Here is a 112,452-nt window from a genome sequence, read left to right on the forward strand (position 1 = left end):
AAGGTCGTTGACGCAAACCAGCGTAACACTTGCCTGCTCATCATCCAGCGCAATCAATTCATCACCAAGCTTGGCGGAGCACATCAGCGGACGGCTGAACATCAGGTCATCCGCCAGAAAAAAGGCTTCACTTTCAATAGCAGCAGCATAGCAGTCCGGTTCCTCCGGTACTTTTGGCGGCATAAAACCTTTAAGCAGGGGCTTCAGTGCCAGGATGTGTGCGGGAGTGGTAGAAAGACATCCGCCCACAATCGAAGCGCCTGCATCCATCAGGCGGCGCATGGATTGTGCCCACTCCTGCGGCTCCATAGAGCTGTTGCTTGGGCGGGCAATCAGCGGTATTTCCGTATGCGAAGCGGCATCTTTCATGAGCGGAATCATGGTGTCCGGCGAGCAGGCGAAATTGAGGCCGACAGCATCCGCTCCCATTGCCTGCAGTGTCAGCAGCACAGGCAGCAGGGTGGCATTGGTTGGTGTGCGTCCATCCTCATCCACGGCAATCGTCACAAAAACCGGCAGGTCGTTTGTCCTTGCCGCCAAAACCAGTGCGCGCATATCGGAAAGCGAAGTTTGTGAAGCTGCCAGCAAAAAGTCAGCACCCGCGTTTTCCAGCGCACGCACCTGCTCCCGGTAAATGTCATAAACATCATCAAAGTCAGCATCACCGTGCGGCGGAACCAGCAGACTGGAAGGACCAACCAGCGCACCCACCAGGTGTCCGTTTGCGTTTTCGCGGCTCATGACAACAAGCCGGCGGTTCAGTTCCTCTACTTTTTCAGCTAAACCGTACTGCGCAAGGCTGGAACGGTTGGCACGGAAAGTCGGCGCAAGGATTGTATCACTTCCGGCAGCAAGAAAGCCCTTTTGCACGGCACGGAGAACGTCAGGATGCTCTGCAGCCCACTGCTCCATGCAGACATCGTCCGGCATGCCTGCGGCGGACAGGTTGGTAGCTGCGCCGCCGTCCAGCAGCATGGGCAAAGGATACGGAAAATCGTCCACTCGAATATACACCTACTTTGTAAAATTATAAAATTTATCAGCAAAGTTTTGCCGGTTTATTCTTACAGTACTTTTTGTTTCTTGCGGGTTTGGAAGTCTGCAAGTCAGGTTCTTACGGTCTTGCTCTTGCGGCGTGGCTGCGCCGCCGCAGGGAGCGCTGCTGGTATCTGCTTTTTACACAATAAAGGGCTTTATGGTCAAGAAACAAGACCTTGGGGCACTGTCCCTATCCCCCTCTGCCCTTGAAAGGGCGGGCGGAATTTTTTCTGTAAGGCAGCGGCTTACATGCTTTCCGGTGCGGTGATTTTCAGCAGGGACAACACGTTGTGCAGGGTGGTACGTACACAGTCGCACAGATACAGCCGCGCTGCCGCCAGAGAATCTTCTTCACCTTTAATATGACAAGCGTTGTAAAATTTGTGGAACAGGGTGGCGAGCGTCAGCGCGTAACGTGTGATGCGTGCCGGGTCATAGTTCTTGGCGGCTTCCACAATTTCGCCGGTGTAGGCGGAGAGGTGGCGCACCAGTTCGATTTCTTCAGGAGCGTTCAGCTGAGCCAGCTCTGCGTCTGTACAGTCGCGCAGGTCGGTTCCCTCTGCTGCCATGGTTTTAAACAGGCTGCAGATACGCGCATATGCGTACTGAACATAGTAAACCGGATTCTGGCTGTCCTGCTGAACAGCGAGGTCAAGGTCAAAGTCCATTTCAGAGTTTGGTTCCCGCAGATTGAACAGGAAACGTGCGGCATCCACCGGCACTTCTTCCAGCAGGGTTACAAGCGTAATTGCTTTGCCGCTGCGCTTGCTGGCTTTGATGACTTCACCGTCACGAACCAGGCGAACCATCTGCATCAGGAGTACGTCCAGATTGGACGGGTCGATTCCCAGCGCCTGCAAGGCGCCTTTCAGACGCGGCACATAGCCATGATGGTCGGCACCCAGCACATCGATCGCTTTGTCAAATTTGCGCACCATCAATTTGTTATAATGGTATGCAATATCCGGCACAACATAAGTCGGCACGCCGTTTGCACGCACCAGAACAAAATCTTCGGAGCCGTAGTCTTCACCCTTAAACCAGAGTGCGCCGTCCTTTTCATAGGTTGCGCCCTTTTCTTTCAGCAGCGCAATCACGCGCTCCACTGCGCCGTTTTCGTGCAGGGTAGATTCCCGGAACCAGTTGTCGTATTTAATGCGGTATTTCAGCAGGTCGTCCTGCAGCCCCTGAATGTTCAGCGGCAGCGCATAGCTGACCAGCGCTTTGCGGCGTTCCGTTTCCGGCGCGTCAACATATTTGTCACCGTTGATTTCAGCAAATTTTTTGGCATGCGCGGTAATGTCGGCACCCTTGTAACCATCCTCCGGGAAAGGAACCGCGTCCTCTCCCTTGTAAATCTGCAGGTAGCGTACTTCCAGGGACATGCCGAATTTATTGACCTGATTGCCTGCGTCATTGATGTAGAACTCGCGCTCTACTTTGTAGCCTGCCGCGTCCAATACAGAAGCGAGGCAGTCGCCGATTGCACCGCCGCGGGCGTTGCCGATGTGCATCGGGCCGGTGGGGTTGGCGGAAACGAACTCCACCAGCACGCGCTTGCCGCCGCCGAAGTTGCTGCGGCCATAGGTTTCGCCGCTGTCGTGCACGTCACGCAGAACAGCAGTGTAAAACTCGGGTTTGTAGAAGAAATTCAGGAAGCCGGGGCCTGCAATTTCACAGCGGTCAAAAAACGTGCCGTCCAGTGAAAGGTTTTGCACCAGTGCTTCCGCAATTTTGCGCGGTGCCATGTGGAACGCACGCGCGCTGACCATTGCAGCATTGGCAGCCCAGTCGCCGTGGGAGCGGTCGGCGGGAACTTCCAGTGTAAAAGCGGGCAGTTCACCCGCGGACAGGGTCTGCGCTGTCTGTGCTTTCCTCGCCGCACTCAGAATCGCACTGCGCAGCTGATTCGTTGCTTGCTGTACCTGTTTTGACATCTTTATGTTCTGCCTCCTTGACGGTAATACAAAGTTGATTGACGCTGGAAAGGTTTGCGTCCAAGTCCAGTGTGTAGTTCACGGTCAGCTGACCGCCTTTGTCGGTCAGCTGGTTGTCCACTTTGGAGGTGAAGACCCCCAGCATCATCTGGCCATAGTCAGTGGCATACTGGCAAAGGTGCCGTTTTCCCTTTTCCAGAATCAGCCGGGTGCCTTCCGCACCGCCGCGTATCAGGGTGACGCAGCGGTCACCCTCAATTTTTAAAATTGAAGTTTGGGATTCATTGGTATCTTCATCATACTCTTTGTAAGAAATATATCGCTTGCCGTTGCGCTCCAAGTAGGAGCCCAGCGCGGTCACCTCAACTTCCCCTGCCTGGTCGTCAACCACTTGGCGGCCGCACACGGAAATCAGGTAGTTTTCTTTCATGAAATTGCTCCTTCAAATTTATCAATGTCTACAAGCTGAACGGAACTGTGCACATCCTCCCGCAGGAAAATGCCTGCCACCTTGGAAAAATCATCAATGCGGTCACTGACATAGAAGGAGCAGTCGCCGGGGCCTGCCGGTGCAAGCAAATCGTTCTGCTCCAGCAGTGTGCGGCAGTATGCTGCAGTTTCGCGGCCGCTGTCGATCAGGCGCACCTGTTCGCCGACTACTTCCCCGATAATGCGTTTAAGAATGGGGTAATGTGTGCAGCCCAGAATAACTGTATCCACATCCGCTTCCCGCAGGGGGGCAAGGTAGGTTTCCGCAACTTCCTTTGTAATGTCCGGATGTTCCAGCATGAAGCCGGATTCCACAATCGGCACAAAGAGCGGGCAGCTTTTTGAAAAGACCTGCAGTTTCGGTGAAATGCTGTGCAGTGCCTGCTGAAAGGAACCGCTGCGAATGGTTGCTTCGGTTGCAATCACGCCGATACGCCCGTTTTTTGTAGCCGCTGCCGCCGCGCGGGCGGTGGGTTCCAGTACACCGGTCAGCGGCACCGGCAGTTCTTTTTCCAACAGGGCGCCGGCAACGCTGCTGGCGGTGCCGCAGGCAATCACAATGGCTTTTACGTTTTTGCTCATCAGGAATTCTGCATCCTGACGGGAATAGTGCGCAATGATTTTCTGGCTGCGGTTGCCGTAGGGAACACGTCCGGTGTCACCGAAAAACACAATCTGTTCATCCGGCAGAATGCGCAGCATTTCCCGCACAGCGGTCAATCCGCCAAGCCCGGAATCAAAAACGCCAATCGGTCTGTTATCCATAAATCCTAAAATCCTTTGCTGTTTTTATCGTAAAATATGTGTGCGTGCCCCCTGCAGTTACTTTCCGTGGAATTTATCAGCATTGCTCAAGTACCAAGACCTTGGAGCTTTGCCCCGAACCCCTACTGCCTTTGAAAGGGCGAGCGAAACCTTTCCTGTAAGGGCAGTCAGATATAGCGTTTGCGTTCCTCAGCAAGTGTGATGAGTTCGTCCAGCAGCTGACCAATCGGCTTGCCGCAGGCTTCCCACAGTTTCGGATACATACTGATGGAGGTGAAGCCCGGCAGAGTGTTCAGCTCGTTTAACAGGATTTCTTTTTTGTTGCGCACAAAGAAATCCACACGTGCAAGGCCTGTGCAGCCCAGCAGCCGGTAAGCACGGCAGGCAATGTGGCGCAGCTCGTCGGCAACCGCTTCATCCAGATGTGCCGGAATGTACAGCTGGCTGGTACCGTTCTTGTATTTGTCATCGTAATCGTAAAACTCCGCGCTGGAGCCGATTTCGCCGACAATGCTTGCCTGCGGGCATTCATTGCCCATGACTGCACACTCCACTTCCTGCCCGATAATCGCTTCTTCCACAACGATTTTGCTGTCCTGCAGGGCGGCAAGCGCAACCGCGGCATCCATTTCGTCTGCACTCTTTACTTTAGAGATGCCGACACTGGAACCGGCGTTGGCAGGTTTCAGGAAAATTGGCCAGCCCAGACGCGCGTCAATCTTGCGCTGAATTTTTTCACGGCCCTCACCGCTGTAGTTTTCCGCAAAGAACCACAGAAAATGTGCCTGCTTAATGTTCCAGCTTGCAAGCAGTGTGTGCGTAACCGCTTTATCCATGCAGCAGGCACTGGCAAGCGTTGGGCAGCCTACGTAAGGTACACCGCTTAAGTGCAGCAGGCCCTGCATGGTGCCGTCCTCTGCATTTTTTCCGTGCAGTGCGGGAATGATGCAGTCAAGGCGGATGTTTTCGAAGCCGTCCGGTCCTTCGGTAACAATGCCGTGCACGGAAGTGTCAGGAGAAAGGAACGCACGGCGGCACGCTGCGGCGTCCGCTGCCCATGCACCGGAGCGCATAGATGCAGTGGAACCGCTGTAAAGCAGCCAACGGCCGTCTTTGGTAATGCCAAGTTTCAGCACATCATATTTGCTTTTATCGAGGCTGTCGGCGATTGTTGCTGCGGAAATGCAGGAAACTTCATATTCGGAGGAACTGCCTCCAAAAAGGACTGCAACTGTTTTTTTCATCAATGATCCCTCCACAAAAGGCTGCCGCCTTACGGCGGCAGACGCATAAATACTAATTTTTATATGCCCTATCATACCACAACCGGAAACCGGAAGCAACGTGTTAACCTTATAAATGTATGGTGACAAAACCCTTTTTATGTAGTATAATCGTTGCAGAACTGCAGACTTTTGGCGCACCGCGTTTTCTGCTTGGAGAATGCGGAGGACAATCTGCCTGTGCGGGCGTTCCTGCGTGCTTCAAAGGTCGCTCCCTGTGCAGGAGCGTGGGATGAAAATTATAGCTGCAAAGGTTATAATAATATGAATGGATAATAATATGAATGGATAACAGTCGCTCCCTGTGCGGGAGCGTGTATTAGGAGTGATGGTTTTGGAGCAGAAAGCGTTTGAGCAGGTTGTACTGCGTATGCGCGAAGTGTTGGAAAAGCAGGGGTATGTGCTCGATGAAAACAGCGTGCGCAAGGGCAAAACAGGTCTGCGTGCTTTTTTTGTCGGGGCGGAGATGGCCTACGGTATATTTTATGAGGCGGAAACAAAGCGCTTTATTTTGCGCTACTGCAGCGTGGACAACGGCAAGCCGGAGGAAAAGTGGCGCAACCGTTCCACCCTGCTTTTTGACCCGGAAAACGAGGAAGATGCCAGCCGCATGACGGACAGCATCGTTGCCGACTTTACGGATGAAGTAACCGAAAAAGACAATACCGCTGCCGCCTTGCAGCAGGTAAAAAAGCACCGCCGCAAAAAGGGAGAAGAAAGTAAGACCGACCCGCTGTTTTTCTTCAACCGCTTGGTGAACGTGTTTCCGGAAATCCGTGAAGAATTGATTGTTGAGCGTATTACCTACGGACAAATTCGCCCAGCTTCCTTTGCAAAAGAAAAAGTCCTGCCAAAAACACATGCGCTGCTGCAGGGAACACCGGCGGAGGCAGCCTTAAAAAAGCTGGCTGAGATTTACAGCGAGCTTTACATGAACGGCGACGTTGATGTGCGTTCCGTTATTACCTTCGTTCTGCTGAACGACCTTTCCGATGAGGAAGCGGCAAAGTTGGAGCCGTACTTCTCTGACGACATGAAAAACGGCTGCAAGAGTGCCCGCAGCATGCGCGGCAAAAAACTGAAGCCGGAAAAGCCGAAAAAACACAGACGCATCGTTGCCGAAAATTTGGACGGTGTGCGCCGCTGAGAATTCGGGACTTGACAATTTTGCATAGAAGATGTATGATTAAAATACCTCAATAAAAGGGGTATTTTTTTTGCACCCTTTTCAGAGGGAGGCCGGGACACGATTACTGTCCCAATATTTTTCCGGACAACGGGAGGTGCCGTCATGAGAGTAAAGGTAGTATTGGCTTGCACAGAGTGCAAACAGCGTAACTACAACACGAAGAAAAACAAGAAAAACGACCCGGATAGGCTCGAGATGAACAAGTACTGCAGATTCTGCAAAAAGCATACTCTGCACAGAGAGACCAAGTAATTCGGACGGAGGGACAGCAGATGGCTGACAAAGAGAAGAAGTCCGGCGCAAAGGCGGCACAGGCCGCAGCAGCGCCTGACAACAAGAAGGCCGCAAAGAAAGCTGACAAAGTGTCCGATAAGGCCGAGAAAAAGGGCAAGAAAACCAAAGCGGTTTCCAGGTTCTTTCACGACCTGAAGTCTGAAGGTAAAAAGGTCATATGGCCCACTCCGCACGCTGTATGGAAAAACGTGGGGATCGTTGTGGCCATGATTGCAGTAGTAGGTGTGTGCGTCTTTGGCTTGGATGAGGCGTTTACACGGCTGCTGCACCAGTTTATGAATGTCGCAGTTTGACAAAAAAGTGAGGTATGACAATGGCTGAAGAAGCACGCTGGTATGTTGTGCATACCTACTCCGGCTACGAGAACAAGGTCGCTTCGACCCTGGCCAAAACAGTCGAAAACCGCAACATGCAGGATCTCATTCCTGAAATCCTGGTTCCGACAGAAAAAGTCACCGAGGTCAAGGACAATAAAACACGTGAAGTCGAGCGGAAGATCTTCCCCGGCTACGTGCTGATTAAGATGGTACTGACCAATGATTCCTGGTATGTCGTGCGCAATATCCGCGGCTGCACCGGATTCGTTGGGCCGGACAACACCAAGCCCCTGCCGCTTTCCGATGAGGAAGTGCAGAAGCTCGGTGTTGAAAAGAAAAACGTTGAGGTTTCTTATCAGGTGGGCGATTCCGTCAACATTGTGGACGGGCCTTTTGACGGCTTTGTCGGCACGGTTGAAGAAATTGATACCGAGAAAAACCGCGTGCGTGTGACCATCAATATGTTTGGCCGCGAAACTCCTGTGGAGCTCGAACTGGATCAGGCTGAAACAATGGATGACTAATCCATTGCCCGGGTTCGCCCGGAGCAGAAACTAACATTCCGCGGGAAACCGCTGAAGCGCGGGGCTCGAAGCCCCCGTGGGAGGAACGCGCCAATTCTGTTTCGCAGTGTGTTCCGCTTTTACCACAAATTTTGGAGGTGCAATTACAATGGCTCAGAAGGTTACTGGTTACATTAAGCTCCAGATACCTGCCGGCAAGGCAACCCCGGCGCCGCCTGTGGGACCGGCTCTCGGTCAGCACGGCGTCAACATCATGGCGTTCACTAAGGAATTCAATGAGCGCACAAAGAAGGACGCGGGACTCATCATCCCGGTTATCATTACGGTTTATGCTGACCGTTCCTTCACTTTCGTCACCAAAACTCCGCCGGCTGCTGTGCTGATTAAAAAGGCCTGCGGCATTGAAACAGCTTCTGGTGAACCGAACAAGAAGAAGGTTGCAAAGATTACCAAGGACCAGGTCAAGCAAATCGCAGAGCAGAAGATGCCCGACCTGAATGCGGCTAGTGTCGAGAGTGCAATGCGCATGATCGCCGGCACAGCCCGCAGCATGGGAATTGAAGTCGTCGACTGATATTACCCGGGTGGGAGGAACTAATCATCCGTATTTACCACTTTACAGGGAGGATAACCAATGAAACATGGTAAAAAATATATCGACAGCGAAAAGCTGATCGATCGCTCTAAATTTTATGACCCCCAGGAAGCCCTTGAGCTCACCGTTAAAACTGGCACTGCCAAGTTTGACGAAACCGTTGAGATTCATGTGAAACTGGGCGTTGACAGCCGCCATGCGGATCAGCAGGTTCGCGGTGCGCTGGTTCTGCCAAACGGCACCGGCAAACAGGTTCGCGTGCTGGCAATCTGTAAGGGTGATGCTGCAAAAGAAGCAGAAGAGGCTGGTGCAGATTTCGTCGGTGCAGAGGATATGGCACAGAAGATTCAGTCTGAAGGCTGGATGGACTTTGACGTTGTCATTACAACTCCTGACATGATGGGCGTTGTGGGACGCTTAGGTAAAATCCTCGGCCCACGCGGTTTGATGCCTAACCCGAAGGCCGGTACTGTTACCCGTGAAATGGGCAAAGCCGTTAAGGAAGCTAAGGCTGGTAAGATTGAGTACCGCCTCGACAAATCCAACATCATTCACTGCGTAATCGGCCGTGTATCTTTTGGTACAGAAAAGCTGACCGAAAACTTCAATGCTTTGATGGATGCGATTGTAAAGGCAAAGCCGTCTGCCGCAAAAGGCCAGTATGTGCGTTCCTGCGTTGTTGCAGCTACTATGGGCCCTGGCGTACGTGTGAACCCCAACAAGTTCACCGCATAATATTTTTGTATGCTTGACATGCGGCTTGCCGCATGTTATACTAATTAGGCTGTCCAAAGACAGCAGGTGCATTTTGCGCAAAGGGTTTTTCCCGCCTGCCGAGGAAAGCAAAGGATTTCACTTAAAGTGTTACTTTTGCCTTTTCCGCGGTAAATGCGGAAAAGGCTTTTTTGTTGCAATCTGGCGCAATCGGTTCAATGGAGGTGAAACCATTTGCCAAGCGAAAAGATTTTAGACGCAAAGAAACAAGCGGTTGCTGCTCTGACTGAGGAGATTAAGGGTGCCAAAGTCGGTGTTCTGGTCAACTACAAGGGCATTACCGTTGCTGATGACACAAAGCTGCGTAAAGACCTGCGCGAAGCCGGCGATTCTTACAAAGTTGTTAAGAACACACTGCTTAAGCGCGCACTGGCTGACGCCGGTGTTTCCGGTCTGGACGAGCTGCTGGAAGGTACGACTGCCCTTGCCACCGGCGAGGATTATGTAAGTGCTGCAAAGGTTCTGACATCCTATGCGAAGGATAACAAGGACTTTAAGGTTAAGGGCGGATTTCTGGACGGCGCCGCTGTTGATGATGCGGCTATCAAGAATCTGGCTGAACTGCCCAGCAAGGAAGTTTTGGTCGCACAGGTACTGGGCGGCTTGAATGCTCCTATCAGCGGTTTTGTTACAGTGCTGAACGGTACCCTGAAGGGTCTGGTTGTTGCACTGAATGCGATTGCTGAAAAGCAGTCCGCTGCACAGGCGTAAGTTTACGCAAAATTATTAAATTGAATTCGACTCATTGATTTGGAGGTAACAAACATGTCTGAGAAAGTTGAAAAGCTCATTGAAGATGTAAAGGCTCTTACCGTTCTGGAACTGTCCGAGCTGGTTAAGGCTCTGGAAGAGGAATTCGGTGTTTCCGCTGCTGCTCCTGTTGCTGTTGCTGCTGCTCCGGCTGCTGGCGCTGCTCCGGCTGCTGAAGAGAAGACCGAGTTTGACGTTATCCTGAAGGCTGCTGGCCCGAACAAGATCCCGGTTATCAAGGTTGTTCGTGATGCTACAGGTCTTGGCCTGAAGGAAGCAAAGGCTTTGGTTGACGGCGCACCGAAGGCTGTTAAAGAAGCTGTTTCCAAGGACGACGCTGAAGCTCTGAAGACAAAGCTGACAGAGGCTGGCGCAGAAGTCGAACTGAAGTAAGTTTCACCTCTTACAAAACAAAAGGACATCCCGTTTTGGGGTGTCCTTTTTCTTTTTTGTTTTCCTGCTTTGACAGTAAATGTGTGGGTCTGGACTAAACTCCAATTTCACAGAATAAAAGAGCCGAAGCACTTATGAAAGGTAAGTGTTTTGGCTCTGTGTGTTTAAAATCGTTTGTATTTTTTCACTTTGCGCATGGTGTTTTTGCGCCGGTTATAAAAGAGTGCCAAAACAACATAGACAGCTACAAGAACAATGATGACAGCGAGAATCGCAATGAACCAAGGTGCTGTGAAGATTTCTTTTGCGGTATTTGCAGAGTGTACCAATTCACTGCGGTCAATGGTTTCATTTGCAACCAGACGTACGGTTGCCAGCTTCTGCTTAGCGTAGGTCAGCGTTGCGGTACCGATGACCTGTCCTTTCTGTACCGGTGCGTCCACAGAAGCAGGTACGTTTGGCGTGACCTCCACGCTGTTTGCACTGACGCCCTCCGGCAGGACAGCAGTGACGTCTTTTTCCGGACAGAGGATGATTGAATCGCGGTTCCACGCATACTTCAGCGGCACTTCCCAAATCGGCTGCTTAGAGGACGCAATCTGCACCAGATTAAAATTGTTGTAGACCCAGCGGTACAGAGCGGTGGTATCCACCATTTCGCCAAAGGTAGCGGAGTTTGTTGGAGCACCCATCAGCACACATAGATAGGTGCACCCGCCGTAGACCGCAGTTGTTACCAGACAGCGTCCCGCTTCATCTGTATGACCGGTTTTGATGCCTTTTACGTATGGATTGTAGTAGGCGCCGCCCTCCGCGCCGCGGTCGATCATTGCATTGGTGGTGGTCAGCTGGCGCATAACGGTTGGTTCATTCAGCGGAGTCAGGTTGTAAACGGTGGTGTTGGTAATTTCCGAAAAATAGTTTAACGTCAATGCGTACTTTGCCATCAAAGCCAAATCGTGCGCGGTCGTGTAGTGATTTTCGTCGTGCAAACCGTCCGGATTGCTGAAATGAGTGCCGGTGCAGCCCAGCGCCTTTGCTTTTTTATTCATCAGGTCAACAAATTTGCTGACGCTGCCGCCGCCGATGTGGGTTGCAAGCAGCAGGGCGGCGTCGTTGCCGGAAGGAACCATCATGGCGTACAAAAGCTGGTGAACGCTGAATTTTTCGCCCACCTTCAGACCAGCGGTGGAACTGCCGGTGCCGTCAATTTGTTTCTTTTCGGCATCGGTGTATGTAACTGTTTCTGTGTCCACATTTTTTATGTTTTCCATAATGATGATGAACGTCATAATTTTTGTAGTGGAAGCGGGGTACATTTTTTGATTGGAGTTTTGCTCAAATACAGTAGTATCGGTGTCCAGATTAACAAGCTCAGCGGCTTTGGAGTTGAGCTTTACATTCGGTTTAAACATACTGTCACCGCTTTGTGTGGCGGTGCTTGCAGCTTGGCTGGAAACCGCGGAACTGCCTGCCGCGTTGACTGGCAGGCAGGAGGCCACACCCACGGTCAGCAGGAGCAGCAGGGAAAGCAGGCGTTTTTTCATGGAAGTTTTTCCTCCGGTATGATAAAATAGAAAAAGATTTATCAGAAAATTAGAATTGAATTATGTCTACTCCAGTATACCAGTATTCCGATTAAAAGAAAAGACGAAAGCCGGAACTTTTCTTTTTCGGCGGAGCAGAACATCCTGAAAGAGGGAGTATAGAAATGATGGAACTGCTGCATACGGCAGACTGGCACCTTGGAAAAGCACTGTATGGTCGCAGTCTGCTGGAAGAGCAGCGCTGGTTTGTGCTGGAATGGTTTTTACCGTTGGTGGAACGTGAACAGCCGGATGCGGTGCTGCTGGCAGGGGACATTTTCGACCGTCAGGTGCCGCCGGTGGAGGCGGTAACCCTGTTTGACACATTCCTGAACCGACTGGCACAACTGCAAATTCCGCTGGTCGCCGTTACCGGAAATCATGACAGTGCGCGGCGGCTTTCACTCGGTTCCGCGCTGCTGCGCAGGCAGGGAGTCGTACTGGCAACCAAGCCGGAGGATGTGTGGAGTCCTTATACCATAGAGACCAAGGATGGCCCGCTTTGCTGCTATACCTTGCCGTACTGCGACCCTGCCGCTGCCAGAGAAGCACTGGGAGCGGAAAATGATGATATACATACAATGGACGAAGCGTTTCATGCGCTGCTTGCCCGTGTGCAGCCTGCGCCGGATGCGGCAAACATCTTGGTCACGCACTGTTTTGCCGCAGGCGGCGAGGTGGGTGCCAGCGAAAGCCCCGCTTTTGTGGGCGGCAGCAGTCAAGTGGGGCTGGACTGCTTTGCGCCGTTTGCCTATACGGCGCTTGGGCATCTGCACGGCGCACAGAAAGCCGGCAGCGGCCGCTATGCCGGTTCGCCGCTTAAGTACAGTTTTGATGAAGCTGGGCAAAAAAAAGGCGTGGTACGGATCACACTGGAAAACGGAAACACAACCACGGAAGTGATTCCAATCGTTCCGCAGCACGATGTGCGGGTGCTGCGCGGCGAATTTGACACATTGCTGGCGGAAGCGAAAAACTCACCCAGCGAGGATTTTCTGTTCGCACAGCTGACGGACATGCATCCGGTTTATCAGCCGGTGGACCGCCTGCGGCCATACTACCCGAATCTATTAGGCATTTCCAGCGAATGGCTGCTTTCCGGCGGCGGGCAGGAAGATGACAGCTTTCGCCGGGAAATGCGGCAGCGGCGTGTCAGCGAAGATGAAATCTTTGCAGCATTCTTGCAGCAAGTCTGTGGTACAGAACCAACCGAGCAGGACACGGTTTTGTTTCATGAGGTTATGAAAGAGGAGGAGCGCGTATGAAACCCCTGCATTTGCGCATGAAAGCATTTGGTTCCTATCTGCATGAAACAGAAATTGACTTTACCGCGCTGGGGGAACACCCGCTGTTTCTGATTACCGGCGCGACCGGCGGCGGCAAAACTACGATTTTGGATGCCATGTGTTTTGCGCTTTACTGCCGCGCGACCGGTGGACGCCGCAGTTGGGAGGGCATGCGCAGCCTTTCCGCGCAGCAAGAGGACGAAACGTTGGTCGAATTTACCTTTGCGTACCGTGGTACAGACTACAAGTGGCTGCGCAGCATACAGGACTATTACTCGAAGCGAACGGATTCTGTGCGGGTAAAGGAAACACATGAGTGTTACCGCAAAAACGCGGACGGTGCGTGGGAGCTGCTTTGTGCCGGTGCGGAGGGACGAGTGCGGGAACAGGCAGAACAACTGCTGGGGCTTACCTGTGAGCAGTTTTCACAGGTTGTGGTATTGCCGCAGGGAGATTTTTTGAAGCTGCTGCTTTCCACTTCACGCGAAAAAGCGGCACTGCTGCAAACACTTTTTGCAACACAGAAGTGGGAACACCTGACCCAGCGCATGCGCGGGCGTGCGGCAGCACTCGCCAAGCAGGCCGGACAGAATGACGCGGCCTGCGCGTCCATTTTTGCACGGGAGAATGTAAAAAATCTTGCTGCACTGCAGGAAAAGTGCGCTGTGCTGCAAAAAAATCTTCAAAATTTGCAGGCGCTTTCAAAAGCGGCAAAAGAAAAACAGGAACAGTGTAACCGGCTGTATGACATTGCGTCCAAAACTGCTGCCGCGTATGACCTGACGAAAAAACGCGATACAGAGCTGGAAGCAGCAAAACTTCGTGTGCAAAAAACAGGTGAACAGAATCAGCAGGCGCAGTCCGCATTGCCGCAGGCACAGCAGCTGCGTGAAAAAGCCGCAAAACTGCGGGAACAGGCGGCAGCTTTGCAGGGAGCGTTAGAAGCGGCACGGAAGCTTGATGCGCTGCAAAAAAACATTCATACCGAAAAAATTCGGCTGGAACAAGGTCAAAAACAGCTGGAGCAGGCGGAGCAAACGCAGAAAGAGGCACAGGCCCGTTGGGAAAAGGGCATGGCTTTTTCTGATACACTGAACGGGCAGGTAGAACAGCTGCCGCAGATTTCAGCGGAAATTGAAGCCGAACTGCGTGCGAATGCGGCGGCGGCGGTTGCCACAGACCTGCGGCAAAACTGCCCGTGTCCTGTCTGCGGTGCGGTTCATCATCCGCACCCGGCCGTGCCGTCAGCGCGGCTTGCAGAGCTGCGGCAGAAGCAGGCGGAAGCCGCTAAGGCTGCAGAAACGCTGAAAAAAGCCAGAATGAAATTAAAAACACTGGAGCAGCAGCGCGGGCAGGCACAGCAGAGTGCAATGCAAATTCGCGCACAACTGGCGGACCTGCAAAACCGGATTGCTGCAGAGGAAGCAACAGAGAAAGCGATTGCCGGCCAAATGAACGGCAGTGCTACGCTTGCGGAGATGGAGCAGTCCGTACAAAATCTGCGCAAGCAGTCCGCACAGATGGAACAGCAGGAAGCCCAACTGCGTATGACCGCTGCAGAAGTACAGAGCCGGGCCGCCGCTGCGGCAGAAGCACTGCAAAAAGCACACGCGGATCAAGCGGAAGCACAGGCGCAGTATCAGCTTGTACTTCTGGAGTACCGTTCCCAACCGGGCGTACCGCAGGATACGGAACGGCCGGATGAAAAGGCGGCGCAGCGGCAGCGGGAGGAGGCGCAGACCGCTGCCGCCTCACTGGCAGAGCAGACAGGCCGTGCTGCAGAAAGCCTGCACAGCGGACAGCAGTCTTTTACACAGCTTACAGAATTGGCAAAGCAGGGGGAAAGCCTGCAGAAACAGTATGAAGCTGCCGCCAGACTTGCGGATTTGCTTTCCGGAAAAACCAAACAACGGGTGCCAATTCAGCAGTTTGTGCTGGGCATCATGCTGGATGATATTTTGGCCAGTGCAAACAGCTTTTTTGCTGACCTTTCCTCCGGGCGCTACCGGCTTTTACGCAAAACAGCGCCCACCGGCGGCAACGCGCTTGGCGGGCTGGATTTGGCGGTGCTGGATGCAGCTTCCGGCGGCGAGCGGGATGTCGGTACACTTTCGGGGGGCGAACTGTTCCTTGCTTCGCTTTCACTGGCGTTTGGACTTTCGGATGTGGTGCAGGGCTATTCCGGTGCGGTGCGGTTGGACGCACTGTTCATTGACGAGGGCTTTGGCTCACTTGACCAGGAAACATTAGACACAGCTATGGGCGCACTGCTGCGCCTGCAGGAGTCCGGCCGCACAGTGGGCATTATTTCACATGTTACGGAGCTGCAGGATGTGATTAAAAAGCAGCTGATTGTGGACCGTTTGCCGGACGGCAGCAGCTGTGTGAAACTGGTGGTTTCGTAATTGCTGCTGCCTGCAGTACCGCGGGACAAATCCTTGCAAAAAAAGGCAGGAATTTTTTCCGGAGATATTTTACAATAAATATGCGAAGGGGCAAAGAAGCGATGGAGTGGACAGAATCCCTGAAAACAGCAGTTGCTTATATGGAAGCGCATATTACCGAAAATTTTTGCGCAGATGATGTGGCCGAAAAAATCCATATGTCTACTTTCTATTTTCAAAAGGGCTTTGCAATCCTAACCGGGATGAACGTGGGCGAATATATCCGCAATAGGCGCTTATATCTGGCGGCACTGGACTTGACAGCGGGCAGAGAAAAAATAATAGACATTGCCTACAAATATGGTTACGAAACGCCGGAAAGCTTTTCAAAAGCATTCCGCAGATTTCACGGCTGTACGCCGTCACAGGCGAAGAATGATACCAGTAAAATCAAAGTTTTTCTGCCTCTGCGCATACACATCGAAATCAAAGGAGGAAATGACATGGACTTTACAGTGGAAAAGGTGGAAGCATTCAAAGTAATTGGCTTCCAAAGAGAATTTTCAATGGACAGCAGCTATCGCGAAATCCCGAAGTTTTGGGATGCGTTTGCAAACCAGTATTTGATTCGGCTTTTTGAGTCCGGCCCGAAAGATGCAGTGGACAAGGCAATTTGCGACAACATGGTTGGCGAGTACGGCGTGTGCATTGATGATATTGGGGGAAACGGAAAGTTTCGCTACTTGATTGCCGGAAAGTATTTGGGCGGCGGCGTACCGGATGGAATGACCGTGTTTAAATTTCCAAATATGAATTGGGCAAAGTTTAAGGCAGTTGGCCCCTGCCCGGGAGCACTGCAGGCGGTTAATACTGCAATTTTCAAAGAGTGGCTGCCCGGAAATCCGGATTATGAAATAGCGGCCGGCTGCAATATTGAGTGGTACCCCAGGGGAAACGCAGATGCTCCCGATTATGAGAGCGGCATTTGGGTGCCGGTAAAGCACAAATAAGCATATCTGAATCTGTAGAAAACCGCCGCCGCAAAGCAACTCTGTTTTGCGGCGGCGGTTTTTGGTGCGGTTACGTTTCCCCTAAATGGCGGAAAAGCTGGCGTACTTCCGCGCGCAGACCGCGGTGCTCAGGTCCTTCCAGCGGCGGGTCGGCGGCAAGCATTTCTTTTGCAACGGATTGCGCATCTTTTAAAACCTCAAAGTCATTGTTCATGTCGGCAATTTTTAGTTCCGGCAGGCCGTGCTGCCGCTGGCCAAAAAAGTCACCGGGGCCGCGCAGTTTCAGGTCACGTTCCGCAATGGTGAAGCCGTTGGAGGTTTCACACATGACTTCCATACGGGCGCGGGCATCCTCGTTTTGTGCGTCGGTAATCAAAATGCAGTAGCTTTGGTAGCTTCCGCGCCCAACCCGTCCACGCAGCTGGTGCAGCTGAGAAAGCCCATACTGTTCTGCGTTTTCAATCAGCATATCCACAGCGTTGGGTACATCCACACCGACTTCAACGACGGTTGTGGAAACAAGAATGTCAATTTTTCCGGCGGAAAACTGCCCCATGATTTCATCTTTTTCCTTGGGTTTCATGCGCCCGTGCAAAGCGCCAATGCGGCAGTCCGGCAGCACTTTCTGCAGGTACTCTGCGTACTGTGCGACGCTTGCCTTGTCGTTCCCTGCATCGATTGCCGGGCAGATCACGTAAGCCTGCTGTCCTTCATGCACATGTTTCTGCAAAAAATGCAGCGCCCGCACGCGCTTGGCACTGTCCACGCAAAACGTTTCAATGACCTGCCTGCCGGGGGGCAGCTCATCAATTACAGAAATGTCCAAATCTCCGTAAATCATAAGTGCCAGCGTGCGCGGAATCGGCGTGGCACTCATAACCAGCACATGGGTGCCTTTGGATTTTTCCGCCAGTGCGGTGCGCTGGTTAACGCCGAAACGGTGCTGTTCGTCGGTAATGACCAGCCCGAGATTTTGGAACTGCACATCCGGCGTTAAAAGTGCGTGTGTGCCAATCAGCAGCTGGATGGTGCCGTCCAGAATACCCGTTTTGGCACCCGCCTTTTCCTTCGCTTTCATCGAACCGGTCAGCAGTCCGACCCGGATGCCGGCAGGTTCCAGCATCTTTGTCAGGGAGTCATAGTGCTGGTGCGCCAGAATATCAGTCGGCGCCATCAGCACCGCCTGCATTCCGTTTTGTATGACGGTATGGCAGCAGGCGGCGGCGACTGCCGTTTTGCCGCTGCCAACGTCGCCCTGCACCAGTCGGTTCATCGGCCAGCCGCTTTGCATATCTGCAACTGCTTCTTGTGCGGCGCGCTTTTGTGCGCTCGTGGGGGAAAACGGAAGAAGTTTCCAGAAGTCATCAAGGCAGTTTTTCTGCACAACAAATCCGCTTTTTTCACGGGTGCGGCTTTTCATAGTGAGCAGGCCGAGCTGCAGCACCAGCAGTTCTTCAAAAGCAAGGCGCCGCCGCGCGACCTCCATGCTTTCCGTATTTTCCGGCTGATGGATACTCTCCAGAGCGTAGCGCAATTCACACAGACTGTACTGTTGGCGAATCTCCTGCGGAATTGGGTCACGCATTACATCCGGCAACAGTTGAAGTGTTTCCTTCACCACGGCTTCGATAATCCGGCTGGAAAGTCCTTTGGTCTGCGGATAAATCGGCCGCAGGCCGGGGCATTGCCCCTCTTTTGCAAATACCGGAGCGGCCATCTGCCGCTTTCGCTGATTGAGTGTAATTTTTCCGTAAAAGATATAGCGGATGCCGCTGCTCAGTAAGTTCTGAATATACTGGTTGTTAAAGAAAGTAAGTTCCAGCGGCGTACCCTCTTCGTCTGCGGTGTGCACATGGGTGAGCATGACACCGGAGTGCGCAAATACCGGCGCACCAACGCTTTTCACAGTGGCACGCACGGCACAGGGGATGTCCAGCGGCGCCTGCAGCACGGTATAGGGATTACTCCAGTCCTCGTAAGCGCGTGGATACAGGCGCAGCAAAGCGCCGGCAGTGGGCACACCGAGTTTTTGGAAAAGCTCTGCGCGTTTACTGCCGACGCCTTTTAATTCTGTGATGGGTTTTGCAAATAAAGAAGCCATTATTCTACCGAAATGAGGAAGTAGTGAATGGGCTGACCGCCGTTCACCAGTGTGATTTCAATGTCAGAGCCGATTTTGGACTTAATGCGGTTGTAAGCGTCGTTCGCTTGTTCCTCTGTAATATCTTCACCGTAAATAATCGTAATGAATGCTGTGGAACGGTTGACCATGGAGCGGGTCAGCTTTGAGCAGGTGTGCACAATGTCCTTTTCAATAAAGGTCAGTTTGCCGTTCACCAAGCCGAGGATATCGCCTTCTTTAATGCGGTGGCCGCCAAACTCACTGTCACGCGCGGCAAAGGTGACGGTTCCGGTTTCTACATTGCCGGCGGCTTCCATCATCTTGACAGCGTTAACTTCGCAGGAAGTGTCGGGGTCATAAGCCAGCATTGCGGAAAGACCCTGCGGGATAGTGCGTGTGGGCAGCACCATGACTTTGCGGTCTTTTACCAGCGGAATGACCTGCTCTGCCGCCATGGTAATATTTTTGTTGTTCGGCAGCACCAGCACAGTTTTGCCCGGAGTGGCCAGAACTGCTTCTAAAATATCCTCGGTACTGGGATTCATGGTCTGTCCGCCGCTGACCACATGTGTGCAGCCAAGATCAGTAAAGAGCGTTTTAAGACCATTACCGGCGGCAACAGCAACAAAACCGACTTCTTCGGTAGGCTCAACTGGCTTCAGCGCTTTTTTTTCCGCTTTTGCTTTTGCAGCGTCATTAGCTTCTTTCGCCTTGCGATGCTGTTCCTTCATGTTTTCAATTTTTACAGTCAGCAGTTGGCCGTAGGCCAGGGCAGCCTCCAGTACACGGTCAGGTTCCTCTGTGTGGACATGCGTTTTAATGATATCTTCGTCCGCGACCACAACAACGCAGTCGCCAATGGTCTGCAGGAAATTGCGCAGTTCCTCCGGATCTTTGCGCGCGTTCTTTTCACGGCTGACAATGAATTCTGTGCAGTAGGTGAAGCGGATGTCCTGGTCAAACTCCGCAGCGGCACTGCGGAAAGAATCTTCGCTGTTAAGGTCAGCAGCCACTTCTTCGCTTTCACTCTGAATAATGACGTTGTCGCGCAGTACACTCATCATGCCCTCAAAAATGCAGCAAAGGCCTTTGCCGCCGGCATCCACAACACCGGCCTTTTTCAGCACCGGCAGCTGCTCCGGCGTTTGTGCAAGGGCTTCTTCTGCACCGTCGCAAACAGCGGTCCAGACATACAAGGCATCATCATCAATTTCTGCAGCAGCTTTTGCCTTTTCGCTTGCTACGCGGGAAACGGTAAGGATGGTGCCTTCGGTGGGTTTCATAACTGCTTTGTAAGCAGCCGCTACACCGAGGCCGAGCGCATTGGCAAGGTCACTGCCGTTGACGGTTTGCATGTCTTTGACACCGTCAGCGAAACCGCGGAACAGCAGGGACAAAATCACACCGGAGTTGCCGCGTGCGCCGCGCAGCATACCGGAAGCGGCAATGCGGGCAACTTCGGAAACTGCGCCGCCCTCTGCTTTCTGCAGTTCTGCAGAAGCGTTGGCCATTGTCATGGACATATTGGTGCCGGTATCTCCGTCCGGCACAGGAAAAATATTCAGTTCATCAATGCTGTTCCGGTGTTTCGCGATATTATTCGCGCCGGAAATCATTGCATTACGCAAAAGTGTTCCGTTTATCATGAGAAAGCTCCTTTGGAAACTTTATTTTATAGACGCTAAGGGGTCTTCCGGCGTCTGCCATTCCTTTTTTTAGTATCAGTATACCATAGAAATTATGCGGTTTCAACAGCAACTTCCCGCCGCGCTGGGAGTTTGCTGTGCAAAAATGCGGGGAGAAGCCTCAAAACCTGCTACCGCAGTTCCAGCCGCTCGGCGCTGCGGCAGCGGCCGGTTGCATCGTCAATTTCAAACAGGCAGCAGTCCATCTTGCAGGGGCCGTCCTGTACGAGGTCAAAACGCACAGGCATCTGCGTTTTCATTTTGTGGATGGTCAGTTCCGGCTGCACACCGAGCACGGACTCCACCGTGCCGGTCATGCCGAGGTCTGAAATATAGCCTGTGCCTTTTGGCAGCACACATTCATCTGCGGTTTGCACGTGGGTATGAGTGCCCCAAAGGGCGCTGACGCGGCCGTCCAGATAGTATCCCATGCTGCGCTTTTCACCGGTTGCTTCTGCGTGAAAATCCACTACCGTAATTTTAGGCGTATCGTTGAGCAGTGCGTCTGCGGTGAAAAACGGATTGTCCAGCGGATCCATATAAACAGTACCCATCAGGTTTAAAATGCCAACCTGCGTGCGCCCCATGTCATAGACAAAGTAGCCGCGGCCTGGTGCACCGGCGGGAAAGTTCGCGGGGCGCAGCAGCTGTTCACACTCGTCATAGGTGTCGTAACTCTCTTTTCGGCGGAAGCTGTGGTTTCCGGAAGTCAGTGCATCCACACCGCTGTCCAGCAGGTAGCGCACAGAAGAGGGTGTCAGGCCATTTCCGTCTGCACTGTTTTCTCCGTTAGCGATCACCAGATTCACCGCTTTCAGTTTCTTCAGCGGCGGAAGTTTTTCGCGCAGAAAGCGGCAGCCCACGCTGCCAACTACATCACCAATGGCAAGTATATTCATGAGGGTTCTCCTTTTGTATGACGAAAGTAAAAAACAAAAACTGCCGCAGAACACAGATATGTGCTGCAGCAGCAAAGAACTATTTTGCGAAGTCCGTAGCCCGGCTTTCACGGATAATGTTTACCTTAATCTGGCCCGGATACTCCAAATCGGACTCGATTTTTTTGCAGATGTCATGTGCCAGCAGGGTCATTTTATCATCTGTAACGACTTCCGGCTTAACAATTACGCGAATTTCACGTCCGGCCTGAATCGCATAGCAGCGTTCCACACCGTCAAATCCGGAGGCGACTTCCTCCAGCTTTTCAAGACGTTTGATATAGTTCTCCACGTTTTCACGGCGGGCACCGGGGCGTGCTGCACTGATGGCATCCGCTGCCTGTACCAGACAGGCGATGACGGTTTTTGGTTCAATGTCATTGTGGTGGGCGGCGATTGCATGAATGACTGCTTCGCTTTCTTTGTACTTGCGGGCAACATCCACACCAATGTCAACGTGGGAGCCTTCAATTTCGTGGTCAAGTGCCTTACCAATATCATGCAGTAGGCCGGCACGGCGTGCCATGGTCGGGTCAAGTCCCAGTTCAGAAGCCATGATTCCGGAAATGGACGCAACCTCCAGAGAATGGTCAAGCACGTTCTGACCGTAACTTGTGCGGTACTTCAAGCGGCCCAGCAGTTTGATGAGCTCCGGATGAATGCCGGTGACCCCGGTCTGCAAAATGGCGTTTTCACCGGCCTGCTTGATGGTGGTTTCCACCTCGCGGCGGGCTTTTTCGACAGTTTCCTCAATGCGTGCGGGGTGAATGCGGCCGTCGGAAATCAGTTTTTCAAGGGCAACGCGGGCAATCTCACGGCGAACCGGCTCAAAGCTGGAAATTGTGATAGCCTCCGGTGTGTCGTCAATAATCAGGTCAACACCGGTCAGTGTTTCAATTGTGCGGATGTTGCGGCCTTCGCGGCCGATGATGCGGCCCTTCATTTCGTCATTCGGCAGCGGCACAACAGAAATGGTTGCTTCCGAAACGTGGTCTGCCGCGCAGCGCTGAATCGCCATGGAGATGATTTCGCGTGCGGAGTTGTCGGCATCATCCTTGGTTTGCTGCTCGAAATCGCGCAGCTTTACTGCCTTTTCGTGCTGAATGTCAGATTCAAACTGCTTGAGCAGGTAATCCTTTGCCTGCTCGGCGGTGAAGCCGGAGATTCGCTCCAGGGCCTCCACCTGCTCCTGCTTAACGGCCTCTGCTTCTGTCAGACGTTCGTCAGCCTGTTTGTTCTTTTTGGTCAGCTTTTCTTCTTTGCTCTCCAGACTTTCCAGCTTTTTGTCCAGATTTTCTTCCTTTTGCTGAACACGGCGTTCCTGACGCTGCATTTCTTTGCGCCGGTCATTGATTTCCCGGTCCGCATCCGAGCGCAGACGATGCAGTTCATCTTTGCCTTCCAAAATGGTTTCTTTCTTTTTTGCCTCTGCCGCCTTAATGGCATCATTTACAATCCGCTTTGCTTCCTCTTCAGCGGAGCCAATGGCAAGCTCAGCGGTTTGCTTGCGGTGACGTTCACCAAGGGAAAATCCGGCGAAGCCGCCCACCACAAGACCTACAATACACAGAACAATTACGATGACAGGATTCATTTTTGAGCACCTCCTCTGTCCCGGAAAGCGCCCTTTCTGCCTTGCATAACAGATATGGAATTATCGTGTAAAGAATTTCTTATTTTTATACACAAAGCGACCCATCCCTTGCGCGGTGGGCCTTTTCATCGGGCAAGCCCCAATGAGCTGTTTGCCAATCTATCTGCTGGAGCAAAAATGGTGCTTCCAGTGGACTCTGCAGCTGCACGGTAAGCGCGTTCGCATATTTCAGTTTCTTTGAAAAGCGAAGGGACTTTGGCAAACTGCATTAATTTAAAATTCATTTTAGTGAAGAAACCGGGGGCACAGCCCCGGAAAATGCATAATCACGCATCTTATGAATAATTGTATAACGTTTATGACCCAAATGTCAAGAAAAGATGCATCCTTTTGCAAGAATTCCTGCAAATAGTTTTCCCCGTTTTCCATGAAACAAAAATTGACCGGAAAATTTAGCGGTAATGATGTATCTTTTTGTATGAAAAAATACAAAGCTGTCATTGACAAGGTACCGGCAAAGTGCTATGATACACTCAAAACCGGATAAAATAAATCGTTGATGAGGAAGCCGCGCTTCCTCCTGCAGCAGAGAGCGGGTGCCATTGGCTGAAAGCACCTGCAGCAGGTAAGCGCACATGCTACCGCCTCTGAGTGTGTGCCGATGAGGCACGCCGGCACGGCGCCGTTACCTGCTGCTTTAAGATGCACCGCACTTTGGTGTAATCTGGGTGGAACCGCGAGATTACCGTCTTGCCCCAGCTTCTGGGGCAGGACGTTTTTTTATGGTTTCTTATCTTCGCAGCTTTTCCGGCTTTTCCGCTTGTATCCAAATCAATCATTAAAGGAGAGGTTTTCCATGATAAAAGTCACTTTAAAGGGTGATGTGCGGGAGTTTGAGTCCGGCACCACAGTGGCCGAGGTTGCCAAAAGCATTGGCGCAGGACTTTACAAGGCTGCATGTGCCGGCCGTGTAGACGGGCAGGTCGTTGACCTGCGCACTGCACTGACTGCGGACTGCACCCTCGAAATCCTGACATTTGAAAACGAGGACGGCAAAAAGGCTTACTGGCACACCACATCCCATATTATGGCACAGGCTGTGCAGCATCTTTTCCCAGAGGCAAAGTTTGCAATCGGCCCGGCAATCGAGAATGGTTTCTACTATGATTTCGATTTGCCACGCACCCTGACTCCGGAAGACCTGACCGCGATTGAAGCGGAAATGAAGAAGCTCATTAAGCAGAACATCCCGCTGGAACGTGTTGAAGTTCCGGCAGAGGAAGCTCTGAAGATGATGGAAGACCTGAAGCAGGATTACAAAGTCGAACTGATTAAAGAGCACAGCGGCAAGGGTGAAAAGATTTCTTTCTACAAGCAGGGCGATTACATTGACCTGTGCGCAGGCCCGCACCTGATGAGCACTGGCTGTGTAAAGGCAGTTAAGCTGACAAACTGCACCGGCGCTTACTGGCGTGCGGATGCAAACAACAAGATGCTGCAGCGTGTTTACGGCATTTCTTTCCCCAAGACTGCTGACCTGGACCAGTACGTCAATATGCTGGAAGAAGCCAAGAAGCGCGACCACCGCAAGTTGGGCCGTGACCTTGAACTGTTTACTATTCTGGAGGAAGGCCCCGGCTTCCCGTTCTTCCTGCCAAAAGGCATGATTCTGCAGAACCTGCTGATGGATTACTGGCGCGATGTGCATAAAAAGGCTGGCTATCAGGAAATCTCAACGCCGGTCATCCTTAGCCGCAAGCTGTGGGAACGCAGCGGCCACTGGGCGCACTACAAAGACAATATGTACACAACCGTGATTGATGACGAAGACTACGCCATTAAGCCGATGAACTGCCCCGGCGGCATGCTGGTTTACAAAACCAAGATGCGTTCCTACAAAGATCTGCCGCTGCGCATGGGTGAAGTCGGCTTGGTGCACCGTCACGAGCTTTCCGGTGCTTTGCACGGCCTGATGCGTGTGCGTTGCTTCCATCAGGATGATGCGCACATCTTTATGACACCGGAACAGATGAAGAGCGAGATTCAGGGCGTTGTGCGGCTGATTGACAGCGTGTACAAAACATTCGGTTTCTCTTATTTCATTGAGCTTTCCACTATGCCGGAAGACCACATGGGCGACAAAGCTACATGGGACAACGCAACGCAGATCCTGCGTGACGCCGTGACTGAGCTGGGCTACAACTACGAAGTCAATGAGGGCGACGGCGCGTTCTACGGCCCGAAGCTGGACTTCCACCTGCGCGACTGCCTTGGCCGTACCTGGCAGTGCGGCACCATCCAGCTGGACTTCCAGCTGCCGGAGCGCTTTGAACTGGAGTACACCGGCGCCGATGGCCAAAAGCACCGCCCGATTATGCTGCACCGCGTGGTGTTCGGCTCTATCGAGCGTTTCATCGGTATTCTTATCGAGCACTTTGCCGGTGCGTTCCCGATTTGGCTTTCTCCTGTACAGGTACAGATTCTGCCGATTGCAGAGCGCCATCAGGAGTACGCACACAGGCTGCGTGACGAACTGGACGCAGCAGGCATCCGCGTAGAAGTGGACGACCGCAATGAAAAGATTGGCTACAAGATTCGTGAAGCACAGCTGCAGAAAACACCGTATATGCTGGTCATCGGCGACAAAGAAATGGAAAGCGATAACATTTCCGTGCGTCACCGCAAGGCCGGCGACCTCGGTGCCATGTCCCTTGCGGACTTTGTTGCCCGTGTGAACAAAGAAGTTGCAGACAAAACACTGGACTAGAGCAGCCCTCAGGATTGTCAAAAATTACTTTCTGCCGCTTTCTTAGAAAGCGACTAGGGGTGCGGGGGCAACGCCCGCCGCGACCTTGTATTTAGCATACTGAGAAGCAGGTCTGGGCTGCAAGCCCAGGGTGTTAGTAATTTGAACATTGCTCTAAGTTTTAGAATATAGCAAAAGCACTGGATGGGCTCTTAACAGCCATCCAGTGCTTTTATTATTGTATGGTTATTTTTAAGTGTAGGAGATTGGTTCACCGCATGGCATCACAGAAACAATGGAATCGATGCCAACCGGCTGGCCGCCGTTTTTGGCAAGCTGGCTGTTCACTTTCTGCACTTCCTGAAGTGCAGCCGCATTCGCCGCATCCGCGTCATAAATTCCTAAAAAATCGGAAACTTCAATAAACGCATCATTGTTGCTGAATCCGCCTAAGTCATCCGGTAAAAGGCTTGCAGTGTAGAGATTTAGCTTTTGAAGATACTGCTTATAAGTTGCATCTGTAAGTTCCGGCAAATTCCATTTTTTTGCGGAAAGCTTTATAAAGTTCCTATTGGCCGGCTGCTTTTTCATGATTTCCATAGCGCTTTTTGGGTCTTTCAGGCTGCACTGCAGGCGGTTCTTTTTGCCGTCAATCAGCAGCGCGGTTTTGTAGACAACCGGACCGTAGTGCCGCTGAAATTCTGCGCTCACTTGGCTTTTTTCATCTTTCAGAGTGAGTACTTGGATTGGCGAGGAAGTCTTGTAGGTGTTGTGTGACGCAAAAATGCCGGATGCGCCGCCGAAACAGACGGCTGCGGCAAGTGCAGCAGCCGCACAAACGGAAAGTAAGATTTTTTTCATTTTGCTTCCTCCCTCAAAATCAAACAGATTTCTTATATGGTGTATTTTACCACTCAATTAAAATATTATCAAGAAAATTAGGAAAAATATCATTTGAAATGGAAATAAAGCAATAATTTTCAGAACGTGATTTTGCGGGAAAAAGTAAAAAGGTAGATTTTTTACGACAATAAGAAATGTGCTTCGCGGTTTGCTTTTTGATTATCTTTGCAGACACAGCAAATAACGTAAGGCCCTCTTTGCAGAATGACCGCGTTTTTCAGCTTGCGTACCTGCACAGCGCGGGCTCCGTCAAAATTGTCACGCTGGAATGCGTAAAACTTTGCGGTGCGTCGCGCAATTTCTTTGGCAGAGTGGTCATTTTTGGCTCTCCACACAGCGGCGTTTTCGGGGGTAGCACTGCTGCCAATCATCGCGGAAACCTCCTGCGCCTGATGTTCCTCTATACCGTAGTATTTGCAGGCGGCGGCTTTGTCCAGTACGGACATTCGCTCTGAAAAGGGAACACGTGCGGCCAAATGCGTCAGCATCTTTTGCGGGGCCATCCCCGTGGCCGTCTGTGTGTTGACGGCTTTACTGGAATTGCAGGAAGAAAGGCAAGCAAGACAGAACATGGAACCAAGTACGATCATGAGTGCAGCCAGTCTTTTTTTCATAAGCTTTTCTCCTCTTTTGCTTTACGGAACTATTCCTCTGGGGCAACCCAGTAAATCCGAATGTGCGTTCCGCGCTGCTTTTGCAGCGACTGCAGAACGGCACTGCGGCGTGCAGCCGGAACATTATTTTTTACAGCCGTCTGTGCTTCCTGCAGCTGCTGCGGGTCATCCAAATTGTAAATTGTGCTGCTGCTTTCATTGGACATCACGATAAATTCGGTGGCTGTGGTTTCAGATGTATCCGTTGGTTCATAAAAAAGGTCGCCGGCAGCATTTTGAATTTTCATGATTGCTCCAGTGCCGTCATAAACCAAGTACATGCCCGGTTCCGCATTCGGCATGCGGAAAGTTCCGATTGCAGTGCCGGTCATCGGGGCGGTCCCTGTTTCGCCTGCGTCTTTCGTCAGCAGTGTGCCGCCGTCCGTAGAGACCTGCAGAATTTGGCCTGGTGTACCCCAAAACTGCAGGGAAACGGCTGCCTGCGCACCGGTTGCAAAGGAAAAACAAACGGTGCCGGCCAGCAGAACTGCGGCAAAGACTGCCACCGCATGGCTGTGTGTATCCTTCATTACAGCAAGGACACGTTCTTTCAGTGCGATACAGCTGAAGCCGCTGCCGGTGGGTGAAAAGGACAGGGAGTGTTCCGTCATGCGAATCAGCATGCCGGCATATTGACTGCGGCAGTCCGCCTGCATCCGGCTGAGCACCCGCTCGTCACAGGACAGTTCAAGGTCACGGTCGGAAAAGTGGTGAAAAAGCCATACAAACGGATTAAACCAGTGGATGCAGACAGCTGCTGCCCCCAGCAGCTTCCAAGCGCAGTCGAACCTGCGGATGTGAACCATTTCATGCTCCAAGATACAGGTTAGTGTATCAGTTTCCGTTAAGTCCATTTTCGGCAGAATGATGCGTGGCCGGAAAAGTCCAACGGTGAAAGGCGTACGTGTTTTATCAGAAAAACAGACTGATAAAGGCCGTCTCAGATGCTGATGCTGAATCCAGTTGTCCAGAAAAGAACAGTTCTGAATTTGAATGGCATCTGCAAAGCGGCGCAGACTGCCTATATAAAATATGAAAAAGGCTATGGAAAGTCCTGCGGTGCCGATTCCCCACACCAGCGGCAGTACCGGCATTGCCCCTGAAACAGATGCGGAGGCTGCAGAATCACTGGGCAGCGCGAGTACGGCCGAAGTTGACAGTGTGGAAGCGTCGGTTTCTCCAAAGGTCAGGGCAAGTGCGTGCGGCAGAATGGGAAGCTGCACAGGCAGCAGCAGCTTTGCCAGGATGAAAGCCCATAAAATTACAAACCAAGTTTTTGACAGCCGGTGCAGAGCCGCCAGACGAAGCAGCAGAACCAGCAGGATGAGCACGCCGGCAGTCAGACTGATTAACAGCAGGTGTTGCATAAGCGCTTCTCCTTATTCATGTTCCGCTACTATTTTTTTCAGGTCATCTATTTTCTGCTCAGTTATTCCGTGTGCGCGGACAAAGTGTGCGAAAAAAAGTTCAGCAGAACCGTCAAAGAGCTTGTCAATCAGCTCGTCCGTAGTTTCGTTTTGAATTTCTTCGCGGCTGACCAGCGGTGTGCACAGAAAGGAGGGGTCGGTGCGCCGCACAGCACCTTTCTTAATACATTTTTTAATAACGGTGTAGGTTGTGTTTTTGTTCCAGCCTGTGTCTTCCACCATGGCGGCGGCAAGCTGAGCTGCACACATGGGGCCGTTTTTCCACAGTGCTTCCATTACCTTTAATTCAGAGTCAAATAACTTCATGGGGAATCTCCTGTTCTGATAAATTCCAGTTAACACAAGACTATCACAGTAGTAAATTACTGTCAACAAAATTCAAGCAAAGCTGCAGAAATGTAATGAACTGGTTTTGGCATGTTACAGATTCTCTAATTCCGTCACTATTATGCTGCGAAGATTTTTTGAAAAAACAATTTGACATTTCTGATTTAAACGAGTAAAATGGATAAAAAGTTAAATCTGTTGTAATTGCAGTGAAAGGGACAGCCCGCACGAAACTCCTCTGCAGAGAGCCGCTATTTGGTGAAAGGCGGCGGGGAGCCGTGCGGTCAATCACCCCGGAGCAGGCGGCCGAAAGCTTCTGTGTCAGTAAGCGCGCCCGGTTTTTCCCCGTTACAGGAAAGCACATTGTTGGATGTGCGTGAGGCCGCTAAGGCGGCAAAAACAGAGTGGTACCGCGGAAGTTATACTCCCGCCTCTGGGCTTTACCCGGAGGCGGGAGTTTTTGTATGTAAGTGCAGCTGTAAGAATGGAGGAATCGCAAGATGTTACTGACTGGTGCACAAATTATCATGGAGTGCCTGCTGGAGCAGAAAGTGGATACGGTTTTCGGCTATCCGGGCGGGGCAGTGCTGAATATTTATGACGCACTGTATGAATATCGGGACCGCATCAATCATGTGCGCACGGCACATGAGCAGGGCGCGGCCCACGCAGCGGACGGCTACGCGCGCTCTACCGGAAAAGCTGGTGTCTGCATTGCTACTTCCGGCCCTGGTGCCACCAATCTGGTTACTGGCATTGCAACTGCTTATATGGACAGCGTGCCGGTCGTGGCAATTACCGGCAATGTAAATGTGGATTTACTAGGCTTGGATTCCTTTCAGGAAGTGGACATTACCGGCATTACCATGCCGATTACGAAGCATAATTTCCTTGTCAAGCATATCGAGGACCTTGCGGATGTTCTGCGGCAGGCGTTTCAGATTGCGCAGTCCGGCAGGCCCGGCCCGGTGCTGGTGGATATCCCGAAGGACCTGACCGCCAAAAAGTATGAGTACCAGAAGCAGGCACCGCTGCCGCTGCTGCCGGTGCATTATCCCTCGGATGAACACCTGCGGCAGGCGGCGCAGATGCTGCAGAACAGCAGGCAGCCGTTCCTGTATCTGGGCGGCGGTGTTTCCCTTTCCGGCGCGGATAAGGAAGCAGCCGCGTTTGCGGAAAAGCTGGACGCCCCGGTCAGTGCGTCGCTGATGGCGCAGGGTGCGTTTGATGCGCACAATTCCCGTTATATGGGCATGCTTGGCATGCACGGCACCAAAACGAGCGCGGAAGCCATTAAAAACTGCGATTTGTTTGTGGCGGTAGGCACCCGCTTTTCTGACCGTGTGCTGTGTAACGCGGGGCTGTTTGCACGCAACTGCCCGATTTTGCAGATCGATATTGACGCGGCGGAATTCAATAAAAATATTGATGTGGACCTGCGGCTGGAGGGTGATGCCCGTCAGGTGCTGACCGGCCTGCTTTCCCTGCTGCCGCAGCAGAACCATGCCGCGTGGATGGAGCAGGTGCATGCGTGGCAGAAAGCATATCCGCTGACGCAGGCCGCCGAAGCGGGCGTGCTGCCCAAAGATGTGCTGGAAACGCTGGATAAGCTGACAGACTCCAATGCAATTTTGACCACCGAAGTCGGTCAGCACCAGATGTGGGCGGCGCAGTTCTACAAATTCCGCCGGCCGCGGCAGTTCCTGACCTCCGGCGGATTAGGTACCATGGGGTACGGCCTCGGCGCGGCGCTGGGTGCACAGGCAGGCAATCCAAAAGCAAAAGTCATCAATGTCGCCGGGGACGGCGGCCTGCACATGAACTGCAACGAGCTTGCCACAGTGGCACATTACAGCCTGCCGGTCGTGGAACTGCTGCTGAACAATTCCGTGCTGGGCATGGTGCGGCAGTGGCAGAAGCTTTTTTACGACAACCGTTTTTCCCAGACAACATTGGACACCAACACCGATTTCTGCAAGTTGGCGGAGGCGTTTGGTGTGAAAGCATACCGCATTAAAACAAAAGAGGAAATCGAGCCGACGCTGAAAGAAGCGCTGGCACAGCAGGGGCCGGTGCTGGTAGACTGCTGGGTAGATAAAGATGTAAACGTGCTGCCGATGGTTCCCGCAGGCGCCAGCGTGGAAGACCCGATGCTGGAAATGTGACCGCGAAACGGACAGGAGTGTGAGTGCCATGTATGAAGATAAAAATGAAAAAGAATATGTCCTTTCGATTCTGGCGAAAAACAACCCCGGCGTGCTGCTGCGGATTTCCGGGTTGTTCAGCCGCCGCTGCTACAACATCCTTTCTATTGTTGCCTGCCAGACCGAGGATACCGATTATTCGCGTATTCTGATTGTTGTTGCCGGGGATGACCGCATTATCCGACAGGTTGACAAACAGGTCAGCAAACTGGTGGATGTGGAAAATGTGACGGTGCTGGAGCGCGAGCATGCAGTAATCCGTGAACATTTGCTGCTGAAAGTCAGCCGTACCCCGCAGACCAGCGAAAAACTGGTGGAACTTGCAAATGTGTTTCGTGCCAATATTTTAAACGTGGACCCGGAATCCATGATTTTGGAGCTGACCGGAGATGCGGCAACCATCAATTCCTTTATTGAACTTGCCCAGCCGTATGGTGTGCTGCAGATTTTGCGCACCGGCGCCATGGCGATGGGAAAATAAGGCTGTACCGCTGCTGCTGATATTATATAGCATATTTGATTGAAAATGAATTGTAATTGATTTTACAGAAAGAAGGCATTTTTGTGCTGACACTTGACAAAGTTTATCACGCGGCTTTCGTTTTAAAAGAGGTTGCCCGCAGAACGGACCTGATTCCCGCACCGAAGCTTTCGGAGGACTGCGACGTTTACCTGAAGACTGAGAACCTGCAGGTGACCGGCTCCTTTAAAGTGCGCGGTGCGTACTACAAAATCAGCCAGCTGACCGAAGAAGAAAAGAAAAAAGGCGTTATCGCCTGTTCAGCAGGCAACCATGCGCAGGGCGTGGCTCTTGCCGCACAGCACAACGGTATTGATGCACTCATCTGTGTTCCAGCGACTGCACCAATCAGCAAGGTGGAAGCAACCAAAAGCTACGGCGCGCAGGTTTGCCTGGTTCCCGGTGTATATGACGACGCACACAACAAAGCAGAGCAGCTGCAAAAGGAGACCGGCCGCACGATGATTCATCCGTTTGATGACCCGGATGTGATTGCCGGCCAAGGCACGATTGGATTGGAACTGCTGGAGCAGCTGCCGGATATGGACGCGGTTATTGTTCCGGTCGGCGGCGGCGGACTGCTTTCCGGCATTGCGTTTACTGTAAAGTCACTCAACCCGAACTGCAAGGTTTACGGTGTGCAGGCAGAGGGTGCCCCCAGCATGGTTTCTTCCCTGAAAGACGGCAAACCGGAAGAACTGGAGCAGGTGCATACTTTTGCGGACGGCATTGCTGTGAAATGCCCCGGTGACCTTACTTACAAACTGTGCAAAAAGTATGTGGATAGTGTGGTAACAGTCAGTGAGGATGAAATCGCTGCTGCAGTGCTGGCACTGATTGAACAGCACAAGCTGATTACCGAGGGCGCGGGCGCCGTTCCCGTAGCGGCAGTTATGGCGGGCAAGCTGGATTTGAAAGGCAAAAAAGTCGCCTGCGTGCTTTCCGGCGGCAATATTGATGTGACAATTCTCAGCAAGGTTATCAGCCGTGGCCTGCTGAAAGCCGGACGCAACACCGACTTGACCATCAGCCTGATGGACCGCCCCGGCGAGCTGAAAGAAATTTCCGCGATTATCGCCGACCTTGGCGGCAATGTAGTCAGCGTGTTCCACGACCGCGCCGATGAGGACTCTGAAGTTGCCGGATGCTACCTGAAAATCCGCATGGAAACCCGCAACTGGGAACATGTTCGCCAAATTCGCAAGGCGATTGCGGATGCGGGTTACCATATCTGCGATTAATTTGGTTTACAAGTTTGAGTGGACCGAACTGGCCGCGGCCCGCTCCATTGTGATTACGATAAGCTCCAAAAAGGAAACCGCTGCAGTTTTTACACTGTGGCGGTTTCCTTTTTATGCAGGCAGTAAAAATGTAAAAGCTGCGTACAAAATGACCGCGCCAAAGGCGGGCAGCAGCACCCAAAACGGTGAGACTTCCACCTCCGCAACTTTCAACAGGCGCGAAATGCTAAGCGTGGCGTTGAAGATTTCACTTAAAAACAACAGCAGGATGTATCCCATCAAGCCAAGATGCGGCAGTACCAACGCACACCAAGCTACCCTCATGCAGGCGTCAACAATGTTGTAAAACAGAGAGTAGGACTGCTGGTCAAGCCCCTTGAGCATGCCGTCCACTACGCTGTCCACATACATCAGCGGCATCAGCGGTGCCATCATGCGCAGCAAAAAGGCGCCGTCAGAATTGCCGTAAAACATATGGCACAGCGGCACAGCAAATGCCGCGATGAATGCCGCTGCCGCAAAGGAAAAACACAGTGTCAGCCGGAAAGCGCGCCCTGCCACCAGCTGAATGCGTACTTTACGTCCACTGGCGCAGCAGCGGGCGAGTTCCGGCACCAGCAGCGTAATTGCGGCGGTGAGGATTGCATTGGGAAACAGCAGTACCGGCAGCACCATGCCCTGTACTAAACCGTATTGTGCCAGCGCACCGGTCACGCTGGACTGGGCGGCAAGTCCGCGCGGAATCAACAGATTTTCAACGGCAAACAGCAGGCTGCGCAGACCGGTACCGCCGATGACCGGCCCGCCGATGCGTGCGGCTTCTTTCCAAGGGGCAGGTGCGCTGGTCTCGGCCGGTGCATGGCGGATGTACCGGCGCAGGTATGCAATAAGCATGAACAGGCAGGAACAGCCCTCCGAAAGCGTCGAGGCCAGCATCAGCGCGGTCAGCGGGTTGCCCATACGCTGCACCAGCACGATACTCAGGGCAATCCCCGCTGCCTGCTCCAGCAGCTCCGCTGTCATGGGGGCGCCGGTGTGCCCCTCTGCAACAAAACAGCCCTTGAGCGTTGCCGCAACGGCAATGCACGGCAAGCCGGGAATCAGCACGCGCAGAGGGGTTGTGCCGCCAAGTGTTGAGGCGAGCATGGGTGCGCAGAAGTACAGCCCGATTCCAGCAGCAGTGCTGACGGCAAGGCTCAGCAGCATACAGCGGCGCAGGGTTTTGCGGTTTGGACCGCGTTCCGCCGTCAGGCGGGTGGCGGCAAAGTTTGCACCGGAGGCCGAAAGTACGACTCCAAGGGAAAAAACAGAAAAAATCAGCTGGTAAATGCCCATCTGCACCGAGCCGAGCGCGTCACACACCCAGCCCTTGAACCAGATGCCGGAAAGCCGCAGTGCGGTGCTTTCCAGTGTCAGCCAACAAGTGTTTCTGATAAATGCACTTTTGTTCATCCGCACGCCTCCCTTTGGACATCCTCCTTTATATATATTGAAAAGCAGCGGGCGGCATGATAAAATATCCTGCGGGTTTCGCGGTGAAATTACGGGCGAAACAGGGAGAATGAAAACAATGCTGTATGCAGTGATGATTCCGGCCGTTATTTGTGCCTATTTGGTTAAGGGAATGTGCGGCTTTGCAAATACTTTGGTATTCAGTACCATGATGAGCTTTACGGCAAACAATGTGCAGATTTCGCCGTTGGAGCTGGTGGTAGGGTATCCGTCCAATCTCATTTTGACGGTTAAAAACAAAAAGCAGCTTTCAGCAAGGGTTTGGGTGCCGCTTGCCCTGTTTGTCCTCCTGGGCAATCTGCCGGGCATTTTTCTGCTGAAAAACGGGGATACGCGCATGATTAAATTCATTTTCGGATTCATTATCGTGTTCCTTGCCGCGGAAATGTTTTTGCGGGAGCGTCAGAAAGAGCAGAAGCCTGCAAATCCGGTTCTGCTAGGCATCATCGGTGTGTGCTCCGGTGTGATGTGCGGTTTGTTTGGCATCGGTGCGCTGTTGGCGGCTTATGTTGGCCGCACAACGGACAGCAGCGGCGCGTTTAAAGGCAACCTCGGTATTGTCTTTTTGATTGAAAACACATTCAGAATCATTGTGTATTCAGTAACCGGAATCCTCACGCTGCAAATTCTGCGGCAGGCGGCGCTGCTGCTGCCGTTTATGGCGTTGGGGCTTTTTGCGGGCATGAAGCTTGCAAAAAGTGTGCATGAAAAGACGGTGAAAACAGCAGTTATCCTCATGCTGGCACTTTCCGGCGTTTCACTGATTGTCAGCAACCTTGCGGCGCTGTAATGTACGTGTGTTGAAAAAAGCTGGTCAGCATGATAAGATAGAAACATAAAATTGCTATACGCTGATATTGGGAGGGAGAAATGTCTGTATTTGAAACAAGCTTGAGAATTTTAGACGAACTTTTTTCGAGAGATTTTCAATTTGCACTGGCAACTGCACAACAAAATATTCCATCTTTAAGAATGGTGGATACTTTTTATGACAACGGCGCATTCTGGATAGTGACTAACCGGAAAAGCAGAAAAGTGCAGGATATACAGAGCAACCCGCAGGTAGCCCTGTGCAGCTACCTGTATTCTTTTTCAGGTAAAGCATTTGTTGCCGGTCATCCACTGGAGCAGGCAAACAAGAAGATTCGTGAAAAACTTGTTAAGGCCTTTGCACCGTGGTATTTTGCACATAATAACGAAGAAGATGAGGACATGTGTTTCCTGTGCGTTAAGCCGACTTCAGGCTTTTTCTTTAAAGACGGAACGGGATATAAAGTGGATTTTGAAAAGCAGGAAGCAAAGACATTTCCGTTTGAACCGGATATTGTTGTAGTGCAGTAACAGATAGGAGATAAAGAATGGACTGGACAGACGTTACCGTGACCGTTGCACAGGAAGACGGCGAAAAAGCCGAAGCTATTGCGCAGATGGTGGTGCCGTACGGCATTTATATTGAGGACTACTCCGATTTGGAGCAGGGCGCGCGTGAAATCGCGCACATTGACCTGATTGACGAAGAATTGCTGAAAAAAGACCGCTCCCACACGATTATCCATATCTATTTGGAGCCGCAGGAGAATCCCTCCGAAGCGGTGGCGTTTTTGTCGGAGCGCCTGACTGCGGCTAATGTTGACCACAACATCGGCGAAGCCTCCTGTAAGATGGAGGACTGGATCAACAACTGGAAAAAGTACTTTCACCCGATGCCGGTGGGCGAAAAGCTGCTGATTCAGCCTTCCTGGGAGGAGCCGGCCGAAAGCGGCGGACGCACAGTGCTGCACTTGGAGCCGGGGCTTGCCTTTGGCACCGGCACGCACGAAACCACCCGCCTTTGCATGCAGATGCTGGAAACTTATGTGCAGCCGGATGCAGAAATTTTGGACGTTGGCTGCGGCAGCGGTATTTTAAGCGTGGCGGCGCTGCTGCTGGGGGCAAAGTCGGCGGTGGGCGTGGATATTGACGAGTTGGCTGTAAAAACGGCTGTGGACAACGCCCGGCGCAACCACGTTGGCGAGCGCTTCACCGGCATCTGCGGCAGCTTGACCGAAAAGGTCAGCGGAACCTACGATGTGGTGGTTGCCAATATCGTTGCGGATGTCATTATTGCGCTGACAACAGATGTGAAAAAATTCTTGAAACCCAATGCGGTATACCTGATGAGCGGCATTATCGACGAGCGCGAAGAAGATGCGCTCAAAATATTGGAGCCGCACTTTGAGATTCTGCAGAGGCAGGAAGAGCGCGGCTGGGTTGCATTGGCAGCGAAAGTGCGCGGATAAAAATAAGCATAAAAAGTTCCCCGCTTCGCCGGAAATCATGCGGATTTCGGACGAAGCGGGGATTTTTGCGTTTATTTCATTTCGCAGTAGTTGCCGAGAAAGTGAAACCGCGGCAGTTCGTCTTCCAGTGAGCACAGCAGCTCCAAAACCTTCGGGTCGTGCACGTTTCCGGTAAAATCAAGGTAAAAATCGTATTCAAAATCCTTGCCCTCAATCGGCCGGGATTCAATTTTTGTCAAATTCATACCGGCGGCGGCAAAACGGGAAAGCACCGAATTTAAACTGCCAGTGGTGTGTGCTACGTTAAAGCACAAGCTGATTTTCTGCGCGTCGTCTGGAATACACATTTCTTTGCTGATGACCACAAAGCGAGTGGCATTGTTGTCCGCGTTTTGAATATCGGGTTCCAAAATTTTCAGGCCGTGCTGCTGTGCCGCACTCTCACTGCAGACGGCGGCAATGCCAACGTCCTTTTCGGCAAGTTCGGCGGCGGCACTGGTGCTGCTGATTTCCGAAAGCGGAAGCTGCAGGGTGGCAAGCCGCTGGGAGCACTGCATCAGCGCGATGTCTTTGGAACGAACACAGCGGATGTCCGCAATTCTGCCGGTGCGGCTTGCAAGGCAGTGGTGTACGCCCAGTGTTTTGGCCGCAATAATCGAAAAACAATACTGCATGAGCAGACCGTAAACTTCGCTTACGCTGCCTGCACTGGAATTTTCAACAGGAATGACGGCAAGGTCGGCCTGCCTCTGCTCCACACAGCGGAAAATATCGCTGAACCGGCTGAAAAAGCTCGGTTCTGCCTGCGGATAAAGTGCCTGCAGAACATCGTGGCTGTAGGAACCCGCGCCGCCCAAACACGCAACGTTTGTGGTGCGGCGGGGTGCTTTCGGTGCGGCAGAAATGCGCTGGCGCAGGTCTTTGCCGGCACCCAGCAGGCTGTGCTGCAGCGCACGGCTTTCGCTCATGATGGTGTTGTACACAATGCGCGCCGCGCCGCCGTATTCACCGGCTTTCGCAGAAATGCGGTCCAAAATCTCCTGCTCACGCACAGGGTTAAACACTGGGGTGCCATCCCGCTTTTTTACTTCTGCAACTTTTTTTGCGCAGTCCATACGCTTCATGAAAAGCGGCAGCAGCTGTTCGTCGATTGTGTCAATCTCTTTGCGTATATCTGATAATTCCATCGGTTACACCTCCGCAGTACCATTTAAAATTCCGGGCAGATTCATCAGCGCCAGTGCGGCGGCGGACTCCACCACCGGCACAGCACGCGGCACAATGCAGGGGTCGTGCCGGCCGCGCACAGCCAGCACGGTGTTTTCTTTTGTGGTCAAATCCACGCTCTGCTGGTCTTTGGCAATGGAGGGGGTTGGCTTAAATGCTGTGCGGAATACGATAGGCATACCGGTTGTGATACCGCCTAAAATGCCGCCGGCGTTGTTTGTGCGTGTTTTCACATGTCCCTCTGCGTCGTAGTAATAGGGGTCATTGTTTTCACTGCCGTGAAGCTTTGCCGCACCGAAGCCCGCACCGAACTCCACACCCTTGCAGGCGGGAATCCCAAACAGAATAGAAGAAAAAACGCTTTCCACGCCGCCGAACATTCCCTCGCCGCCAAGCCCGGCGGGCACACCGGCAATGCCGCATTCAATAACGCCGCCAATGCTGTCCTGTGCCGCGCGTGCGGTTTCTATTTCGCGGTACATTGCGTCTTTTTTCTCTGCCTCCAGCACTGGGAAGTAGGCAGTACTCAGCGCCGCCAGCGCTGCCGGTTCAGGGTTAAGTGGGCTGTCACTGACGGTGCCGACGGAAAGCGCGTGTGCACCCAGTACGACGCCCTTTCGTTCCAGAATCTGGCGGCAGACCGCGCCCGCAAATACCAGTGGAGCAGTCAGCCTGCCGGAAAAGTGCCCGCCGCCGCGTATATCATTATAGCCGTGGTATTTGACCCATGCCGGATAATCAGAATGGCCGGGGCGCGGAACCGCCAGCAGATTGCTGTAGTCGCTGGAGTGCGTATTGGTGTTTTGAATCACCGCACACAGCGGCGCACCGATCGTTATACCGTTCAGCAGGCCGGAAAGCACCTGCGGAGCATCTGCTTCTTTCCGCGGGGTACTGGCGCTGTCCTGCCCGGGGGCGCGGCGCGCCATCTGTGCCTGCACCGCGTCAAGGTCAATGGCTTCTCCGGCGGGCAGTCCCTCTACGATACAGCCGATTGCCGGGCCGTGGCTTTCACCGAAAATACTGATTTTTACCTGTTTACCCCAGGATGACATCCGCTTTTCCCCCTAAATCTTTGTATACATCAAAAAATTCCGGCCAGCTTTTGCGCACGGCTTCTGCGTCAGTCACTACAACAGGATGCTTGGCACGCAGCGCGGCGATAGCCGCAGCCATAACGATGCGGTGGTCGTTGCAGCCATCCGCAGTGCCGCCGGAAAGACTAGTGCCGTAAATAATAAGACTGTCCGCTTTTTCCTCTGCTCGCCCGCCCAGTGCACAGACCATGCGGCGCAGGGCGGTCAGGCGGTCGCTCTCTTTTAAGCGGAGCCGTGCGCCGTTGAGCAAGCGGGTGTGTCCCTGCGCAAAGGCTCCCACCACTGCGAGAATCGGTGCCAAGTCGGGAATCTGCTCTACATCAATGTCGATTCCGTGCAGTTCGCCGGGGCGTGCGGTCAGCACGCCGTCCTGCCAGCTGAGGTCTGCACCGAAGCAGCGCAGCAGATCCTCAATCGCACGGTCGCCCTGCGCGGAGTTTTGGTCAAGTCCGAAAAGGGAAACCTCGCCGTCCAGCGCACCCGCGGTCAGCAGGAACGCCGCTTGACTCCAGTCCCGCTCAATCTGCTGATTTCCCGCTTTGTACGTCTGCTTGCCCGGCACCAGCCAGCCGGTTTCCGTACGGGTAACCTGTACGCCAAATTTCTGCAGCGCACTGCAGGTCATGTCCACATAAGCGGCGCTTTGCAGTGGGGTTGTCAGCGTAATGGTGCTGTCGCCAGAAAGCAGCGGCAGTGCAAACAGCAGTCCGGTAATGAACTGGCTGGAAATATCCCCCGGCAGGCAAAAATCACCCGGCTGAAGCTGTCCGGAAACCGTCAGCGGCAGGCCGGCGGCGGTTTTGCAGGCAACGCCGTGCTGCGGCAGCAAATCCAGATAAATGCCTAAAGGACGCTGCGGCAGACGCCCGCGCCCGACAAATTCCGCCGTTACGCCGAGTGCCGCTGCCAGCGGAATCAGGAACCGCAGGGTAGAGCCGCTTTCCGCGCAGTCCAGCGTGACCGGCGCGGCGGGCAGGGCAGAGATGCCCTGAATCTGTAAAGTATCTTCGGTTTGTGCCGCCGCAGCGCCGAGTGCTTCCATGCAGCCGATGGTTGCGGCCATGTCCACACTGGTGCCGATAGGAGAAAGCACGCTGCTTCCCTTTGCAAGACCGGCGCAGATAATGGCGCGGTGAGCGGCGCTTTTGCTGGGCGGCGGTGCGGCGGTGCCGTGCAGACTGCTGGGCTGAATCCGCGCGCGGTTCATTGCGATACCCCACAAAGTTCGGGCAGTTCACTGCGCGGAACATTCTGCGTAAAACATTCCCCAATCGTTTTCAGGAAAACTAGCTTCACGCCGCTGCCGCTGCTTTTTTTGTCATGCGCGGTAGCCGGAAGCAATGTTTCCAGTGTTTCTTCACAGGAGGTGGGCAGACCGTATTTTTGCAGCAGTGCTGTGATGCTTTCCGCAGTGCCTGCTGCAGTCAGACCGTTCTTTTCGCCAATCTGTGAAATCAGCACCATGCCGATGCCAACGGCTTTTCCGTGGGAAAGGCCGCCGTAGTTCTGCACCCGCTCCAACGCGTGCCCAAACGTGTGCCCAAAGTTGAGAATGGCGCGTTCGCCGGTGTCGCGTTCATCGCGCTCCACGACCTGCCGCTTAATGTCTACACAGGTGTAAATCATTTCTGCAAGGTAATTGCGGCAGTCCTCAGCGGCAAGGCGGTCAAACAGCGATTTGTCGCGGATGCAGCCGTATTTAATGACTTCCCCCATGCCGTCCGCAAAGAAAGCGGGGGCCAGAGTGGAAAGTGTCTGCGGGTCAATCAGCACCAGCGCGGGCTGGTGGAACGCACCTACCAAATTTTTACCCTCGGGCAGGTCCACACCGGTTTTGCCGCCGACGGAGGAATCCACCTGCGAAAGCAGCGTGGTCGGAATCTGGATAAATGGGATACCGCGCAGCCACGTTGCCGCCGCAAAACCGGTCATATCGCCGCAGACACCGCCGCCCAGCGCCACTGCAAAGTCGGTGCGGGTCAGGTTCGCCTTGGAAAAAGCCGCGTAAAACGACGAAATCGTCGTTAGATTCTTGCTCTGTTCCCCGGCGGGAAAAACTGCGGTGGAAACAGAGAATCCGGCATTTTCCAGCGACTGCTTTACTTTTTCGGCGTACAGCGGTGCTACATTGGTGTCAGACACCAGTACCGCACGCTCCGCTTTTGGCAAAAGCGCCTTTGCGCGGCTTCCAATTTGGGTAAGGCAGTCGTTTTCGATGATAATTTCGTAAGACGGCTGTGTGTTTACAGTCAGCTTCATTCTCCAAGCTCCTCCTTTACAAGGCGGCCCTGCCGCAGCAGTTCCTCCAGCTTGTCATGGTCATTTTCGGCGACCGCGTTGCGAATGTCCGTTAAGTTTTTCAGCAGAGTGTCCAATTCTTCGGTAAGTGCGGTGCGGTTGTCCAGAAACAGTTCTGACCACATGACTTCATTGATGTTTGCCACCCGGGAAACATCCCGGTAGCTGCCTGCGGAAAAGCCGCGGTGCTCCGGGCAGCGCGGGCTCATTACATAGGCGCAGGCAAGCGCGTGCGGCACCTGGCTGGTAAACGCAATCAGCCGGTCGTGCTGCTCCGGTGTAGTGGAAACCGAGCGGCCAAAGCCAAGTGCAAAGGCAGTCTGCCGCAGCAGCTCCTGTACTTTTTCCGGAGCGCCGCAGGGAACCAGAATGTAGCTTGCACCGGTAAAAAGGTCGGCGCGGGAGGCGGAAAAACCGTGCTTTTCCGTACCGGCCATCGGGTGTGCGCCGCAGTAGGTGAAGCCGCCCTCTTTAGCCAGTGCACAGAGCCCACGGCAGACTTCCGCTTTAATGCCGCATACGTCAGTGACAACGGTGTGTTTCTGAAAAGAGGAAAGATGCGTTTTTACAAAGTCAATGTCCGCCTGCGGGTACAGGCACAAATATACAATGTCGGCCCCAGCGAGGTCGCAGTCGTCACCGGCTTTTGTAATGGCGCCGCAGGCCAGAGCTTCCTCTAGAGTAGCGGGGTCCGTATCAAATCCGGCTACATGGCAGTCGGTGTATTTCGTAAAGGCTTTTGCAAGGCTTCCGCCGATTAGACCCAGCCCAACAATGACAATGTTTCGTTTCACAGCGGTTCCTCCTTCAAGTGACGGGCAGATGAGCCCGTCTGTTCGTATGCAGGTTCGGTTACAGCTTTTTGCCGAACAGGGGGGCAATTTCCTTAATGCGGCCTGCTACATGGTCGAACTGGTCAGGAGTTAGGGACTGGGCACCGTCGGAAAGCGCCTTCTTCGGATTATTGTGCACTTCAATAATCAAACCGTCTGCACCGGCGGCAACGGCTGCCATTGCCAGCGGCTCTACCAGCCAGGAAATTCCGCCTGCATGGCTCGGGTCAACTACAACCGGCAGATGAGAAATCTTTTTGAGAATCGGCACAGCAGAAATGTCCAGTGTGTTGCGGGTAAAGGTTTCGTAGGTGCGGATGCCGCGCTCGCAGAGAATGACATTTTCATTGCCGCCTGCCATGATGTATTCAGCACTCATCAGCAGCTCCTCAATCGTGCCGGAAAGGCCGCGCTTGAGCAGAATCGGTGTTTTCAAGTGGCCAAGCTCACGCAGCAGGTCAAAGTTCTGCATGTTGCGTGCGCCGACCTGAATGACATCCACGCCGGCTTCAAGGAACAGATCAATTTGGCGGACACTCATCAGTTCGGTGACGATGGGCATGCCGGTTTCTTTTTTTGCTACGTTCAGCAGTTCCAGACCCTCTGCTTTCAGGCCCTGGAACGCGTAGGGGCTGGTGCGGGGCTTAAAGGCGCCGCCGCGCAGGAACTGAGCACCTGCGGCGTGAACACGCTTTGCCACTTCGGTAATCTGCGCCTCAGATTCCACACTGCAGGGTCCTGCAATCAGTGTCATGGTGCCGCCGCCAATCTGCAGACCGTTCGGCAGCTTTACAACGGTGTCATCCGGGTGGAACTTGCGGTTTGCCTTTTTATAAGGCTCCTGCACACGTTTGACGGATTCCACAATTTCGTTTGCACCGATGTTGTCAATGTCAATGCAGGCGGTGTCACCAATTAAGCCGAGCACAGTGCTCTGTGCGCCGACCCAGGTGTTGACGGAAACGCCATAGGTGTCCTCCAGCTCTGCAACAAATTCCTTGCGTTGGTCTTCTGTACAATCTGACTTTAAAACAATAATCATCAGGGTACCCTCCAGAGTAAAATTTCATATAAAAAAAGACGGAGCTGCTTGTGAGCTCCGTCTAAAGAATATGCAAACATAAAAATATAGTCTTAGTCTGCGCCTTTAACAGGGAAGCTTACAGCAGTTTTTTACACACAGCGAATAGCCCCAGGTAAAATAAAAGCTGGGGAAGCAAAAATAGCTAAATCGATGTGTGCTGGATGCCTGCATGCTGAAGCTCCTTTAACGCAAGATTGACGAAAATTCGGACTTCCTGCTTATCATAATACAGAAAGACAGTGATTGTCAACATATTTTAACGATTTAAAGCAAATTCGATTACTCTTTTGCAAGAAGCGCGGCAAGTTCCTGCGCGGCAGCGGCACTTTCGGCAGCGGTTACAGCAAGGTCGGCAGCGGCCTGATACTGCGGCATGCGGCTTTCGTAAAGCTTGCGCATAGCGGTTTCTTTGTCCGGACGCTCCAGCAGCGGACGTGTGTGGTCGCCTGCAAGGCGCTGGACAATGGTTTCATACGGCGGCTGCAGCAGCGCAATGATGCCTGTTTCCCGCAGAATTTCAACGTTTTTCGTATTGAGCAGCGTACCGCCGCCGGTGGCAATGACCAGCCCGCTTCTGCGGGTGAGTGTGCGGCAGGCGTCTGCTTCACAGCTGCGGAAATACTCTTCCCCGTTTTCCGCGAAAATTGCGGAAACGGTTTTGTTTTCCCGCTGCTCAATAAAAGTATCCATATCCACAAAGTCCCGACCAAGCTTCTGTGCCAGCAATTGCCCGGCGGTGCTTTTGCCGCAGCCCATAAAGCCGCACAGCACAACATTGCCGAACTGTCGGCGCATGGTTTGGGAGGCTGCTTCAATAATCGGAGAAACCTCCTGCGGACGAAACCGACAGCCAAGCCAGATTTCCTCTGCAGCAGCCGCTTGCCAGACAAGCATGCCCATGCCGCCCGCACAAGGGATGGCCTGCTCTTTTGCATATTTCAGCAGCATGGTGATACCGGGATTGTAAACTGCGTCAAAAACAGCACTGCAAGCACCAACGACCTGCTTGGATACCGAACAGTCCGAAAGATTGGGATACATACCGGCACTGGTGCCGTTTACCAACAGACTAAAGCGTTCACCGGCAGCGCAGGCATGTTCCAAAGCTTCACTGTCGGTCACGCTGATTTTCCCCTGTGGGCATCGTTCGGCAAAGGCATTCCGGATAGCTTTGTCCAGACTGTCTACGAAAGTATTCTCTCTGTTGCGGCGCAGAACGGCTTTTTCGGAGATTTCCCGCGGCGAGTCCTGCCTGCAGGGCAGTTCACTTGCATGCCGCCGCATAACGACTGTAAGGCCGGTAACGGCGGGCGTGCGCAGAATTTCATTTGCAAACACGCGCGCCACGCCACCGCTGCCCAGCAGCAAAACATGTCCCTTGAGCGGAATGCCCGCGGCGGAGAGTGCACGGACAAAACCAATGCCGTCGGTGGTGTAGCCAGTCGCTTTGCCGCCGCGTACGGCGACGGTATTGACACTGCCAAAGTTTGCGGCGTCTCCGCTGACTTCGTCCAGAAGCGGCAGTACAGCCTGTTTGTGGGGAATCGTAATGTTAAAGCCGTCCAGCAAACGCAGGGTGTCTGCAAACCGTGCGGGCAGTTCCTGCGGCGGAATGTCCAGCTTGGTGTAGGTGCCGTCCATTCCGCAAAGTTCCAGCAGCTTTTGGTGGATGAACGGCGACATGGTGTGTCCAATCGGATGACCGACAACGGCGAATCGTTTCTGCGGCATAACACTGCCCCCCAATTTAAAAATTTACAAAGTTTCAGAGAAAATTTTGAGAAAGATATTGACAAAGACAGGCTTTGCTAATAGTATTGTGGATAGAATAAATCCAGGCTCTTTGGTGACGGTATTATTATACCGCTGCCGAAGCGGGTTTGTCTATAACTGAAAGCAGGAGGAGGGAAACCAATGGTACTGGAAAAAGTCAAGCACATTCTTGCTGAGCAGTTTGATGTGGAAGAAGACAACATCACTGCCGAGATGAGCATTGCCGATGATCTGGGCGCCGATTCACTGGATGTGGTCGATTTGCTGATGTCCATCGAAGACGAATTTGAGATTGAAGTCCCGGATGGGGAGGTTGACAATATCAAAACCGTCGGAGATCTGGTCAATTATATTGAAGAGCATATGTAAGCACTTCATCCTGCCGCCTAAAAGGCGGCTTTTTTTATTGTATTCACAGTAAAGTTTTCGCCAGCCTCACGTGTTCAGAATGGGGTATGTTCACAAGGCTGCAGGTGAGGGCAGCACCCACGGCCTTATCTCTTGACCTTATCCTAAAGAAGCACTCGCGGGTTTGGGAGACTGCAAGAAAGGTTCCCAAGGCCTTGAACTTTGGGGACAACCTGTCAGTGCTTTCAGCCAACCTTTTTGCGGCGTGGCTTCGCCGCCGCAGGGAACACTTGCTTGGGTACTTATTTTTTGCGCCAAGGGTTTTACGGGCAAGGACGTGGCGGGCTTTGCCCCCACACCTCTACCACCCTTGAAAGGGCGGGCGGAACTTTTGCTGAAGGGCCGGCAAACGTGGCAGTTGCATTTCCTTTTGTTTTTCTCTATAATATACTCATTCATCTGGGGAACACTGTATGCGGTGAAAACCAGATACTGTTAGTCCTGCATAAAAGGGGCAGGAGAAGGAGTGTGCAAGGGTTTTGGAAAATTTCAGCTTTTTAATCAGCGGCGTGCAAGCCATCGGCTGGAAAATGCTTGTGATGTGGGCTATCGGCGGCCTGCTCATCTGGCTGGCGGTAAAGAAGGACTTTGAGCCGTCCCTGCTGCTGCCGATGGGCTTCGGCGCAATTCTGGTAAACCTGCCGTTCAGCGGCGTTTTGGGGGACAACGGAATTGTACAGTGGCTGTTCCACGTTGGCATTGAGGCTAGCGAGGCCATGCCGCTGCTGCTGTTTGTCGGCATTGGTGCGATGATTGACTTCGGTCCGCTGCTCAGCAATCCGCGGATGCTTCTGTTTGGTGCTGCAGCGCAGTTCGGCATTTTTATGACAGTGGTGTTGGCGGTACTGCTTGGCTTCCCGCTTAACGACGCCATGAGCGCCGGCATTATCGGCGCAGCGGATGGCCCGACTTCCATTATGGTAAGCCAGCAGCTTAACTCCAGCTACAAGGGCGCTATCGCAGTTGCGGCGTACAGCTACATGGCGCTGGTGCCGATTATTCAGCCGGCGGCAATCAAGCTGGTGACGACCCACAAGGAACGCACGATTCACATGCCGTACAATCCGGCGAATGTTTCCAAAACCACCCGCATTTTGTTCCCAATCATTGTAACGGTGATTGCCGGATTAATTGCACCGGACAGCGTAGCGCTGGTCGGCTTCCTGATGTTCGGCAACCTGCTGCGGGAGTGCGGTAAGCTGGACAGCCTGAAAGAAACCGCTGCGGGGCCGCTGGCAAATCTGATTACCATTTTCCTCGGCATTACGATTGCGTTCCAGATGCGGGCGGAGCAGTTCCTAAACTGGGGCACGCTGCTGATTATGGCACTCGGCCTGTTTGCGTTTGTGTTTGACACGGTTGGCGGTGTGCTGTTCGCAAAAGTGCTCAACCTGTTCCTGCCAAAGGAAAAGAAAATCAACCCGATGGTTGGTGCCGCGGGCATTTCTGCGTTCCCGATGAGTGCGCGCGTCATTCAGAAAATGGCACTGAAAGAGGACAACCAGAACCACCTGCTGATGCACGCGGTGGGTGCGAATGTGGCGGGGCAGATTGGCTCCGTTGTTGCGGGCGGCATTATTTTGAACCTTGCGCATACGATGCTGGGGGTGTAACGAATGCATGCAGTTTTAGGAGTTTTTGCGGCGCTGCCGCTGGATTTTAAAAGCATTATGGGTACGGTGAAAATCAGTGAGCTGATTTCCTCCCTGTGGCTGATGCTGCAGGGCATGGCGGGCATTTTTATTGTGATGCTCATCATCTTTGCGGTTATCGTGATTCTTGGCAAAGTGACCGGCAAAAAGAAAGCAGACGAGGGAAAAGAGCAGGAGTAAACTGTGCTGCGGCTTATTGGCGCGGCGAATCGCATAAAGGAGAACTGAAGAATGGCACAGCAGAAGAAATTGGTTGAAGAAATCACGCCTATGGAGGAGGACTTTGCCCGCTGGTACACGGACGTTGTCAAAAAGGCGGAACTGATGGATTACAGCAGCGTCAAGGGCTGTATGATTTTTGAACCTTACGGCTACGCAATCTGGGAAAATATGCAGGCAATTCTGGACAAGCGCTTTAAGGAGCTTGGTCACCAGAACGTTTATATGCCGCTGCTGATTCCGGAAAGCCTTTTGGAAAAGGAAAAGGAACACGTTGCGGGTTTCGCACCGGAAGTGGCATGGGTCACACAAGGCGGCAATGACAAGCTGGAAGAACGCCTGTGCATCCGTCCGACCAGTGAAACCCTGTTCTGTGAACATTATAAAAAAGTCATTCACTCTTGGCGCGACCTGCCTAAACTGTACAACCAGTGGTGCAGCGTTGTCCGCTGGGAAAAGACCACCCGCCCGTTCCTGCGCACCAGTGAGTTCCTCTGGCAGGAGGGACACACCATGCACGCAACTGAGGAAGAAGCGCAGGCGGAAACGCTGCAGATGCTGAACGTTTACGCAGACTTTTACCGCGACGCGCTGGCTATCCCGCCGGTCATTGGGCAGAAAACGGAAAGCGAAAAATTCGCCGGTGCCGTGGCGACCTACACCATTGAAGCCATGATGCACAACGGTGTTGCTTTGCAGGGCGGCACCAGCCATTACTTCGGCGATGGCTTTGCGAAGAGCTTTGACATTACATTTACGGACAAAAACAATCAGCTGCAGCATCCGTTCCAGACAAGCTGGGGCGTTTCCACCCGTATGATCGGCGGCATTATCATGACGCACGGCGATGACAGCGGACTGGTTCTGCCGCCTGCGATTGCACCGGTTCAGGTAGTCATTGTGCCGGTTGCACAGCATAAGCCCGGCGTGCTGGACAAGGCGAACGAGCTTTTTGCAGAGCTGAAGGCAGCCGGTCTGCGCGTGAAGGTGGACGACAGCGAGCAGTCCCCCGGCTGGAAGTTTGCACAGTATGAAATGCAGGGCGTGCCGATTCGTTTGGAAATCGGGCCGAAGGACATTGAGAAGAATCAGTGTGTGCTGGTTCGCCGCCCTGACCGCAACAAGTCCTTTGTTTCTTTGGACGGCCTTGTGGAGTCCGTGAAGTCTGAACTTCATATGGTGCACGAGATTCTGTATAACAATGCAAAAGACAATCTGGAAAGCAAGATTTACGCGGCACATAATCATGAGGAGTTTTTGGAGATTGCCAAGAACAAGCCGGGCTTCATTAAGGCGATGTGGTGCGGCGACCCTGCCTGTGAGGAAAAACTGAAAGATGAAACCGGCGGCGTGAAGTCCCGCTGCATTCCGTTCGAGGAAGAACACATTGGCGACACCTGTGTTTGCTGTGGCAAGCCTGCAACGCACATGGTGTACTGGGGCCGGCAATACTAATGACATTTTGCCGCACCAAAACGAGCATTTGAGGGGAAATTATGAAATCTTCTAAGTGGGTGGCGGTCAGCATTGCTGCAGGTGTCCTCGCGGTCGGTGCGGCGGTCTGCAAAACGATTGGCAAGTCCACCAGTGTCGCCCTGACCGGAACAGGCTATGCCGGAATTTTGGCGAAAGACGACAAACCGGTTGCTGCGTTTGCGGCTACCGGCATGCGCCCGCACACCTTTGCCGGCTTTACGGCGCGCACCTGTGCGTGGATTTGTGCCGCAAGTGCAAAAGAAGCACTGCAAAAACGCAGAAAGGCGGCAGAACGAAAAGCATGAATTTGTTATATGGTACAAATGCGGGTTACTGCGGACAGACGGCGGTTTCCATGCGCTCTGTGTTTGAGAACAACCGCGACATGGAGGAAATTCAGGTATATGTGCTGTGTGAAGCGGTGCCGCAGAGCCTGCGCGAAAAAATGTGCAGTGTTGCGGATGACTTTGACAACGTGCAGATTACCTGCATTGATCCTGCGCCTTTTCTGAAACCGATGGAAAAAGAATTTCAAATGCGCAGTTGGCGCGGCAGCAGTGTGCAGTACGTATATGCCTGTATCTGTGATGTGTTTCCACGGCTGGACCGTATCCTTTGGCTGGACGGCGATGTTGCTTGCTGCGGTTCCATGCGGGAACTGTGGGAAACAGACATGGGGGAAGCCTGCCTTGCCGCCGGGTTGGACTGCACACCGTTTCTGGCACTGCATGTGGACAAACCGTTCTATAATACACCGTACTATTTCAATGCGGGTGTGCTGCTGTTCGATTTGAACAACTGCCACCGGCACGAACTGCAGCAGCGCTGCCGAAATGTGCTGCGCGGTTATGGCGCGAAATTGGAATACTGCGACCAGTCCATGCTGAACCTGGCACTGCCGCCGAAGCTGGTGCACCGGCTTGACCTGCGCTGGAATTATCCTGCCGGTGTCAGTCGTCTGGCAATGAACTGTGTAGCACTGCGAAACACACTGCAAAAGCGTACCTTTACGTCGGCAGAACTGAATGACGCACTGGCTGATCTGCGTCTTATACATTATATAGGCGGTTCGCTGCCGACAAAGCCGTGGTTTCAGGAGTACCAGTCACCGTTCCGCGTGGACTACCTGAAGTACCGCGCGCATACACCGTGGAAAGACGAGCCTCTGAAGATTTGGCCGCGCAAAAACGGCTGGGATTCCTTTGTGACAAGTTTTTCAAAAACATGGGATACACCGGATATGGCCGGGCTTGCAGGTGCCTACCAGAAGCTGCGGGGGTGGGGACCAAAGGTGAAAAACAATAAAAGCAACTGAATATCCTAATAAAAAGCCATTTTTGCGGTGTAGTTAAGACACTGTAAAAATGGCTTTTGGTTATTTTAATAATTGTTGACAAAATCATGGAGCAGAGTATAATATATGTAAAAATACTTGGAGAATAAAAGAAGTATGATAAAAAAATACGAATATACTCATAAATTTTTCCTAAAAAAAAAGGCAGTGGCTATTATTGCGATAATTTCCGTGCTTTGTGCTGCATTAATTATTTGGAGAGGCGCAGCGGTTTCACAAAATGCAATCTATCGGCTGACAGAACGGGTGCAGTGGCACACTGTCGCATACCTGCCGCCGTCGCTGCAGCGACAAACGCTGTACCGTATGGAGCCTGGTTGGATGGGTGACGGAAGTGCGATTAGCCGTCTGACCCTTTCTGATGCGGATGACGACTCTTATTTTACCGCGCTGCCCAGCCAGCCCAATTCCGCTGTTGAAAATGTGACGCGAGACGTGATTTCGGCGCTGTCACTCTCCACACAGGATGTGCCGGACTTCACCAGACCTTATCATTGGAAAGAATACACAAAAGACGCAGGTACCGACCACTTGGTTGTTCTCTATTTTTCAAAAAATGAGATTTATCTTGTGGAGTCAGATGTATAATAAAATTCACAGGCTGGCTGCAGCAAAATTTTTTAGATTTACGCGAAAAATAATGCTTGCATTCTTATACTGGATATGTTATTATAACTGAGTACGACTGCGACAGATATGCGTTGAAGCGGGAGGTTGCGGCCACATGGCCGGTTTTTCCGTGGAGTATGTCCGATTTAAAACCGGGCGAGAGAGAATCAAATGAGAGCAGGGCTTCCTTTGCGAAGCTGTGCGCTCTGACGTTTTTGATTGCACCCGGGTCTTCCATTTTGGAGGATCCGGTTTTTCAATGGGCTGGGAAGAAACACCCGGCACAGTGTTTGAAAAGAACGTCGCCTGCAAAGGCTCTGTCCGCCAACTACAACAAGGAGGCGATTTAAGTGGCAGTCAAGGAAAAAATGAGGATTCGTATCAAGGGGTATGACCATCAGCTGGTTGACCAGTCTGCAGAGAAAATCGTGCAGACCGCAAAGCGCACAGGTGCCCGCGTAAGCGGCCCTGTCCCGCTGCCGACCGAAAAGCAGATCATCACCATCCTGCGTGCTGTTCATAAGTACAAGGACAGCCGTGAACAGTTTGAGATGCGCACACACAAGCGTCTGATCGACATCCTCAGACCGTCCAACACAACTGTTGAGGCTCTGATGGGTCTCGAGCTCCCCGCCGGCGTTGAGATTGAAATTAAACTGTAAGGCACAGCCTTATAAGTAATGAACCCTCAACCTACCGAGCAGCCGCAAGGCTGCGTGCGGCCGAGGTCATGTTGGCGCAACGCCAACCAATAACCTGCATAGGAGGAACAAAAATGCAAAAAGGAATCATCGGCAAGAAAATCGGCATGACGCAGATTTTCGATGCACAGGGCAATGTCGTTCCGGTAACTGTTATTGAAGCCGGCCCCTGCGCAGTAACCCAGAAAAAGACCGTTGAGAACGACGGCTACGAAAGTGTTCAGCTGGGCTTCGGCGAGCTGAAGGCTCAGCGCGTGAACAAACCGCTGAAAGGCCACTTCGATAAGGGCGACGTTGCCCCGAAGAAGACCCTGCGCGAGTTCCGTCTGAATGACACTTCTTCCGTTAATGTCGGCGACATTGTCAAAGCAGACGTCTTCGCAGAAGGCGACCGCGTTGATGTTCAGGGCACCAGCAAAGGTAAAGGCTGGGCCGGCGTTATCAAACGCTGGAACTTTGGCCGCCTGAAGGAATCCCATGGTACAGGCCCTGTCGGCCGTATGGGCGGTTCCACCGGCTGCTGCTCCGACCCGTCCCGTGTATTCCCGGGCAAGCACCGCTCCGGCCATCTGGGCGCCGTAACCACCACTGTTCAGAACCTGACAGTGGCCAAGGTGGACGCAGAAAACAATCTGATTGCCATTAAAGGTGCCGTACCTGGCCCGAACGGCGGTATTGTCTGCATCCGCGACAGCGTCAAAGCGAAGAAAGCGTAAGGGAAGGAGGAACCGCAATGCCTACAATCGCAGTGAAAGATATGACAGGTAAAGAGGTCGGCAAGATTGACCTTTCCGATGCCGTTTTCGGTGTCGAACCCAACGTCAATGTAATGCATGACGTTGTAAAGAACCAGCTCGCAAACCGCCGTCAGGGTACACAGAGCGCCCTGACCCGCAGCGAGGTTTCCGGCGGCGGCAAAAAGCCGTGGCGCCAGAAGGGCACAGGTCATGCACGCCAAGGCTCCACGCGGGCTCCCCAGTGGACCCACGGCGGCATCGTGTTTGCGCCGAAGCCGCGCGACTACAGCTACACCCTGAACAAAAAGGTTCGCCGCCTGGCCCTGAAGTCCGCTTTCTCCAGCAAGGTGAAAGACAACGAGATGATTGTTCTTGACAGCATCTCCATGGACTCCTACAAGACCAAGACTGTGGCCGATATGCTCAAGGCACTGGGCGCTGACAAGACCGTCCTGCTGGTCCTGCCGGAAAACAACAAAAATGTTATTGCTTCCGCCCGCAACATCCCCGGCGTGAAGACAGCCCTGACCAACACCCTCAACGTTTACGACGTCCTCAACGCTGACAAGTTCATCGTTGTGAAAGACGCCGTGGCACAGATCGAGGAGGTATATGCATAATGACTGCACATGAGATTATTCTGCGCCCTGTCGTCACGGAGAAATCCATGGCGGGTATCGCAAATAAAGCTTATACGTTCCAGGTCGCTCCGAGTGCAACGAAAGTTGACATTAAAAAGGCCGTTGAAGAACTCTTCGGCGTTAAGGTGCGCAAAGTGAACACCCTGCACGTCCGCGGCCATCTGCGCCGCCAGGGACGCAGTCAGGGTCTCACCCCGGCCTGGAAGAAGGCCGTCGTTTCTTTGACAGAAGACAGCAAAACAATCGAATTCTTCGAGGGTATGCTGTAAACCGCCAAAACGATATTGGCCTTCGGGCAACGTATGGGGCGCGCAAAGGCTTATGCTTTTGCGTCCGGCTGCCAAAACGCCGCTCCTTTTTTAAGGACACCCCGCAAAGCCAAGTTTAAGGAGTGTGAAACCAGAGAATGGCTATTAAGAACTATACCGCCAGCACGCCGTCCCGCCGCAACATGTCTGTGACGGATTACTCCAGCCTTTCCAAGAAAGGCCCGGAAAAGAGCCTGCTGGACACAAATAAAAAGACCGCCGGCCGCAACAGCTACGGCCGCATCACCGTCCGCCACCGCGGCGGCGGAAACCGTACCAAGTACCGCATCATCGACTTCAAGCGCCAGAAGAACGGTGTGCCCGCAACTGTACAGGGCATTGAGTATGATCCGAACCGTTCCGCATTTATTGCACTGGTAAAGTATGAAGACGGTGAGAAAGCTTATATCATTGCACCGAATGGCCTGAAGGCCGGCGACGTTATCGTTTCTGGTGCAGAAGCTGATATTAAGCCAGGCAACGCACTGCCACTGTCCGCTATCCCAACCGGTACCTACATCCACAACGTGGAACTGTACCCCGGCAAGGGCGCTCAGCTGGCTCGTGCAGCCGGCATCATGGCACAGCTGATGGCTAAGGAAAACGGCATGGCGCTGCTCCGCCTGCCTTCCGGTGAGCTGCGCAATGTGCCTGACACCTGCATGGCTACAATCGGCCAGGTCAGCAACATTGACCACGAGAACGTAAAGCTCGGCAAAGCAGGCCGCAAGCGTCACATGGGCTGGCGCCCGACCGTTCGTGGTTCTGTTATGAACCCGAACGACCATCCGCACGGCGGTGGCGAAGGCAAATCACCTGTTGGACATCCGGGCCCGATGACCCCTTGGGGCAAACCTGCTCTTGGCTACAAGACTCGTGATCATCACAAGGCTTCCGATAAGTTTATCGTGAAGCGCAGAAACGGCAAATAAGGCATTAGAAAGGAGCTTTTAAACCATGAGCAGAAGCTTAAAGAAGGGTCCTTTTGTAGAGCCTGGTCTGCTGAAGAGGATCCAAGCGATGAACGCTGCCGGCGAAAAGAAGATCGTTAAGACCTGGAGCCGCGCATCCTTCATTTTCCCGGATTTTGTTGGCCACACCATTGCAGTTCATGACGGCCGCAAACATGTTCCGGTGTATATTACAGAAGATATGGTCGGCCATCGCCTTGGCGAGTTCGCACCGACCCGTACTTTTAAAGGTCATTCCGGCAGTAAAACCACTGCCCCGACAAAATAACGGCTGAAAGGAGTGTATCACATGGAAGCAAGGGCTAACCTGAAATACGCCCGTATTTCCCCTCGTAAAGTGTCCATTGTGCTGGACCTTATCCGCAACAAGCCGGTGGATGAAGCTATGGCTATCCTTAAGAATACGCCCAAGGCCGCTACCGAGTATCTGGTAAAGCTGCTCAAGTCGGCTATGGCTAACGCTGAGAACAACCACAGCATGGACGTTTCCCGGCTGTATGTATCAGAGTGCTATGCGTGCCCGGGCCCGATCCTCAAGCGCATCCGTCCGCGTGCACAGGGCCGCGCGTACCGTGTCCTGAAAAGGACTTCCCACGTGACGCTGGTGCTCAAGGAAAAGGAATAAAGCAGAGGAGGTTACACAATGGGCCAGAAAGTTAATCCGCACGGTTTACGTGTCGGTGTTATCAAAGATTGGGATTCCCGCTGGTATGTCAATGCAAAAGACTTTGGCGATACCCTGGTGGAAGACTACAAACTGCGCAGAACGCTGAAAAAGCAGCTTTATTCCGCGGGCGTCCCGAAGATTGAAATTGAACGTGATGCATCTAAAGTGCGTGTCCACATTCACTGTGCAAAGCCGGGTATGGTTATCGGCAAGGGCGGCGCTGAAATTGAAAAGCTGCGCCTGCAGTGCGAAAAAATGTTGGGCAAGCCTGTCACCATCAATATTGTTGAGGTCAAAACACCTGATCTTAACGCACAGCTCGTAGCCGAAAACATTGCTCAGCAGCTGGAGAAGCGTACTTCTTTCCGCCGCGCTATGAAGCAGTGCATTGGCCGCGCCATGAAGCTTGGCGCAAAGGGTATCAAAACGCAGGTTGCCGGCCGTGTTGGCGGCGCTGAAATTGCCCGCACCGAGCAGTACCACGACGGTACTATTCCGCTGCAGACACTGCGCGCAGATATTGATTATGGTTTTGCTGAGGCTGCCACAACTTACGGCCGCATCGGCGTAAAAGTTTGGATTTACCGGGGCGAAGTCCTTCACGACAACCGCCGCGCTTCCAGCAATGCTGAACAGCGCAGCGACCGCCGTGCGCCCCGTCGGGAAGGAGGCCGCAAGTAATGTTAATGCCCAAGCGCGTAAAGTACCGCAGAGTTCACCGCGGCCGCATGACCGGTAAAGCTTACCGCGGCAATAAGGTGACTTACGGTGATTACGGTATTCAGGCTCTTGAGCCTGCATGGATCACCGCAAACCAGATTGAGGCAGCTCGTGTTGCCATGACTCGTTACTGCAAACGTTTCGGTCAGGTCTGGATCAAGATCTTCCCCGACAAGCCTATTACTGAGAAGCCGGCTGAAACCCGCATGGGTTCCGGTAAAGGTTCCCCTGAGTACTGGGTGGCCGTGGTTAAGCCCGGCCGTGTTATGTTTGAAATCGGCGGTGTGCCTGAGGCCACCGCACGTGAAGCCCTGCGTCTGGCGGCAAGCAAGCTGCCTATCAAGACAAAGGTAGTTGCGAAGGAAGAGGAGGTTGCCCAGTAATGAAAGCTTCTGAAGTTCGGGAGATGACAACTGCAGAGCTCGAGAGCAAGCTCAAGGACCTGAAAGAGGAGCTCTTCAACCTCCGTTTCCAGCTTGCGATCAACCAGCTCGACAACCCGATGCGTATTTCCGCTGTTAAAAAAGATATTGCCCGCGTAAAGACCGTTCTGCGCGCCAATGAGCTTAAAGACAGCGCAAACGCGTAACCGGAAGGAGGAAACATCGTGAGCGAACAGAGAAACAACCGGAAGACTGAGGTTGGCACGGTGGTCAGCAACAAAATGGACAAGACCGTTGTTGTGGCCATTATGGACAGCGTCAAGCATCCGCTGTACAAAAAAGTTATTAAGCGTACTGTTAAACTGAAGGCACATGACGAGAATAACGAGTGCAACATCGGTGACCGCGTGCGTGTGATGGAGACCCGCCCGCTTAGTAAAGACAAACGGTGGCGTCTTGTGGAGATTATCGAAAAGGCAAAGTAAGGCTTTGCCCATGCAAAGGAGGAACGCACTGTGATTCAACAGCAGACTTACCTCAATGTTGCCGATAACACCGGCGCGAAGCAGCTTATGTGCATCCGCGTGCTCGGCGGTACCGGCAGAAGGTATGCGAATATCGGTGACGTCGTGGTCGCTTCTGTTAAGAAAGCAGCCCCGGGCGGCACTGTTAAAAAGGGTGACGTTGTGAAGGCGGTTATCGTCCGCACAGCTTCCGGCGTCCGCCGTGAAGACGGCAGCTACATCCGTTTTGACGAGAATGCGGCCGTCCTGATTAAAGACGACAAAAACCCCAGGGGAACTCGTATCTTCGGGCCGGTGGCACGTGAACTGCGTGACCACGACTATATGAAGATTCTGAGTCTTGCCCCGGAAGTACTGTAAGGAGGTGTCACAGGTTATGACAAACAAAGCTTACAACAAAGTTCATGTAAAAACCGGTGACACTGTTGTCATGCTTTCCGGCCGCGATGCCGGCAAGCAGGGCAAGGTCCTGGCTGTAAGCCCCAAAGAGGGCAAGGTCATTGTTGAGAAACTCAACATGGTCACTAAGCACGTAAAGCCCCGCAAAATGGGCGAAGAGGGCGGCATTGTAAAGGGCGAAAGCGCAGTTTATGCTTCTAAAGTCCAGCTGGTCTGCCCCAACTGCAAGCAACCCACTCGTGTTGGTCATCAGGTAGCTGAAGACGGCACAAAGACCCGCATCTGCAAAAAATGCGGCAAAGCGCTGTAAGGGAGGAGGACGACACATGGCTAGACTGAAAGATTACTACAAGAGCGAGGTCGCGCCCGCCCTCATGAAGAAATTCTCTTACAAGAGCGTAATGCAGATTCCGAAGCTCGACAAGATTGTCATTAATGTTGGCGCTGGCGAAGCAAAGGAAAATGCCAAGATCATTGATTCCATTACCACTGATCTGATGGCAATTACCGGCCAGAAGCCGGCAGTCTGCAAAGCAAAGAAGAGCGTTGCAAACTTTAAGCTGCGCGAAGGCATGAACATCGGCGTGAAGGTTACCCTGCGCGGCAGCCACATGTACGAGTTTCTGGATCGCTTCTTCAACGTAGCACTGCCCCGCGTGCGCGACTTCCGCGGAATCAACCCCAACTCTTTTGACGGCCGCGGTAATTATAACCTCGGCATCAAAGAGCAGCTGATTTTCCCGGAAATCGAGTTCGATAAAATTGACAAAGTACGCGGCATGGACATCTGCTTCGTTACAACCGCGCAGAACGACGAGGAAGCCCGCGAGCTGCTAACGCTCATGGGCGCCCCGTTTGAGAAATAAGGAGGGTTTCCTGTGGCAAAAACATCTATGAAAGTTAAGCAGCGCCGCCCTGCGAAGTACTCTTCCCGTGAGTACAACCGCTGCAAGATCTGCGGCCGGCCGCATGGCTACCTTCGTAAGTTCGGCATTTGCCGCATTTGCTTCCGTGAGCTCGCCTACAAAGGCGAAATCCCGGGCGTAAGAAAGGCAAGCTGGTAAACGGCTAAGGAGGAAACGGAATGCAGATTACAGATACAATTGCAGACCTGCTTACCCGCATCCGCAACGCGAGTTCCGCAAAACATGCTACTGTGGAGATTCCCGCTTCTAACATGAAGAAGGCGATCTGCCAGATCCTGAAGGATGAAGGCTATGTTAAGAACTTTACTGTTGCGAACGACGGCAAACAGGGTGTCATTAAGGTAGAACTGAAGTATACAGAGGACCACAGCTCAGTTATTACTGGTCTGAAGCGCGTCAGCAAGCCCGGCCTGCGCATTTATTCCAGCGCAGAAGAGCTGCCCCGCGTAATGAAGGGCCTGGGTGTGGCTATTATCAGCACAAGCCATGGCGTTATGACCGACCGTGTAGCCCGCAAGGCTAACATCGGCGGCGAAGTCCTCGCATTTATTTGGTAATAAGGGGGTGCAGTAATGTCTCGAATTGGAAGAAAACCCATAAATATTCCCGCGGGCGTTGATGTAAAAGTCAATGGCAGCGTTGTGACCGTTAAGGGTCCAAAGGGTACCCTGACTAAAGAATTCCACCGGAACATGACAATCGCGGTGGAGGGCAACGAGATCCTCGTAACCCGTCCGAACGATACAAAAGAGAACAAGTCCCTGCACGGACTTACCCGTACACTGATTCACAACATGGTGCTGGGCGTGACCGAAGGCTTTAAAAAGGAGCTGGAGGTTCGCGGCGTTGGCTACCGTGTACAGAAAAAGGGTAAGGAACTGGTGATGAACCTGGGTTATTCCCATCAGGTCATTGTGCCGGAAATCGATGGCATCACCATCGAGTGCCCGTCCGCAAACCTGATCACGATCCTTGGTCCCGACAAACAGCAGGTAGGTCAGTTTGCCGCGGAAGTCCGCGAAAAACGTCTGCCTGAGCCGTACAAGGGCAAGGGTATCCGCTATGTCGGCGAATTTGTCCGCCATAAGGAAGGCAAAGCCGGCAAGGGCGCTAAGAAGTAACTGAAGGAGTGAAAAATACAAATGGTGAACAAGGCTGACAAAAACGCTGCCAGACTGCGCCGCCACCGTCGTGTGCGCGGCAAGATTTCCGGCACACCGGTGTGCCCCCGCCTGAATGTGTTTCGCTCTACCAAGAACGTCTACGCCCAGGTCATTGACGATATCAATGGGGTCACGCTGTGCGCGGCTTCCACTCTGGACAAAGAGTTCGACGGTAACGGCGGCAACAAAGACGCTGCACGTAAGGTTGGCGAGCTGATCGCAAAACGTGCCGCGGATAAAGGCATCAAAGAGGTCAAGTTTGACCGCGGTGGTTATTTATTCCACGGACGTGTCAAGGAACTGGCCGACGGCGCCCGTGAGGGCGGCCTCAAGTTCTGATAAAGGAGGAGAAACGATTGGCTAGATTCGACGCAAGACGTAAAGAAGACGACGAGTTCAAGGAACACGTAGTTACTATCAACCGTGTTTCCAAGACTGTTAAAGGCGGCCGTATTTTTAAGTTCGCTGCGCTGGTAGTTGTCGGTGACGGCAAGGGTACAGTAGGCTTTGGTATCGGCAAATCCGGTGAAGTTCCGGACGCTATCCGCAAAGGCATCGAAGACGCGAAGAAGAACCTGATTAAGGTTTCCACCCGCGGATCCACCATCCCTCATGAGATTATCGGTGCTTTCGGTGCAGGCCGCGTTCTGATGAAGCCCGCTGCCCCCGGTACCGGCGTTATTGCCGGCGGCCCGGTGCGTGCGGTCATCGAAGCTGCAGGCATTCATGACATTCGTACAAAGGCGCTGCGCTCCAACAATCCTTGCAACGTTGTGCGCGCCACCATCGACGGCCTTTCCAAGCTGCGCACAGCCGAACAGGTTGCTGCACTGCGCGGCCGCTCTGTGAGTGAAATTCTGTAAGGAGGGCGCAAACTATGGCACAGGTAAACATTAAGCTGGTCAAAAGCCTGATTGGCGCACAGAAAGACCAGATTGCTACTGCTCAGTCTTTGGGTCTTCGCAAAATCGGTGATTCCACCGTGCAGCCCGACAATGAGCAGACTAAAGGCAAGGTGCATAAAATCACCCACCTCATCGAGGTAACAAACGCTTAAAACAGCAAGGAGGTGCGAGTAATGAAACTGAACGACTTAACTGCAGTCCCAGGTTCCACACAGGACACAAAGCGCATTGGCCGCGGCCATGGTTCCGGTCAGGGTAAAACCGCCGGCAAGGGCCATAAGGGCCAGAAGGCTCGTGCAGGCCACGGCATGCGCCCCGGATTTGAGGGCGGCCAGATGCCTCTGCAGCGCCGTATACCGAAGCGTGGCTTCAACAATATTTTTGCGAAGTCCATCGCTACGGTCAATGTCGGTACGCTGGATAAGAAGTTCGAAGACGGTGCCACCGTGGACACACAGGCTCTGCTGGATGCAGGTGTCATTAAGTCCGCTCTGGATGGTGTGAAAATCCTCAGCAATGGCAATGTCACAAAGAAATTCACTGTGAAGGCCGCTGCTTTTTCCGCCGCTGCAAAAGAAAAAATTGAATCTGCAGGTGGGAAGGCAGAGGTGATCTGAGTTGTTTAAAACAATAAAGAATGCCTGGGGAATCCCCGAACTGCGCAAGAAAATCATTTTTACACTGATTATCATTGTTGTTTTCCGTTTTGGTGCCGTTATTCCGGTGCCATTTCTGGATTCTACTGCACTGAAAGGTATTATGGACAGCAGCGCCGTCAGCGGCACTGCCCTTGGCTACCTGGATATGCTTTCCGGCGGCGCATTTTCAAATGCAACGCTTTTCGCAATGAGTGTTACGCCTTACATCAACAGTTCCATCATCATGCAGCTGCTTGCAGTGGCAATTCCGCCACTGGAGCGCATGGTGAAGGATGGCGGTGAAGAGGGTCGCAAAAAGATGAGTGCAATTACCCGTTATGTTGCAGTCATCCTTGGCCTGATTCAGGGCTTGGCGTACTACTTCTACCTGCGTAACAGCAGTTATGGCAGCACCCCGATTGTGAAGTACACACAGGGTGGTGCGGGCATCTTTACTGCTTTCGTTATCGTCCTTGTCTTTACAGCCGGTACGGCTCTGATGATGTGGATGGGCGAGCAGATCAACCAGAATGGTGTTGGCAATGGTATTTCAATTCTGCTGTTTGCCGGTATCGTATCCCGTATACCGAGTATCATCGGTCATCTGGCCAATTACATTCAGATGGCATGGAAAGACGGCTCGGCAAACGGTCAGTATTTCTTCCTTGTCCCTCTGTGGGTCATTGTTTTCCTGGCCCTGATCTGGGTCATTGTATTTATGAACGATGCGGAGCGCCGGATTCCGGTGCAGTACGCAAAACGTGTTGTTGGCCGCAAGCAGTACGGCGGTCAGTCCAGCCATATCCCGATTAAGGTTGGCATTGGCGGCGTTATGCCGATCATCTTTGCCAGCTCTATCCTGTCTATTCCGACTACCATTCGGTTCTTCATTGGCAACAAGGATATGGGCAGCTTTTGGAATGCATTTTTCACCGCATTCTCCAATACCGGCTGGGTTTACTGTGTACTGTATGTCATTCTGATTCTGGCTTTTGCATATTTCTACACTGCGATTCAGTATAATCCGGTAGAGATGGCAAACAACCTGCGTCAGAGCAACGGCACAATTCCGGGTATCCGTCCCGGCAAGCCAACCTCTGATTTCATTGGAAAAGTTCTTTCAAAGATCACGCTGATTGGTGCGGTGTTCCTTGCTGTTATTGCTTTGCTTCCAATTGTGTTTGCAAACGCGACCGGCATGAGCAACCTTTCCATGGGCGGTACTTCCATCATCATCCTTGTGGGTGTTGCTTTGGAAACAGTGAAACAGTTGGAAAGCCAAATGATGATGCGTCATTATAAAGGCTTCCTCGATTAAGAAGGAGTTTTAATATGAACCTGATTCTGTTGGGCGCACCCGGTGCCGGAAAAGGCACACAGGCAGAGACAATCTGCGCAAAACTCAAGATCCCTGCTATTTCGACCGGCAACATGATTCGAGAAGCGCTGAAAAGCGGTACAGAGATGGGCCTTAAAGCAAAATCCTACATGGAAAGCGGCGATTTGGTCCCGGATGAAGTCGTTATCGGCATTGTAAAAGACCGTTTACAGCAGGATGACTGCAAGAACGGTTTTGTGCTGGATGGCTTTCCGAGAACCATCCCTCAGGCCGAGGCTCTGGATAAGATGGGCGTTAAAATCGATAAAGTCATCGAGATTCATGTTCCCGATGAGAAAATCGTAGCCCGCATGTCCGGACGCCGTGTCTGCGAAGACTGCGGCGCAAGCTATCACCTTCTGTATAAGAAGCCGAAGGTGGAGGGCAAGTGCAGCGTCTGCGGCGGCACCCTGGTTCAGCGTACGGATGACCACCCGGATACGGTCAATGCACGTTTGAAGGAATATCACACGAAGACCGAACCGCTCAAGGCTTACTATGAGAAGCAGGGCAAGCTGGTCGTCGTGGAGGGTCAGGAAGAGGTAGCAGATACTTCCCGCCTGACTCTTGCAGCAATCGAGGCGTAAATTCATGATCATTTTAAAAACCAGCCGTGAGCTGACCTGTATGAAGCATGCCGGCCGGATTGCACAAAATGCACTGAAGCTGGCAGGTTCTTTGGTCAAGCCGGGAGTTTCCACATGGGAACTTGATAAGGCAGCCCATGACTATATAGTGGGAGAGGGCGCTGTTCCCTCCTGCCTTGGCTACGGCGGTTTTCCGGCGACCTGCTGTATTTCTGTCAACGATGTGGTCGTCCATGGCATACCGAGTAAGACGAAAATTCTTAAAGAGGGCGACATTGTCAGTATTGACTTGTGCGCCACTTATGAAGGCTTTGTTGGTGACAACACCTGGACTTATGCCGTAGGCAAAGTCAGCGATGAAGCCCAGCGTCTTATGGATACAACCCGCGAGAGCCTGTTTAAAGGCATAGAAGCCGCAAAGCCCGGCAACCGCATTGGTGACGTTGGCAGCGCGGTTCAGCGGTATGCTGAAGCTCGCGGTTACTCGGTGGTACGGAATTACACCGGCCACGGAGTAGGCGCGAATATGCACGAAGACCCCAGTGTTCCAAATTACGGCACGCCCGGTCGCGGCGTGCGCCTGTTGCCCGGCATGGTCATTGCGATTGAGCCAATGATCTGCCAGGGCACCTACGAGGTAAAAACTCTGTCTGATGGCTGGACGACTTTGACAAAGGATGGCAAGCTGGCTGCTCATTATGAGCATACGGTTGCTATTACAGAAGCAGGCCCGGTCATCCTGACAGAGGGCGACTGAGGAGGCCGCCGCATGGAGATAAAGCGCGGCACGGTGGCCTGCAGTGCAGCCGGCCACGATAAAGGCAGCTTTTGCACAGTGCTTTCCCTTTTGGGGCAGTACGCTCTGGTGTGTGACGGCAAACGCCGCACACTGGAAAAGCCAAAGAAGAAAAAGCTTATCCACCTTTTTCCTACCCGCACGATTCTACCGGAGGAAGCCCTGCACAGCAACCGAACGCTTCGGGCGGCTCTTCGGCCGTTTTGCGGCAAGGGCAGTTCCACGCCAGAGGAGGCTGATTTGTAATGTCAAAGCAGGACGTAATTGAAACCGAAGGTACCGTAGTTGAAGCTCTGCCAAACGCAATGTTTAAGGTGGAGCTGCAGAATCACCACACGATTATGGCCCATATCTCCGGCAAACTGCGTATGAATTTCATCCGCATCCTGCCCGGAGACAAGGTGACCGTAGAGATGTCTCCCTACGACCTGACTCAGGGCCGCATCACGTGGCGTACCAAGTAAGTAAAACGTGAACATTCCTACAAGGAGGGTACACCAATGAAAGTAAGACCTTCTGTTAAAAAAATGTGCGAGAAGTGCAAAATCATCAAACGCAAGGGCAAAGTCATGGTGATTTGCGAAAACCCGAAGCACAAACAGCGTCAGGGCTAAGTGACGCGATTATCATTTTGGAGGTGCAACCAGTATGGCTCGTATAGCAGGTATTGACTTGCCAAGAGACAAACGCGTCGAGATCGCCTTGACTTATATCTTTGGTATCGGCCGCAAAACCGCTACCGATATTTGCTCCGCAACCGGCGTAAACCCTGACTTGCGCGTGCGCGACCTTACCGAGGACGACGCCGCAAAGCTCAGAGAATATATTGAACACAACTGCCGCGTGGAAGGCGACCTTCGCCGCGATGTGGCATTTGACATCAAACGACTCACCGAAATCGGCTGCTACCGTGGCATTCGCCACCGCAAAGGTCTGCCGGTACGCGGCCAGCGTTCCAAGACTAACGCGAGGACTCGTAAAGGCCCCCGTAAGACCATGGCCAACAAGAAGAAGTAAAGGAGGGTCTAACACATGCCAGCAACTAAAGGCACAGCCAAAAAGGCTGTTGCAACCCGCCGCCGCCGTGAGCGCAAAAACATTGACCGCGGCGCAGCGCATATCCAGTCTACTTTCAACAATACAATCGTAACGATTACCGATGTGCAGGGCAATGCCGTTTCCTGGGCAAGCTCCGGTGAACTCGGTTTCCGCGGCAGCAGAAAGTCCACCCCCTTTGCCGCACAGACCGCTGCTGAGACCGCTGCAAAAGTGGCCATCGAGCACGGCATGAAGACGGTTGACGTTTTTGTTAAGGGTCCGGGTGCAGGCCGTGAAGCTGCCATCCGCGCACTGCAGAACGCCGGCCTGGAGGTCACCATGATTAAAGACGTGACCCCGGTTCCCCACAATGGATGCCGTCCTCCCAAAAGAAGACGTGTATAGCAGACAGGAATTCGAAAAGGAGGAATACGACGAATGGCAAGAAATATGCAGCCTATCCTGAAGCGGTGCAAAACCCTGGGCATCAGCCCCGCTGCGATGGGCGTTAATAAAAATTCAATCCGCAACCCGAAGCAGGGCCGCCGCAAACAGAGTGAATATGCCATGCAGCTCAATGAGAAGCAGAAGGCAAAATTCATTTACGGTGTGCAGGAGAAGCAGTTCCGTCATTACTATCAGATGGCTACTAAAACAGTCGGCGTGACCGGTGAAAACCTGCTGCGTCTGCTGGAGCGCCGTTTGGACAACTGCGTTTACCGCCTCGGTTTTGCAAACACACGCCGTGAAGCACGCCAGATGGTTACTCACGGTCACATCACTGTAAACGGCAAAAAGGTGGATATCTGCTCTTACCTGATTAGTGAGGGCGATGTAATTTCCATCGCTGAAAAGAGCCGTTCTTCCCAGCATGTCAAAGACATTCTGGAAAAGAACGCAGCAACTGTTGTGCCCAAGTGGCTGGAAATCAACCACGATGCAGTTGCGGGCAAAGTTGTTGCTATGCCCGAAAGAAGCGATATTGATTTTGATATCAACGAAACGCTTATCGTTGAGTTGTACTCCAAGTAATGCCCTACAGGCACATGACACATCATGGCAGAGTTTCTTTCCGCTATATGTCTAAGGAGGTTGCTTAATGATCGAGATAGAAAAGCCCAAAATTGAAACTGCAGACGTATCTGATGACGGCAACTACGGCAAGTTTGTTGTGGCTCCGCTGGAACGCGGCTTTGGCACAACCCTGGGCAACAGCCTGCGGCGTGTGCTGCTTTCCTCCCTGCCGGGCGTTGCGCCGACTTCCATCAAGATTGATGGTGTGGTGCACGAGTTTTCCACTGTTCCGGGTGTGAAAGAGGACGTTACCGAGATCGTTCTGAACATCAAGAACCTTACGGCAAAGCTGCACTGCGACGGCCCTAAAACCGTTGAAATCTGTGCAGAGGGTCCCTGTGAGGTCACGGCGGATTCTATCAAGTGTGACAGTGAGGTCGAGATTTTAAATCCTGACCTGCACATTGCGACTTTGGGCGAAGGCGCAAAGCTGTATATGGAAATCACACTGGATAAAGGACGCGGATACGTCCCCTCCGACCGCAACAAGCAGAACATGACCGCCAATGTCATTGGCGATATTCCCGTAGATTCTATCTACACCCCGGTGTACCGGGTTAACTTCAACGTGGAGAACGCCCGTGTTGGGCAGCGCATCGATTACGACAAGCTGACCCTTGAGGTTTGGACCAACGGCGTCATTACCGCACAGGAAGCTGTTTCCCTTGCGGCAAAATTCCTCACCGAGCATCTCAACCTCTTTGTGAATCTGTCTGATAAAGGCAGCAACGCAGAGATCATGGTGGAGAAGGACGATCAGGACAAAGAAAAAGTACTCGAAATGACCATTGAAGAGCTTGACTTGTCTGTTCGTTCCTTTAACTGCCTGAAGCGCGCTGGTATTAACACGGTGGGTGACCTTGTCAACAAGTCTGAAGAAGACATGATGAAGGTACGCAACCTTGGACGTAAATCGCTGGAGGAGGTCATCTGGAAGATGGCTTCACTTGGATATAATCTGCGCAAGGAAGATGAATAATTCCCTATCCCATAGGTTAAAGGAGTGACATTCGATGCCAGGAACCAGAAAGCTCGGCAGAGCGACCGACAGCCGTACCGCTATGCTGCGTGCAATGGTAACCTTTCTCTTAGAGAACGGTAAGATCGAAACGACCGTCACCCGTGCCAAGGAGGTTCGCTCCATGGCCGAGAAGATGATCACGATCGCCAAAGAGGACACGCTGCACAACAGACGCCTTGTAATGGGCTTCGTTACAAAAGAAGCTGTTACAAATAAACTGTTTACAGAAACTGCTCCGCAGTACAAAGAGCGCAATGGCGGCTACACCCGCATCACAAAGATCGGGCCCCGCCGCGGCGATGCTGCAGAGATGGCGATTATTGAACTGATGCCGGTTGAAACAGCAGCTCCCGCTGCTGCAGAAGCACCCGCTGAAAGCAAGTAATTGCAAGTGAATAAATAAAGGGCTGCTGTAGAGATTACAGCAGCCCTTTTTGTCGCCTATTATTAATTTTTGCTGACGAAATCCGGGAAAAAAGCATCCGGATTCTTCTTGAATTCGGTCACTGGATCCTGCGGCTCCGCACCGGAAGCATTGGTACTTCCTGCGGGCATTCTGCGCATCCAGGCGGGCAGGGGATTCTCCGTAGGATTTTTGCAGTTGTACACTTTGGTTTCCATCGTAAACACCTCCGTCTCATTGTATGCGAACGCGGTAAAATGTTTGCAGAAATTACAGATTGGAAATTGCGCTGCAGAGCGTTTGTACAGAGCTTTCTGTGGTTGCCCAGCTGGTGCAGATGCGCACAACTGTATGTGTGGAATCGGGCTTGGCGATAAAGGAGAAAGAAAAATCTTTCTCTAACTTTTCCAGCAGCTTGTCCGGAAAAACAACAAATTGCTGGTTTGTAGGGGAGTCAACGTACAGAGAAAGACCTTTTCCCAAGCAGGAGCCGCGGATTTTCATGGCAAGCTGGTCAGCATGTTCGCCCAGCTGAAAATATAGATTGTCCTTCAGCAGGGTGTCGAACTGAATGCCAAGAAGGCGCCCTTTGGCAAGCATACCGCCTCGCTGCTTGATCATATAGCGAAAATCCTTTTTTAATGCGTCATTTGTAATCACAACGGCTTCACCGAAAAGTGCGCCGACTTTTGTGCCGCCAATGTAGAAGACGTCACTCAGATGTGCAATATCGGTAAGGGTAACATCAGTTCCCTCGGCGGCCAGACCGTAAGCAAGGCGGGCGCCGTCGATAAACAGAGGCAGGTGAAATTCACTGCATACCGCGCGGATTGCTTTTAGTTCTGCAAGGCTGTAAAGTGTGCCGCTTTCTGTTGGGTGAGAAATGTAAATCAGCCCGGGCTGTACGGTGTGTTCGCTGGAATCGTCCGCAAAATGCGCAGTGCAGTGTGCGCGAAGTTCCGCTGCATCCATTTTTGCATCATGTGAGGGTAGGGTCAGTACCTTGTGTCCACTGGCTTCAATTGCGCCGGTTTCATGTACAGCAATGTGCCCTTCACTGGTGGCAATCGCGCCCTGCCACGGGCGCAGTATAGCCGCAATTACCGTTGTGTTGGTCTGGGTGCCGCCAACCAGAAAGTGGACATCCGCATCCGGTGTACCGCAAAGGCTGCGAATGCGTGCCGCCGCGCTTTCGCAGTAAGGGTCCAGACCGTAGCCGGGGGTTTGTTCCAGGTTGGTTTCTACCAATTTTTGCAGGATGCGCGGATGTGCACCCTCACCGTAATCACATTCAAAACGAAGCATGTTCCATTCTCCTTGTTTTTGAGGCTGCCTTTACTATACCATAAAATGCGGCAGCGGAACAGAGAAAGGTTGACGCCCCCGCGTGAAAGTGTTAAATTGCTGTATGTAGAGTATTTTTAAGGATGTGTTAGACAGATGGAAAATCGGTTTGGTATTCCCAAAGCAGATTATTTTACAGAGAACAGCAATTTTTATACCGGCAGCCTGCTGCCATTTAATTACCGCATTGATGCAGGTGGCGATACCATTCAGGTGATAGTTTGGTACGGAAAAATGTGCCTTGCCAAAAGTAAGCCTTCGGCGCAGCGGGAATTTTCCAAAGACACCGAGGGCTGCGGCAAAGCACTTGCGTGGCTGGAGGAGCAGTATCAAATCTGCGTGAAACAGCAATAAAAAGTTTTGCCTGCAGTTACTTTCTGTCGCTTCCTTAGAAAGCGACCGCCCGTGTGGGGCGCGAAGCCCCATGACCCTGCCCTTGTCCGTAAAGCCCTTGGTACGGAAAACAAGTATACAGCAGCGTTCCCTGCGGCGGCGAAGCCACGCCGCAGGGAAACAGCGTTATCACACGGGGCGAGAACAAGACCTTGGGAGCCTCCCTTGCAGACTCCCAAACCCGCGAACGCTTCTTAGGGCAACGCCGCATAACAGCGAAGATGCCGGTTCAATTCTGTGTTGATATGAAATAGTCCGTTGCTTTCTCCTTGATTTGGTCTGCAGGGTAACCCGAATCAGACTGCCAGAGAATTTCTGTCAGCCAGAATCAGGTTTGCCAGCGCAAACATCATATTCAATTTTTGAATTTGCTTTTGCAAACCTCGGTATCGTGTTTTTCGATACCGCAGTTGACTTTTTACGATGGCAAAAACATGTTCAACTTTTGAACGCACCGATGATTTTGAATGCTCGACTTTTTTGGCGTAATATTGTCCGCTTGTGCTGAGTTTCTTTACCTGAGAGGGGCGCCGATTGATTTTGTATTTGATTTTCTTGCCTTTCTTGTTGCGCACAACGGCATCCGGACGCTTTGTCGCTCCAAGATAACCACTGTCCCCGTTTACGGTTTCTTCTTCTCCTGTAAGCAATTTTGCTGTTTCACTTACATCACTGACATTTGCTGCTGTTACATCTACCGTATGGACGATTCCACTGTCTTTGTCCACCCCAATGTGTGCCTTATATCCGAAATGCCATGTGTTGCCTTTCTTTGCCTGATGCGCATCCGGGTCCCGTTGCCTCTCTTTGTTCTTGGTCGAGGAAGGCGCTTCTATGAAAGTGGAGTCCACTATGGTTCCCTTTTTCAGTAACAGACCTTTTTTCTGCAGCGATATCACAACCTGTGCGAAAATCTCCTGCTCCAGGCCATTGCGCACTAAAATATTCCGAAATCTGCCGATGGTATCTCCATCCGGAACCTGATTGCTGGATTCTACTCCACAAAACTCCGAAAAGGCACGGCTATCTATTATCTCACAGGCTGTTGCCTCGTCAGCCAAATTGTACAGATTCTGCAAAATATGGATTCGAAGCATCAGTTCCAGGTCGTATGGTTTATTCCCGCGTTCTCCCTTATAGTAGCGCGGCTTTATGATGGCTGCCCATTCGTCCCATGGCACGATGTGATCAATTTGACTCAGAAATTCTTTTTTATGTGTTTTTACCCGTGCCAGTTCATCGCTTAGAGCTGACAAGCTGATTTGTTTGTTCATATCTCTATTTTACCACTTCTTGAGTCGTTCTACTTTGTGCGGTGTTGCCTTAGAATATTGCAGTCAAGAGATAAGGTCGCGGCGGGCTTCGCCCCCGCACTCCTTGTCGCTTTCTAAAAAGCGACGGAAAGTAACCCACAGAACGTAAAAAAGTTCCGTTTGCCTTTTGGCAAGCGGAATTTTTTAGTTTGGTATTTTTCTTTTATGCCGCAACGCTGCGGTACATCTTATAAGCTGTGCCGTTTACCGTTACATACAGACCGGCTTCGCCCTTTTTCAGAGCTTTGTAGCCAAACAGGTAGCTGACAGTACCGTTGGAGTTGGTTTGCGGTGCTTTGGCCAGTGTGGCAAGAACAGAACCGCTGCCGCTGGTGTAGCTGACCTTTGCGCCTTTCTGTATGGTGACCAGTGCAAAGTAGGTTTTGCCAACTTTGGTGCTGACACCGGAAGTGGTGTCGCAGACGAACGGCTTATCATTTGCAGCCGCGTTCAGACCAAGCAGATTGTTGGTGAACTCGTCCATGATTTTGGTGCCCTTTTCATCAAAGACTTCAACTGCGTGACCGCCGGCTTTCAGTTTTTCAATCGTCAGTACGCCGTCTGCAGTGGTTTTCAGCATGGTTTTCTTGCCGCCGTCCACGGAAACAAGCACCTTTGCAGACGCCTTTGCTTTGTCATTCTGTTTTACCGTGAAGCTACCGGTGTAGGCAGATGCCGGCATGCCGCTGTATAGAATCTGGCAGCGGTCCTTGCTGTCATAGCGGAAGCTGCCCTTGCCGTTGGCGGTCTGCTCGGTGATGTAATTCTGAACAATGGTGTCCAGACCGTCGCTTTCGGCAACAGCCTTTAAACCACTGAGCATTGTAAAGTTGTCGCCGCCTGCAATCAGATAGTCGTTGGAAGCAAACAACAGCTTGGTTGTGTTATCTGTGCGGTTCAAAACCTTGTCGTCTGTACCGTCTTTGTTGAGCAGTACGATTTTTGTAACACGGCTGCCCTCTGTTTTAGCTTTTGCGTCAAAGGCGGGCTTGAAAACGTCAAATTCAAAGCGCATGCCGCCGACCTGTGGGAACCCGCCGACCGCAGAAAGCTGTCCATCTTTATAAACGCCGCTTACGCCAACCTCCAGTGCCTTGTACAGTACGGCAGGTGTCACTTCCTTAACGGAAAGGGTGTTGCCAAACGGCAGAACAGTATTTACGTCTGCAACTGTGATGTTGCCAGCAGGCAGCGTGGTGCGCACGCCGCCGCCATTTTCAAGGGAAACAATCGGCAGGGAAGCGTATTCACTGCGGCCCTTTACCAGAGAAGCGGATTTTTCGACCATTGCATCGGCAATCAAGCTGCCAAGGTTGGTTTTGTCTGCGCGGCAGACGCTTTTGCCTTCGTATGTGCCGCCGTACAGCGCGTTTTCACTTTTGCCTACAACCGTTTTGCGCAGGGTGTCCAGTGTTTGATCCTGTGCATCGTAAACAGCGGTTACAGAAGTATCCGCAGGGAACTGCTTGCCGAAATCGGCAGGCGCTACATTTTCGGAAGTGATGGCCGGAACGCCGGAGCTAAAGCTTACCTTCAATACACCAACCTTCGCGGCGGCAGTACCGGTCTGGTCAATATAAACAGTTTTACTGCCGTCTTTGTTTTTGACTTGCTCGTTGTCTACGCTGTGGCTGTGGCCGTCCAAAATTATGTCGATGCCGGTGGTGTCTTTCGCAATTTGTGTGCTGGTTGGGTTTGAGGAAGCGTCAATGCCGACATGCATGATGCCGACTACCAAATCGGCACCGCTGGCTTTCAGTGCATCAGCCTGCTTTTGAGAAGCTTTTACTTCATTTTCAAAAGTTACGCCACCCAGATTGTTCGGATTGGTTTTAAAGGCGGTTTCTGCGGTGGTAATACCGAAGAAACCAATTCTTTTGCCTGCAACAGTTTTGATAATGGAAGCACCGTTGTTGTCATAGCTGCCGATGCCGGACTGCACATTTTTCAGCAGCGGGGAACCGTTTCTGTCAGCATTTGCGGCAAGCATCGGGAATTTTGCGGACTTTACATTGGAAAGCAGCGTGTCCAATCCATAATCAAATTCATGGTTGCCCAGGCACATCAGGTCGTAGCCCGCAGCATTCATCAGGGTAAAGGCAAAGCTGCCTTTGGACTGTGCGGTGATGAGCTGACCCTGGCTGACATCGCCGGAGTCAACCAGCAGGGAATTCGGCGTGTTTTTCTTTGCGGTTGCCAGTACATCCATGCCAATCTGGCTGAGTGTGCCGTCCTTTGCATAGGTGCTGTTCAGCTTGCCGTGGATGTCATTGGTGTGATAGATGGTGACGGTGCTGTCATCTGCCATAACAGAAACAGCTGTCAGCGGAACGGTGGCGAACACCATTGCGCAGGAGAGCAGCGCCGCCAGTGTTTTGCGCCCTATTCGTATTCCGGCCTTTTTCATATCGTATCTCCTTCCACAGATACAAAATTTAGGACACGATTATTCTAGCATATGCCATCAGAAGGGCGCAAGGCAATCGGCTGACAATACGAGATATTTTATCAAAACTTAACATTGTTATGCGGTCACTGTATATTTGTGCAGAAGAAAAGGAATGGACTTGCACAATTTTATGTGGTACAAATTACATGGAAAGAAAAAAATTAAAAATCAGGGGGAACATTTCCTGCTGACAGAGCGTGTTACAGGTGAAAGGAGGCGGAGAGATGAAAAAAGAGCTGCGTTCCGATGCGTTTCTGCAGGACGTAATGGAACGCTGGGGAGACATGGTATACCGGCTTGCATTAGGGCATGCCGGAAACATTGCAGATGCAGAAGATATTTATCAGGATGTATTTCTGCGCTTACTGCGGGATACAACCGCGTTCAAAACAGAGGAGCACTTAAAGGCATGGCTGCTTCGCGTGACGCTCAACTGCTGCCATGACCTTGCACGCAGTACACAGCGCCGCGGTACACTGGAACTTTCGGAGTTGATTGCAGATGAAAGTGCTGACCCTGCCGCAGAGGAGTTGTGGCAGGCGGTGGCGGTTTTACCGCCAAAACTGCTGACCGTGATTCACCTGTTTTATGCGGAAGGCTACACAACCGAGCAGATTGCTTTGTTGCTGCACTGCCGCCCTGCAACGGTGCGCACCCGCCTGCACCGCGCACGCAAAGAATTAAAACAACTGTTAGGAGGAGAAAACGATGAAGAATGCAGACTTGAACGAGTACGGGAACCTGATGCACCAAGTATATGCGCCGCAACAGCTGAAACAGCGCGTACTGGCAGCCGCCGACTGTGAACGTGCAGCACGGACCACTGCCGCACCGGTCCGCTGGAAAAAAGCGGCGCTGCGCGCTTCCGCTGTGTGCTGTGCGTTTGCGCTGGTTGTTGGAGGCATTGCGATTGTCGGCAGCCGCCATTCGGTTGTTTCGCCCGCGGGAAATTCCGCAGTGAACGGTGCCGCGGCCGCCAAGCCGCAGAACAGCTTTGACCTTGCGGTTTACGCGGCAGGGGCAGCGAACAGCCAGAGAAAAACTGTTGCGCTGGACGTGAAAGAGTTCGGTCAAGGCTACACTTTTTCTACCGGTGGGGTGGATGGACTGGATGAGGATAAAAATCATTTAACCAGTGATGTAAATTTCAAGTTACACCTGACGTGCAGCGGAAGCAATGTAAAATCAATGGAATATTCATTGGATACCGCAAAGCTTAACAAAAATGAAAAAGCTTACTTCTCAAAGTATAATGGGGAGTATTTAGATGAAAAATCTCGCAAATCTTTTGTGATTGATTACGCGGAGCAAACAAAACAATTTAAAGACAAGAAATATAGTATTTTTCTGTCGGCACCCATGACTTATGAAGAATATAAAATTGAGGTAAATGAGGCGGATAAGGATTATCAGGCGCTGAAAGCTAACGAGTATCTGATGAATGAGTTAGTATATCGCGATTCACAGGTATTGAGAAATACACGGCTGGTGTTGAAAGCAACTTTTAAGGATGGTTCCACACAAACTAAGAAATATCAGATTGCACCGGTAAAAAATTATCTGTCCATTATGAATCAATACACAGATTATTCACTTGCGGCAAGTAGAGAACCGGAGGGTTCCAAAAAAGATGAAATGGTGGATAAAGCTGAAAAATATTTTGATGCACAGACACTGTTTACCATCACACAGGTAGATAACTGACTCGCGCAAAACGCAAATACAATTTAAAAAGGAACCGGGTGCTGTACACTTTTGTACAGCATCCGGTTCCTTTTTGCGTCAGCTATTCTGCTTTCGGGTAGCAGCTGCGGATTAAATCCAGCAGTTCTTCCAGTGTCAGCCCCAGACCCTTGTAGTAGGCAAGGTCTTTGTGTAGGCGTTCCCGTACCAGTGCGTCACGCTTGCTGCCGAGTTCGCTGGGTTTGTGCGGCGCCACAAAACTGCCGCGCCCGGTCATTGTGTAAATAAATCCGCCGTTTTCAAGCATTTCCCATGCCTTTTTTACCGTAATGACGCTGATGCGCAGTTCCTTGGCAACGGTGCGGATCGGCGGCAGGCAAGTATCCTGTGGCAGCTCTCCCTTTAGAATTTGTGCGCAGAGCTGCTCGTAAATCTGCTGATAAATTGGTTTTTCAGAAGTGTTGGAAATGACAATATCCATAGGCGGTTATAAATCCACTTTCTCAAAATTCTTTACAGACTTCCGGTATGCCAGCAGAATGATCATTACAAATACGGCAATGCCTACTGCCAGTACCGCCAGCTGACCTGGCAGCTTCGTTACAGAGGTTGTATTGAGCGTGTCCCACAGCCACGGAATTAAACGGGTTGCTGCCTCCATAACGCCGCAGTAAACCACTGCCCCCAGCCATGCAAGGATGGTCGGCAGGGTGACTTTGTATCCAGTTTTGTAAAACAGCACGAAGAAAATGGCATCAAATACCGCATACATCATCAGCACCAATCCGTAAAGCCCCGGAGTCGCTTCAATGCCCGCTAGGTTTTCAGCAGGGTCTTTAATCAGCGCGTAGCGCAGCACCGCAAACGGGATGGAAACTACAATCTGCAAAAACTGCAAAAAAATAATGGAGCAGAAGCGCGCTTTTACTGCGTCGGCTTTCCGCACGGGCAAAAGCAGGGTGAACAGCACATCTTTGTTTTCTTTTTCCGCAACAAAAAAGAAGTTGAACGAAATGAACATATAAATAAACGGAACATAGTACGGGTAGCTTGGAATCAGCAGCATAGTTCCCAGTAGCGGAAAAAGCAGCACTGCCGGATGTACCAACAGCTTAAATTCTTTATATAAAAGATTTTTCAGCATTTTGCTCACTCTTTCTCAATGTGAATCATGATTTCTTCCAAATTGGGTGTGGAAACCTCAAGTGCGGTGTCTGCCGGGATGGTCCCTGTTTTCATCAAAGCGGAGAAACCATAGGCATTTTTTTTGCAGCCAATCAATGCCTCTGCCGGCAGTGAAGCCTGCTGTGCCTGCGTTCCCTTTACCAGTTTGTAGGTGTTTAAAAATGTGTCTTTATCGGTGCTGGCAATAATTTCACCTTTTTTGATATAAGTAATGAAATCCGCGCATTTTTCCAGGTCTGAAGTAATTTGAGTGGAAAATAAAATGCTGTGCTCACCGTCTTCAATGACTTCCTGGAACAAGTCCAGCAGGTCATCGCGGGAAACCGGGTCCAGTCCGCTGGTCGGTTCATCCAAAATCAGCAGCTGCGCGTGGTGAGAAAGCGCCAGTGCCAGCGCGTATTTTACTTTCATGCCTTCGGAAAGCTGGTCAACGTGTTTGTTTTCGTCCAGTGCAAAACGTTCCAGATAGGTGCGGTAAGCGGAGTCATCCCAGTTGGGATAAAAGCGACGGGTTACATCCGTAATGGCCTTCAGTTTCTTCTTGGGGTAGTAGGTGATGCCGCCAAGTGTTAGGCCAATGTTTTGCTTGCAGGCAAATTCATCCTTTCGAATGTCATGCCCGACCACCTGGACACTGCCGCTGTCTGGATGCACCAGATTCAGCATGCTTTTTATAGTTGTCGTTTTTCCGGCGCCGTTTCGGCCGATAAAGCCCATAATGTATCCTTTTTCGAGTTTAAACGAAATGTTTTGCAGGCTGAATGTTTCGTAGCGTTTGCTCAGGCCCTGTACGGAAAGCAGTTCCATTTAACAAAATCCCCTCTGCCAATATATTGTGTATATAGTGTATACACAATATATTCTATGTGAAGAGATTTGTCAAGCACTTTCTCAAAAAAATGCAAAAAATTCCCCTTTGTCCGTTTCATGCTGCGGACAAAGGGGATTATGCTGTGGCAAGGATGCTGTTGAAAATAATTTGCTGTGCTGCGGCAGCAACTGCGCACAGCGGCAGATTTGTGTCGGAACGAAACCATTCAATATACATGGAAACCAGTCCGGCGGCTGCAAACTCCAGTGAAAGCTCCCGCAGCTTTGGGCGGGAAGTCGGCCGCTGTGCAGCAAGCATACGCAATTCATCTTTTAGTACCTGTTTTACACTGACCAGAAAGCGGCCGAAGTAATCACTGCGGACCAGCTGTCGGTAAAAGGGGAGGTCATGCTGAATCAGTTCGTTTAATCCGGAAAAAAGAGTGCTGATGCCGCTTTGCCGGTTGGTAAAGTCACAGTTTCGCAGCAGTAGGTGCAGGCCGTCCAAAAGCTGGTTTTCCATTTCGCGGAAAACATCAGTTAAGTCTGCGTAGTGCAGATAAAATGTTTTGCGGCTGATGTCGGCGGTATCCGTCAGTTCCCGCACAGTGATTTCGGAAACAGATTTGCGTGCCATGAGTGCGACCAATGCATCATGGATTGCAATTTTGGTTTTTTGAATCCGGCGGTCCGCAGTTTGCTTTTCTTCCATGTATTGGCCTCACTTTCTGTCAATCCGTCCGCGGATATTCCAATTACACATCTGTGCGTTTCTTTACAACTGTGTATTATAGCATGACGTGAAGTAGTGTGCAATAGAAAAATATAAATTAAAAAGGCCAGAAAACGCAGAGTATACGCACAAAACCAGTTTTTCATTACCGAGACTATATAAAAATAATGAATAAAATATTTATATTGAATTTGTGAAAAATTAGGCTGATTTAAAATCATCGAAAAAAATCCGCCCGACAGTTTTGCGAATCTGTAAAAAAACCATACACAGGCCCAGCCGTGACTATTGAGCCGAAAAAGCGGCTTTGCTAAACTGTTTTTTGTCGGAAGGATTTTACCTTCCAGCATCGTTTACCCCATGTTTGGATTCAAAATAATTTTTGAAGAAAGGAGTTATGCAAATGATAAAAAGAGAATGGCAAAAATTGTGGCACAACAAGTTTCTGACTTTGGCGGTACTCGTCATGGCACTGATTCCTACCTTGTACGCAACAATTTTCCTTGCTTCTATGTGGGACCCTTACGGTCAGGTCGAAAAGCTGCCCATCGCGATTGTGAACAATGACAAACCGGTTACCTATGAAGGCAAGGAACTGCAGGCGGGCAGTGATTTGGTGGATCGGCTGAAAAAGGAAAAGCCGCTGAACTGCAATTTTGTCAGTGCGGCAACAGCTGCAGCGGGTCTGAAAGATCACAGCTACTATATGGTAATTACGATTCCGGAGGACTTTTCAAAAAACGCAACAACCCTGACAGATTCTACACCGAAAAAAATGGAACTGAGCTACGAATTAAATTCCGGTGCGAATTTCATTGCGTCTAAGCTTTGCACCAGTGCATCTGATAAAATCACAGCGAAGGTGACCAAAGCGGTCACTAAAACATATGCCGAAACACTGTTTGACAAGCTGAATGATGTTAAGGCTGGCTTTTCTGCAGCCGCGGATGGTTCGCAGAAGCTGGACAATGGTGTAAGAGACCTTGCGGCAGGAAACAAAACGATTACGCAGAACCTGCAGAAGCTGGCGTCTTCCAGCCTGACTTTCCGCGACGGTGCAAATCAGCTGGAAGTTGGCTTGGAACAGTACAAATCCGGTGCGCAGCAGCTTGCGAACGGTACGCAGACACTGGCAAGCGGTGCAAACCAGATGCAGTCCGGTGTTACAGCACTTAACAATGGTGCCGGCAGCCTGCAGCAGGGTGTGACCCAGTACACAAAGGGCGCAGGACAGATTGACAGCGGTCTGCAAAAACTTTCGCAGAATTCCGCACAGCTGAAGACCGGTGCAAACCAACTTTACGCTGGGCTTACCCAAATGCAGAAGCAGCTGCCCGCATTGACAAGCGGCCTTTCACAGCTTGGCAACGGCGGCAGCAGCCTGCAAAAGGGTGTTGACGATTACACTGCCGGTGTTACCAAGCTTTCCGCCGGTGCGCAGCAGTTGGTCAGCAACAGCAGCCAGCTGAGCGGCGGCGCTGCTCAGCTTTCAGGTGGGGCGGCTTCGCTTGCACAGAAAGCGCAGCAGATTTCTGCGGCATTGAGTTCCGGTGCCATTGACGCACATACGGCCGCAGGCATGGTCAGTCAGCTTTCGGGCGGTGCAAGCCAGCTTGCCAGCGGTGCTTCTTCACTGGCTTCCGGCATAGGTACTTACACCTCCGGTGTTTCCACAGTTGCCGCCGGTTTACAGGAGCTGGACAAAAATTCCGAGCAGCTGAAAACCGGAACCAAACAGCTGACGAATGGCTTACAGCAAATCAGCACACAGGCTCCGGCACTTACCAAAGGTCTGCAGCAGCTGTCAAGTGGTGCCTCCGCTCTTTCGGGCGGTGTCAGTGCCTACACAGACGGTGTGACACAGCTGACTGCGGGCAGTTCCACACTTACGAAAAACAGTGCTGCGTTGGTCAGCGGTTCCCAGCAGGTCAGCAGCGGTCTTTCACAGGTCAGCACAAAGGTACCGGAATTGGTGAACGGTGTGCAGCAGGTTAACACCGGTGCACAGAAGCTGGGCACCGGTGCGGATGCACTGCTTTCCGGTGCAAATCGGCTTGGCAGCGGCGCAACGCAAATCAGTGACGGCGCAGGCAAGCTAGCAGCTGGTTCTGCAACGTTGGGCACCGGCATTTCTACCCTGAAAAACGGTACTTCTCAATTAAGCACGAAGCTTTCGGATGGCAGCAAGAAAGTGTCCGATGTACACACATCAGCTGCAACGTCCGATATGATGAGTGAACCGGTGACTTCTGTATTGTCGGATTATACGGCTGCGAAGAACAACCTGCACGGTATGGCACCGTATATGATGGCAATCGCGCTGTTCATTGGCGGCCTTGTTATGTGTTTCATCTATCCAGTGTTTGACCCTTCAGTGAAAACACCAAGCAATGGTGTTGCATGGTGGGCAAGCAAGGCTTCTGTTTGGCTGCTGGTAGCTGTTTTGCAGGCCGTTGTTGAAGTGACCATGCTGATGCTGCTAAACGGCCTCAGCCCGGCAAAGGTCGGCGAAACCTACCTCGTTGCCATTGTGACTTCGCTTGCCTTTATGGCGATAATCAGCCTGTTTTCAACGGCACTTGGCAGAGTCGGCTCTTTCCTGATGATTGTATTCATGATTCTGCAGCTCAGCGGTTCAGCCGGTACTTACCCGATTGAAATTACAAATGATTTCTATCGGATGCTTCGGCCGTACCTGCCGATGACCTACAGCGTAGATGCCTTCCGTCAGGCAATCATTATGGGAAATGCAGGCCCCGGCATTGCAGGAGACCTGTTTGTTTTAGCAATGGTGGCGCTGGTCAGCACATTCCTCTGCATGGTATTTTACAGTGTGCGTGTGTTTGTAAACCAAAAGAAGGGTGCGGATCTTGTTCCGCCGATTCTTGCAGTGCAGTTCAGCAATGACGAAGTTTAATTTGTGATTCAAAAAGCTCTGCTTTCCCGCAACAGGGAAAGCAGAGCTTTTCTTATTTACATTTACTTTTGCATGGTGGGCAGTTCTTTTTCACTCGAAACGGCTTCAGCCGGAATCCGCGGCTGCATTTCTTTCAGCAGGGAATTGGCACGGTTCAGGTGGTAAGCAAAAACCGTGGCAGTTTCACTGTTCAGATTCTTTTCCAAACGGTCGATTGCCCACAAATCATTTAGAATTTCCTGATAAGTAACAAGTTTTCGTGCAATGACCGCAACAACATCGTCACGGTTGCGGAACAGCTTCCATTCTGAGGTGTACAGCCGAATATCACGCTCCAAGTGACGAATCTGCACTCGCACTGCCTCCAAGTCCGGTGCAGAAAGCCTGTTCTCGCAGACTTTGGCGGCGTAAACGAGCATGGAATAAATCAGATTGTCTTTCTCAATAATGCTCTGTACGTAATTCGGCGGCAAAATCAGCAGGTTGACCGCCAGCGCGATTGCAATGCCAAGTACAGCTGCAACCATGCACCACCAGACAGTTTGCACTGTGCCGGCGGTTTCAGGATGCAGCATGACCATTGCAAACATAAAGGAACCCATGAGTGTTCCGCGGCGCAGCTGCAGCAGCTGGCACAGAAAGATGACCAGAATAATGCCGATTCCGCAAAGACCTGCGTTTTGCGGAGAAACATGATAGAGCAAAGCACCGCAGACTGCACCGAGAATTGCGGCCAGCAGGTGGTCTTTACCGGTACGCACGGTGTTGTCAATGCTGCGCCCCATACTGATAATCGCCGTAACCACCGCGACGAACGGCTGCTGCAGCTGCAGCAGATCGCACACCGCCAAACACAAGGTAACGGCAATGCCTGTTTTAATGATGCGAAAGCCAAGATGGGGGTGGCGGCGCAGCCTGTGCGCGGTTTCTCTCATCATACGGCTTTGTCCAGTCCGTGCAGCGCGATTTCCAGAAGCTGTGCCGGTTCTGAAACAACGGTGCAGGCATGTGCGGCTTCCAGTTCCTCGCGGTCACGAAATCCCCACAGCACTCCGGCGGTGTCCATGCCTGCGGCTTTGCCGGTTTGCATGTCGGTATTTGTGTCACCGATATACAGGCAGTCTTTTGGAGGGACGCCGAGGGTTTCTGCCAGCAGCAGAGCACCGTCCGGTGCCGGTTTGCAGGGAATACCCTCACATTTGCCCCGTACGGCATCAAACGTGCCCGCGGGGAACAGCTTTGCAATAATCGGCTGTACCCAGCTGTCCGGTTTGTTGGAAAAGACAGCAGTTTTCAGACCGTGTCGGTGCAGATTCTGCAGCAGCTGCGGCATACCGGGATAATTCCGGATGTCTTTGAGTGGGTCAGCACTGTAGTAGCTGTCGTACAGGAGGCGGACTTTTTGCAGATCCGCCTCCTGCCAGCCATTGGGGCAGACAATGTCCATCATGCGGTGAAGCTGTACCGCAACGCCGTTGCCAACAATATGGCGGTAGCGGTCAACTTCGATTTCCGGGTAGCCGCATTCCCGCAGCGCCCGGTTGGAAAAGCCCGCGATGGAGCACAGTGTGTTTGCCAGCGTGCCGTCCAGGTCAAAGATACAGGCTTTATACAAATTTACACCTTCTTCACGATGTTTCCCTTTTCCTTATAAATAGATTCTGACGGAACGAAACCGCGCACGGAGCTGATGGGGTAAACGTTTGAGTGGCAGCCAATAACAGTGCCGGGGTTCAGCACGCTGTTGCAGCCAACTTCCACATGGTCGCCCAGCATGGCACCAAACTTTTTCAGGCCGGTGGGCAGGTTTTCTCCGGCATGTACCACAACCAGAGCTTTATCTGACTTGACGTTGCTGGTGATGGAGCCGGCGCCCATGTGGGATTTGTAACCCAGAATCGAGTCGCCAACATAGTTGTAGTGCGGCACCTGTACGTTGTCAAACAAAATTACATTTTTCAGTTCCGTGGAGTTACCTACAACGCATCCTGCGCCGACCAGCGCGCTGCCGCGGATGAACGCACCCGGGCGCACCTCGGTTTCTGGCCCAATGATGCACGGTCCGGCAATATAATTGTTCGGGTAGATTTTTGCACTTTTCGCAATCCAAATATTTTCGCCGCGCTGCTCATATTCATTCTTTGGGAGTGTGGGGCCAAGCTGCAAAATAAAGGCTTTAATATCTGCCAGCGCCTCCCAGGGATAAGTGCATTTGGAAAGCAGCGGCGCCGCTGCCGTATGGGTTAAGTCATAAAGATGTTCAACTGTCAGTTCTGTCTGCATATTTTTCCTTCCTTTTTTACATCATAATCTTATTATATTTTGAAATGAAGAACAGGTCAATAGACAATGGAAAAAGAAAGCAGTATAATATAGGGAAAACGCCCAAGGGGCGCTGCTTCCAAAAGGAGCAAGACAAATGTTGAGGAAAGCGCAGATGGAGGATCTTCCGGACATTATGGAAATCGTTGCGGATGCGGTTGACTCCATGCGGCAGGAAGGCATCTGTCAGTGGAATGCAAAGTATCCCGCCCGCGACATTTTTGCGGCAGATATTGAATCCGGCGCACTTTACGTTGACGAGGAGACCGGCAGGATTGTGGGCATGTTTGCACTGGATGAAAAAAATGCACAGCTTTTTACAGCTGTGCACTGGAGTGCGGAAAACAGTGCGGTCCTGCACCGCTTTGCAGTTGCTGCCCAGAGCCGCAGCTGCGGGGTGGGCGAAGTTATGCTGCGTGCAGCACAGCGGCTTGCGCAGAAAGCAGGTTTCGACAGCCTGCGCGGCAGCACACAGGAGAACAACCTGCGCATGCGCAGGCTTTTTGCCCGGTGCGGCTTCCACCTGACAGGGGATATTCAGTACCCCGGTTATGAACAGCGCTTTTTCTACTATGAAGTCCTGCTGCGTGGGAGAAATCTGGCGTAACAGAATATTTCCGGGCAAAGTAAAAGACAAGGTCCGGTCACCCGGTGCCTTGCCTTTTGGGGAGGAGTTGTATTGAAAAGGTTGCGGCTGTCCAGCCGCGAAGCTTATTGTCAGATTAAGAAGCTTGAGGGCAAAGCACCTTAAAATTCGCTTTGTTTTTCTTTTGCTTACAAATTCATTATAGGGATGAAAACGGTTTCTGTCAATCGATATTTCGGCTTGAAAGTCACAATCTACCTATTGTATAAAACAAGGAAACATTGCAGATTGTTTTCGTGTGAAGTTACAGGTATTTTTTCAAAGAGAGTGGGGACAGGCTCCGCCGCAATCCTAAATTTGGAATCCTTCCGCCCAGCGGAAGCGGCAATTTATTAATAAATAACAGCTTTGGCAGGCAACGGAGGAATCATATGAAGAAGCAGCTTGAATTTCAAAAAAACGATGTTGTACCAATGCAGATCACCGGTTATACGGCACAGGGCAGCGGTGTGGGACGTTTTCGCGGCGCGGCAGTGTTTGTTCCCGGTGCGGCACAGGGTGACAGCCTGCAGGTGCGGATTTTAAAAACAGAAAAAAACTTTGCTTATGGCAGAATTGAAAGAATCGAGGAACCCTCCGCAGACCGTATTGTTTCTGACTGCCCGCAGTCTGCACAGTGCGGCGGCTGCGTGTTTCGCCACATTTCCTATGCAGCTGAGTGCAGTGCCAAGGAACAGCGTGTGCGGGATGCTGTGCAGCGCATTGCCGGACTAGACCCAGCGCTTGTCCAAAGCATTGTTCCGGCGGCAAGCCCGGAGCGTTACCGAAACAAGGCACAGTTCCCGCTTGGGCTGGACGCACAGGGACACTTGACGGTAGGATTTTATGCGCCGCACAGTCACCGCATTGTTCCCTGCGAGGACTGCTGCCTGCAGCCGGAGTTATTCACAAAGGCCATAAAAGCAGTGCAGAAGTGGCACACTGCCGCAAAAGACAGTGTTTATGAAGAACAGACCGGAAAAGGTCTGCTGCGGCATTTGTATCTGCGGGAAGCCATGGCTGCCGGCAGTGTGATGGTTTGTTTGGTCGTGAATGGAGACAGGGTCAGCCGGGAAGAGTTGTTGGTTCACCTGCTGCAGGAGCAGGTGCCGGGACTTGCAGGGGTTGTCCTCAACATAAACCGCAGGCAGACCAATGTGATACTGGGCGAACAGTGCCGTACCTTGTGGGGGAGCGATTCTGTAACGGATACGCTGTGCGGGCTGCGGTTTTCCATTTCTCCCAAAAGCTTTTATCAGGTCAACCGTGATCAGGCAGAGGTGTTGTACGGCTTGGCGGGGCAATTTGCCGGTCTGACGGGAAAGGAACTGCTTCTCGATTTGTACTGCGGCACCGGAACCATTGGCCTTTCCATGGCAGACCGCGCGGGAAAGGTGATTGGCATTGAAGTTGTGCCTGCGGCCGTGGAGGACGCACGCAAAAATGCACAGCGCAACGGCATTGCGAACGCAGAGTTTTATTGCGGCGATGCGCCACAGATTGCGGAGAAACTGCGCGGGCAGGGGTTAGCGCCTGATGTGATTATTTTGGACCCGCCGCGCAAGGGCTGCGGAGAAGCACTGGTACACACGGCGGCGGGCATGCAGCCGCAGCGAATCGTTTATGTTTCCTGTGACCCCGCAACGCTGGCACGTGACCTCAAAACATTTGCGGAAGATGGCTATCAGCTGCAGTGTGCCGTGCCGGTTGACCTATTTCCACGCACTGCACATGTGGAAACTGTTTGCCTGTTAACGCGGGTTAAAAGATAGGCAGTAAAAAGCTGGAGGATGCTCTCCAAAAGCCTGTGGTGTATCTGGTATATGACAAAACAGAGCGAAAAGATGTTATTGACTTTTGCGGATCCATTTGGTATATTAAAAGCAGTTTTATAGGGTCCCGCAGCTTAAACAGCTGGTCTGCACCGAGATAAAACGCACAGGATACTGTGTTCACGGAAGGATAAAAGCCTGGGAGATTTCAATCTCCCGGGCTTTTTTTATGTAAAAAAGGGGGGGTAAAATGCAGTGGTTCTATTTGATTGTGGCAGGATTGTTGGAAACGTGCTGGGCGGTCAGCCTGAAATTTTCCCAAGGTTTCACAAAACTTTTTCCGAGCGCTGTCACTGTTGCCGGCATGGTTGCAAGTTTTGGCTTTTTGTCCATAGCACTCAAGCACATGCCGCTTGGAACGGCTTACGCGATCTGGACCGGTATTGGTATGGCGGGTACTTTTATTATGGGTGTCCTGCTGTTTCACGAGTCTGTCAGCCTGCCGCAAATACTTTGTATGCTATTGATTTTATTTGGTATCATAGGATTGAAGTTGCTATCGGCCGGTTAAATGTAATTTAATCTAAATGCAAGTAAAAAAGGAGTTTGCTATGTTTCGGGAAATGAGAAGAAAAAAACAAGAATTATCTGTTGAAGAAAGCACAGCAGTGTTGAAAAAAGGAACGTCCGGTGTGCTGGCGGTATTGGGGGATGAGGCTTACCCTTATGCGGTGCCACTTAGTTATTTGTATGAAAAGGGAAAGGTTTATTTCCATTGTGCAAAGTCAGGACATAAACTTGATGCAGTAACAGCGAATGCAAAGGTTTCTTTCTGCGTAATTGATCAGGATAATGTGGTTCCGGAAAAATATACAACGTATTTCAGAAGTGTTATTTTGTTTGGGAAGGCCTTTGTACTAATGGATAACACAGAGAGAAGAACAGCATTAGAAAAATTTGCCGAAAAGTATTCGCCGAGCGATCGAGCAGGTCGCCTGCAGGAGATTAAAAAACTGATTGACAACACCTGCATCATTGTTATGGCAGTAGAACACATGACCGGCAAAGAGGCAATCGAATTAGTAAGGGAAAAGCATATATAAATGAAAAAAGACGGCGCCAGTTTGCAAGGATTGTGCTGGTGCCGTTCTTTTTGCTTTCGGCCTAAAAAGTAAGTTTTGTCGAAGAAAAAATCCGTGTACAGTCGGAACAGAAATGAGTAAACATTTTTAAAAATTCCGTGCAGTTTTATTCAAGTGCTTAACAAAACTATGCGAATGGTAAAAAAGCCCGCTGTACCTGAATCTTTTTTGAATTTGGCTACTTAACAAAAATTAAGTTAAGCTGAAATTTAGTGTAAATTGTATATTAAGAAGCAAAATATTAAAAAATAATTATGCAAAACGCTTGACAAAGGCAAATACAAGTGCTATATTTGGTTCGTACCAAGGAATTGAAAGTGGTGGTAAAAATGGGAATGTGTGATGTCTAGATTTCGGGAGAAGAAAGGAAAGTTCTCATTCAGGGAAAAGCTGCTGCTGCTGATTTTTCTGATTGTCTTTGCGGCTTGTGCTGTGTGGCTGGTTGCTTACCGTGTCAATGCAGCAGAAAGTGAAGCGCAGATGGCGGCTCTGCAGAAGGCAACGTTTACTTCTCAGCAGGCTTCTTCAAGTCGGGCGCTTTCCTCCAGCAGTTCTTTGAAAAGTTCTGCCGCAGTTTCTTCCAAAGCATCGAAAGCGTCTGCTGTTTCTTCCTCGGTACGTGCGCAGCCACAATTTGAGAAGTTACAGGCGCAGAACAGCGACATTCAGGCTTGGATACAGATTGAGGGTACGAAGGTCAACTACCCGGTCATGCAGACGCCAAAAAAACCGGAGTTTTACCTGTATCGCAATCTGGCAAAGCAGGAGGAAAGCCGCGGGCTGCCGTTTTTGGATGCAAAGTCCATGCTGAAAAAGAGCAAAAACTACTTGGTGTACGGCCACAATATGCGGGATGGCACCGCTTTTGCCGGACTGTTGGGGTATTTGGATCAGAACTTCTGCAAAGCGCACCCCATCATCCACTTTGATACGCCTTACGGCTTGGGAGATTATCAGGTGGTGGCGGTTTTTCGCTCCAGAATCTATAAAACAGACAGCAAGGCATTTAAGTATTATCAGTATGCAGACATTGAAACTCAGGATGCTTTCAATACTTACATAAAGAATGTGAAGAAGCGGGCGGATTACGATACCGGTACCACCGTTTCTTACGGGGATCAGTTGCTGACTCTTTCCACCTGCTATCAATACGTGGAAGACGGGCGGCTTGTAGTTGTAGCCAAAAAGGTCAAATGAACTGTTTGAAAGTTCACCTGACCTGTTGGAAATAAAAACATTCATTTATTTGGAAGGAGATTAGGAATGAAAAGGTTCAGAAAACTGGTAGCGGGCATCATGGCAATGGCTATGGTGATGACATCTGCAATTGCAATGGCTGCTGCCCCCGCATCAGCAGCAAGCAAGGAGGTAACAATTTACTTCCAGAACACCAAAAACTGGAGCAATGTGTATGCTTACCTGTGGATTGGCTCCGGCAATGTCAAGGGCACCCCGGCATGGCCAGGCAAACAGATGACCAAGGTTTCCGGTGCAGACAACTGGTACGAAATGAAGTACACAGCGGGCACAGCTTTCAACGTTATTTTTAACGACAACGCACAGCCGAAGCCCCAGCAGACTGCAGACCACAACCCGAAGAATCTGGCAGCTGACAAAGATGCCTACTGGTTTGTACCTACCAATGCAACAGAGAGCAACGACAACGGCAAGACTCCAGTTGGCACAGTTTTAAAGGTTTATACGGATGCACAGGCTGGTTTCCCGAAGCCTGCTGCTGCTGCAACAACTTCCTCCAAAAAGGATACCACTGTTGCTGCCAGCAAAGCGGGCGATGCAACTGCTACTGTTTCCGCTTCTTCCACAGCAGCTGCTGATGCTTCCCCGACCACCGGCGACGCAAACGAAAACGCACCGATTATAGTTACAACCGCTGCGCTGCTTGCTCTTGCCGGCATGGGCACTGTTCTCATCCGCAGAAAAGTAAAGGCTTAAAGAATTCTACAGCCGAAGCTGCAAAAGCCGGGGGCACAGCAAAATGCTGCAGCCCCCGGCTTTTATAAAAAGAGATCCGTTACAGATGCTCACTTTCCAGCAGAACACAGTTTGTGCTGCTGGCCTGGTAATCCAGTGAAAGCATATCCAGCAGAACTTCAGCGGAAACTACCGCTTTGGTTCGGTTTGGAATGTGCAGAACCTGCGTGTCAGCTTGAAAAGGGCTGGAGGTTCCCAGACTTGCGCAAATAACGAGATCGCTGCAGGGAAAAATTTGCTGTGCCTGTACACCAAGCATATCTCCCAGCACAATGCCGCGGCGGCCGGTATGGCTTTCCAGAAAAGCAGAAAGGCTGGCGTTTGCCGAGTTGACGAAGATATCTTTTGTCAAAAAATACTGGGAAAACTGCTCCATCAGATACTGGCAGCAAAAATCCTCCGTCAGCAGAAACGGCTGCTCAGTTTGCAGCAGCGTTTTTGCCTGTGAAAACAGAGTGTCATAGTTAGGACGAATTTCACAGAAGAGCGGGTCGTTCACCATACAGTCCATAAACAGAATGGGTACATAATAGCCTTCGGTGATTTTTCGGACGGTTCGGTTGTCCGTATCAATCATAAAAACAGCATCCAGACTGTGCTTTTTCACAACACCCATGTCCTGTGAAAGATTGTGAGTGGTGATGAGAATCGTTTCGTATCCAATGATGCGCAGCTGGTTGCTCAGTTCGGCTGCCAGGTCGTAGTAAAGCATCTTTTTTCCGACGGAGTTGGTTTCTTTCAGGTTGATGATGACGCCGATCAGACCACTTCTGGTTTTGCTGGAAGCACGCACAGCGTGCGGTTCGTAGTGCAGCCGTGTAGCCGATTCCATGACTTTCAGCCGTGTTTCGTGGCTGATCTTCTCCTTCTCAGAATGATTCAAGACGTAGGATACCGTGGCAACGGAGATACCGCAGTCCTTTGCAATATCCCGCATGGTGACTTTACGATTTTCCATATACAGCACTCTCTTTCCTGTACTTATGTGCTATTATAGCACTGACAAAAATGAATGGCAATTTGAAATTATCTTTGTGGGAAGATATTAAGGGAGGTCGAAAAATGAAGAAAAAAGTCAGTTCCGTTATTCTTTCCTGCATCTTTTGGGGAAGCGGACAATTCTTCATTGCAAAAAAGAAAATCCGGGGGCTTTTGTTCTTTGCCGCGCAGGTGCTGCTGCTGGCGATTGAGCTGCTTTCCGGCTACTGGTTTAACTGGTTTGCCGGTGAAATTCAGAATTTTGACATCGGCGTTTATGGTGGCTACTTTACCAAAGGACTGTGGGGGCTGTTTACGCTCGGTACGGTACCGGGTGTTGGCGGCGACCACTCCACGCTGCTGCTCATTAACGGCATTTTGGCGCTGATGGCTTTGCTGGTGTTTGTGTGTGTTTTTATCTGGAATATCCGGGATGCATACCGGCTTGGACGGCAGTTGGACGAAACAGGCAAAATTGAAACGCAGTCCAGCCACATTCAGCGCCGCAAGGCGTTTCCGTACCTGGTACTGCTGCCAATCGGCATTATTATTGCACTAATCGTTTTCATGCCGATTGTCTTCTCCGTACTGACAGCCTTCACGGATTATGATGCCAATCACATGCCGCCGGCACAGCTGGTCAGCTGGGTAGGACTGAAAAACTTCTTCAAGCTGTTCAACGTACCGATTTGGTCGCAGACTTTCTTCAGTGTGCTGGGGTGGACAGTTATCTGGGCAGTATGCGCGACTTTTTCAACTTACTTTCTCGGTCTGTTTCAGGCGCTTATCCTGAACAGCCGCCATGTAAAGCACCGCGGCATTTTTCAGACGATTTACATTCTGCCGTGGGCAATTCCGGGCATGATTTCTTTGCTGGTGTTCCGCAACCTGCTCAACGGACAGTTTGGACCGCTGAATCAGTTTCTGATGGATATACACCTGATTAACAGCCGTATTCCGTTCCTGACTGACCCGATCATTGCGAAGCTTTCTGTGATTCTTGTAAACCTGTGGATGGGGTTCCCGCAGTTTATGGTCATGCTGCTCGGCATTATGTCCAACCAAGACACCAATTTGTATGAGGCGGCAGAAATTGACGGTGCAAATAAAATGCAGGTGTTTGCGCACATTAAGCTGCCGCTGCTGACCAATGCGACCGCACCGCTGATTGTGATGAACCTTGCGGGCAACTTCAACGCTTTCGGCTCCATCTACTTCCTGACCAACGGCGGCCCGACCAATCCATCTTATCAGTTCGCGGGCGATACGGATATCCTCATTTCCTGGATCTACAAACTGACACTGGATCAGCGGATGTACAGTATGGCGGCGGTTATGAATATCCTGATTTTTGCCTTTATTGCTGCTGTATCCATCTGGAACTTCCGCCGGACCAATGCATTTAAGGAGATGTGAGATATGAAAAAAAGAGTAGATTCCTTTTTTGTGCATCTGGAACTGATCATTATGGCGGCACTGGTGCTGATACCGATTGTTTGGATTGTGCTTTCCGCGTTTAATCCGGGCAACGGCCTTGCAACCACGTCATTGATTCCCAAAGCACTGACGCTTGACAATTTTCGGAATTTATTTGAGCAGACCAACTATAAGCAGTGGTTTTTGAATTCCCTGACGATAGCGGTACTAAACACAATTTTCAGTGTGGCATTGATTCTGATTACCGCATGGATTATGTCCCGCTTCAAGTTCAAAGGGAAAAAGACCAGCCTCATGACGATTCTGCTGCTGTCTATGTTCCCGACCTTTTTGTCCATGACCGCGCTTTATACGCTGTTTTTGAACTTCAACCTGCTGGATAAACCGGCGGCACTGGTAATTATCTATGTGGCTGGCGCCATCCCTTATAATGTATGGCTGGTGAAGGGGTATTTGGACGGCCTGCCAAAAGAAGTTGATGAAGCGGCCTATATTGACGGATGCTCGTACTTTACCACGTTCCGCAAGATTGTACTGCCGCTTTCCACACCTATCATTACATACTGCGCGGTGTCCCAATTTATGATGCCGTGGATGGATTATATTTTGCCGAACATGCTGCTTTCCAGTGATACCAGTAAGACACTGGCGGTTGGCCTGTATGGTTTGATTACCGGACGAGAAAATACAAACTTCACGATGTTTGCCGCCGGTGCTGTGATTATTGCCGTGCCGATTACAATTCTGTTTATCGTTTTCCAGAAATATTTGGTACAGGGTATTGCGGCAGGTGCAAACAAAGGCTGAATTCATTTATATTAGGGGGTTATGATTATGAAATTGAAAAGGATGATCGCTTTTACACTCAGCGTGCTGATGGCTTCTTCCATGGCAGGCTGCGGGAAAAGTTTGCCGCAGAACGCAAAAACCACTTCAGCGGCGGGCAGCACGGCTGCCTCTTCTGCAACTGGTGAGCTGAAGCCGGAAAGCGGCGCAAAGCTGAAATTCCGTACGAGCAGCGCAAGTCAGCTGAATTTTGCAAAGGCACTTGCAAAGAAGTTTGAAGCAAAGTACGGTGTGCCGGTAACAGCAGAGGATGGCAGTGTCTACGACCAAAACAAGACGAATCTTGAGGCCACTTCCGGCAAGGGCCCGGATGTCTTTATGAGCCCGCATGACAAAACGATTGAAAACCAGCGCGCAGGACTGCTGCTAAAGCTGGATGACCGTGTTGCAACAGAACTGAAAAAGGATGTCAGTGACGTTGCTATGAAGACCGTTACGGTGGACGGCGGTGTTTACGGTGTGCCGGTTTCTATTGAAACTTACGTAATGTTTTACAACAAGAAGCTGGTAAAGGGTTCACCCGCCACCAGCTATGAGCAGCTGATGAAAGAATCTAAGAGCTTTAACAATGCGGGACAGAACAAGTTCTGGTTCCTTTCTCATGTAAGTGAAGGTGCAACCATGTTCCCCATGCTGAGCGCGTATGGCTACAAACCTTTTGGTGAAAACGGCACAGACAACGACAAGCCCGATTTCGACAAACCGGAATTTGAAAAAGGTCTGGAAGTTTTGAAAAAGTACCATGATCTGATGCCGGCTGCTTCCGGTGACCTTGCAAACTGGGACTTCCTGACCAACCAGTTTGTGACCGGAAAGACTGCTTACCTGATCAGCGGTCCATGGAACGTTAAGACATTCCGCGACGCCAAGGCAGACTTTGGCGTGACCTCTCTGCCTACTTATGACGGTAAAAAGGAAACTTCCTTCGCATTTGTGCAAAACGCACAGGTTTCCGCTTACAGCAAGTATCCAAAAGCCGCTCAGCTTTTTGCACAGTACATGGTTTCCAATGAAGGTGCAGAGCTGCTTTACTCCGATGCTTCGTGCATTACTTCCCGCAAGGATATTTCACAGGTAAAGGGTTTGGCACAGGATGAACAGCTCAGTGCGATTGTCAAGTGCTTTAATGATTCCATCCCAGTGCCGACCGCAAAGCGCATCAGCTACTTCTGGACGATCTGCGCAAATGTTGGTCCGGCAGTCTTTGACGGACAGATGACACCAAAAGCTGCCGCGGCAAAGGCAAAAAGCGATTGGGATTCTTTCCTGAAAGCGGAATAAAATTTTAGGGTTGGGCTTTGGCTGTGAAGTTTCTGCGGCTGGGGCAAAGAAGGAGGATATTTTGAATCTCCAGGGTTTTTGTCATATTCCAAAAAGCAACTATGCCTATGCGTACACAGACAAGGATTTGGATATCCGGCTGCGCACCGCAAAGGATGACTGCACAGCGGTGCGGGTGATTATTTCACAGAAGCACCGCTGGCGGGATAAAAAAGCATATAGAATGGAAAAGGTTGCTTCAGACCGGCTGTTTGACTACTATCAGTATCGTTTCCATACAGAGGATTCACGGCTGGGGTACTACTTTGAAGTAAGTGACGGCACCAAAACACTGGTCTACTCCGAATCCGGTTTTACGGATACGTTTGATGACCAAAATGCGTATTTCCATTACTTTCAGTATCCATATATCAATGAAACGGACCTGCACCGCATTCCGGACTGGGTGCACTCTGCCATCTTTTATCAGATATTTGTGGAGCGTTTCTGCAATGGCGACCATACCAATGATCCTGTTCCGCTGACACCGTGGGGGCAGCCGCCAAAGCCGCAGAGCTTTTACGGCGGCGACCTGCAGGGTGTACTGGAAAAGCTTCCGTATCTGCAGGAACTTGGTGTAAACGGCATTTACTTGACGCCGATTTTTCAGTCGCCGAGCAATCATAAATATGATACGACCGACTACCGGAAAGTGGATGAGATGTTCGGCAGCAAAGAACTGCTCTGCACATTGGTGCAGCAGGCACACAAGGTGGGTATCCGTGTTGTGCTGGACGGCGTGTTTAACCACAGCTGCTGGTCATTTGCACCGTTTCAGGATGTGCTGGAGCACGGGGAACAATCCCCTTACAAGGATTGGTTCCACATTGACAGTTTCCCGGTGGGGCGTTTTACCGAGGAAGAAGCACATGATTATACCAAACCGCTTGACCTTTCCCGCTTAAATTACCGGGCGTTTGGTACCAGCCCCAGCATGCCGAAGCTCAACACAGAAAACCCGGAACTGGAAGCGTACCTTTTGGGTACCGTTTCAATGTGGACAAAGGACACCGGCATCGACGGCTGGCGGCTGGATGTATCAGATGAAGTGAACCACGGCTTCTGGCGCGATTTTCGCAAGACTGTAAAGGCAATCAACCCGGAAGCATTGATTATAGGTGAAAATTGGCACAATGCCTACCCTTGGCTGCAGGGCGACCAGTTTGACAGTGTGATGAACTATCCGGTCACAAAGTCCTGCATCCAGTTTTTTGCACGGCGGGAGGTGGACGCCGCACAGTTTGCGGGCGACCTTTCCGGCTGCCTAATGCGCAATTCCGAGCAGGTGGATTTCGCAATGTTAAACCTCTTGGACAGCCACGACACCATGCGCTTTTTAACATGGTGCGGCGGAGATCAGCGTCTGCTGCGCATGGCAGTATTGTTTTTGTTCAGTTATGTGGGGATGCCCTGCATTTATTATGGAAGTGAAATTGGTATGGAAGGAGGTGGAGACCCGGACTGCCGAAGAACATTTGACTGGAACCGAGAAAACTGGGATAAGGATTTGTTCCATTTCTATCAGCAGGTCATTGCACTGCGCAAAAAGGCAAAGGCACTGCAGGATGGAACGATTCGCATGTATGCGAAAGAAGGTGTGTTTTACCTAATTAGGGCCTGCGGGGAAAGCAGGCTGGCAACTGTGCTGAACAACACAGACCAGGAAAAGCCCATCGCCCTGCAGGATGATTTTGAATCATTGATCAGTACAGAAGATATGAAAAAGGATGTTTTAAGGCCATTTAGCGGATGCATCTGCAGACTGCTTTAAACGGACAGTGGGACTGTATCAAGCGGTCAGCAGAAAATAACAGGAGGAGTTATTTTATGTATCATAAAAATGTTCGGCCTGACAAAAAATACTCACGTTTTCTAGCGGCTGTTCTTGCCGTATTTGTTGCATCGGCTGGTTCATTTGCCGGTGCGGGTGTACCGGCGTTTGCCGCGTCGAATTCTGTTCCGGCTGGTGTGGCAGACACCAGCGTTTCCAACAGTGCGGGTTTTTCTACAGATGTCATTTACCAAATCGTAACAGACCGTTTTTTGGACGGTGATTCCAGCAACAACCCCACAGGCGCGATTTTTGACAAGAACAACCTGAAAAAGTATCACGGAGGCGATTGGGCTGGCATTACACAGGAGCTGAACAACAACTATTTCAGTAATATGGGTGTTACAGCACTGTGGATCTCCTCACCAGTAGAAAATATAGAAACGCTTGACCCTTCCAACAACTGCGCTTCTTACCACGGCTACTGGGCGAAGGACTTTTTCCGCACAAATCCTTATTTCGGTTCTATCAGTGATTTTCAAACCATGATCAACACCGCACATTCCAAAGGCATCAAAATCGTAATCGACTTTGCGCCAAATCATACTTCTACAGCTGAACTTGGCAGCACAGTGTTTCCGGAGGACGGCCGGCTGTACCGTGATGGTCAGCTGATCAGCGGTTTCAAAACCGATACGCAGAATATCTTTAACCACGAGAGCTGGACGGATTTCAGCACTCTCGAAAACTGCACTTATCACAGCTTATACGGTCTGGCAGATCTTAACCAAATGAATGGTACGGTAGATACCTATATGAAAGACGCTGTGAATAAGTGGCTGAACATGGGTGTTGACGGACTGCGCGTAGATGCAGTAAAGCACATGCCGGCTGGCTGGCAGAAAAACTGGCTGAGCAGTATTTACACCAATAAACCGGTGTTTGTATTTGGTGAATGGTTCAACGGCGGTACATCTTCCGATGCGCAGATGGACAGCTTTGCGAACAACAGCGGCATGAGCCTGCTGGACTTCCGCTTCGCCAACGCGGTGCGTAATGCACTGGGCAGCGACAGCAGCACCATGAAAGATTTGGACAGCGTTGTCACAGCAACCGGTTCGGATTATCGCGAAGTGAATGATCAGGTTACTTTCATTGATAATCACGACATGAGCCGCTTTATGACGCTTTCCAGCAACAACCGCAGAGATGTTGAGAACGCCTACGTGGTTCTGCTGACTTCCAGCGGTGTACCGACTGTGTACTATGGCTCTGAACAGTATGCAACCGGCAGCAGTGACCCAGACAACCGCGGCGATATGCCTTCCTTTAATACAAATTCAACTGCTTACAAAGTCATCGGCAAGTTGGCACCGCTGCGCAAGAGCAATCCAGCACTGGCTTACGGCACTTCTAAACAGCGTTGGATGAGCAATGATGTGTACGTTTACGAGCGCGAGTTTGACGGCAATGTCGTGGTTACAGCAGTAAACCGCAATGAGGGTTATGGCTGCAACATTTCCGGTCTGTTCACCGACCTGCCGGCAGGCAGCTACAGCGACGTGATGGGTGGTCTGCTCGGTGGAAACAGCATTTCTGTTTCCAGTTCCGGTGCAGTTTCAAACTTTACGCTTGGTGCAGGCGCTTCTGCTGTTTGGCAGTATAAGAAAGCACAGGCATCTGCTCCGCAGATTGGCAACGTTGACCCGATGATCGGCATTGCGGGCAACACAGTTACGATTAGCGGCCGCGGCTTTGGCAGCACGGCAGGCAGCGTAACATTCGGCACTGCGCAGGCACAGGTGAAAACCTGGAATGACAGCATGATTACTGCAACCGTTCCTTCCGTAACTCCCGGCAAGTACGGCATTCAGGTCACTGCAGCTTCCGGTGCAAAGAGCAACTCCTACGCCGGCTATGAGGTCATGACCGGCACACAGGTTCCGGTCCGCTTTAAGGTGAACAACGCAACTACCAGCTATGGCACAAATGTCTATCTGGTCGGCAGCGTTGAGGAACTGGGCAACTGGGACGCTTCTAAGGCGATTGGGCCGTTGTTTAACAACACGGCAAGCATTGCCAGCTACCCGACTTGGTTCTGTGACGTCAATGTACCTGCGGGCACTACTATCAATTACAAGTTTATTAAAAAAGACAGCAGCGGCAACGTTACATGGGAAAGCGGGAACAACCATACAACCGTTACTCCTTCCAGTGGTGCTGCAACCGTAACAGTCGACTGGCAAAGCTGACCACACGGCAGCTGTCGGATATACTCTCCTTTTCACAGGGCAGGGCTTTTCTCTCAAACAGGGAAAGACCCTGCTTTTGTTTTGTCTTGCACAACCAGAGGTTTTGTAGTATGATTCCCCCAGAAGAACTGCCCGTGGGCAGGAAAGGCAGGCCCCGCAGAATGAATAATTTGGATCGTCCGCCTTGCAGGAGATGTCTGCTGGAGGATATGACAACGGAAAAGAAACTTTATGTAACTGTTCGTGAGTATCTGGACGCAGTACCGCAGAATGTAAAAACGCCGGATGCAGTATATCGCAGCAGACTGGACGCATGCCGCAGGTGTCAGAATCTGCAAAATGGCATGTGCCGACTGTGTGGCTGTTTTGTAGAAATGCGGGCGGTCAAAGATGCAAACACTTGTCCGGATACGCCCCCGCATTGGCGGGTAGAAAAATAAAAAAGGACTCACAAGTCAGTTCGTAGGGTACCCTGCCTTTGCCGAATAACATTAGAATTTGTAGAAATAGACGAAAATAAAGAAAATGCCCAAATTTCTTCCATTTAACTTGCACCCAGGAAAAGAAAAGCGTATAGTAATATATGTTGCGAGTTTTTAGCAATAAATTGCAATTACTAACCGCTTGGAGCTAAGGGGGAAATTTTGAAATTGGCTAAGGCAGAGAAAGCGAAAAGAATAAAGAAAGTTAAAAAAACGAATCCGGTGAAGCGAGTAGGTAAAACCGGAAGAAAAAGTTTGAAAAAAGAACTGACACTCAGCATTCTCAGCATTGTGGTGCTTTGCAGTGCTGTTTTGGCAGGTGTTGGCTGTGTAACTACCTATCAGTCCTCTGTAAATGTTTTGCAGGAGAGCATGGTGGAGACGGCAAAGGTGGTTGGCAAGCATGTCAATTCCGAAATGCAGCGCTACATAGGTGTTGCAAGGATGATTGGCTCATTGTCAGATCTTTCTTCCGGCAAAGTTTCAAACGTGGTGCGGTGTAAGAATGAACTTGCCAGTATTGCGCAGAAAAATGAACTGATTTCGGCGGATTACATATCATTGGACGGCAAAACACTGGACGGAACGGATGTTTCGGACAAGGATTACTTTAAGTCCTGCAAAGCCGGACAAAGTTTTTATATTTCCAGTCCCAATTTTGAGGAACTGGACGGCCAGAAGGTGTTTACTGCTGTAATCGCGGTGCCAATCTATTCGGGCAGTTCAGCGGCCACTATGGGATATATGTCATCAGGCATGCAGGAAAGCGTTTCCGGTGTGGTGGCAATTCGGCCGCAAAGTGACTTTTTAAGTACACTGACCTCTTCTATCAGTATCGCCAAGAGCGGCGGTACCTATCTGCTGAACAAGGCAGGCACGATCATTGCGGATACGAACCCGGACCGTGTCGGTAAAGTGAATGAGCAGGAACTGGCAAAGACAGACCCCAGTGCGAAGGGGCAGGCCGAATTTGAGAAAAAGATGACCGCAGGAGAAACGGGTTACCAAACCCAAACTTCTTATCAAGGTGTGCGGCAGATTGTGTCTTACGCACCCGTACCGGGAAATACCGGCTGGAGTGTGGGCCTTTATGTGAATGAATCTGACTTTATGGGCAGCGTTTACCGTGCGGTAGTACTGGATGCGGCACTGTGCGTTCTGTTTATTATTATTGGTGTTTTACTGGCAGTACGCAGTGCAAAGCAGATTGCCGACCCCATTAAGGCGTGTGCACAGCGTTTGGATAAGCTTGCAGATGGCGACCTGATTGCACCTGTACCGATTGTGAAGCGTAAAGACGAGATTCAGGACCTGCAGCAGGCAACAGGACATATTATCGATTCTCTGCAGAATATTGTGCAGGATGAAGTCACTTTGCTTGGTGAAATGAGCAAGGGCAACTTTGCGGTTGATTCTAACGCTTCATACAAGGGGGATTTTGCACCGCTGCAGCAGTCAATTGTGGAAATTATCAAATCGCTCAATCAAATGCTCCGTAATGTGAACCGTGCTGCCGTAGAGGTTTCCGGGGGCGCAGAGCAGATTTCAGCAGGTGCGCAGGCACTTTCACAGGGCGCAACAGAACAGGCGAGTTCGGTAGAGGAGCTGGCGGCTGCCACTAGTGAGATTACTGAACAAATGAACCAAAATGCAGCTGAAGCAATGCAGGCGAGTGATACAGCAGAAAAAGTCGGTCAGGATGCACAGCACAGTGATGAGGATCTGCACGCGCTGTCGCAGGCGATTGTTGATATTAGCGAAAGCGCTGGCGGTATCCGCAGAATTATGAAGACGATTTCCGACATTGCGTTCCAGACAAATATCCTTTCCCTGAATGCGGCAATCGAAGCGGCGCGCGCCGGTGAGGCGGGCAGAGGCTTTGCCGTTGTTGCCAATGAGGTGCGCAGTTTGGCAGTTCAGAGTGCCCAGGCTTCGCAAAGCACAACAAAATTGCTGGAAAATACCCAGAGTGCAGTCGAAAACGGCACTAAAATTGCACAGGCGACGAAAGAGTCGCTTTCTGCATTTATTCAAAACGTGCGGGAAGTATCTGCGACTGTTAAGCAGATTGCCGACGCCGCAGAGCAGCAGGCAGCTGCTTCCTCCCAGCTTTCACAGGGCATCAATCAGATTTCCGCTGTCGTTCAGACAAACTCTGCAACAGCGGAACAGAGTGCAGCTTCCAGCGAGGAACTTTCACATCAGGCGGACAACCTGAAAGCAATTTTTGAGCAGTATCAGCTGAAGGAAGAAGAAAACGAAATATAAATCAGATTAAAATGTAAAACAGCTTCGGTGCAGGATGGTTCCTGTACCGAGGCTGTTTTTGTCGTGAAAAGGCGAATTGTTTTCCATACGCTTTGTAATATAAACAAAGAAACTGCAAAAGATATGAGGAAAGCGGCAATTATCGGTAATTGTAAAATAATTGAAAATATGTAATCTGAGTATTATAAATTAACTAATATATTAATTATAATCATTTCATTAACTAGAATCAATCTCAAGTAAAAACAGAGTACCGGGAAAAGCCGTATTTTCAAGAATTAGAATCTGATGAACAAATTATTTTGCTGTTTTGCGCAAAAATATATTGACAATGCGGGGAAGCCTGTGTTAATATTTACTCATGAAAGCAAAATGAATATAATTAAACAAATACTTAATTATATTCCGGAGAACGTTTGGAACGTCTCTGAAAAAACATTTGGGAGGAATATCAAATGAAGAAGCTCACACGCATCGTAAGCACAATGCTTGCAGCGACGCTGGTGGCCAGCAGCATGGCTGGCTGCGGCAACAGCTCAAGCGGCGCTAAAACCGCCGATGGCAAAGCCAACATCAACATTCTTGTCTACATGCAGGACCACGAAAAGGCCGTGTACAAAAAGCTTATTGAGCAGTACAAAAAAGACCATGCGGACAAAGTTGGCAACATCAACTTCCAGGTCACCACACAGGACGAGTACAATACAAAGATGACCGCAGCCATGACTTCCAAAAAGTTGCCGGATATCTTCTATGTTGGCCCGGATTCCGTACGCAGCTATGTTGACAATGGCTACGTAATGCCGCTGGATGACATGATTGCAAAGAACTCCAGCATTAAGACCGGCGATTTGTGGCCAACCATTATCAAGGCTTACCGTTACGACGGCACAAAGACCGGCTCCGGCAAGCTGTACGCGCTGCCGAAGGATCTGTCCACTTTTGCTTATGCATACAATAAGGATATGTTCGACAAGGCCGGCGTTGCTTATCCGGATCCGAACAAGCCTTATACTTACTCAGAATTCCTCGACGTGTGCAAGAAGCTGACCAAGGACAACAACGGCGACGGCAAAACAGATCAGTGGGGTGCGAGCTTCGCAGATGCGTTCATGCTGAATCCGTTCATTTACGGCAACAACGGCCATTACCTGAACAGCGATTACTCCAAGGTCGAAATCGACGGTCAGAAAGCATTTACAGATGCGCTGCAGTTTTATTGTGACCTGACCACCAAGTATAAAGTTACACCTACCGTGAAGGAAGACTCCGCAGTTGGCCCGTATCAGCGCTGGCTGGCAGGGCAGGTTGGTTTCTACGGTTGCGGCACATGGGATGTTGGCGCATTCATGGATAAAAAGACTCTGCCGTTCAAGTGGGATTTGTGCGGCTGGCCTGTGGGTGACAGCGGCAAGACCACCACATGGCTCGGTACAGTTGGTTACGCGGTTTCCAAGACATGCCAGAACCCGGACGTTGCACTTGACCTGATTTCCTACCTTTCCACCAACTTGGACGGCCAGAAGGAAGTTTCCGGTGCAACCGGCCAAGAATCCATCCAGTTGCCGAACATCATGTCCTACGCAAAGGGCGACTTCAAGAAGGCTGTTTCTGCCGGTACTGTAAAGTATCCGTCCAACATCGACGTTATGTTCAACTATATCGGCAGTGAAAACAACTACAACGGCATTTTTACAGAAACCACCTACACTTACAATGCCGACTGGTTCAACACCTTTACAACCGGTCTGACCGACGTAAAGTCCGGCAAAAAGACAGTTACCCAGTATATTAAGGAAATCCAGCCGAAGATGCAGCAGGATTTGAACAAAGCAATCGCTCTGCAGAATAAGAACAAAAAGACCAGTTCCAAGTAAACTTTGACTGCAACACTCTTTTCATAATCTTTACTCCCTTTGAATGAAAGAGCCGCCGTGCACGCTTGCGGCGGTTCTTTTTTCTACATCAAACACTTTAATGCCAGAAAGCGAGGAGAGCCCTATGTCTACTGCTGCAAAGGCTGCCGCAGCGCAGCCAAAAGCCCCAAAAAGAAAACTCAGCAAGGTGGCTTTAAAGGAAGAACGCACCGCATATTTGTTCATTCTGCTGCCCTGCGCAGGCTTCCTGATTTTCACACTATATCCGCTGATCTTCTCTGCCGTGGCCAGTGCAACCGACTGGACCGGCATGAACGACATGACCTACAACGGTTTTCAGAACTACGTGGATCTGTTCCAGGATGAAAAATTCTGGAAGTCACTTGGAAACACCGTGATTTATCTGATTGGTATTCCAATCGGCATGATCTTGGGGCTGATCCTGGCCATGGGAATGAACCGTAAAATTGCTGGTGTGCGTGTACTGCGTACCATGTACTACATTCCGGTTATTTCTTCCCTGGTGGCAGTGTCCATTTTGTGGGCATGGGTTTACAACTACGATTACGGCCCGATCAACAGCATCCTGCGGATTTTGTTCCATGTGCAGGGCCCTGCTTGGCTGAGCGATGAAACCTGGGTCAAGGTTGCCATGATCATCTTCATGACATGGGGCGGCTTGGGCAACAGCATTGTGCTGTACCTTGCCGGTCTGCAGAACATTCCGCGTGTGTACTATGAAGCAGCGGAAATTGACGGTGCCAATGCATGGCAGAAGTTCCGCCACATTACACTGGCATTGGTCAGCCCGGTTACATTCTACATTCTGATTACCAGCCTGATTGGCGGCATGCAGGTTTTTGTGCAGGTACAGGTCATGGTTTCGGACGGCGGCACAAACTACAGTGCGGCAACAGTCGTGTTCTACGAATATCAGAAAGCATTTGAATCCGGCGCAATGGGTTACAGCTCCGCAGTTGCGTGGATACTTGCAATTATCATTTTGCTGCTGACCCTGGTGAACTTCAAGCTGCAGAACCGCTGGGTCAACACAATGGATGAATAAGGAGGGGACAGACAATGGCTAAAGCAAGTGCTGCTTCCATGCCGGTGGGAGCGAATTCACGCAAATCCCGCACGATTAATATTGTGATTACCGTACTTTTGTGGATTGGTGCCATCGTAATGGTCTTTCCGCTGGTCTACATGGTACTGATGTCCTTCATGACGAAGAACCAGATTCTTTCCGCAAACTTCTCAGTTGTTCCGGACCCGTGGGTGTTTGGCAAGTACGGTGAGGTGCTGCAGAAAGGCAACTTCATCAGCGGCGTTGTCAACAGCTTCAGTGTTGCGGTTCCCGTACTGCTGTTCGGCGGCTTCAGCTCCACGCTGGCTGCTTTTGCATTTTCCAAAATGCATTTCCGCGGGCAGAAAGTGATTTTCTTTGTGCTGCTGTCCGCCATCATGCTGCCGTTTGCGGCGGTCATGATTCCGCAGTACGTTATGTTTACAAATGCAGGCTGGACAAACACCCTGCTGCCGCTGATTGTTCCGGGCTGCCTTGGCAACATCAGCATGATTTTCTTCCTGCAGCAGAATGCCGGCGGCGTGCCGGACAGCCTGATTGAAGCCGCGAAAATTGACGGATGCGGTTACTTCCGCACCTACTGGCAGATGTACCTGCCGCTGATGAAGGGCGCGATTGCCACACAGCTGATTCTGTGGTTCATGGGCATTTGGAACGACTACCTTGCGCCGACAATCTTCTTGCAGGACGAAGACAAGTGGACCCTGCAGGTGGTTATCCGTTCATTTAACTCTTACTATGCGGTCCAGAGCGACTACGCATTGATTATGGCCGCTTCCGTAATTGCAATGATTCCAACGCTGCTGCTGTTCTTCTTCTTCCAGCGCTACATCATTGAGTCTGTTGCAATCACCGGTATGAAGAGCTGATTTTTTGCAGAGAAAGGATCCTTTAAATCATGAAACAAGCGAAACTTCACATTGAAAAAGACTTTCGCATTGCCGAGGTGGATGAGCGTCTGTTCAGTTCCTTTTTGGAGCACCTTGGCCGTGCAATCTATACGGGTATTTATGAGCCGGGCCACCCGCAGGCGGATGAAAACGGCTACCGTATGGATGTTATGAAACTTATCCAGCAGCTTGGCGTTTCCCACATCCGCTATCCGGGCGGCAACTTCCTTTCCGGCTATGACTGGAAAGACGGTATTGGCCCCAAAGAGGACCGCCCGCGCCGCCTTGACCTTGCATGGCACACGATTGAAAGCAACCAGTTCGGCATTGATGAATTTTACGACTGGAGCAAAAAAGCTGGCACGCAGATTATGGGTGCTGTCAACATGGGTACCGGTACACCGAAAGATGCCGGTCAGCTGGTGGAATACTGCAACTTTGCAGGCGGAACCTACTGGAGCGACTTGCGCGCCAAGAACGGCCACAAAGACCCGCTGAACATCAAGCTTTGGTGCATTGGCAACGAGATGGACGGCGAGTGGCAGATTTGTCACTTGGATGCGGACGATTACGGCAAAAAGGCTGTGGAAGCAGCCAAAATTATGCGCTGGATTGATGACAGCATTCAGATGGTCGCCTGCGGCAGTGCCAGCACACTTCAGAAAACATACCCGGAATGGGACCGCAAAGTGATGGAGTACACTTACGACTATGTGGACTACCTTTCTCTGCACCGCTACTATGAAAACGAAGGAAATGACTTTGATTTCCTCGCTTCCTTTGTGGATATGGACCGCTTCATCCACACGCTTGAGGGCACGGCAAACTATGTAAAAGCGCTCAAGCGCGGCACCAAGGACATCTGCTTCTCCTTTGACGAGTGGAACGTTTGGTACCAGCAGCATCAGCAGCCACATCCGTGGCAGGAAGCACCGGAGATTCTGGAAGACCATTACACCCTGCTGGACGCATTGGTGTTTGCGGGCATGAGCATGACCTTGCTCAACCACGCCGACCGCGTAAAGATTGCCTGCCTTGCACAGTTGGTCAACGTGATTGCACCAATCTTTACCGAAAAGGGCGGACGCGTCATCAAACAGAGCATTTACTATCCTTTCGAGTACATGTCCAAGTTTGGCCGTGGCACCGTTCTGAAGCCGGTTGTCAGTACACCGACCGCAGAAAGCCGCTACGGCGACACACCGCTGCTGCAGCAGAGCGTGGTTTACGACGAAAAAACAAATGCCGTTACGGTGTTTGCGCTGAATATCGGTGCCGAAGAAATGCAGCTTGACCTTGACCTGCGTTCCTTTGGCAAGGTGAAGATGCAGGAACACATCTGCATGGCGGGTTCGCTTTCCGCGACAAACACCTTTGCACAGCCGGATGCGGTTACGCCGAAGGATTTGCCGTTAGAGCAGGGCGAGTTTGACACCTGCAGTGTGATTCTGCAGCCGCAGTCCTACCATGTGCTTCGTTTCAGCCTGTAAATCGCATTGTTTGGCGGAGGAGTGAAATGAATCGATTGTTCCGAAAAATAGTGTGTGCGGTACTTGGCGCAGCAGTGCTGGCGGTTTCGTCCGGCTGCGGCAGCAGTGCCAATCATGCGGGTATGGAGGGTTTGCAGATGCCAAAAGAAGCAGATTTTGCTTTTGGTACCACCAAATACAGCCAGAACGCACAGGTCGGCGGACATGACCCGTGCATGATTAAAGACGCAAAAAGCGGTTATTATTATGCCTACTCAACCGACAATTCCGTGGACAACACCAAACCGGGCAAGGGCATTCAGATTCGCCGTTCAAAAGATTTGGTAAACTGGGAATTTGTCGGCGTGGCACTTTCGGAAAAAGCAATTCTGCAGGCGCAGGACAACGGCGCTAATGCAGAGCCAGTCGGTACATTCTGGGCGCCGTGCGTGCGGTGTGTGGACGGTCAGTACCGGCTTTACTACGCAGCGACAAAAGCGTTTGGCAGCAGTGAGTCACGCATTTGGATGGCGACCTCGGCTTCTCCGGAAGGCCCCTTTGAAAACACAGGCGTTGCGGTAAGCAGTTGGGTGGAGGACGGCGCACCCACCGGTCCGAATGCGATTGATCCGGAAATTGTGAATACCCCTGAGGGCAAAACCTACATGGTTTACGGTTCGTTCTTTGGCGGCATTTTTGTGAAAGAACTGAAAGCAGATGGAATGCCGGTCAATACTGACCGGAAATCTGCCGACTATTTCGGCACCTGTGTTGCCAACAAAGGCGGCAGTGCCATTGACGGCCCGGAGGGTTCCTCAATCCTGTACAACAAGGATACCGGATACTATTATCTGTTCCTGTCCTATGGCTGGCTGGGCGATAACTACGACATTCGCGTTGGCCGCAGCAAAACCGTGACTGGCCCTTATGTCGATTACGCCGGACATAACATGACAGAAAACACAAAAGGACTGACCACCGGTACCAAGCTTGCTTCCAGCTACTGCTTTACGGCAACTAAGCCGGGCGGCAAGCAGCAGTACACCAATGACGACTGGGCATGGGGCGGTTTCCGCGGCCCCGGTCACGGTGCACCGTATCAGGATGGCAATGATTTTTATTTTATTCATCATATTCGTGATGGTGCGGAGTGCTACAAAACGGAATCGGAAGGTAAAACTTCCTACAATATGCACTACATGATGGTGCGCAAGATGTACTTTGTAGACGGTTGGCCGGTGCTCAGTCCGGAACGTTTTGCTGGGGAGAAAGAACAGAAAATTTCCACTTCTACCCTTGCAGGCAGCTGGGAGTGTATTTCATTTACCAGCTTCGATAACAGCCAGGAAACTAGCTTAAAAGCGCAGCTGAGCGCCCTTGGAAGTGACGGCACCGGCAAGCTGGAACTGGGTGGAAAAAACGGCAGTTGGAGTTACGACGAAAACCAGAACCTGCTGACACTCAAGCTGCCGGACGGCAGTACCCTGCACGCCAAGGCAGAAACCTGCTGGGATTTGGAAAACAGCAAAGCAGCAGTTTGCTTTACCGGCCTGAGCAGTGACGGTACGGCCTGGTGGGGCAAAACAACAACAGAGAGCAAGTCGTAAAAAAGTCTGTTTTTCATGTGCGTATGCCTTTCACTAAAGTTTTCGCCAGCCGCGTTCACAAGACTGCAGGTGTGGCAGCGCGCTGCAAAGGGGATCTCAGGGTCTTTCCTTTCACACGAATAATGCTTGCATAGGCACCGGTAAAAGATACCCACCATTTTTTGGTGGGTATTTCTATGGAGTTTTTTAAGGAACTATGTTATAATTAAGTTTCTTATTAAAAGGCAGAGGAGAGAACAGCAATGCGGGAATACTTGACGAAAGAGGAGACGGTGACCTTCTGCAAGGCGCTCAGTTCCGAACTGCGCGTGGATATGCTCCAGTATATTTATAAAAACAAGGGTGTCAGCCTGATTGATTTGGCGGACACTATGGGTGTCAGCCGCGCGGCGATTACGCAGAATATGAAAATCCTGACAGAAGCGAATTTGGTGGAAATTAAGCCAGTCAGTGGCCAACGGGATGCCCGCAAAGCCTGCTTCCTCAAGGAGGATCGCTTCGCAATTTCACTGGGTGAACGGTTTGATTCAGATAACATCTACTTTGCGGAAATGCCGATTGGACAGTATACGGATTATGAGGCACACCCTACCTGCGGCATTGCAAATACCTCCTCACTCATTGGCATTGTGGACGACCCGCGTTACTTTGATGACCCGCTGCGCGTTAGTGCAAGTATCCTCTGGTTCAGTTCCGGTTTTGTGGAATACCGTCTGCCCAACTATCTGCAGGAGGGGCAGTGCCCGGTGGAACTGCAGATTTCCATGGAACTTTCCTCTGAAGCACCCGGCATAGCGGAAAATTGGCCGAGTGACATCTACTTTTACCTGAATAATACGCTGCTGGGCTGCTGGACAAGCCCCGGTGACTTTGGCGAGGTGCGGGGTCTGTATACGCCGGAATGGTGGTTTTCCAACTGGAATCAGTACGGCTTGTTAAAACTGCTTTCTGTAAACCGCCACGGTACCTTTATTGACGGTGCAATGGTTTCTCCGGTGACAATTCAGAGCCTTGGGCTGAATGAAAAAAGCGACTTCCGCTTTCGCATTTCCGCTCCGTCGGATTCCTGCCACGCGGGTGGCCTGACGCTGTTTGGTCATGGCTTTGGCAACTACAATCAAGATATTAAGTTGCACGTTATTTACGGTGACAAAGAAGCGGAATGAGAAAGGAAAGCTGTGCCCTGCGCATCTTGTTTTCAATGAATGTGCATATTGGAAAGTAATGTACGGAGATAGTAAGCGTTGAATGAAAAAGGACGGAATCCCTTGTAACAGGGGTTCCGTCTTTTTTAAAACTCTGTAACAGGCGAAAAAGAGAATCCATTCAACAGCGCTTCCACTTCTGCCTTTTTTGTCAGCCACGGCTGATAAGCGGTGGCACTGCCTGCGGCAAGTCCCCAGCGGAACGCTTTGGTGTAGCTGCCGCTTTGTTCCAGACCGTAAAGGAATCCGGCGACCATGCTGTCACCGGCACCGACCGCATTGACGGCAGTGCCTTTGGGCGGTGCACTGCTCAGAACCATTCCGTCTGCCGCGGCAAAAAGTGCGCCGTGCGCGCCAATGGAAACCAGAACATTCTGTGCGCCGCGCTTTTGCAGTTCCTGTGCACAGGCGGTTACGTCAGCAGCAGTGTGCAGTTCTTTGCCGAAGATTTCGCCCAGTTCCTGCTCGTTCGGTTTCATCAAAAATGGATGGCAGGGCAGAGTATCTGTCAGTAATTCCCGCGTGGCATCTACCACCACACGGACATCTTTTTTGGAGATGTAGGTTAAAATTTGTTCATAATAATCTGAGGGCAGGCTTTTGGGAATTGCGCCGGCCAGTACCAGCGTATCACCGCTTTGCAGGGTGTTCAGTTTGGCGAAAAGCTGCGTAACCGCTTCCTGCGGAATGGCGGGGCCGGCGGCATTTACGTCTGTCATTTCACTAGTTTGCAGTTTTACATTAATGCGTGTTTCGCCGGGAATGTTGATAAAGTCCGCGCGGCAGCCAAGTTGTTTTAGCCGATGGGTCAGTTCTTTTCCGGTGAAGCCGCCCGCAAAGCCGAGCGCGGTGCTGGCAAGCCCTAAGTTTTGCAGTACAATGGAAACATTGATACCTTTCCCACCAGGGTAAAGCTGTGTGGAAACCGTGCGGTTTACGCGGCCTGTTTCCAGTTGGGGAAGATTCATCACATAATCCAGTGAGGGGTTACAGGTAATTGTGTAAATCATTTTGTACTCCCTTAAAATACGGAAATAGAGAACGCATACTCTGCGGTTTCGCCCGGCGCGAGCGAACGCATGCCGCGCTTGTGCTCAAAGCAGTTATCCTCGTCAGTTGCGGTGCTGCAGCCCGTCCATGGTTCCAGTGCAACAAAGGGCGCGTCACCAGCCGCTGACCAGATGCCGAGATAATCAAAGCCGGGGAAGTCCACCCGCACACCGTGCTCACTTTTACGGCCAATCAGTGTGATCGTGTTATTCGGTACTTGCTCAAACACAAGCGCATCGTGGTCAAACAGCCGGTGAGAAAGCGGGAGAATGGATGCATTGTGCAGTACAGGAATCTGGTTCGTAAAGTCCAGCAGACCATCTTTCCCAACAAGCACAGGGGAAGTACAGGTCATTTTCTTCGTAAAGCGCAGTTCATAGTCCTCAAAGGCTTCTCCTTCAGCCTGCCCGGCAGGAACCTGAAAAGCGGGGTGCCCGCCAACCACAAAGGGCATGGGATGCTTGCCGGTGTTGGTTACGGCAAAGCGGTTTTCCAGTGTACCGGGGGCAGTGATGCGGTAGGACATGCACAGGCGGAAATCGTATGGATACTGCTCCAGTGTGTCCGCAGTGGAGGTCAGTTCGTATGTGACTGCTTCTGCGGTCTGCCGCAAAATTTTGTGTTCCAAATTGCGTGCAAGTCCATGCCGTCCCATGCGGCAGGTACCGGCGGCGGATTCTGCCTGGCCGCCCCGCAGGCTGCCAACAATGGGGAACAGCACCGGCGCGCGCCGTGGCCACCACTTTGGGTCGCCCTGCCAGAGATACTCACGTCCGTTTAGAGAAATGCTGTTTAGCTGTGCACCAAGAGAGTCGATTTTAACGCTGAGATTTTTATTTTCAATGGTTGTAATCATTGATTATGCTTCCTGCTTTCCATAAAAAGTATTGCTTGTCAGAACGCTTTCATTTTATCAGTCGGGTTTATGTTTGTAAAGCAAAACTTCCATATAACAGAAACAATTAATTTGTATTTTACTTAAATATAACCGCTTCAGCATTCAAAAATTTAATGTACGAAAATTCATGAAACTGCTTGCAAAGCGTTTGTGCAGGCGCTACAATAACATCCAGTAAATCATTAAGCAAAGGAAAAATTGCACTGACTTTGGCAATGTTGAATAGGAGGAAAAGGATGCTGCGAAAAAAAGACAGGGTGGCATTGACGCCGCCAATGGGCTGGAACAGTTGGGACTGCTTTGCCGCAACCGTTACTGAGGAACAGCTGCTGGAAAATGCCGCTTACATGGCCGCCCATTTGAAGAAATACGGCTGGGAATATATCGTCTGTGATATCCAGTGGTCGGAGCCGCTGGCAGGAACCGGTGAACGGGAGTATCGCAACTTTGCCCGCTTGACACTTGACCAGTATGGCCGCCAGATGCCCGCTGAAAACCGCTTTCCTTCTGCGGCAGGCGGGAAGGGCTTTGCACCCATTGCGAAAAAGATTCATGCAATGGGTTTAAAGTTCGGTATTCATATCATGCGCGGTATCCCACGTCAGGCGGTGCATGAGCACCTGCCGGTGCTGGGAACAGATGTAACTGCCGACCAAGTGGCGCTGCCGGATTCCATCAGCCGCTGGAATGGTGACATGTACGGGCTTGACCCGCAGAAGCCGGAAGCACAGGCGTACTACGATTCCATTTTTCAGCTGTATGCCTCCTGGGGTGTTGACTTTGTAAAAGTGGACGATATCTGCAACACCAATATGTACCCGCACAATCCCTATTCTGCGGAAAAAGAAATTGAAATGATTCGCCGTGCAATTGACAACAGCGGCCGCGGGATGGTGCTCAGCCTTTCCCCGGGACCAGCTGTGATTGAAAAAGCATGGCACATGGAGAAAAACGCCAATATGTGGCGTATTACAGATGATTTTTGGGACAAGTGGGAGCTGCTCAAGGCAATGTTTGAGCGCTGCGAAGTTTGGCAGAAGCACGTTTCTTTCGGATGCTGGCCAGACTGCGATATGCTGCCGCTGGGGCATATTGGTGCGGGATTCCATGCAGCAAGAGAAACGAACTTTACCCGCCCAGAGCAGGTAACTATGATGACTCTGTGGAGCATTTTCCGTTCACCGCTAATAATGGGGGGAAACCTGCCGGAGTGTGACAGCTGGACGCTTTCTCTGCTGACAAACGCGGAGGTTCTGCACCTGCTGGGGCATTCCAGTGATGCTTGCCAGCTTGCGCGGGATGATGCACACGCTGTGTGGACAAGTTTGGATGAGGATGGCAGCCGCTACCTTTCGCTGTTCAACCTTGGCGAAGAAGAAGCGGAGATTTCCTGCCCGCTTGCGGAAGTGTCCCTTTTCGCCGCGCAGGTGCGTGACCTGTGGCAGAGAAAAGATCTTGGCGCAGTGGAGAGTACGGTTAGCGCAAAGATTGCACCGCACGGCGCGGTGCTGCTAAAGTTGACGGAACTGCACGAAATCGAATAATCGCGGCTGTTTACGATTGGTTTAGGATTTTACTGAAAGCGACAAATCTTTTTTGAATTGACTCTCCTTTTTGGAGAGCCAATTTTTTTGTGCATGTGTATTAACTGTACTATTGACAATGATACAGTAGCGTGCTATTCTGTATGTAAGTTGGTTTATCTGGAAGTATCCGGAGGTGATGACGTGTTCAGTTTGAATTATAAGAGCGGAGAGCCGATTTATGAGCAGCTGTACCATTCCGTGACCAAATTAGCGGCGCTGGGCGGCTTTAACAGAGAGGAACAACTGCCCAGCGTGCGGGCTCTTGCGCAGGAGATGGGAGTAAACCCCGCAACTGTGCAGAAAGCATATCAGCTGCTGGAACGGGACGGAATTATCTGTTCTGTTCCAGGCAAAGGGTCTTTTTTAGCAAATGACAGCGCCGCGCTTGCGCGGCAGCAGGAAAACGCAAAGAAACACTTGGTGGCTGCGGTAGACGAGGCACGCAATTCCGGCCTTGCAGCCGAAGAAATTCTGGCGGCAGTCAAGGCCGCACTGGGAGGGGAAAAGAATGATTGAGGCAAAGGGCCTTAGCAAAAAATTTGGTGCAAAAGCAGCACTGGATAAAATCGATGTTGCCATTGGGCAGGGTTCTATTTACGGCTTAGTGGGCAGCAATGGGGCAGGGAAAAGCACGTTTTTGCGGCTGCTTGCCGGTGTTTATTCGCCGGACGGCGGGGAACTGCTGGTGGATGACTGCCAGCTATTTGAGAACAGCAGCGTAAAGCAGCGCGTGTTTTTTATCAGCGATTATCCATACTTTTTTCCGCATGCAACGGTGCAGAGCATGGCGGAATATTACAGTAAACTGTATGCTAAGTGGAACGCACAAAAATATGCGGAAATGCTGCGCACTTTTCCTATTGACCCAAAGCTGCCCATTAGCCGGATGAGCAAGGGAATGCAGCGGCAGGCGGCAATTATCTGCGCGATTGCCTGCCAGCCGGATTACCTTTTAATGGACGAAATCTTTGACGGCCTTGATCCGGTCATGCGGCAGCTGCTCAAACGCATTGTGTCCGGAGAGGTGAGTGACCGCGGTATGACGGTGATTATAGCAAGCCATAACCTGCGGGAACTGGAGGATTTTTGTGACCATGTGGGGCTGTTCCACAGGGGCGGCGTGTTGTTTGAACGTGAGTTGGATGAACTCAAACTTGGCATCTGCAAAGTGCAGGCGGTGTTTCGGCCAATGATTGATCCGGCCGTTCTGACAAAACTGCAGATTATAACCAGTAAAGTGCACGGCTCTATTCTGGAGTTGGTTGTGAAAAACAGTCAGGCGGATGCGCTGGCAGTACTGGAGGAACTGCATCCGCTGACGGCGGAAGCATTGCCGCTTACGCTCGAGGAAGTCTTTATCAGTGAAATGGAGGTGAATGGCTATGACATTGACAGCATCCTTGCCTGAACGGCTGAACGAGGGCAGAAAAACTTTTTTCTGGGCATTGAAAGCAGAGCGCGGGCTGCTGGGAATCAATCTGGTTGCCTGCCTGCTTCTGTTTCCAATGATGACAGCCATGCAGCTTTCCCATGTACGTGAAGGTGTGCAGGGACAAAAAATCACATGGTACAACTACGATTTTTCAAACGCTTTGCGTATGCAGGGCAGCGCGGCTGCACTGTTAGAACTGTTTGTCATCCTGATTTTAATTGGTACGCTTTTTGGCTATATGCATGACCGCCGTGCACTGGATTTGCTGCACGCTGTGCCGGTGGGCAGAGTACCGCTGCTGCTGGGACGCTGGGGTGCCGCATTCCTAACGGTGCTGCTGCCGCTTTTTGTGGGCTGTGCAGGAAATGACATTGTTGTGGCGGCAAACGGTCTGCAGGCAGGCGGAACGCTTCGCCTGTTTCTACGGTTGGCGGTGCCGTTGGTTGCGGCGCTGAGTTTCAGTATTTTTGTCTGCGTTTGCTGCGGCAATACATTTAATACAATTTTGTCTATTCTTATTATTAACCTTGCGTGGCCGGTAC

The 112,452-nt window shown here is 51.4% G+C and carries 120 protein-coding genes, 1 riboswitch and 2 other annotated features (2 of these 123 cut by a window edge); of the genes, 84 read left to right on the forward strand and 36 right to left on the reverse strand.

Going from position 1 to position 112,452, the window contains the following annotated elements:
* From H6X83_RS00985 to H6X83_RS01005, 5 genes are all read right to left on the reverse strand, one after another.
* Positions 1-1,002, reverse strand: the 5' portion of a protein-coding gene (locus H6X83_RS00985; protein WP_212507337.1) for a homocysteine S-methyltransferase family protein. Its footprint begins 192 nt before the window's first position; the window shows 1,002 of its 1,194 coding nt (coding positions 1-1,002); it begins with the start codon at positions 1,000-1,002; its stop codon lies off the left edge, out of view.
* Positions 1,003-1,283: 281 nt separating this feature from the next.
* A complete protein-coding gene (gene argS, locus H6X83_RS00990) occupies positions 1,284-2,975 on the reverse strand; it encodes an arginine--tRNA ligase (RefSeq protein WP_212507338.1) in 1,692 nt (563 codons plus the stop codon).
* Positions 2,878-3,405, reverse strand: a complete 528-nt coding sequence (locus H6X83_RS00995; RefSeq protein WP_212507339.1) for a YwiB family protein — start codon at positions 3,403-3,405, stop codon at positions 2,878-2,880. The genes argS and H6X83_RS00995 overlap by 98 nt, the downstream gene beginning before the upstream one ends.
* The gene (murI, locus tag H6X83_RS01000) at positions 3,402-4,229 is read right to left on the reverse strand and encodes a glutamate racemase (protein WP_212507340.1); all 828 of its coding nucleotides are present in this window, start codon (positions 4,227-4,229) and stop codon (positions 3,402-3,404) included. Before murI ends, H6X83_RS00995 begins: the two co-directional genes overlap by 4 nt.
* Positions 4,230-4,396: 167 nt before the next feature.
* A complete protein-coding gene (locus H6X83_RS01005) occupies positions 4,397-5,473 on the reverse strand; it encodes a D-alanine--D-alanine ligase family protein (RefSeq protein WP_212507341.1) in 1,077 nt (358 codons plus the stop codon).
* Between the two features lie 373 nt (positions 5,474-5,846).
* Here H6X83_RS01005 and H6X83_RS01010 point away from each other — a divergent pair, with 373 nt between their 5' ends.
* The 8 genes from H6X83_RS01010 (at position 5,847) to rplL (ending at position 10,348) form a co-directional block, all read left to right on the forward strand.
* Positions 5,847-6,659, forward strand: coding sequence for a DUF7674 family protein (locus H6X83_RS01010; protein WP_212507342.1), 813 nt, complete (start codon positions 5,847-5,849; stop codon positions 6,657-6,659).
* A gap of 144 nt (positions 6,660-6,803) precedes the next feature.
* Positions 6,804-6,953 (forward strand): 50S ribosomal protein L33, encoded by a 150-nt coding sequence (gene rpmG / locus H6X83_RS01015; protein WP_176820368.1) that lies wholly within the window; start codon positions 6,804-6,806, stop codon positions 6,951-6,953.
* Positions 6,954-6,973: 20 nt separating this feature from the next.
* Positions 6,974-7,288 (forward strand): preprotein translocase subunit SecE, encoded by a 315-nt coding sequence (secE, locus tag H6X83_RS01020; protein ID WP_212507343.1) that lies wholly within the window; start codon positions 6,974-6,976, stop codon positions 7,286-7,288.
* A gap of 20 nt (positions 7,289-7,308) precedes the next feature.
* A complete protein-coding gene (gene nusG / locus H6X83_RS01025) occupies positions 7,309-7,836 on the forward strand; it encodes a transcription termination/antitermination protein NusG (protein ID WP_212508449.1) in 528 nt (175 codons plus the stop codon).
* A gap of 148 nt (positions 7,837-7,984) precedes the next feature.
* The gene (gene rplK, locus H6X83_RS01030) at positions 7,985-8,410 is read left to right on the forward strand and encodes a 50S ribosomal protein L11 (RefSeq protein WP_212507344.1); all 426 of its coding nucleotides are present in this window, start codon (positions 7,985-7,987) and stop codon (positions 8,408-8,410) included.
* Positions 8,411-8,470: 60 nt separating this feature from the next.
* The gene (rplA, locus tag H6X83_RS01035; protein WP_212507345.1) at positions 8,471-9,166 is read left to right on the forward strand and encodes a 50S ribosomal protein L1; all 696 of its coding nucleotides are present in this window, start codon (positions 8,471-8,473) and stop codon (positions 9,164-9,166) included.
* 35 nt (positions 9,167-9,201) lie between these two features.
* Positions 9,202-9,347 (forward strand) — a sequence feature (ribosomal protein L10 leader region).
* A 32-nt stretch (positions 9,348-9,379) separates the two neighbouring features.
* A complete protein-coding gene (rplJ, locus tag H6X83_RS01040; RefSeq protein ID WP_212507346.1) occupies positions 9,380-9,916 on the forward strand; it encodes a 50S ribosomal protein L10 in 537 nt (178 codons plus the stop codon).
* A 54-nt stretch (positions 9,917-9,970) separates the two neighbouring features.
* Entirely contained in the window at positions 9,971-10,348 is a 378-nt protein-coding gene (gene rplL / locus H6X83_RS01045; protein ID WP_212507347.1) for a 50S ribosomal protein L7/L12, read from the forward strand.
* Positions 10,349-10,512: 164 nt separating this feature from the next.
* Here the strand turns inward: rplL and H6X83_RS01050 are convergent, their stop codons facing one another.
* Positions 10,513-11,895 (reverse strand): D-alanyl-D-alanine carboxypeptidase family protein, encoded by a 1,383-nt coding sequence (locus H6X83_RS01050; RefSeq protein ID WP_212507348.1) that lies wholly within the window; start codon positions 11,893-11,895, stop codon positions 10,513-10,515.
* A gap of 164 nt (positions 11,896-12,059) precedes the next feature.
* On the opposite strand from H6X83_RS01050, the gene H6X83_RS01055 reads away from it, so the two are divergent.
* The 3 genes from H6X83_RS01055 (at position 12,060) to H6X83_RS01065 (ending at position 16,614) form a co-directional block, all read left to right on the forward strand.
* The gene (locus H6X83_RS01055; protein WP_212507349.1) at positions 12,060-13,199 is read left to right on the forward strand and encodes an exonuclease SbcCD subunit D; all 1,140 of its coding nucleotides are present in this window, start codon (positions 12,060-12,062) and stop codon (positions 13,197-13,199) included.
* On the forward strand, positions 13,196-15,625 hold the full coding sequence (locus tag H6X83_RS01060; RefSeq protein ID WP_212507350.1) for an AAA family ATPase: 2,430 nt from the start codon (positions 13,196-13,198) through the stop codon (positions 15,623-15,625). Before H6X83_RS01055 ends, H6X83_RS01060 begins: the two co-directional genes overlap by 4 nt.
* 101 nt (positions 15,626-15,726) lie before the next feature.
* On the forward strand, positions 15,727-16,614 hold the full coding sequence (locus H6X83_RS01065; RefSeq protein WP_212507351.1) for an AraC family transcriptional regulator: 888 nt from the start codon (positions 15,727-15,729) through the stop codon (positions 16,612-16,614).
* A 70-nt stretch (positions 16,615-16,684) separates the two neighbouring features.
* Here H6X83_RS01065 and recG read toward each other — a convergent pair whose 3' ends face one another.
* The 4 genes from recG to rny all read right to left on the reverse strand — a co-directional run bounded on the left by recG (position 16,685) and on the right by rny (position 22,953).
* Complete coding sequence (gene recG / locus H6X83_RS01070; RefSeq protein ID WP_212507352.1) at positions 16,685-18,715, reverse strand: ATP-dependent DNA helicase RecG; 2,031 nt, start codon at positions 18,713-18,715, stop codon at positions 16,685-16,687.
* The gene (locus H6X83_RS01075; RefSeq protein ID WP_212507353.1) at positions 18,715-20,382 is read right to left on the reverse strand and encodes a DAK2 domain-containing protein; all 1,668 of its coding nucleotides are present in this window, start codon (positions 20,380-20,382) and stop codon (positions 18,715-18,717) included. The genes recG and H6X83_RS01075 overlap by 1 nt, the downstream gene beginning before the upstream one ends.
* Before the next feature lie 170 nt (positions 20,383-20,552).
* On the reverse strand, positions 20,553-21,320 hold the full coding sequence (locus tag H6X83_RS01080) for a TIGR00282 family metallophosphoesterase (protein WP_212507354.1): 768 nt from the start codon (positions 21,318-21,320) through the stop codon (positions 20,553-20,555).
* A 79-nt stretch (positions 21,321-21,399) separates the two neighbouring features.
* Complete coding sequence (gene rny, locus H6X83_RS01085) at positions 21,400-22,953, reverse strand: ribonuclease Y (protein WP_212507355.1); 1,554 nt, start codon at positions 22,951-22,953, stop codon at positions 21,400-21,402.
* Positions 22,954-23,809: 856 nt separating this feature from the next.
* Between rny and thrS the strand changes: the two genes are divergently transcribed.
* Positions 23,810-25,720 (forward strand): threonine--tRNA ligase, encoded by a 1,911-nt coding sequence (gene thrS / locus H6X83_RS01090; RefSeq protein WP_212507356.1) that lies wholly within the window; start codon positions 23,810-23,812, stop codon positions 25,718-25,720.
* Between the two features lie 231 nt (positions 25,721-25,951).
* Here the strand turns inward: thrS and H6X83_RS01095 are convergent, their stop codons facing one another.
* From H6X83_RS01095 to H6X83_RS01110, 4 genes are all read right to left on the reverse strand, one after another.
* On the reverse strand, positions 25,952-26,560 hold the full coding sequence (locus H6X83_RS01095) for a hypothetical protein (RefSeq protein WP_212507357.1): 609 nt from the start codon (positions 26,558-26,560) through the stop codon (positions 25,952-25,954).
* A gap of 161 nt (positions 26,561-26,721) precedes the next feature.
* Positions 26,722-27,216 carry a DUF4358 domain-containing protein gene (locus tag H6X83_RS01100; protein WP_212507358.1) on the reverse strand — a complete coding sequence of 165 codons (495 nt, stop codon included), beginning with the start codon at positions 27,214-27,216 and terminating at the stop codon, positions 26,722-26,724.
* A gap of 29 nt (positions 27,217-27,245) precedes the next feature.
* The gene (locus tag H6X83_RS01105; RefSeq protein ID WP_212507359.1) at positions 27,246-28,622 is read right to left on the reverse strand and encodes a M56 family metallopeptidase; all 1,377 of its coding nucleotides are present in this window, start codon (positions 28,620-28,622) and stop codon (positions 27,246-27,248) included.
* A 12-nt stretch (positions 28,623-28,634) separates the two neighbouring features.
* Positions 28,635-28,988, reverse strand: a complete 354-nt coding sequence (locus H6X83_RS01110; protein WP_212507360.1) for a BlaI/MecI/CopY family transcriptional regulator — start codon at positions 28,986-28,988, stop codon at positions 28,635-28,637.
* Positions 28,989-29,209: 221 nt separating this feature from the next.
* Positions 29,210-29,447, forward strand: a binding site (T-box leader).
* 62 nt (positions 29,448-29,509) lie between these two features.
* On the opposite strand from H6X83_RS01110, the gene ilvB reads away from it, so the two are divergent.
* The 3 genes from ilvB to ilvA all read left to right on the forward strand — a co-directional run bounded on the left by ilvB (position 29,510) and on the right by ilvA (position 32,974).
* Positions 29,510-31,174: a biosynthetic-type acetolactate synthase large subunit gene (ilvB, locus tag H6X83_RS01115; protein WP_212507361.1), complete on the forward strand. Its 1,665-nt coding sequence runs from the start codon at positions 29,510-29,512 to the stop codon at positions 31,172-31,174.
* Positions 31,175-31,202: 28 nt separating this feature from the next.
* The gene (gene ilvN, locus H6X83_RS01120; protein WP_212507362.1) at positions 31,203-31,694 is read left to right on the forward strand and encodes an acetolactate synthase small subunit; all 492 of its coding nucleotides are present in this window, start codon (positions 31,203-31,205) and stop codon (positions 31,692-31,694) included.
* Positions 31,695-31,777: 83 nt separating this feature from the next.
* Positions 31,778-32,974 (forward strand): threonine ammonia-lyase, encoded by a 1,197-nt coding sequence (gene ilvA / locus H6X83_RS01125; RefSeq protein WP_212507363.1) that lies wholly within the window; start codon positions 31,778-31,780, stop codon positions 32,972-32,974.
* 111 nt (positions 32,975-33,085) lie between these two features.
* On the opposite strand, the gene H6X83_RS01130 is transcribed toward ilvA, so the two are convergent.
* Positions 33,086-34,426 carry an oligosaccharide flippase family protein gene (locus H6X83_RS01130; RefSeq protein WP_212507364.1) on the reverse strand — a complete coding sequence of 447 codons (1,341 nt, stop codon included), beginning with the start codon at positions 34,424-34,426 and terminating at the stop codon, positions 33,086-33,088.
* Positions 34,427-34,544: 118 nt separating this feature from the next.
* Here H6X83_RS01130 and H6X83_RS01135 point away from each other — a divergent pair, with 118 nt between their 5' ends.
* From H6X83_RS01135 to prmA, 3 genes are all read left to right on the forward strand, one after another.
* The gene (locus H6X83_RS01135) at positions 34,545-35,276 is read left to right on the forward strand and encodes a sulfite exporter TauE/SafE family protein (RefSeq protein ID WP_246419410.1); all 732 of its coding nucleotides are present in this window, start codon (positions 34,545-34,547) and stop codon (positions 35,274-35,276) included.
* Between the two features lie 80 nt (positions 35,277-35,356).
* The gene (locus H6X83_RS01140; RefSeq protein WP_212507365.1) at positions 35,357-35,827 is read left to right on the forward strand and encodes a pyridoxamine 5'-phosphate oxidase family protein; all 471 of its coding nucleotides are present in this window, start codon (positions 35,357-35,359) and stop codon (positions 35,825-35,827) included.
* A gap of 17 nt (positions 35,828-35,844) precedes the next feature.
* A complete protein-coding gene (prmA, locus tag H6X83_RS01145; RefSeq protein ID WP_212507366.1) occupies positions 35,845-36,765 on the forward strand; it encodes a 50S ribosomal protein L11 methyltransferase in 921 nt (306 codons plus the stop codon).
* 71 nt (positions 36,766-36,836) lie between these two features.
* On the opposite strand, the gene H6X83_RS01150 is transcribed toward prmA, so the two are convergent.
* The 7 genes from H6X83_RS01150 to H6X83_RS01180 form a co-directional block, all read right to left on the reverse strand.
* Positions 36,837-37,952 carry a bifunctional chorismate mutase/prephenate dehydratase gene (locus H6X83_RS01150; protein ID WP_212507367.1) on the reverse strand — a complete coding sequence of 372 codons (1,116 nt, stop codon included), beginning with the start codon at positions 37,950-37,952 and terminating at the stop codon, positions 36,837-36,839.
* Positions 37,953-37,955: 3 nt separating this feature from the next.
* The gene (gene aroC / locus H6X83_RS01155) at positions 37,956-39,047 is read right to left on the reverse strand and encodes a chorismate synthase (protein ID WP_212507368.1); all 1,092 of its coding nucleotides are present in this window, start codon (positions 39,045-39,047) and stop codon (positions 37,956-37,958) included.
* A complete protein-coding gene (gene aroA, locus H6X83_RS01160; RefSeq protein ID WP_212507369.1) occupies positions 39,031-40,296 on the reverse strand; it encodes a 3-phosphoshikimate 1-carboxyvinyltransferase in 1,266 nt (421 codons plus the stop codon). The genes aroC and aroA overlap by 17 nt, the downstream gene beginning before the upstream one ends.
* Positions 40,293-41,348, reverse strand: a complete 1,056-nt coding sequence (gene aroB, locus H6X83_RS01165) for a 3-dehydroquinate synthase (RefSeq protein ID WP_212507370.1) — start codon at positions 41,346-41,348, stop codon at positions 40,293-40,295. Before aroB ends, aroA begins: the two co-directional genes overlap by 4 nt.
* Positions 41,345-42,181, reverse strand: a complete 837-nt coding sequence (locus tag H6X83_RS01170; protein WP_246419412.1) for a prephenate dehydrogenase — start codon at positions 42,179-42,181, stop codon at positions 41,345-41,347. Before H6X83_RS01170 ends, aroB begins: the two co-directional genes overlap by 4 nt.
* Before the next feature lie 58 nt (positions 42,182-42,239).
* Positions 42,240-43,262 carry a 3-deoxy-7-phosphoheptulonate synthase gene (gene aroF / locus H6X83_RS01175; RefSeq protein ID WP_212507371.1) on the reverse strand — a complete coding sequence of 341 codons (1,023 nt, stop codon included), beginning with the start codon at positions 43,260-43,262 and terminating at the stop codon, positions 42,240-42,242.
* Between the two features lie 321 nt (positions 43,263-43,583).
* Positions 43,584-45,035 (reverse strand): shikimate kinase, encoded by a 1,452-nt coding sequence (locus tag H6X83_RS01180; RefSeq protein ID WP_212507372.1) that lies wholly within the window; start codon positions 45,033-45,035, stop codon positions 43,584-43,586.
* 183 nt (positions 45,036-45,218) lie between these two features.
* Here H6X83_RS01180 and acpP point away from each other — a divergent pair, with 183 nt between their 5' ends.
* From acpP to rplQ, 39 genes are all read left to right on the forward strand, one after another.
* Entirely contained in the window at positions 45,219-45,446 is a 228-nt protein-coding gene (gene acpP, locus H6X83_RS01185; RefSeq protein WP_212507373.1) for an acyl carrier protein, read from the forward strand.
* Between the two features lie 569 nt (positions 45,447-46,015).
* The gene (locus tag H6X83_RS01190) at positions 46,016-47,098 is read left to right on the forward strand and encodes a sodium ion-translocating decarboxylase subunit beta (RefSeq protein WP_212508452.1); all 1,083 of its coding nucleotides are present in this window, start codon (positions 46,016-46,018) and stop codon (positions 47,096-47,098) included.
* Positions 47,099-47,101: 3 nt separating this feature from the next.
* Positions 47,102-47,317 carry a hypothetical protein gene (locus H6X83_RS01195; RefSeq protein WP_212507374.1) on the forward strand — a complete coding sequence of 72 codons (216 nt, stop codon included), beginning with the start codon at positions 47,102-47,104 and terminating at the stop codon, positions 47,315-47,317.
* Between the two features lie 144 nt (positions 47,318-47,461).
* The gene (proS, locus tag H6X83_RS01200) at positions 47,462-48,811 is read left to right on the forward strand and encodes a proline--tRNA ligase (RefSeq protein ID WP_425489207.1); all 1,350 of its coding nucleotides are present in this window, start codon (positions 47,462-47,464) and stop codon (positions 48,809-48,811) included.
* A gap of 41 nt (positions 48,812-48,852) precedes the next feature.
* Positions 48,853-49,137, forward strand: a complete 285-nt coding sequence (locus tag H6X83_RS01205) for a hypothetical protein (RefSeq protein ID WP_212507376.1) — start codon at positions 48,853-48,855, stop codon at positions 49,135-49,137.
* The gene (locus H6X83_RS01210; protein WP_212507377.1) at positions 49,134-50,147 is read left to right on the forward strand and encodes a glycosyltransferase family 8 protein; all 1,014 of its coding nucleotides are present in this window, start codon (positions 49,134-49,136) and stop codon (positions 50,145-50,147) included. The genes H6X83_RS01205 and H6X83_RS01210 overlap by 4 nt, the downstream gene beginning before the upstream one ends.
* 135 nt (positions 50,148-50,282) lie before the next feature.
* A complete protein-coding gene (locus tag H6X83_RS01215) occupies positions 50,283-50,774 on the forward strand; it encodes a hypothetical protein (RefSeq protein WP_212507378.1) in 492 nt (163 codons plus the stop codon).
* A gap of 389 nt (positions 50,775-51,163) precedes the next feature.
* A complete protein-coding gene (gene rpsJ, locus H6X83_RS01220) occupies positions 51,164-51,457 on the forward strand; it encodes a 30S ribosomal protein S10 (RefSeq protein ID WP_476695784.1) in 294 nt (97 codons plus the stop codon).
* A gap of 113 nt (positions 51,458-51,570) precedes the next feature.
* Positions 51,571-52,212, forward strand: a complete 642-nt coding sequence (rplC, locus tag H6X83_RS01225; RefSeq protein ID WP_212507379.1) for a 50S ribosomal protein L3 — start codon at positions 51,571-51,573, stop codon at positions 52,210-52,212.
* A gap of 17 nt (positions 52,213-52,229) precedes the next feature.
* Positions 52,230-52,853: a 50S ribosomal protein L4 gene (gene rplD, locus H6X83_RS01230; RefSeq protein WP_212507380.1), complete on the forward strand. Its 624-nt coding sequence runs from the start codon at positions 52,230-52,232 to the stop codon at positions 52,851-52,853.
* Complete coding sequence (gene rplW, locus H6X83_RS01235; protein ID WP_212507381.1) at positions 52,853-53,143, forward strand: 50S ribosomal protein L23; 291 nt, start codon at positions 52,853-52,855, stop codon at positions 53,141-53,143. The genes rplD and rplW overlap by 1 nt, the downstream gene beginning before the upstream one ends.
* Before the next feature lie 137 nt (positions 53,144-53,280).
* On the forward strand, positions 53,281-54,114 hold the full coding sequence (gene rplB, locus H6X83_RS01240; RefSeq protein ID WP_212507382.1) for a 50S ribosomal protein L2: 834 nt from the start codon (positions 53,281-53,283) through the stop codon (positions 54,112-54,114).
* Positions 54,115-54,139: 25 nt separating this feature from the next.
* Entirely contained in the window at positions 54,140-54,421 is a 282-nt protein-coding gene (rpsS, locus tag H6X83_RS01245) for a 30S ribosomal protein S19 (RefSeq protein ID WP_212507383.1), read from the forward strand.
* A 21-nt stretch (positions 54,422-54,442) separates the two neighbouring features.
* On the forward strand, positions 54,443-54,778 hold the full coding sequence (gene rplV / locus H6X83_RS01250; protein WP_212507384.1) for a 50S ribosomal protein L22: 336 nt from the start codon (positions 54,443-54,445) through the stop codon (positions 54,776-54,778).
* 18 nt (positions 54,779-54,796) lie between these two features.
* Entirely contained in the window at positions 54,797-55,501 is a 705-nt protein-coding gene (rpsC, locus tag H6X83_RS01255) for a 30S ribosomal protein S3 (RefSeq protein ID WP_212507385.1), read from the forward strand.
* Positions 55,501-55,923, forward strand: coding sequence for a 50S ribosomal protein L16 (gene rplP, locus H6X83_RS01260; protein ID WP_212507386.1), 423 nt, complete (start codon positions 55,501-55,503; stop codon positions 55,921-55,923). Before rpsC ends, rplP begins: the two co-directional genes overlap by 1 nt.
* Positions 55,923-56,129, forward strand: a complete 207-nt coding sequence (gene rpmC, locus H6X83_RS01265) for a 50S ribosomal protein L29 (protein ID WP_212507387.1) — start codon at positions 55,923-55,925, stop codon at positions 56,127-56,129. Before rplP ends, rpmC begins: the two co-directional genes overlap by 1 nt.
* 18 nt (positions 56,130-56,147) lie before the next feature.
* Entirely contained in the window at positions 56,148-56,408 is a 261-nt protein-coding gene (rpsQ, locus tag H6X83_RS01270) for a 30S ribosomal protein S17 (protein ID WP_212507388.1), read from the forward strand.
* A gap of 30 nt (positions 56,409-56,438) precedes the next feature.
* The gene (gene rplN / locus H6X83_RS01275; RefSeq protein WP_212507389.1) at positions 56,439-56,807 is read left to right on the forward strand and encodes a 50S ribosomal protein L14; all 369 of its coding nucleotides are present in this window, start codon (positions 56,439-56,441) and stop codon (positions 56,805-56,807) included.
* A 16-nt stretch (positions 56,808-56,823) separates the two neighbouring features.
* Entirely contained in the window at positions 56,824-57,156 is a 333-nt protein-coding gene (gene rplX, locus H6X83_RS01280) for a 50S ribosomal protein L24 (protein WP_212507390.1), read from the forward strand.
* Between the two features lie 16 nt (positions 57,157-57,172).
* Positions 57,173-57,712, forward strand: a complete 540-nt coding sequence (gene rplE, locus H6X83_RS01285; RefSeq protein WP_212507391.1) for a 50S ribosomal protein L5 — start codon at positions 57,173-57,175, stop codon at positions 57,710-57,712.
* Positions 57,713-57,724: 12 nt separating this feature from the next.
* Positions 57,725-57,910 (forward strand): type Z 30S ribosomal protein S14, encoded by a 186-nt coding sequence (locus H6X83_RS01290; protein WP_212507392.1) that lies wholly within the window; start codon positions 57,725-57,727, stop codon positions 57,908-57,910.
* A 20-nt stretch (positions 57,911-57,930) separates the two neighbouring features.
* Positions 57,931-58,329 (forward strand): 30S ribosomal protein S8, encoded by a 399-nt coding sequence (gene rpsH / locus H6X83_RS01295; protein ID WP_212507393.1) that lies wholly within the window; start codon positions 57,931-57,933, stop codon positions 58,327-58,329.
* A 15-nt stretch (positions 58,330-58,344) separates the two neighbouring features.
* Entirely contained in the window at positions 58,345-58,893 is a 549-nt protein-coding gene (gene rplF / locus H6X83_RS01300) for a 50S ribosomal protein L6 (protein ID WP_212507394.1), read from the forward strand.
* A 21-nt stretch (positions 58,894-58,914) separates the two neighbouring features.
* Positions 58,915-59,274 carry a 50S ribosomal protein L18 gene (rplR, locus tag H6X83_RS01305; protein WP_212507395.1) on the forward strand — a complete coding sequence of 120 codons (360 nt, stop codon included), beginning with the start codon at positions 58,915-58,917 and terminating at the stop codon, positions 59,272-59,274.
* 17 nt (positions 59,275-59,291) lie between these two features.
* Positions 59,292-59,798, forward strand: coding sequence for a 30S ribosomal protein S5 (rpsE, locus tag H6X83_RS01310; protein WP_212507396.1), 507 nt, complete (start codon positions 59,292-59,294; stop codon positions 59,796-59,798).
* 14 nt (positions 59,799-59,812) lie between these two features.
* The gene (gene rpmD / locus H6X83_RS01315) at positions 59,813-59,992 is read left to right on the forward strand and encodes a 50S ribosomal protein L30 (RefSeq protein ID WP_212507397.1); all 180 of its coding nucleotides are present in this window, start codon (positions 59,813-59,815) and stop codon (positions 59,990-59,992) included.
* Positions 59,993-60,013: 21 nt separating this feature from the next.
* Positions 60,014-60,457, forward strand: coding sequence for a 50S ribosomal protein L15 (rplO, locus tag H6X83_RS01320; protein ID WP_212507398.1), 444 nt, complete (start codon positions 60,014-60,016; stop codon positions 60,455-60,457).
* Position 60,458: 1 nt separating this feature from the next.
* Complete coding sequence (secY, locus tag H6X83_RS01325; protein WP_212507399.1) at positions 60,459-61,796, forward strand: preprotein translocase subunit SecY; 1,338 nt, start codon at positions 60,459-60,461, stop codon at positions 61,794-61,796.
* 14 nt (positions 61,797-61,810) lie between these two features.
* Positions 61,811-62,443: an adenylate kinase gene (locus tag H6X83_RS01330; protein WP_212507400.1), complete on the forward strand. Its 633-nt coding sequence runs from the start codon at positions 61,811-61,813 to the stop codon at positions 62,441-62,443.
* 4 nt (positions 62,444-62,447) lie between these two features.
* Entirely contained in the window at positions 62,448-63,200 is a 753-nt protein-coding gene (gene map, locus H6X83_RS01335) for a type I methionyl aminopeptidase (RefSeq protein ID WP_212507401.1), read from the forward strand.
* A gap of 12 nt (positions 63,201-63,212) precedes the next feature.
* Positions 63,213-63,485 carry a KOW domain-containing RNA-binding protein gene (locus H6X83_RS01340; RefSeq protein ID WP_212507402.1) on the forward strand — a complete coding sequence of 91 codons (273 nt, stop codon included), beginning with the start codon at positions 63,213-63,215 and terminating at the stop codon, positions 63,483-63,485.
* A complete protein-coding gene (gene infA / locus H6X83_RS01345) occupies positions 63,485-63,703 on the forward strand; it encodes a translation initiation factor IF-1 (protein WP_212507403.1) in 219 nt (72 codons plus the stop codon). Before H6X83_RS01340 ends, infA begins: the two co-directional genes overlap by 1 nt.
* Positions 63,704-63,739: 36 nt before the next feature.
* Positions 63,740-63,853, forward strand: a complete 114-nt coding sequence (gene rpmJ, locus H6X83_RS01350) for a 50S ribosomal protein L36 (RefSeq protein WP_004824776.1) — start codon at positions 63,740-63,742, stop codon at positions 63,851-63,853.
* A gap of 34 nt (positions 63,854-63,887) precedes the next feature.
* Positions 63,888-64,256, forward strand: coding sequence for a 30S ribosomal protein S13 (gene rpsM, locus H6X83_RS01355; protein WP_212507404.1), 369 nt, complete (start codon positions 63,888-63,890; stop codon positions 64,254-64,256).
* A gap of 15 nt (positions 64,257-64,271) precedes the next feature.
* Positions 64,272-64,682 (forward strand): 30S ribosomal protein S11, encoded by a 411-nt coding sequence (rpsK, locus tag H6X83_RS01360; protein WP_212507405.1) that lies wholly within the window; start codon positions 64,272-64,274, stop codon positions 64,680-64,682.
* A 33-nt stretch (positions 64,683-64,715) separates the two neighbouring features.
* Positions 64,716-65,309 carry a 30S ribosomal protein S4 gene (gene rpsD, locus H6X83_RS01365; protein WP_212507406.1) on the forward strand — a complete coding sequence of 198 codons (594 nt, stop codon included), beginning with the start codon at positions 64,716-64,718 and terminating at the stop codon, positions 65,307-65,309.
* Between the two features lie 67 nt (positions 65,310-65,376).
* A complete protein-coding gene (locus H6X83_RS01370) occupies positions 65,377-66,330 on the forward strand; it encodes a DNA-directed RNA polymerase subunit alpha (protein ID WP_212507407.1) in 954 nt (317 codons plus the stop codon).
* Positions 66,331-66,364: 34 nt separating this feature from the next.
* Positions 66,365-66,757, forward strand: a complete 393-nt coding sequence (gene rplQ, locus H6X83_RS01375; RefSeq protein WP_212507408.1) for a 50S ribosomal protein L17 — start codon at positions 66,365-66,367, stop codon at positions 66,755-66,757.
* Positions 66,758-66,819: 62 nt separating this feature from the next.
* Here the strand turns inward: rplQ and H6X83_RS01380 are convergent, their stop codons facing one another.
* Together H6X83_RS01380 and H6X83_RS01385 are read right to left on the reverse strand one after the other, a co-directional pair.
* Entirely contained in the window at positions 66,820-66,993 is a 174-nt protein-coding gene (locus H6X83_RS01380) for a hypothetical protein (RefSeq protein ID WP_212507409.1), read from the reverse strand.
* Between the two features lie 52 nt (positions 66,994-67,045).
* Complete coding sequence (locus tag H6X83_RS01385) at positions 67,046-68,080, reverse strand: threonine aldolase family protein (RefSeq protein WP_212507410.1); 1,035 nt, start codon at positions 68,078-68,080, stop codon at positions 67,046-67,048.
* A gap of 135 nt (positions 68,081-68,215) precedes the next feature.
* Here H6X83_RS01385 and H6X83_RS01390 point away from each other — a divergent pair, with 135 nt between their 5' ends.
* Complete coding sequence (locus tag H6X83_RS01390; RefSeq protein ID WP_212507411.1) at positions 68,216-68,473, forward strand: hypothetical protein; 258 nt, start codon at positions 68,216-68,218, stop codon at positions 68,471-68,473.
* A 335-nt stretch (positions 68,474-68,808) separates the two neighbouring features.
* Here H6X83_RS01390 and H6X83_RS01395 read toward each other — a convergent pair whose 3' ends face one another.
* Positions 68,809-69,774, reverse strand: a complete 966-nt coding sequence (locus H6X83_RS01395) for an IS5 family transposase (RefSeq protein WP_212508453.1) — start codon at positions 69,772-69,774, stop codon at positions 68,809-68,811.
* Between the two features lie 214 nt (positions 69,775-69,988).
* Entirely contained in the window at positions 69,989-72,232 is a 2,244-nt protein-coding gene (locus tag H6X83_RS01400) for a bifunctional metallophosphatase/5'-nucleotidase (RefSeq protein ID WP_212507412.1), read from the reverse strand.
* Between the two features lie 266 nt (positions 72,233-72,498).
* Here H6X83_RS01400 and H6X83_RS01405 point away from each other — a divergent pair, with 266 nt between their 5' ends.
* Positions 72,499-73,080 carry an RNA polymerase sigma factor gene (locus H6X83_RS01405; protein WP_212507413.1) on the forward strand — a complete coding sequence of 194 codons (582 nt, stop codon included), beginning with the start codon at positions 72,499-72,501 and terminating at the stop codon, positions 73,078-73,080.
* Positions 72,983-73,978 carry an anti-sigma factor gene (locus tag H6X83_RS01410; RefSeq protein ID WP_212507414.1) on the forward strand — a complete coding sequence of 332 codons (996 nt, stop codon included), beginning with the start codon at positions 72,983-72,985 and terminating at the stop codon, positions 73,976-73,978. The genes H6X83_RS01405 and H6X83_RS01410 overlap by 98 nt, the downstream gene beginning before the upstream one ends.
* A gap of 82 nt (positions 73,979-74,060) precedes the next feature.
* On the opposite strand, the gene H6X83_RS01415 is transcribed toward H6X83_RS01410, so the two are convergent.
* The 4 genes from H6X83_RS01415 to H6X83_RS01430 form a co-directional block, all read right to left on the reverse strand.
* Positions 74,061-74,438, reverse strand: coding sequence for a GntR family transcriptional regulator (locus tag H6X83_RS01415; RefSeq protein WP_212507415.1), 378 nt, complete (start codon positions 74,436-74,438; stop codon positions 74,061-74,063).
* Between the two features lie 6 nt (positions 74,439-74,444).
* Positions 74,445-75,101, reverse strand: coding sequence for an ABC-2 transporter permease (locus tag H6X83_RS01420; protein ID WP_212507416.1), 657 nt, complete (start codon positions 75,099-75,101; stop codon positions 74,445-74,447).
* Positions 75,102-75,106: 5 nt separating this feature from the next.
* Positions 75,107-75,949 (reverse strand): ABC transporter ATP-binding protein, encoded by an 843-nt coding sequence (locus H6X83_RS01425; protein WP_212507417.1) that lies wholly within the window; start codon positions 75,947-75,949, stop codon positions 75,107-75,109.
* A 139-nt stretch (positions 75,950-76,088) separates the two neighbouring features.
* On the reverse strand, positions 76,089-76,664 hold the full coding sequence (locus H6X83_RS01430) for a TetR/AcrR family transcriptional regulator (RefSeq protein ID WP_212507418.1): 576 nt from the start codon (positions 76,662-76,664) through the stop codon (positions 76,089-76,091).
* A 424-nt stretch (positions 76,665-77,088) separates the two neighbouring features.
* Here H6X83_RS01430 and H6X83_RS01435 point away from each other — a divergent pair, with 424 nt between their 5' ends.
* A complete protein-coding gene (locus tag H6X83_RS01435; RefSeq protein ID WP_212507419.1) occupies positions 77,089-79,602 on the forward strand; it encodes a YhgE/Pip domain-containing protein in 2,514 nt (837 codons plus the stop codon).
* Positions 79,603-79,664: 62 nt separating this feature from the next.
* On the opposite strand, the gene H6X83_RS01440 is transcribed toward H6X83_RS01435, so the two are convergent.
* From H6X83_RS01440 to H6X83_RS01450, 3 genes are read right to left on the reverse strand one after another with little or no spacing between them, the layout of a single operon-like run.
* The gene (locus H6X83_RS01440) at positions 79,665-80,540 is read right to left on the reverse strand and encodes an FUSC family protein (RefSeq protein ID WP_212507420.1); all 876 of its coding nucleotides are present in this window, start codon (positions 80,538-80,540) and stop codon (positions 79,665-79,667) included.
* Positions 80,537-81,217 (reverse strand): HAD family hydrolase, encoded by a 681-nt coding sequence (locus tag H6X83_RS01445; protein WP_212507421.1) that lies wholly within the window; start codon positions 81,215-81,217, stop codon positions 80,537-80,539. Before H6X83_RS01445 ends, H6X83_RS01440 begins: the two co-directional genes overlap by 4 nt.
* A 2-nt stretch (positions 81,218-81,219) precedes the next feature.
* Complete coding sequence (locus tag H6X83_RS01450; RefSeq protein ID WP_212507422.1) at positions 81,220-81,885, reverse strand: acyltransferase; 666 nt, start codon at positions 81,883-81,885, stop codon at positions 81,220-81,222.
* 136 nt (positions 81,886-82,021) lie between these two features.
* On the opposite strand from H6X83_RS01450, the gene H6X83_RS01455 reads away from it, so the two are divergent.
* The 6 genes from H6X83_RS01455 to H6X83_RS01480 all read left to right on the forward strand — a co-directional run bounded on the left by H6X83_RS01455 (position 82,022) and on the right by H6X83_RS01480 (position 87,416).
* Positions 82,022-82,531, forward strand: coding sequence for a GNAT family N-acetyltransferase (locus H6X83_RS01455; RefSeq protein ID WP_212507423.1), 510 nt, complete (start codon positions 82,022-82,024; stop codon positions 82,529-82,531).
* Positions 82,532-82,941: 410 nt separating this feature from the next.
* Positions 82,942-84,321: a 23S rRNA (uracil(1939)-C(5))-methyltransferase RlmD gene (gene rlmD / locus H6X83_RS01460; RefSeq protein ID WP_212507424.1), complete on the forward strand. Its 1,380-nt coding sequence runs from the start codon at positions 82,942-82,944 to the stop codon at positions 84,319-84,321.
* 108 nt (positions 84,322-84,429) lie between these two features.
* A riboswitch (guanidine-I (ykkC/yxkD leader) is annotated at positions 84,430-84,528 on the forward strand.
* Positions 84,529-84,571: 43 nt separating this feature from the next.
* Positions 84,572-84,892: a DMT family transporter gene (locus H6X83_RS01465; protein ID WP_212507425.1), complete on the forward strand. Its 321-nt coding sequence runs from the start codon at positions 84,572-84,574 to the stop codon at positions 84,890-84,892.
* A gap of 40 nt (positions 84,893-84,932) precedes the next feature.
* Entirely contained in the window at positions 84,933-85,424 is a 492-nt protein-coding gene (locus H6X83_RS01470) for a pyridoxamine 5'-phosphate oxidase family protein (RefSeq protein ID WP_212507426.1), read from the forward strand.
* Positions 85,425-85,805: 381 nt separating this feature from the next.
* Positions 85,806-86,660, forward strand: coding sequence for a class B sortase (locus H6X83_RS01475; RefSeq protein WP_212507427.1), 855 nt, complete (start codon positions 85,806-85,808; stop codon positions 86,658-86,660).
* Between the two features lie 66 nt (positions 86,661-86,726).
* The gene (locus H6X83_RS01480; RefSeq protein WP_212507428.1) at positions 86,727-87,416 is read left to right on the forward strand and encodes a starch-binding protein; all 690 of its coding nucleotides are present in this window, start codon (positions 86,727-86,729) and stop codon (positions 87,414-87,416) included.
* A 79-nt stretch (positions 87,417-87,495) separates the two neighbouring features.
* On the opposite strand, the gene H6X83_RS01485 is transcribed toward H6X83_RS01480, so the two are convergent.
* Positions 87,496-88,413, reverse strand: a complete 918-nt coding sequence (locus tag H6X83_RS01485) for a LacI family DNA-binding transcriptional regulator (RefSeq protein WP_212507429.1) — start codon at positions 88,411-88,413, stop codon at positions 87,496-87,498.
* A gap of 104 nt (positions 88,414-88,517) precedes the next feature.
* On the opposite strand from H6X83_RS01485, the gene H6X83_RS01490 reads away from it, so the two are divergent.
* From H6X83_RS01490 to H6X83_RS01550, 13 genes are all read left to right on the forward strand, one after another.
* On the forward strand, positions 88,518-89,849 hold the full coding sequence (locus H6X83_RS01490) for a carbohydrate ABC transporter permease (protein ID WP_212507430.1): 1,332 nt from the start codon (positions 88,518-88,520) through the stop codon (positions 89,847-89,849).
* 3 nt (positions 89,850-89,852) lie between these two features.
* Entirely contained in the window at positions 89,853-90,677 is an 825-nt protein-coding gene (locus H6X83_RS01495; RefSeq protein ID WP_212507431.1) for a sugar ABC transporter permease, read from the forward strand.
* Between the two features lie 27 nt (positions 90,678-90,704).
* Positions 90,705-91,997, forward strand: a complete 1,293-nt coding sequence (locus H6X83_RS01500) for an extracellular solute-binding protein (RefSeq protein WP_212507432.1) — start codon at positions 90,705-90,707, stop codon at positions 91,995-91,997.
* Between the two features lie 61 nt (positions 91,998-92,058).
* Complete coding sequence (locus H6X83_RS01505; RefSeq protein ID WP_212507433.1) at positions 92,059-93,807, forward strand: glycoside hydrolase family 13 protein; 1,749 nt, start codon at positions 92,059-92,061, stop codon at positions 93,805-93,807.
* 56 nt (positions 93,808-93,863) lie between these two features.
* Complete coding sequence (locus tag H6X83_RS01510) at positions 93,864-96,059, forward strand: alpha-amylase family glycosyl hydrolase (RefSeq protein ID WP_212507434.1); 2,196 nt, start codon at positions 93,864-93,866, stop codon at positions 96,057-96,059.
* A 161-nt stretch (positions 96,060-96,220) separates the two neighbouring features.
* The gene (locus tag H6X83_RS01515; protein ID WP_212507435.1) at positions 96,221-96,499 is read left to right on the forward strand and encodes a DUF6171 family protein; all 279 of its coding nucleotides are present in this window, start codon (positions 96,221-96,223) and stop codon (positions 96,497-96,499) included.
* A 297-nt stretch (positions 96,500-96,796) separates the two neighbouring features.
* On the forward strand, positions 96,797-98,809 hold the full coding sequence (locus tag H6X83_RS01520) for a methyl-accepting chemotaxis protein (RefSeq protein WP_212507436.1): 2,013 nt from the start codon (positions 96,797-96,799) through the stop codon (positions 98,807-98,809).
* Positions 98,810-99,264: 455 nt separating this feature from the next.
* A complete protein-coding gene (locus tag H6X83_RS01525; protein WP_212507437.1) occupies positions 99,265-100,686 on the forward strand; it encodes an ABC transporter substrate-binding protein in 1,422 nt (473 codons plus the stop codon).
* Between the two features lie 124 nt (positions 100,687-100,810).
* Entirely contained in the window at positions 100,811-101,752 is a 942-nt protein-coding gene (locus tag H6X83_RS01530) for a carbohydrate ABC transporter permease (protein ID WP_212507438.1), read from the forward strand.
* A gap of 14 nt (positions 101,753-101,766) precedes the next feature.
* Positions 101,767-102,642, forward strand: a complete 876-nt coding sequence (locus tag H6X83_RS01535) for a carbohydrate ABC transporter permease (protein ID WP_246419415.1) — start codon at positions 101,767-101,769, stop codon at positions 102,640-102,642.
* Positions 102,643-102,671: 29 nt separating this feature from the next.
* Positions 102,672-104,153, forward strand: coding sequence for an arabinosylfuranosidase ArfA (arfA, locus tag H6X83_RS01540; RefSeq protein ID WP_212507439.1), 1,482 nt, complete (start codon positions 102,672-102,674; stop codon positions 104,151-104,153).
* 26 nt (positions 104,154-104,179) lie between these two features.
* Positions 104,180-105,739 (forward strand): arabinan endo-1,5-alpha-L-arabinosidase, encoded by a 1,560-nt coding sequence (locus H6X83_RS01545; protein ID WP_212507440.1) that lies wholly within the window; start codon positions 104,180-104,182, stop codon positions 105,737-105,739.
* A gap of 242 nt (positions 105,740-105,981) precedes the next feature.
* A complete protein-coding gene (locus H6X83_RS01550) occupies positions 105,982-106,905 on the forward strand; it encodes an ArsR/SmtB family transcription factor (RefSeq protein WP_212507441.1) in 924 nt (307 codons plus the stop codon).
* A 125-nt stretch (positions 106,906-107,030) separates the two neighbouring features.
* Here the strand turns inward: H6X83_RS01550 and pfkB are convergent, their stop codons facing one another.
* Both pfkB and H6X83_RS01560 read right to left on the reverse strand, forming a co-directional pair.
* Entirely contained in the window at positions 107,031-107,954 is a 924-nt protein-coding gene (pfkB, locus tag H6X83_RS01555) for a 1-phosphofructokinase (protein WP_212507442.1), read from the reverse strand.
* Between the two features lie 11 nt (positions 107,955-107,965).
* On the reverse strand, positions 107,966-108,850 hold the full coding sequence (locus tag H6X83_RS01560) for an aldose 1-epimerase family protein (RefSeq protein WP_212507443.1): 885 nt from the start codon (positions 108,848-108,850) through the stop codon (positions 107,966-107,968).
* A 278-nt stretch (positions 108,851-109,128) separates the two neighbouring features.
* On the opposite strand from H6X83_RS01560, the gene H6X83_RS01565 reads away from it, so the two are divergent.
* The 4 genes from H6X83_RS01565 to H6X83_RS01580 form a co-directional block, all read left to right on the forward strand.
* Complete coding sequence (locus tag H6X83_RS01565) at positions 109,129-110,436, forward strand: glycoside hydrolase family 27 protein (RefSeq protein ID WP_212507444.1); 1,308 nt, start codon at positions 109,129-109,131, stop codon at positions 110,434-110,436.
* Positions 110,437-110,619: 183 nt separating this feature from the next.
* Positions 110,620-110,994 carry a GntR family transcriptional regulator gene (locus H6X83_RS01570; RefSeq protein ID WP_212507445.1) on the forward strand — a complete coding sequence of 125 codons (375 nt, stop codon included), beginning with the start codon at positions 110,620-110,622 and terminating at the stop codon, positions 110,992-110,994.
* Positions 110,987-111,886 carry an ABC transporter ATP-binding protein gene (locus H6X83_RS01575; protein ID WP_212507446.1) on the forward strand — a complete coding sequence of 300 codons (900 nt, stop codon included), beginning with the start codon at positions 110,987-110,989 and terminating at the stop codon, positions 111,884-111,886. The genes H6X83_RS01570 and H6X83_RS01575 overlap by 8 nt, the downstream gene beginning before the upstream one ends.
* Positions 111,861-112,452, forward strand: partial view of a hypothetical protein gene (locus tag H6X83_RS01580; RefSeq protein WP_212507447.1) — the beginning only. 1,265 nt of this gene lie beyond the right edge of the window; only the first 592 of its 1,857 coding nucleotides appear in the window; the start codon lies at positions 111,861-111,863; its stop codon lies off the right edge, out of view. The genes H6X83_RS01575 and H6X83_RS01580 overlap by 26 nt, the downstream gene beginning before the upstream one ends.

Origin of the sequence: Caproicibacterium amylolyticum (assembly GCF_014467055.1) — a bacterium.
Taxonomy (GTDB): Bacteria; Bacillota; Clostridia; order Oscillospirales; family Acutalibacteraceae; genus Caproicibacterium; species Caproicibacterium amylolyticum.

What these genes read in the sequence shown, in the direction of transcription:
- rplR (WP_212507395.1), top strand. Translation starts at nt 58,915, where the DNA reads ATGGTGAACAAGGCTGACAAAAACGCTGCCAGACTGCGCCGCCACCGT.
- H6X83_RS01420 (WP_212507416.1), bottom strand. Translation starts at nt 75,101, where the DNA reads ATGCTGAAAAATCTTTTATATAAAGAATTTAAGCTGTTGGTACATCCG.
- H6X83_RS01055 (WP_212507349.1), top strand. Translation starts at nt 12,060, where the DNA reads ATGATGGAACTGCTGCATACGGCAGACTGGCACCTTGGAAAAGCACTG.
- rpmD (WP_212507397.1), top strand. Translation starts at nt 59,813, where the DNA reads ATGGCACAGGTAAACATTAAGCTGGTCAAAAGCCTGATTGGCGCACAG.
- rpsH (WP_212507393.1), top strand. Translation starts at nt 57,931, where the DNA reads ATGCAGATTACAGATACAATTGCAGACCTGCTTACCCGCATCCGCAAC.
- H6X83_RS01410 (WP_212507414.1), top strand. Translation starts at nt 72,983, where the DNA reads ATGAAGAATGCAGACTTGAACGAGTACGGGAACCTGATGCACCAAGTA.
- H6X83_RS01405 (WP_212507413.1), top strand. Translation starts at nt 72,499, where the DNA reads ATGAAAAAAGAGCTGCGTTCCGATGCGTTTCTGCAGGACGTAATGGAA.
- H6X83_RS01450 (WP_212507422.1), bottom strand. Translation starts at nt 81,885, where the DNA reads ATGCAGACAGAACTGACAGTTGAACATCTTTATGACTTAACCCATACG.
- H6X83_RS01500 (WP_212507432.1), top strand. Translation starts at nt 90,705, where the DNA reads ATGAAATTGAAAAGGATGATCGCTTTTACACTCAGCGTGCTGATGGCT.
- H6X83_RS01565 (WP_212507444.1), top strand. Translation starts at nt 109,129, where the DNA reads ATGCTGCGAAAAAAAGACAGGGTGGCATTGACGCCGCCAATGGGCTGG.
- H6X83_RS01525 (WP_212507437.1), top strand. Translation starts at nt 99,265, where the DNA reads ATGAAGAAGCTCACACGCATCGTAAGCACAATGCTTGCAGCGACGCTG.
- H6X83_RS01135 (WP_246419410.1), top strand. Translation starts at nt 34,545, where the DNA reads ATGCTGTATGCAGTGATGATTCCGGCCGTTATTTGTGCCTATTTGGTT.
- H6X83_RS01550 (WP_212507441.1), top strand. Translation starts at nt 105,982, where the DNA reads ATGCGGGAATACTTGACGAAAGAGGAGACGGTGACCTTCTGCAAGGCG.
- H6X83_RS01470 (WP_212507426.1), top strand. Translation starts at nt 84,933, where the DNA reads ATGTTTCGGGAAATGAGAAGAAAAAAACAAGAATTATCTGTTGAAGAA.
- H6X83_RS01495 (WP_212507431.1), top strand. Translation starts at nt 89,853, where the DNA reads ATGAAAAAAAGAGTAGATTCCTTTTTTGTGCATCTGGAACTGATCATT.
- H6X83_RS01430 (WP_212507418.1), bottom strand. Translation starts at nt 76,664, where the DNA reads ATGGAAGAAAAGCAAACTGCGGACCGCCGGATTCAAAAAACCAAAATT.
- H6X83_RS01515 (WP_212507435.1), top strand. Translation starts at nt 96,221, where the DNA reads ATGAATAATTTGGATCGTCCGCCTTGCAGGAGATGTCTGCTGGAGGAT.
- H6X83_RS01560 (WP_212507443.1), bottom strand. Translation starts at nt 108,850, where the DNA reads ATGATTACAACCATTGAAAATAAAAATCTCAGCGTTAAAATCGACTCT.
- H6X83_RS01535 (WP_246419415.1), top strand. Translation starts at nt 101,767, where the DNA reads ATGGCTAAAGCAAGTGCTGCTTCCATGCCGGTGGGAGCGAATTCACGC.
- nusG (WP_212508449.1), top strand. Translation starts at nt 7,309, where the DNA reads ATGGCTGAAGAAGCACGCTGGTATGTTGTGCATACCTACTCCGGCTAC.
- H6X83_RS01190 (WP_212508452.1), top strand. Translation starts at nt 46,016, where the DNA reads ATGCTTGTGATGTGGGCTATCGGCGGCCTGCTCATCTGGCTGGCGGTA.
- rplW (WP_212507381.1), top strand. Translation starts at nt 52,853, where the DNA reads ATGACTGCACATGAGATTATTCTGCGCCCTGTCGTCACGGAGAAATCC.
- H6X83_RS01455 (WP_212507423.1), top strand. Translation starts at nt 82,022, where the DNA reads ATGTTGAGGAAAGCGCAGATGGAGGATCTTCCGGACATTATGGAAATC.
- rplL (WP_212507347.1), top strand. Translation starts at nt 9,971, where the DNA reads ATGTCTGAGAAAGTTGAAAAGCTCATTGAAGATGTAAAGGCTCTTACC.
- rpsS (WP_212507383.1), top strand. Translation starts at nt 54,140, where the DNA reads ATGAGCAGAAGCTTAAAGAAGGGTCCTTTTGTAGAGCCTGGTCTGCTG.
- H6X83_RS01065 (WP_212507351.1), top strand. Translation starts at nt 15,727, where the DNA reads ATGGAGTGGACAGAATCCCTGAAAACAGCAGTTGCTTATATGGAAGCG.
- aroC (WP_212507368.1), bottom strand. Translation starts at nt 39,047, where the DNA reads ATGTCATCCTGGGGTAAACAGGTAAAAATCAGTATTTTCGGTGAAAGC.
- H6X83_RS01180 (WP_212507372.1), bottom strand. Translation starts at nt 45,035, where the DNA reads ATGCCGCAGAAACGATTCGCCGTTGTCGGTCATCCGATTGGACACACC.
- recG (WP_212507352.1), bottom strand. Translation starts at nt 18,715, where the DNA reads ATGGCTTCTTTATTTGCAAAACCCATCACAGAATTAAAAGGCGTCGGC.
- rplV (WP_212507384.1), top strand. Translation starts at nt 54,443, where the DNA reads ATGGAAGCAAGGGCTAACCTGAAATACGCCCGTATTTCCCCTCGTAAA.
- H6X83_RS01415 (WP_212507415.1), bottom strand. Translation starts at nt 74,438, where the DNA reads ATGGATATTGTCATTTCCAACACTTCTGAAAAACCAATTTATCAGCAG.
- H6X83_RS01485 (WP_212507429.1), bottom strand. Translation starts at nt 88,413, where the DNA reads ATGGAAAATCGTAAAGTCACCATGCGGGATATTGCAAAGGACTGCGGT.
- rpsJ (WP_476695784.1), top strand. Translation starts at nt 51,164, where the DNA reads ATGAGGATTCGTATCAAGGGGTATGACCATCAGCTGGTTGACCAGTCT.
- H6X83_RS01480 (WP_212507428.1), top strand. Translation starts at nt 86,727, where the DNA reads ATGAAAAGGTTCAGAAAACTGGTAGCGGGCATCATGGCAATGGCTATG.
- H6X83_RS01110 (WP_212507360.1), bottom strand. Translation starts at nt 28,988, where the DNA reads ATGAAGTTATTTGACTCTGAATTAAAGGTAATGGAAGCACTGTGGAAA.
- H6X83_RS01075 (WP_212507353.1), bottom strand. Translation starts at nt 20,382, where the DNA reads ATGATAAACGGAACACTTTTGCGTAATGCAATGATTTCCGGCGCGAAT.
- H6X83_RS01400 (WP_212507412.1), bottom strand. Translation starts at nt 72,232, where the DNA reads ATGAAAAAGGCCGGAATACGAATAGGGCGCAAAACACTGGCGGCGCTG.
- rplX (WP_212507390.1), top strand. Translation starts at nt 56,824, where the DNA reads ATGACAAACAAAGCTTACAACAAAGTTCATGTAAAAACCGGTGACACT.
- rplK (WP_212507344.1), top strand. Translation starts at nt 7,985, where the DNA reads ATGGCTCAGAAGGTTACTGGTTACATTAAGCTCCAGATACCTGCCGGC.
- H6X83_RS01060 (WP_212507350.1), top strand. Translation starts at nt 13,196, where the DNA reads ATGAAACCCCTGCATTTGCGCATGAAAGCATTTGGTTCCTATCTGCAT.
- H6X83_RS01080 (WP_212507354.1), bottom strand. Translation starts at nt 21,320, where the DNA reads ATGAATATACTTGCCATTGGTGATGTAGTTGGCAGCGTGGGCTGCCGC.
- rpsD (WP_212507406.1), top strand. Translation starts at nt 64,716, where the DNA reads ATGGCAAGAAATATGCAGCCTATCCTGAAGCGGTGCAAAACCCTGGGC.
- H6X83_RS01215 (WP_212507378.1), top strand. Translation starts at nt 50,283, where the DNA reads ATGATAAAAAAATACGAATATACTCATAAATTTTTCCTAAAAAAAAAG.
- H6X83_RS01435 (WP_212507419.1), top strand. Translation starts at nt 77,089, where the DNA reads ATGATAAAAAGAGAATGGCAAAAATTGTGGCACAACAAGTTTCTGACT.
- thrS (WP_212507356.1), top strand. Translation starts at nt 23,810, where the DNA reads ATGATAAAAGTCACTTTAAAGGGTGATGTGCGGGAGTTTGAGTCCGGC.
- H6X83_RS01465 (WP_212507425.1), top strand. Translation starts at nt 84,572, where the DNA reads ATGCAGTGGTTCTATTTGATTGTGGCAGGATTGTTGGAAACGTGCTGG.
- rplD (WP_212507380.1), top strand. Translation starts at nt 52,230, where the DNA reads ATGCCTACAATCGCAGTGAAAGATATGACAGGTAAAGAGGTCGGCAAG.
- H6X83_RS01095 (WP_212507357.1), bottom strand. Translation starts at nt 26,560, where the DNA reads ATGAAAAAAATCTTACTTTCCGTTTGTGCGGCTGCTGCACTTGCCGCA.
- H6X83_RS01510 (WP_212507434.1), top strand. Translation starts at nt 93,864, where the DNA reads ATGTATCATAAAAATGTTCGGCCTGACAAAAAATACTCACGTTTTCTA.
- secE (WP_212507343.1), top strand. Translation starts at nt 6,974, where the DNA reads ATGGCTGACAAAGAGAAGAAGTCCGGCGCAAAGGCGGCACAGGCCGCA.
- H6X83_RS01545 (WP_212507440.1), top strand. Translation starts at nt 104,180, where the DNA reads ATGAATCGATTGTTCCGAAAAATAGTGTGTGCGGTACTTGGCGCAGCA.
- ilvN (WP_212507362.1), top strand. Translation starts at nt 31,203, where the DNA reads ATGTATGAAGATAAAAATGAAAAAGAATATGTCCTTTCGATTCTGGCG.
- rplF (WP_212507394.1), top strand. Translation starts at nt 58,345, where the DNA reads ATGTCTCGAATTGGAAGAAAACCCATAAATATTCCCGCGGGCGTTGAT.
- aroB (WP_212507370.1), bottom strand. Translation starts at nt 41,348, where the DNA reads ATGAAGCTGACTGTAAACACACAGCCGTCTTACGAAATTATCATCGAA.
- H6X83_RS01210 (WP_212507377.1), top strand. Translation starts at nt 49,134, where the DNA reads ATGAATTTGTTATATGGTACAAATGCGGGTTACTGCGGACAGACGGCG.
- H6X83_RS01490 (WP_212507430.1), top strand. Translation starts at nt 88,518, where the DNA reads ATGAAGAAAAAAGTCAGTTCCGTTATTCTTTCCTGCATCTTTTGGGGA.
- argS (WP_212507338.1), bottom strand. Translation starts at nt 2,975, where the DNA reads ATGTCAAAACAGGTACAGCAAGCAACGAATCAGCTGCGCAGTGCGATT.
- rpmC (WP_212507387.1), top strand. Translation starts at nt 55,923, where the DNA reads ATGAAAGCTTCTGAAGTTCGGGAGATGACAACTGCAGAGCTCGAGAGC.
- H6X83_RS01150 (WP_212507367.1), bottom strand. Translation starts at nt 37,952, where the DNA reads ATGGAATTATCAGATATACGCAAAGAGATTGACACAATCGACGAACAG.
- H6X83_RS01390 (WP_212507411.1), top strand. Translation starts at nt 68,216, where the DNA reads ATGGAAAATCGGTTTGGTATTCCCAAAGCAGATTATTTTACAGAGAAC.
- rplO (WP_212507398.1), top strand. Translation starts at nt 60,014, where the DNA reads ATGAAACTGAACGACTTAACTGCAGTCCCAGGTTCCACACAGGACACA.
- H6X83_RS01100 (WP_212507358.1), bottom strand. Translation starts at nt 27,216, where the DNA reads ATGAAAAAAAGACTGGCTGCACTCATGATCGTACTTGGTTCCATGTTC.
- rpsC (WP_212507385.1), top strand. Translation starts at nt 54,797, where the DNA reads ATGGGCCAGAAAGTTAATCCGCACGGTTTACGTGTCGGTGTTATCAAA.
- arfA (WP_212507439.1), top strand. Translation starts at nt 102,672, where the DNA reads ATGAAACAAGCGAAACTTCACATTGAAAAAGACTTTCGCATTGCCGAG.
- rpsK (WP_212507405.1), top strand. Translation starts at nt 64,272, where the DNA reads ATGCCAGCAACTAAAGGCACAGCCAAAAAGGCTGTTGCAACCCGCCGC.
- H6X83_RS01330 (WP_212507400.1), top strand. Translation starts at nt 61,811, where the DNA reads ATGAACCTGATTCTGTTGGGCGCACCCGGTGCCGGAAAAGGCACACAG.
- murI (WP_212507340.1), bottom strand. Translation starts at nt 4,229, where the DNA reads ATGGATAACAGACCGATTGGCGTTTTTGATTCCGGGCTTGGCGGATTG.
- H6X83_RS01370 (WP_212507407.1), top strand. Translation starts at nt 65,377, where the DNA reads ATGATCGAGATAGAAAAGCCCAAAATTGAAACTGCAGACGTATCTGAT.
- rpsM (WP_212507404.1), top strand. Translation starts at nt 63,888, where the DNA reads ATGGCTCGTATAGCAGGTATTGACTTGCCAAGAGACAAACGCGTCGAG.
- pfkB (WP_212507442.1), bottom strand. Translation starts at nt 107,954, where the DNA reads ATGATTTACACAATTACCTGTAACCCCTCACTGGATTATGTGATGAAT.
- H6X83_RS01385 (WP_212507410.1), bottom strand. Translation starts at nt 68,080, where the DNA reads ATGCTTCGTTTTGAATGTGATTACGGTGAGGGTGCACATCCGCGCATC.
- rplP (WP_212507386.1), top strand. Translation starts at nt 55,501, where the DNA reads ATGTTAATGCCCAAGCGCGTAAAGTACCGCAGAGTTCACCGCGGCCGC.
- aroA (WP_212507369.1), bottom strand. Translation starts at nt 40,296, where the DNA reads ATGAACCGCGCGCGGATTCAGCCCAGCAGTCTGCACGGCACCGCCGCA.
- rplQ (WP_212507408.1), top strand. Translation starts at nt 66,365, where the DNA reads ATGCCAGGAACCAGAAAGCTCGGCAGAGCGACCGACAGCCGTACCGCT.
- prmA (WP_212507366.1), top strand. Translation starts at nt 35,845, where the DNA reads ATGGACTGGACAGACGTTACCGTGACCGTTGCACAGGAAGACGGCGAA.
- H6X83_RS01105 (WP_212507359.1), bottom strand. Translation starts at nt 28,622, where the DNA reads ATGCAACACCTGCTGTTAATCAGTCTGACTGCCGGCGTGCTCATCCTG.
- H6X83_RS01380 (WP_212507409.1), bottom strand. Translation starts at nt 66,993, where the DNA reads ATGGAAACCAAAGTGTACAACTGCAAAAATCCTACGGAGAATCCCCTG.
- H6X83_RS01340 (WP_212507402.1), top strand. Translation starts at nt 63,213, where the DNA reads ATGGAGATAAAGCGCGGCACGGTGGCCTGCAGTGCAGCCGGCCACGAT.
- map (WP_212507401.1), top strand. Translation starts at nt 62,448, where the DNA reads ATGATCATTTTAAAAACCAGCCGTGAGCTGACCTGTATGAAGCATGCC.
- rlmD (WP_212507424.1), top strand. Translation starts at nt 82,942, where the DNA reads ATGAAGAAGCAGCTTGAATTTCAAAAAAACGATGTTGTACCAATGCAG.
- H6X83_RS01530 (WP_212507438.1), top strand. Translation starts at nt 100,811, where the DNA reads ATGTCTACTGCTGCAAAGGCTGCCGCAGCGCAGCCAAAAGCCCCAAAA.
- H6X83_RS01575 (WP_212507446.1), top strand. Translation starts at nt 110,987, where the DNA reads ATGATTGAGGCAAAGGGCCTTAGCAAAAAATTTGGTGCAAAAGCAGCA.
- rpmJ (WP_004824776.1), top strand. Translation starts at nt 63,740, where the DNA reads ATGAAAGTAAGACCTTCTGTTAAAAAAATGTGCGAGAAGTGCAAAATC.
- H6X83_RS01425 (WP_212507417.1), bottom strand. Translation starts at nt 75,949, where the DNA reads ATGGAACTGCTTTCCGTACAGGGCCTGAGCAAACGCTACGAAACATTC.
- H6X83_RS01050 (WP_212507348.1), bottom strand. Translation starts at nt 11,895, where the DNA reads ATGAAAAAACGCCTGCTTTCCCTGCTGCTCCTGCTGACCGTGGGTGTG.
- ilvB (WP_212507361.1), top strand. Translation starts at nt 29,510, where the DNA reads ATGTTACTGACTGGTGCACAAATTATCATGGAGTGCCTGCTGGAGCAG.
- H6X83_RS01195 (WP_212507374.1), top strand. Translation starts at nt 47,102, where the DNA reads ATGCATGCAGTTTTAGGAGTTTTTGCGGCGCTGCCGCTGGATTTTAAA.
- rplA (WP_212507345.1), top strand. Translation starts at nt 8,471, where the DNA reads ATGAAACATGGTAAAAAATATATCGACAGCGAAAAGCTGATCGATCGC.
- rplC (WP_212507379.1), top strand. Translation starts at nt 51,571, where the DNA reads ATGCAAAAAGGAATCATCGGCAAGAAAATCGGCATGACGCAGATTTTC.
- H6X83_RS01205 (WP_212507376.1), top strand. Translation starts at nt 48,853, where the DNA reads ATGAAATCTTCTAAGTGGGTGGCGGTCAGCATTGCTGCAGGTGTCCTC.
- H6X83_RS01140 (WP_212507365.1), top strand. Translation starts at nt 35,357, where the DNA reads ATGTCTGTATTTGAAACAAGCTTGAGAATTTTAGACGAACTTTTTTCG.
- H6X83_RS00995 (WP_212507339.1), bottom strand. Translation starts at nt 3,405, where the DNA reads ATGAAAGAAAACTACCTGATTTCCGTGTGCGGCCGCCAAGTGGTTGAC.
- rpmG (WP_176820368.1), top strand. Translation starts at nt 6,804, where the DNA reads ATGAGAGTAAAGGTAGTATTGGCTTGCACAGAGTGCAAACAGCGTAAC.
- rny (WP_212507355.1), bottom strand. Translation starts at nt 22,953, where the DNA reads ATGAATCCTGTCATCGTAATTGTTCTGTGTATTGTAGGTCTTGTGGTG.
- rplB (WP_212507382.1), top strand. Translation starts at nt 53,281, where the DNA reads ATGGCTATTAAGAACTATACCGCCAGCACGCCGTCCCGCCGCAACATG.
- H6X83_RS01475 (WP_212507427.1), top strand. Translation starts at nt 85,806, where the DNA reads ATGTCTAGATTTCGGGAGAAGAAAGGAAAGTTCTCATTCAGGGAAAAG.
- H6X83_RS01005 (WP_212507341.1), bottom strand. Translation starts at nt 5,473, where the DNA reads ATGAAAAAAACAGTTGCAGTCCTTTTTGGAGGCAGTTCCTCCGAATAT.
- rplE (WP_212507391.1), top strand. Translation starts at nt 57,173, where the DNA reads ATGGCTAGACTGAAAGATTACTACAAGAGCGAGGTCGCGCCCGCCCTC.
- aroF (WP_212507371.1), bottom strand. Translation starts at nt 43,262, where the DNA reads ATGATTATTGTTTTAAAGTCAGATTGTACAGAAGACCAACGCAAGGAA.
- infA (WP_212507403.1), top strand. Translation starts at nt 63,485, where the DNA reads ATGTCAAAGCAGGACGTAATTGAAACCGAAGGTACCGTAGTTGAAGCT.
- H6X83_RS01440 (WP_212507420.1), bottom strand. Translation starts at nt 80,540, where the DNA reads ATGATGAGAGAAACCGCGCACAGGCTGCGCCGCCACCCCCATCTTGGC.
- acpP (WP_212507373.1), top strand. Translation starts at nt 45,219, where the DNA reads ATGGTACTGGAAAAAGTCAAGCACATTCTTGCTGAGCAGTTTGATGTG.
- proS (WP_425489207.1), top strand. Translation starts at nt 47,462, where the DNA reads ATGGATTACAGCAGCGTCAAGGGCTGTATGATTTTTGAACCTTACGGC.
- H6X83_RS01130 (WP_212507364.1), bottom strand. Translation starts at nt 34,426, where the DNA reads ATGAACAAAAGTGCATTTATCAGAAACACTTGTTGGCTGACACTGGAA.